Annotated in this window: 110 protein-coding genes and 2 tRNA genes (2 of these 112 running past the window's edge); 56 read left to right on the top strand and 56 right to left on the bottom strand. The window is 36.2% G+C overall.

The genetic code is table 11. From position 1 onward, the window contains the following. Together ACU8DI_RS10920 and ACU8DI_RS10915 are read left to right on the top strand one after the other, a co-directional pair. A protein-coding gene (locus tag ACU8DI_RS10920) for a DinB family protein (protein WP_447112810.1) crosses the window boundary here: on the top strand, positions 1-294 show its 3' portion. The gene continues 249 nt to the left of window position 1, outside the view; 294 of the gene's 543 nt are visible here — the last part of the coding sequence; its start codon lies off the left edge, out of view; it ends in the stop codon at positions 292-294. A gap of 21 nt (positions 295-315) precedes the next feature. Beyond that, positions 316-1,089: an SOS response-associated peptidase gene (locus ACU8DI_RS10915; protein ID WP_447112809.1), complete on the top strand. Its 774-nt coding sequence runs from the start codon at positions 316-318 to the stop codon at positions 1,087-1,089. Positions 1,090-1,102: 13 nt separating this feature from the next. On the opposite strand, the gene ACU8DI_RS10910 is transcribed toward ACU8DI_RS10915, so the two are convergent. The 3 genes from ACU8DI_RS10910 to ACU8DI_RS10900 form a co-directional block, all read right to left on the bottom strand. Next, positions 1,103-1,513, bottom strand: coding sequence for a hypothetical protein (locus tag ACU8DI_RS10910; protein WP_447112808.1), 411 nt, complete (start codon positions 1,511-1,513; stop codon positions 1,103-1,105). Between the two features lie 201 nt (positions 1,514-1,714). Continuing rightward, positions 1,715-2,344 carry a collagen-like triple helix repeat-containing protein gene (locus tag ACU8DI_RS10905; RefSeq protein ID WP_447112807.1) on the bottom strand — a complete coding sequence of 210 codons (630 nt, stop codon included), beginning with the start codon at positions 2,342-2,344 and terminating at the stop codon, positions 1,715-1,717. A 486-nt stretch (positions 2,345-2,830) separates the two neighbouring features. After that, positions 2,831-3,667, bottom strand: a complete 837-nt coding sequence (locus tag ACU8DI_RS10900; protein WP_447112806.1) for a hypothetical protein — start codon at positions 3,665-3,667, stop codon at positions 2,831-2,833. A gap of 227 nt (positions 3,668-3,894) precedes the next feature. Here ACU8DI_RS10900 and ACU8DI_RS10895 point away from each other — a divergent pair, with 227 nt between their 5' ends. After that, a complete protein-coding gene (locus tag ACU8DI_RS10895) occupies positions 3,895-4,620 on the top strand; it encodes a hypothetical protein (protein WP_447112805.1) in 726 nt (241 codons plus the stop codon). Positions 4,621-4,787: 167 nt separating this feature from the next. Further along, a complete protein-coding gene (locus ACU8DI_RS10890) occupies positions 4,788-5,645 on the top strand; it encodes a zinc-ribbon domain-containing protein (RefSeq protein ID WP_447112804.1) in 858 nt (285 codons plus the stop codon). An 81-nt stretch (positions 5,646-5,726) separates the two neighbouring features. Here the strand turns inward: ACU8DI_RS10890 and ACU8DI_RS10885 are convergent, their stop codons facing one another. After that, positions 5,727-6,017 (bottom strand): hypothetical protein, encoded by a 291-nt coding sequence (locus ACU8DI_RS10885; RefSeq protein ID WP_447112803.1) that lies wholly within the window; start codon positions 6,015-6,017, stop codon positions 5,727-5,729. A 15-nt stretch (positions 6,018-6,032) separates the two neighbouring features. Then, the gene (locus ACU8DI_RS10880) at positions 6,033-6,677 is read right to left on the bottom strand and encodes a hypothetical protein (RefSeq protein ID WP_447112802.1); all 645 of its coding nucleotides are present in this window, start codon (positions 6,675-6,677) and stop codon (positions 6,033-6,035) included. Between the two features lie 176 nt (positions 6,678-6,853). Here ACU8DI_RS10880 and ACU8DI_RS10875 point away from each other — a divergent pair, with 176 nt between their 5' ends. The 6 genes from ACU8DI_RS10875 to ACU8DI_RS10850 all read left to right on the top strand — a co-directional run bounded on the left by ACU8DI_RS10875 (position 6,854) and on the right by ACU8DI_RS10850 (position 11,112). Further along, positions 6,854-7,423 (top strand): hypothetical protein, encoded by a 570-nt coding sequence (locus ACU8DI_RS10875; RefSeq protein WP_447112801.1) that lies wholly within the window; start codon positions 6,854-6,856, stop codon positions 7,421-7,423. Positions 7,424-7,517: 94 nt separating this feature from the next. Next, the gene (locus tag ACU8DI_RS10870; RefSeq protein ID WP_447112800.1) at positions 7,518-7,874 is read left to right on the top strand and encodes a lipocalin family protein; all 357 of its coding nucleotides are present in this window, start codon (positions 7,518-7,520) and stop codon (positions 7,872-7,874) included. Between the two features lie 151 nt (positions 7,875-8,025). Then, positions 8,026-8,574 carry a hypothetical protein gene (locus ACU8DI_RS10865; protein WP_447112799.1) on the top strand — a complete coding sequence of 183 codons (549 nt, stop codon included), beginning with the start codon at positions 8,026-8,028 and terminating at the stop codon, positions 8,572-8,574. Positions 8,575-8,662: 88 nt separating this feature from the next. Then, positions 8,663-9,643 (top strand): FAD-dependent oxidoreductase, encoded by a 981-nt coding sequence (locus ACU8DI_RS10860; protein WP_447112798.1) that lies wholly within the window; start codon positions 8,663-8,665, stop codon positions 9,641-9,643. 148 nt (positions 9,644-9,791) lie between these two features. Then, a complete protein-coding gene (locus tag ACU8DI_RS10855) occupies positions 9,792-10,556 on the top strand; it encodes a class I SAM-dependent methyltransferase (RefSeq protein ID WP_447112797.1) in 765 nt (254 codons plus the stop codon). Positions 10,557-10,680: 124 nt separating this feature from the next. After that, positions 10,681-11,112, top strand: coding sequence for a hypothetical protein (locus ACU8DI_RS10850; RefSeq protein WP_447112796.1), 432 nt, complete (start codon positions 10,681-10,683; stop codon positions 11,110-11,112). A 106-nt stretch (positions 11,113-11,218) separates the two neighbouring features. On the opposite strand, the gene guaB is transcribed toward ACU8DI_RS10850, so the two are convergent. The 6 genes from guaB to ACU8DI_RS10820 form a co-directional block, all read right to left on the bottom strand. Beyond that, on the bottom strand, positions 11,219-12,691 hold the full coding sequence (guaB, locus tag ACU8DI_RS10845) for an IMP dehydrogenase (protein WP_447112795.1): 1,473 nt from the start codon (positions 12,689-12,691) through the stop codon (positions 11,219-11,221). A 101-nt stretch (positions 12,692-12,792) separates the two neighbouring features. Beyond that, positions 12,793-13,296 (bottom strand): hypothetical protein, encoded by a 504-nt coding sequence (locus tag ACU8DI_RS10840; RefSeq protein ID WP_447112794.1) that lies wholly within the window; start codon positions 13,294-13,296, stop codon positions 12,793-12,795. After that, positions 13,296-13,823 (bottom strand): FMN-binding protein, encoded by a 528-nt coding sequence (locus ACU8DI_RS10835; RefSeq protein ID WP_447112793.1) that lies wholly within the window; start codon positions 13,821-13,823, stop codon positions 13,296-13,298. Before ACU8DI_RS10835 ends, ACU8DI_RS10840 begins: the two co-directional genes overlap by 1 nt. A gap of 94 nt (positions 13,824-13,917) precedes the next feature. After that, positions 13,918-15,102 carry a hypothetical protein gene (locus ACU8DI_RS10830; protein ID WP_447112792.1) on the bottom strand — a complete coding sequence of 395 codons (1,185 nt, stop codon included), beginning with the start codon at positions 15,100-15,102 and terminating at the stop codon, positions 13,918-13,920. Positions 15,103-15,272: 170 nt separating this feature from the next. Continuing rightward, positions 15,273-16,136, bottom strand: coding sequence for a hydroxymethylglutaryl-CoA lyase (locus ACU8DI_RS10825; protein ID WP_447112791.1), 864 nt, complete (start codon positions 16,134-16,136; stop codon positions 15,273-15,275). 36 nt (positions 16,137-16,172) lie between these two features. Further along, positions 16,173-16,799 carry a LysE family translocator gene (locus ACU8DI_RS10820; protein WP_447112868.1) on the bottom strand — a complete coding sequence of 209 codons (627 nt, stop codon included), beginning with the start codon at positions 16,797-16,799 and terminating at the stop codon, positions 16,173-16,175. A gap of 221 nt (positions 16,800-17,020) precedes the next feature. Here ACU8DI_RS10820 and ACU8DI_RS10815 point away from each other — a divergent pair, with 221 nt between their 5' ends. Further along, complete coding sequence (locus tag ACU8DI_RS10815; RefSeq protein ID WP_447112790.1) at positions 17,021-18,766, top strand: T9SS type A sorting domain-containing protein; 1,746 nt, start codon at positions 17,021-17,023, stop codon at positions 18,764-18,766. Between the two features lie 44 nt (positions 18,767-18,810). Here ACU8DI_RS10815 and ACU8DI_RS10810 read toward each other — a convergent pair whose 3' ends face one another. Beyond that, positions 18,811-19,848 carry a quinone-dependent dihydroorotate dehydrogenase gene (locus ACU8DI_RS10810; RefSeq protein ID WP_447112789.1) on the bottom strand — a complete coding sequence of 346 codons (1,038 nt, stop codon included), beginning with the start codon at positions 19,846-19,848 and terminating at the stop codon, positions 18,811-18,813. A gap of 120 nt (positions 19,849-19,968) precedes the next feature. On the opposite strand from ACU8DI_RS10810, the gene pepT reads away from it, so the two are divergent. Both pepT and ACU8DI_RS10800 read left to right on the top strand, forming a co-directional pair. Beyond that, on the top strand, positions 19,969-21,213 hold the full coding sequence (gene pepT / locus ACU8DI_RS10805) for a peptidase T (RefSeq protein ID WP_447112788.1): 1,245 nt from the start codon (positions 19,969-19,971) through the stop codon (positions 21,211-21,213). A gap of 101 nt (positions 21,214-21,314) precedes the next feature. Further along, a complete protein-coding gene (locus ACU8DI_RS10800; RefSeq protein WP_447112787.1) occupies positions 21,315-21,914 on the top strand; it encodes a YdeI/OmpD-associated family protein in 600 nt (199 codons plus the stop codon). Between the two features lie 62 nt (positions 21,915-21,976). Here ACU8DI_RS10800 and yajC read toward each other — a convergent pair whose 3' ends face one another. The 4 genes from yajC to ACU8DI_RS10780 all read right to left on the bottom strand — a co-directional run bounded on the left by yajC (position 21,977) and on the right by ACU8DI_RS10780 (position 25,052). Further along, positions 21,977-22,267 carry a preprotein translocase subunit YajC gene (yajC, locus tag ACU8DI_RS10795; RefSeq protein WP_447112786.1) on the bottom strand — a complete coding sequence of 97 codons (291 nt, stop codon included), beginning with the start codon at positions 22,265-22,267 and terminating at the stop codon, positions 21,977-21,979. A 3-nt stretch (positions 22,268-22,270) separates the two neighbouring features. Next, entirely contained in the window at positions 22,271-22,771 is a 501-nt protein-coding gene (locus tag ACU8DI_RS10790; RefSeq protein WP_447112785.1) for a DUF1573 domain-containing protein, read from the bottom strand. A gap of 125 nt (positions 22,772-22,896) precedes the next feature. Beyond that, on the bottom strand, positions 22,897-23,808 hold the full coding sequence (gene nusB / locus ACU8DI_RS10785; protein WP_447112784.1) for a transcription antitermination factor NusB: 912 nt from the start codon (positions 23,806-23,808) through the stop codon (positions 22,897-22,899). Positions 23,809-23,951: 143 nt separating this feature from the next. Continuing rightward, a complete protein-coding gene (locus ACU8DI_RS10780) occupies positions 23,952-25,052 on the bottom strand; it encodes a Glu/Leu/Phe/Val family dehydrogenase (protein ID WP_447112783.1) in 1,101 nt (366 codons plus the stop codon). A 129-nt stretch (positions 25,053-25,181) separates the two neighbouring features. On the opposite strand from ACU8DI_RS10780, the gene ACU8DI_RS10775 reads away from it, so the two are divergent. The 3 genes from ACU8DI_RS10775 to ACU8DI_RS10765 all read left to right on the top strand — a co-directional run bounded on the left by ACU8DI_RS10775 (position 25,182) and on the right by ACU8DI_RS10765 (position 29,993). Next, positions 25,182-26,936: an ABC transporter ATP-binding protein gene (locus tag ACU8DI_RS10775; RefSeq protein ID WP_447112782.1), complete on the top strand. Its 1,755-nt coding sequence runs from the start codon at positions 25,182-25,184 to the stop codon at positions 26,934-26,936. A gap of 69 nt (positions 26,937-27,005) precedes the next feature. After that, a complete protein-coding gene (locus ACU8DI_RS10770; RefSeq protein WP_447112781.1) occupies positions 27,006-27,407 on the top strand; it encodes a PUR family DNA/RNA-binding protein in 402 nt (133 codons plus the stop codon). A gap of 81 nt (positions 27,408-27,488) precedes the next feature. Continuing rightward, positions 27,489-29,993 (top strand): M14 family metallopeptidase, encoded by a 2,505-nt coding sequence (locus tag ACU8DI_RS10765; protein WP_447112780.1) that lies wholly within the window; start codon positions 27,489-27,491, stop codon positions 29,991-29,993. Here ACU8DI_RS10765 and ACU8DI_RS10760 read toward each other — a convergent pair. From ACU8DI_RS10760 to ACU8DI_RS10750, 3 genes are read right to left on the bottom strand one after another with little or no spacing between them, the layout of a single operon-like run. Continuing rightward, positions 29,988-31,022: a 1-acyl-sn-glycerol-3-phosphate acyltransferase gene (locus tag ACU8DI_RS10760; RefSeq protein ID WP_447112779.1), complete on the bottom strand. Its 1,035-nt coding sequence runs from the start codon at positions 31,020-31,022 to the stop codon at positions 29,988-29,990. The genes ACU8DI_RS10765 and ACU8DI_RS10760 overlap by 6 nt on opposite strands. Then, positions 31,019-31,930, bottom strand: a complete 912-nt coding sequence (locus ACU8DI_RS10755; protein WP_447112778.1) for a bile acid:sodium symporter family protein — start codon at positions 31,928-31,930, stop codon at positions 31,019-31,021. The genes ACU8DI_RS10760 and ACU8DI_RS10755 overlap by 4 nt, the downstream gene beginning before the upstream one ends. 3 nt (positions 31,931-31,933) lie before the next feature. Beyond that, entirely contained in the window at positions 31,934-32,278 is a 345-nt protein-coding gene (locus tag ACU8DI_RS10750) for a tRNA-binding protein (protein WP_447112777.1), read from the bottom strand. A 20-nt stretch (positions 32,279-32,298) separates the two neighbouring features. On the opposite strand from ACU8DI_RS10750, the gene ACU8DI_RS10745 reads away from it, so the two are divergent. Continuing rightward, positions 32,299-32,874 carry a thioredoxin family protein gene (locus ACU8DI_RS10745; protein ID WP_447112776.1) on the top strand — a complete coding sequence of 192 codons (576 nt, stop codon included), beginning with the start codon at positions 32,299-32,301 and terminating at the stop codon, positions 32,872-32,874. Between the two features lie 36 nt (positions 32,875-32,910). Next, on the top strand, positions 32,911-33,876 hold the full coding sequence (locus ACU8DI_RS10740; protein ID WP_447112775.1) for a gliding motility protein GldB-related protein: 966 nt from the start codon (positions 32,911-32,913) through the stop codon (positions 33,874-33,876). Positions 33,877-34,011: 135 nt separating this feature from the next. On the opposite strand, the gene ACU8DI_RS10735 is transcribed toward ACU8DI_RS10740, so the two are convergent. Continuing rightward, entirely contained in the window at positions 34,012-34,743 is a 732-nt protein-coding gene (locus ACU8DI_RS10735) for an energy transducer TonB (protein WP_447112774.1), read from the bottom strand. Positions 34,744-34,833: 90 nt separating this feature from the next. After that, complete coding sequence (locus ACU8DI_RS10730) at positions 34,834-36,984, bottom strand: TonB-dependent receptor (RefSeq protein WP_447112773.1); 2,151 nt, start codon at positions 36,982-36,984, stop codon at positions 34,834-34,836. Between the two features lie 134 nt (positions 36,985-37,118). Here ACU8DI_RS10730 and ACU8DI_RS10725 point away from each other — a divergent pair, with 134 nt between their 5' ends. Continuing rightward, positions 37,119-37,799: a lysoplasmalogenase gene (locus tag ACU8DI_RS10725; protein WP_447112772.1), complete on the top strand. Its 681-nt coding sequence runs from the start codon at positions 37,119-37,121 to the stop codon at positions 37,797-37,799. 84 nt (positions 37,800-37,883) lie between these two features. Here the strand turns inward: ACU8DI_RS10725 and ACU8DI_RS10720 are convergent, their stop codons facing one another. Next, the gene (locus tag ACU8DI_RS10720) at positions 37,884-39,155 is read right to left on the bottom strand and encodes an NAD(P)/FAD-dependent oxidoreductase (protein WP_447112771.1); all 1,272 of its coding nucleotides are present in this window, start codon (positions 39,153-39,155) and stop codon (positions 37,884-37,886) included. 134 nt (positions 39,156-39,289) lie between these two features. Between ACU8DI_RS10720 and ACU8DI_RS10715 the strand changes: the two genes are divergently transcribed. Genes ACU8DI_RS10715 through ACU8DI_RS10705 form a run of 3 tightly spaced genes read left to right on the top strand, consistent with a single transcriptional unit; the run spans position 39,290 to position 40,897 of the window. Then, positions 39,290-39,784: an RNA polymerase sigma factor gene (locus tag ACU8DI_RS10715; protein WP_447112770.1), complete on the top strand. Its 495-nt coding sequence runs from the start codon at positions 39,290-39,292 to the stop codon at positions 39,782-39,784. 4 nt (positions 39,785-39,788) lie between these two features. After that, entirely contained in the window at positions 39,789-40,427 is a 639-nt protein-coding gene (locus tag ACU8DI_RS10710; RefSeq protein WP_447112769.1) for a hypothetical protein, read from the top strand. Between the two features lie 2 nt (positions 40,428-40,429). Further along, positions 40,430-40,897, top strand: a complete 468-nt coding sequence (locus ACU8DI_RS10705; RefSeq protein ID WP_447112768.1) for a hypothetical protein — start codon at positions 40,430-40,432, stop codon at positions 40,895-40,897. 2 nt (positions 40,898-40,899) lie between these two features. Here ACU8DI_RS10705 and ACU8DI_RS10700 read toward each other — a convergent pair whose 3' ends face one another. Next, on the bottom strand, positions 40,900-41,697 hold the full coding sequence (locus ACU8DI_RS10700) for a lysophospholipid acyltransferase family protein (protein WP_447112767.1): 798 nt from the start codon (positions 41,695-41,697) through the stop codon (positions 40,900-40,902). 48 nt (positions 41,698-41,745) lie between these two features. Next, positions 41,746-42,387, bottom strand: coding sequence for an NUDIX hydrolase (locus tag ACU8DI_RS10695; protein ID WP_447112766.1), 642 nt, complete (start codon positions 42,385-42,387; stop codon positions 41,746-41,748). Positions 42,388-42,392: 5 nt separating this feature from the next. On the opposite strand from ACU8DI_RS10695, the gene ACU8DI_RS10690 reads away from it, so the two are divergent. Beyond that, positions 42,393-43,100 carry a peptidylprolyl isomerase gene (locus ACU8DI_RS10690; RefSeq protein WP_447112765.1) on the top strand — a complete coding sequence of 236 codons (708 nt, stop codon included), beginning with the start codon at positions 42,393-42,395 and terminating at the stop codon, positions 43,098-43,100. 29 nt (positions 43,101-43,129) lie between these two features. On the opposite strand, the gene ACU8DI_RS10685 is transcribed toward ACU8DI_RS10690, so the two are convergent. Both ACU8DI_RS10685 and ACU8DI_RS10680 read right to left on the bottom strand, forming a co-directional pair. Continuing rightward, a complete protein-coding gene (locus ACU8DI_RS10685) occupies positions 43,130-43,741 on the bottom strand; it encodes a trimeric intracellular cation channel family protein (RefSeq protein ID WP_447112764.1) in 612 nt (203 codons plus the stop codon). 111 nt (positions 43,742-43,852) lie between these two features. Next, positions 43,853-44,596 carry an RDD family protein gene (locus ACU8DI_RS10680; protein ID WP_447112763.1) on the bottom strand — a complete coding sequence of 248 codons (744 nt, stop codon included), beginning with the start codon at positions 44,594-44,596 and terminating at the stop codon, positions 43,853-43,855. A 23-nt stretch (positions 44,597-44,619) separates the two neighbouring features. Between ACU8DI_RS10680 and ACU8DI_RS10675 the strand changes: the two genes are divergently transcribed. The 7 genes from ACU8DI_RS10675 (at position 44,620) to ACU8DI_RS10645 (ending at position 51,543) form a co-directional block, all read left to right on the top strand. Then, positions 44,620-45,597: a stage II sporulation protein M gene (locus tag ACU8DI_RS10675; RefSeq protein WP_447112762.1), complete on the top strand. Its 978-nt coding sequence runs from the start codon at positions 44,620-44,622 to the stop codon at positions 45,595-45,597. After that, positions 45,584-46,525 carry a hypothetical protein gene (locus tag ACU8DI_RS10670; RefSeq protein ID WP_447112761.1) on the top strand — a complete coding sequence of 314 codons (942 nt, stop codon included), beginning with the start codon at positions 45,584-45,586 and terminating at the stop codon, positions 46,523-46,525. Before ACU8DI_RS10675 ends, ACU8DI_RS10670 begins: the two co-directional genes overlap by 14 nt. Then, positions 46,518-47,264, top strand: a complete 747-nt coding sequence (locus tag ACU8DI_RS10665; protein WP_447112760.1) for a DUF4129 domain-containing protein — start codon at positions 46,518-46,520, stop codon at positions 47,262-47,264. The genes ACU8DI_RS10670 and ACU8DI_RS10665 overlap by 8 nt, the downstream gene beginning before the upstream one ends. Further along, positions 47,261-48,457 carry a DUF4350 domain-containing protein gene (locus ACU8DI_RS10660; protein ID WP_447112759.1) on the top strand — a complete coding sequence of 399 codons (1,197 nt, stop codon included), beginning with the start codon at positions 47,261-47,263 and terminating at the stop codon, positions 48,455-48,457. Before ACU8DI_RS10665 ends, ACU8DI_RS10660 begins: the two co-directional genes overlap by 4 nt. Positions 48,458-48,460: 3 nt before the next feature. After that, a complete protein-coding gene (locus ACU8DI_RS10655) occupies positions 48,461-49,561 on the top strand; it encodes an AAA family ATPase (RefSeq protein WP_447112758.1) in 1,101 nt (366 codons plus the stop codon). Between the two features lie 118 nt (positions 49,562-49,679). After that, positions 49,680-51,011, top strand: coding sequence for a DUF58 domain-containing protein (locus tag ACU8DI_RS10650; RefSeq protein ID WP_447112757.1), 1,332 nt, complete (start codon positions 49,680-49,682; stop codon positions 51,009-51,011). A gap of 118 nt (positions 51,012-51,129) precedes the next feature. Continuing rightward, positions 51,130-51,543 (top strand): DUF2141 domain-containing protein, encoded by a 414-nt coding sequence (locus ACU8DI_RS10645; RefSeq protein WP_447112756.1) that lies wholly within the window; start codon positions 51,130-51,132, stop codon positions 51,541-51,543. Between the two features lie 58 nt (positions 51,544-51,601). Here ACU8DI_RS10645 and ACU8DI_RS10640 read toward each other — a convergent pair whose 3' ends face one another. The 3 genes from ACU8DI_RS10640 to ACU8DI_RS10630 are packed head-to-tail and all read right to left on the bottom strand — an operon-like array spanning position 51,602 to position 55,405. Beyond that, positions 51,602-53,884 (bottom strand): TonB-dependent receptor domain-containing protein, encoded by a 2,283-nt coding sequence (locus ACU8DI_RS10640; RefSeq protein WP_447112755.1) that lies wholly within the window; start codon positions 53,882-53,884, stop codon positions 51,602-51,604. Between the two features lie 26 nt (positions 53,885-53,910). Continuing rightward, on the bottom strand, positions 53,911-54,837 hold the full coding sequence (locus ACU8DI_RS10635) for a FecR family protein (protein ID WP_447112754.1): 927 nt from the start codon (positions 54,835-54,837) through the stop codon (positions 53,911-53,913). A 55-nt stretch (positions 54,838-54,892) separates the two neighbouring features. Beyond that, positions 54,893-55,405, bottom strand: coding sequence for an RNA polymerase sigma factor (locus tag ACU8DI_RS10630; RefSeq protein WP_447112753.1), 513 nt, complete (start codon positions 55,403-55,405; stop codon positions 54,893-54,895). A 130-nt stretch (positions 55,406-55,535) separates the two neighbouring features. Between ACU8DI_RS10630 and ACU8DI_RS10625 the strand changes: the two genes are divergently transcribed. Then, complete coding sequence (locus ACU8DI_RS10625) at positions 55,536-56,981, top strand: hypothetical protein (protein ID WP_447112752.1); 1,446 nt, start codon at positions 55,536-55,538, stop codon at positions 56,979-56,981. Between the two features lie 85 nt (positions 56,982-57,066). On the opposite strand, the gene ACU8DI_RS10620 is transcribed toward ACU8DI_RS10625, so the two are convergent. Beyond that, positions 57,067-57,546, bottom strand: a complete 480-nt coding sequence (locus ACU8DI_RS10620; RefSeq protein WP_447112751.1) for a Dps family protein — start codon at positions 57,544-57,546, stop codon at positions 57,067-57,069. Positions 57,547-57,651: 105 nt separating this feature from the next. Here ACU8DI_RS10620 and ACU8DI_RS10615 point away from each other — a divergent pair, with 105 nt between their 5' ends. Beyond that, entirely contained in the window at positions 57,652-58,590 is a 939-nt protein-coding gene (locus tag ACU8DI_RS10615; RefSeq protein ID WP_447112750.1) for a LysR substrate-binding domain-containing protein, read from the top strand. A 46-nt stretch (positions 58,591-58,636) separates the two neighbouring features. On the opposite strand, the gene ACU8DI_RS10610 is transcribed toward ACU8DI_RS10615, so the two are convergent. From ACU8DI_RS10610 to ACU8DI_RS10600, 3 genes are all read right to left on the bottom strand, one after another. Next, entirely contained in the window at positions 58,637-58,834 is a 198-nt protein-coding gene (locus ACU8DI_RS10610) for a hypothetical protein (protein ID WP_447112749.1), read from the bottom strand. A gap of 131 nt (positions 58,835-58,965) precedes the next feature. Next, on the bottom strand, positions 58,966-59,766 hold the full coding sequence (locus ACU8DI_RS10605) for a TIGR00266 family protein (RefSeq protein WP_447112748.1): 801 nt from the start codon (positions 59,764-59,766) through the stop codon (positions 58,966-58,968). Positions 59,767-59,841: 75 nt separating this feature from the next. Then, positions 59,842-60,297: a DUF4442 domain-containing protein gene (locus ACU8DI_RS10600; protein WP_447112747.1), complete on the bottom strand. Its 456-nt coding sequence runs from the start codon at positions 60,295-60,297 to the stop codon at positions 59,842-59,844. 144 nt (positions 60,298-60,441) lie between these two features. Here ACU8DI_RS10600 and ACU8DI_RS10595 point away from each other — a divergent pair, with 144 nt between their 5' ends. The 6 genes from ACU8DI_RS10595 to ACU8DI_RS10570 all read left to right on the top strand — a co-directional run bounded on the left by ACU8DI_RS10595 (position 60,442) and on the right by ACU8DI_RS10570 (position 65,721). Further along, the gene (locus ACU8DI_RS10595; protein WP_447112746.1) at positions 60,442-60,888 is read left to right on the top strand and encodes a DUF4870 domain-containing protein; all 447 of its coding nucleotides are present in this window, start codon (positions 60,442-60,444) and stop codon (positions 60,886-60,888) included. Positions 60,889-60,961: 73 nt separating this feature from the next. Further along, positions 60,962-61,300, top strand: a complete 339-nt coding sequence (locus ACU8DI_RS10590) for a PadR family transcriptional regulator (protein ID WP_447112745.1) — start codon at positions 60,962-60,964, stop codon at positions 61,298-61,300. Then, positions 61,300-63,150, top strand: coding sequence for a PspC domain-containing protein (locus ACU8DI_RS10585; protein ID WP_447112744.1), 1,851 nt, complete (start codon positions 61,300-61,302; stop codon positions 63,148-63,150). Before ACU8DI_RS10590 ends, ACU8DI_RS10585 begins: the two co-directional genes overlap by 1 nt. A 93-nt stretch (positions 63,151-63,243) precedes the next feature. Then, positions 63,244-64,026, top strand: a complete 783-nt coding sequence (locus tag ACU8DI_RS10580) for a DUF3471 domain-containing protein (protein ID WP_447112743.1) — start codon at positions 63,244-63,246, stop codon at positions 64,024-64,026. 24 nt (positions 64,027-64,050) lie between these two features. Beyond that, positions 64,051-64,779 carry a head GIN domain-containing protein gene (locus ACU8DI_RS10575; RefSeq protein ID WP_447112742.1) on the top strand — a complete coding sequence of 243 codons (729 nt, stop codon included), beginning with the start codon at positions 64,051-64,053 and terminating at the stop codon, positions 64,777-64,779. A 108-nt stretch (positions 64,780-64,887) separates the two neighbouring features. Beyond that, on the top strand, positions 64,888-65,721 hold the full coding sequence (locus ACU8DI_RS10570; RefSeq protein ID WP_447112741.1) for a GIN domain-containing protein: 834 nt from the start codon (positions 64,888-64,890) through the stop codon (positions 65,719-65,721). Positions 65,722-65,799: 78 nt separating this feature from the next. On the opposite strand, the gene trxB is transcribed toward ACU8DI_RS10570, so the two are convergent. Beyond that, positions 65,800-66,777 (bottom strand): thioredoxin-disulfide reductase, encoded by a 978-nt coding sequence (gene trxB, locus ACU8DI_RS10565; RefSeq protein WP_447112740.1) that lies wholly within the window; start codon positions 66,775-66,777, stop codon positions 65,800-65,802. 193 nt (positions 66,778-66,970) lie between these two features. On the opposite strand from trxB, the gene ACU8DI_RS10560 reads away from it, so the two are divergent. From ACU8DI_RS10560 to ACU8DI_RS10550, 3 genes are all read left to right on the top strand, one after another. Then, positions 66,971-67,381: an arsenate reductase family protein gene (locus ACU8DI_RS10560; RefSeq protein ID WP_447112739.1), complete on the top strand. Its 411-nt coding sequence runs from the start codon at positions 66,971-66,973 to the stop codon at positions 67,379-67,381. 74 nt (positions 67,382-67,455) lie between these two features. Then, on the top strand, positions 67,456-68,490 hold the full coding sequence (locus ACU8DI_RS10555; RefSeq protein WP_447112738.1) for a helix-turn-helix domain-containing protein: 1,035 nt from the start codon (positions 67,456-67,458) through the stop codon (positions 68,488-68,490). 196 nt (positions 68,491-68,686) lie between these two features. After that, a complete protein-coding gene (locus tag ACU8DI_RS10550) occupies positions 68,687-69,724 on the top strand; it encodes a helix-turn-helix domain-containing protein (protein WP_447112737.1) in 1,038 nt (345 codons plus the stop codon). Here ACU8DI_RS10550 and ACU8DI_RS10545 read toward each other — a convergent pair. Continuing rightward, a complete protein-coding gene (locus ACU8DI_RS10545) occupies positions 69,711-70,388 on the bottom strand; it encodes an SOS response-associated peptidase family protein (RefSeq protein ID WP_447112736.1) in 678 nt (225 codons plus the stop codon). The two genes, ACU8DI_RS10550 and ACU8DI_RS10545, sit on opposite strands and share 14 nt — an antisense overlap. 266 nt (positions 70,389-70,654) lie before the next feature. Between ACU8DI_RS10545 and ACU8DI_RS10540 the strand changes: the two genes are divergently transcribed. After that, on the top strand, positions 70,655-71,698 hold the full coding sequence (locus ACU8DI_RS10540; RefSeq protein WP_447112735.1) for a helix-turn-helix domain-containing protein: 1,044 nt from the start codon (positions 70,655-70,657) through the stop codon (positions 71,696-71,698). A gap of 15 nt (positions 71,699-71,713) precedes the next feature. Here ACU8DI_RS10540 and ACU8DI_RS10535 read toward each other — a convergent pair whose 3' ends face one another. The 7 genes from ACU8DI_RS10535 to ACU8DI_RS10505 form a co-directional block, all read right to left on the bottom strand. Continuing rightward, the gene (locus ACU8DI_RS10535; RefSeq protein ID WP_447112734.1) at positions 71,714-72,274 is read right to left on the bottom strand and encodes a hypothetical protein; all 561 of its coding nucleotides are present in this window, start codon (positions 72,272-72,274) and stop codon (positions 71,714-71,716) included. A 59-nt stretch (positions 72,275-72,333) separates the two neighbouring features. Next, positions 72,334-72,471 carry a hypothetical protein gene (locus ACU8DI_RS10530; RefSeq protein WP_447112733.1) on the bottom strand — a complete coding sequence of 46 codons (138 nt, stop codon included), beginning with the start codon at positions 72,469-72,471 and terminating at the stop codon, positions 72,334-72,336. A gap of 33 nt (positions 72,472-72,504) precedes the next feature. Next, complete coding sequence (locus tag ACU8DI_RS10525; RefSeq protein WP_447112732.1) at positions 72,505-72,666, bottom strand: DUF1328 domain-containing protein; 162 nt, start codon at positions 72,664-72,666, stop codon at positions 72,505-72,507. A gap of 115 nt (positions 72,667-72,781) precedes the next feature. Continuing rightward, positions 72,782-73,486, bottom strand: a complete 705-nt coding sequence (locus ACU8DI_RS10520) for an SOS response-associated peptidase family protein (RefSeq protein WP_447112731.1) — start codon at positions 73,484-73,486, stop codon at positions 72,782-72,784. Positions 73,487-73,606: 120 nt separating this feature from the next. After that, positions 73,607-74,056, bottom strand: a complete 450-nt coding sequence (locus tag ACU8DI_RS10515; protein ID WP_447112730.1) for a ferritin-like domain-containing protein — start codon at positions 74,054-74,056, stop codon at positions 73,607-73,609. A gap of 172 nt (positions 74,057-74,228) precedes the next feature. Next, on the bottom strand, positions 74,229-75,311 hold the full coding sequence (locus tag ACU8DI_RS10510) for a DNA topoisomerase IB (protein ID WP_447112729.1): 1,083 nt from the start codon (positions 75,309-75,311) through the stop codon (positions 74,229-74,231). A gap of 5 nt (positions 75,312-75,316) precedes the next feature. Continuing rightward, on the bottom strand, positions 75,317-75,751 hold the full coding sequence (locus ACU8DI_RS10505) for a hemerythrin domain-containing protein (RefSeq protein ID WP_447112728.1): 435 nt from the start codon (positions 75,749-75,751) through the stop codon (positions 75,317-75,319). A gap of 421 nt (positions 75,752-76,172) precedes the next feature. On the opposite strand from ACU8DI_RS10505, the gene ACU8DI_RS10500 reads away from it, so the two are divergent. Then, a complete protein-coding gene (locus ACU8DI_RS10500; protein ID WP_447112727.1) occupies positions 76,173-77,216 on the top strand; it encodes a helix-turn-helix transcriptional regulator in 1,044 nt (347 codons plus the stop codon). A gap of 48 nt (positions 77,217-77,264) precedes the next feature. Then, the gene (locus ACU8DI_RS10495) at positions 77,265-77,864 is read left to right on the top strand and encodes a DUF2652 domain-containing protein (protein WP_447112726.1); all 600 of its coding nucleotides are present in this window, start codon (positions 77,265-77,267) and stop codon (positions 77,862-77,864) included. Positions 77,865-77,950: 86 nt separating this feature from the next. Here ACU8DI_RS10495 and ACU8DI_RS10490 read toward each other — a convergent pair whose 3' ends face one another. From ACU8DI_RS10490 to ACU8DI_RS10475, 4 genes are all read right to left on the bottom strand, one after another. Next, on the bottom strand, positions 77,951-78,547 hold the full coding sequence (locus ACU8DI_RS10490; RefSeq protein ID WP_447112725.1) for a hypothetical protein: 597 nt from the start codon (positions 78,545-78,547) through the stop codon (positions 77,951-77,953). Positions 78,548-78,750: 203 nt separating this feature from the next. After that, complete coding sequence (locus ACU8DI_RS10485; RefSeq protein ID WP_447112724.1) at positions 78,751-78,951, bottom strand: hypothetical protein; 201 nt, start codon at positions 78,949-78,951, stop codon at positions 78,751-78,753. Positions 78,952-78,955: 4 nt separating this feature from the next. After that, entirely contained in the window at positions 78,956-79,303 is a 348-nt protein-coding gene (locus ACU8DI_RS10480; protein WP_447112723.1) for a hypothetical protein, read from the bottom strand. A gap of 3 nt (positions 79,304-79,306) precedes the next feature. After that, entirely contained in the window at positions 79,307-79,639 is a 333-nt protein-coding gene (locus ACU8DI_RS10475) for a YtxH domain-containing protein (protein WP_447112722.1), read from the bottom strand. A gap of 175 nt (positions 79,640-79,814) precedes the next feature. Between ACU8DI_RS10475 and ACU8DI_RS10470 the strand changes: the two genes are divergently transcribed. The 3 genes from ACU8DI_RS10470 to ACU8DI_RS10460 all read left to right on the top strand — a co-directional run bounded on the left by ACU8DI_RS10470 (position 79,815) and on the right by ACU8DI_RS10460 (position 81,904). Then, positions 79,815-81,176, top strand: a complete 1,362-nt coding sequence (locus ACU8DI_RS10470; RefSeq protein WP_447112721.1) for an NAD-dependent succinate-semialdehyde dehydrogenase — start codon at positions 79,815-79,817, stop codon at positions 81,174-81,176. 11 nt (positions 81,177-81,187) lie between these two features. Beyond that, complete coding sequence (locus ACU8DI_RS10465; protein WP_447112720.1) at positions 81,188-81,340, top strand: hypothetical protein; 153 nt, start codon at positions 81,188-81,190, stop codon at positions 81,338-81,340. Positions 81,341-81,427: 87 nt separating this feature from the next. Next, positions 81,428-81,904 carry a hypothetical protein gene (locus ACU8DI_RS10460; RefSeq protein ID WP_447112719.1) on the top strand — a complete coding sequence of 159 codons (477 nt, stop codon included), beginning with the start codon at positions 81,428-81,430 and terminating at the stop codon, positions 81,902-81,904. Positions 81,905-81,959: 55 nt separating this feature from the next. Here ACU8DI_RS10460 and ACU8DI_RS10455 read toward each other — a convergent pair. The 3 genes from ACU8DI_RS10455 to ACU8DI_RS10445 all read right to left on the bottom strand — a co-directional run bounded on the left by ACU8DI_RS10455 (position 81,960) and on the right by ACU8DI_RS10445 (position 84,279). After that, positions 81,960-82,034, bottom strand: a tRNA-Pro gene (locus tag ACU8DI_RS10455). A 20-nt stretch (positions 82,035-82,054) separates the two neighbouring features. After that, positions 82,055-82,139: transfer RNA gene (locus ACU8DI_RS10450), tRNA-Ser, on the bottom strand. A gap of 94 nt (positions 82,140-82,233) precedes the next feature. Further along, positions 82,234-84,279, bottom strand: coding sequence for an HD family phosphohydrolase (locus ACU8DI_RS10445; RefSeq protein WP_447112718.1), 2,046 nt, complete (start codon positions 84,277-84,279; stop codon positions 82,234-82,236). A 155-nt stretch (positions 84,280-84,434) separates the two neighbouring features. On the opposite strand from ACU8DI_RS10445, the gene ACU8DI_RS10440 reads away from it, so the two are divergent. Continuing rightward, positions 84,435-85,613 (top strand): acetyl-CoA C-acyltransferase, encoded by a 1,179-nt coding sequence (locus ACU8DI_RS10440; protein WP_447112717.1) that lies wholly within the window; start codon positions 84,435-84,437, stop codon positions 85,611-85,613. Between the two features lie 8 nt (positions 85,614-85,621). Further along, positions 85,622-86,371 (top strand): C40 family peptidase, encoded by a 750-nt coding sequence (locus ACU8DI_RS10435; protein WP_447112716.1) that lies wholly within the window; start codon positions 85,622-85,624, stop codon positions 86,369-86,371. A 66-nt stretch (positions 86,372-86,437) separates the two neighbouring features. On the opposite strand, the gene ACU8DI_RS10430 is transcribed toward ACU8DI_RS10435, so the two are convergent. Next, complete coding sequence (locus ACU8DI_RS10430; RefSeq protein WP_447112715.1) at positions 86,438-87,712, bottom strand: tetratricopeptide repeat protein; 1,275 nt, start codon at positions 87,710-87,712, stop codon at positions 86,438-86,440. Between the two features lie 26 nt (positions 87,713-87,738). Next, positions 87,739-90,285, bottom strand: a complete 2,547-nt coding sequence (gyrA, locus tag ACU8DI_RS10425) for a DNA gyrase subunit A (RefSeq protein ID WP_447112714.1) — start codon at positions 90,283-90,285, stop codon at positions 87,739-87,741. Between the two features lie 258 nt (positions 90,286-90,543). Between gyrA and ACU8DI_RS10420 the strand changes: the two genes are divergently transcribed. Both ACU8DI_RS10420 and ACU8DI_RS10415 read left to right on the top strand, forming a co-directional pair. Further along, positions 90,544-93,093 carry an ATP-dependent Clp protease ATP-binding subunit gene (locus tag ACU8DI_RS10420; RefSeq protein WP_447112867.1) on the top strand — a complete coding sequence of 850 codons (2,550 nt, stop codon included), beginning with the start codon at positions 90,544-90,546 and terminating at the stop codon, positions 93,091-93,093. A gap of 84 nt (positions 93,094-93,177) precedes the next feature. After that, positions 93,178-93,543 carry a hypothetical protein gene (locus tag ACU8DI_RS10415; RefSeq protein WP_447112713.1) on the top strand — a complete coding sequence of 122 codons (366 nt, stop codon included), beginning with the start codon at positions 93,178-93,180 and terminating at the stop codon, positions 93,541-93,543. Between the two features lie 203 nt (positions 93,544-93,746). Here ACU8DI_RS10415 and ACU8DI_RS10410 read toward each other — a convergent pair whose 3' ends face one another. Together ACU8DI_RS10410 and hutH are read right to left on the bottom strand one after the other, a co-directional pair. Then, entirely contained in the window at positions 93,747-102,632 is an 8,886-nt protein-coding gene (locus ACU8DI_RS10410; RefSeq protein ID WP_447112712.1) for a T9SS type A sorting domain-containing protein, read from the bottom strand. 369 nt (positions 102,633-103,001) lie between these two features. Further along, positions 103,002-104,513 (bottom strand): histidine ammonia-lyase, encoded by a 1,512-nt coding sequence (gene hutH, locus ACU8DI_RS10405; protein WP_447112711.1) that lies wholly within the window; start codon positions 104,511-104,513, stop codon positions 103,002-103,004. 123 nt (positions 104,514-104,636) lie between these two features. Between hutH and ACU8DI_RS10400 the strand changes: the two genes are divergently transcribed. Next, on the top strand, positions 104,637-106,034 hold the full coding sequence (locus tag ACU8DI_RS10400) for a TlpA family protein disulfide reductase (protein ID WP_447112710.1): 1,398 nt from the start codon (positions 104,637-104,639) through the stop codon (positions 106,032-106,034). Between the two features lie 53 nt (positions 106,035-106,087). Here ACU8DI_RS10400 and ACU8DI_RS10395 read toward each other — a convergent pair whose 3' ends face one another. Then, positions 106,088-107,665, bottom strand: coding sequence for an NAD(P)H-hydrate dehydratase (locus tag ACU8DI_RS10395; protein WP_447112709.1), 1,578 nt, complete (start codon positions 107,663-107,665; stop codon positions 106,088-106,090). Positions 107,666-107,992: 327 nt separating this feature from the next. On the opposite strand from ACU8DI_RS10395, the gene thrA reads away from it, so the two are divergent. The 3 genes from thrA to thrC are packed head-to-tail and all read left to right on the top strand — an operon-like array spanning position 107,993 to position 112,656. After that, positions 107,993-110,437: a bifunctional aspartate kinase/homoserine dehydrogenase I gene (gene thrA / locus ACU8DI_RS10390; RefSeq protein ID WP_447112708.1), complete on the top strand. Its 2,445-nt coding sequence runs from the start codon at positions 107,993-107,995 to the stop codon at positions 110,435-110,437. Further along, positions 110,437-111,357, top strand: a complete 921-nt coding sequence (locus tag ACU8DI_RS10385) for a homoserine kinase (protein ID WP_447112707.1) — start codon at positions 110,437-110,439, stop codon at positions 111,355-111,357. Before thrA ends, ACU8DI_RS10385 begins: the two co-directional genes overlap by 1 nt. Then, entirely contained in the window at positions 111,358-112,656 is a 1,299-nt protein-coding gene (gene thrC / locus ACU8DI_RS10380; RefSeq protein WP_447112706.1) for a threonine synthase, read from the top strand. It abuts the gene before it with no gap. 6 nt (positions 112,657-112,662) lie between these two features. On the opposite strand, the gene ACU8DI_RS10375 is transcribed toward thrC, so the two are convergent. Then, positions 112,663-113,211, bottom strand: a complete 549-nt coding sequence (locus tag ACU8DI_RS10375) for a hypothetical protein (RefSeq protein ID WP_447112705.1) — start codon at positions 113,209-113,211, stop codon at positions 112,663-112,665. An 18-nt stretch (positions 113,212-113,229) separates the two neighbouring features. Further along, positions 113,230-114,708: an aminopeptidase P N-terminal domain-containing protein gene (locus ACU8DI_RS10370; protein ID WP_447112704.1), complete on the bottom strand. Its 1,479-nt coding sequence runs from the start codon at positions 114,706-114,708 to the stop codon at positions 113,230-113,232. A gap of 176 nt (positions 114,709-114,884) precedes the next feature. Here ACU8DI_RS10370 and gcvT point away from each other — a divergent pair, with 176 nt between their 5' ends. Beyond that, a protein-coding gene (gcvT, locus tag ACU8DI_RS10365) for a glycine cleavage system aminomethyltransferase GcvT (RefSeq protein WP_447112703.1) crosses the window boundary here: on the top strand, positions 114,885-115,343 show its start. Its footprint extends 624 nt past the window's final position; 459 of the gene's 1,083 nt are visible here — the first part of the coding sequence; the start codon lies at positions 114,885-114,887; its stop codon lies beyond the right edge, outside the window.

The following is a 115,343-nucleotide window of genomic DNA, read 5'->3' as shown; positions in this document are numbered from 1 at the left end:
TTAGGTAATCGGCCTGCAAGAGATTGGGATACGGATAACGAATTGAAAGTTCACGATAAATCCAAAAAAGAAATGATTGCGACTATCGACAAAACATTTGAAAAAACAATTCAATTCATAACGGCTTTCGACACAAAACAATTTAATGACAGATTGGATTATTTAGGGTTAAACCGAACCAAAAGGCAAATTCTACTTTTACTCACAGATCATATTACGCATCATAGAGCTCAAATGCTGGTCTATTTGCGACTTAATGGTATCAAGCCGCCTAGATATGTGTTATATCAATAATCATAAAAAACCATCATTTTTATGTGTTACGATATCAAAGCTAGTTATGAATCGCAATTGAAAAGAGCCAAACGAAGAGGCGATTTGGCAGCCGTTGAGGAAATTATGGAAAAACTCATTCCTTTAACAGATTTACCCATTCATCATGCGTCTGGGTTTAGTCATCCAGAATTACTTATCTATACAAATGAAACGCCAGAATTTCCAACGGTAGCAACTTGGGGATTGGTACCACCTTGGGTCCATGATGAAGAACAATTAAAAAAATTCTGGAATAACACCTTAAATGCTCGAGGTGAAACCATCTTTGAAAAACCATCTTTTAGAGAAGCGGCCAGACACCATAGATGTCTTATTTATATCGACGGATTTTATGAACACCATCATTTCAATAATAAAACCTATCCCTTCTTTATTCAAAGAAAAGATGAAGAACCATTAGCACTGGCAGGATTGTGGAGTGAATGGATTAATCCTAATCACGGTGGAAAAATGAACACCTTTTCTATTGTCACCACAGTTGGTAATTCACTGATGGCAAAAATTCATAATAATCCAAAAATAAAAGGTCCAAGAATGCCCTTAATTCTGACAGAAGACATCGAAGAACAATGGCTGCATCCAATGGAAGATGAACGTGATCAAAAAAATATTCAGTCCTTAATCACGTCCTATCCAGAAGGTGAATTAAAGGCACATACTGTAGGTAAACTTCGGGGAAAAACATACAAGGGTAACGTCGAGGAAATTTCAGAAGAGGTGTTGTATAATGAATTAGAAGATGTTATTACATAGCGCTTTCATTGAGTCAAAATGACACCGAAATTGATAATCCTGAATATTTGATATCTCTGTAAGCACCAACTGCACCATTTTGTAATTGAATATTGGCTTTTGCCTTGTGTTTACGTCCAGCCGCAAATAATGGTATACTCACCAATGTTGTCGCAATTCCAAAACCAGTTAACACCAATCCTTCTGACGAATCACCAAATATATTTGATGTCACATTTATGATAATTCCAGCAGTCGTCATGATGGATCCACTGATTATAGCAATCCATGCTATAGCTTTATTTGTTTTCATTTTATTTATATGAAAATCATAGAGTTCCTGCGATGTTTGCTGATTATTTACTTCTAACAGTTGCGAATGACTATGCGTCACGAATCCTAAATAAAAAACAAGAATGAGTGCTGCGGTCTTAAATCTTTCCATAATATCCCAGGATAAAAACTTAGTTTAATACTCTGAATTCTAGGAGCTTTACCTTCATATTATCACCCTTAAGATACAAATAAATTAGATATGACGTCTGCTAACAATAAATTTTGTTGTGATGAATCACATCCGAAAACTGGAATTGTTCTGATTTGATTGGCGTCGTTTGATGCATCAATACTTCATTTGGTGTGGAACTCATACTTGCTTAACCGTAACTGTTGTAGGTACTCCGTTCAAACCGTTAATACCTGAATTACCATTGCTACCAGCAGGATTTCCTGAACCACCTTTTCCTCCAATACCACCTTGACCACCTTGGCCACCAACATGTTCTGTTGACACCTTACCCGTAATAGTGTGATAGGTTATTTCAACATTAGCGCCATTGCCACCAGCACCTCCATGACCACCATTGCCTCCATTACCGCCTTTGGAACCCTCGCCTCCGTTACCACCGTTACCTCCATTGCCACCATTTCCTCCACCAGCTTGAACCACTAAATTTCCATCAATATGATTTAGATGAAGACTCAGTGGTGCTTGATTCTGCCCAGAACCACCATCGCTTCCCAAATTTCCATCGGCTCCAGGGCTCCCAGGTGCTCCCATGGCACCATTTGCGCCATTACTCCCATTTGTTCCGTTCTGTCCTACAACATGTATTACAATATCCTTGGTACTTGAAATCGAATCTATTGTAATACTAGCTTCAGTTTCTACAATTATTTTCGCGCCATTTTTAATTGTTACCTTGCCATACTCAATTGTGGTAGGCTGATTTCCGTTAATAATTAAATCTTCGGTTAGTACTAAATCTTGATTCATAATGTGTGTATTTTAAAGTGAATAATTCTATCAATGTATCAATGAATAGGCATCAGCACAAAAAATGTATTTTACTGAAGTCAAATTGATATTGAAAATTAACGGAATTCGTTGATTAGGGTACACGTGATTTCAACCAAATAAAACAACAGGTAAAAATACCCTGATCACAACATACATATATCAAGAGCTTTTAAAATTGTTAATAGCGTGTTAGGATTGTTCGGCAGTGCCTTAGTATTTATAGTATGGTATTGTGATAACTCCCAATTAAAATGCTGGGTAAAAAATTGAAATTATCTAATGAGTGGTTTTGATGTAGTTTTGGTTATTGCTATTATCCTTTGTGCATGATTAGAAGTCAGACTCATCATGGGATATTTTAAAAAGAAACAGTAAAGTCAAGATATTGACAACAATTCCTAAAAAAAGAAATTCCATAACACCGGAATGCTATGGAATATCCAATATATGTTAAATATGATATTATGGTATCGCCACCGATACTTTTCCATTCAAAGTGGTACCATCTCTGAACACGGTATTACAGAAAATTAATGTTATAGTGCTGCCATCATTTTCCACGAATACTTCAGTTTCTGGAGTTGATCTACTACCGATCAACACTTGATTTGTAGATTTGACGAGCTCTCGTTGAATATAGCTGATATCAAATTCGTAATCGACACCGAAATATTGACCCGTTTTTGGATAGCCATTTTCTAATTCGTTGAAATTGATTTCAAAAATGTTAGGCCAATTACCAAATCTGAAACCTACATTACCATCAACACAGCAATTGGGATCCGTAATTTCAACATAGACATCATAACCCATCCCATCATAAGTTATATAATTATTTTGGGCCACATCACAAGGAAAATCAGACGTCGTAAAAGACTCCCAATCATCATTTTCACTAGTACCATTTTCAGTGTAAGCGGTATAATAATACGTCGTATTAGGTTCTAAACCATCTATGGCATAATCAAAGTAGTAAAAGCCAGTATAATATGGCACCTCTCCATCTAATTCGAAAATTTGGTCATTGCTTGAGTCATTCTCATCCCCTTCTCTAAATATAAATCCCCTTTTAAACGAGTCGTCTTGAGTGAAAGCAAATAGATCATGATCTATAAAACCATTCAGTGTTACTGAGTTTCGAGAGATATAAGTCACGTAAGACCTCACATTTGGAGCGTCATATATTTGCGTATCCTGAGGATCGTTTCCGCCATTGTTTGGATCTTCAGATGTTTCACCTGAATCGCTACAAGAGAAAATTAGACAAAAAATAGATAAAATGGTAAATAGATTTTTCAATGTTGTTGATTTAATGATTAAGGCGTAAATATAAGCAAACTCAATAACTGTACAACCCAAGCACAGATGACTTAATAGTTAAAATAACAACAAAATATAACATAACCTGAAATATCTCATGTAAAAAAACATATTAGTGTGACATAAATAACAAGAAGCATTTATATTTGTGTCTTAGCGATTACCATGGAAAATGGACGCATCAAACAACATCATAAAAGCTCATCATGACCCATACAGATTCAATTAAAGTTCAGAAGTTTAAAGTAAAAACACTTCTCGCAATACTTGCGCTTTTTGCAACCATTCCTGTGTTTTCTCAAGATATGGAAGCAGGACAACTCTGGCGAACTAAAGGCGTTTATGATTCTCTTGGAAATTTCATGGAACGTGCTAAAATTCAAAGTTTCCTCTATAGTGCGTCTGCTAAAAAAATTCATCGTTTAAGAACTCAAGATCGCATAAATATGGAGACCGGAGACACCAAAGTGTTTGTGTATCGTGACACTCTAAATTTATCACCCTTAGGTCCAAATGTTTACAAACTAAGCGAGAAGGAAGTTTTAAAACTCCACTCCAAAGATTCATTAACCATCACTTACAACGGATTTACCTTGTCATACGTCCTACTTCATACCAAGCCCATTAAAAATGGCTTTAAAAAAGTACAATCTGATTTGCTGAATACATCGTTTGTAGAGACTATTGATGAAAACACTAAATATCAATTGACTTATCAAGATAGTGGACTGGTGAAAGTGAATCCATTGGACAGTGATTCAGAGTGGGAGTCTGACTATAAGCTCATCGATTTTGAAGGTTACATCTTAATTCAAGGAATTGTGTCTGCACCAAAACTTGTAACTAAATCAAAAAAGGGCCACATACAATTTATTCAAATAGACTATCGGTTTGAAAATAAACGAGGTGAATTGAACGAAGCAACTAACTAAAGGTATATAACCGCTTTGTAGCGAATTGTTTATTCAAATAGTCACAATTACAAGAACCAAGGATTGTTGTTTTTAAAAACCAATGATGATTGCATGGGTTCTTTATTTAATTCTATATTTACAGCAGTGATAGCTTTATTTGACCTAACTGAATAAACCCTACTTTTATGCTTATATTTTTCGGCACGAGATCTTCTCGAATTCAATCTCAAAAAGTCACAAGCCATACTGTTTGTCCGCATTGTGAAAGTCAAAATAGTTTCATCGCTACGATTTTTGGGACCTACTTCCATATTTTTTGGATTCCGATGTTCACGCTTGGTAAGCGAACTATTGTGGAATGTTCGCATTGTAAAAAAACCTATGATGAGAAGGAATTACCAGAATCTATTAGAACAGCTTTACACAAAAGTCTCCAAGACCAACCTCCGAAGAAAGCATATTGGCATTGTTCAGGATGTTTCATCATACTTGGTGCCTCAGGCCTATTTCTATTGCTCCTCATTTATGCCTTAATTTTCAAAGCGGTAAAGGAGGATGATTTTGTTTCAGATGACAGTCCGTATGACTATGAAGAGGTTTACACCAAAGATCAAACAAACTATAAGACAACCAATGCGGAGACTCATGCCTATCAACTAAAAAAGGATATGCTTAATACCGATTATTCCCCAAACATAGAGAAAGATAAGTATTCATTTGCGCTGAAATTATGCTTAGACGCGCCATCATTTGGGTTGGATGAATCTACTACAGGTTATTTTTCGAAAGTATCTGAAAACAAGCTCTTAATTTTAGTTGAAATTGAAGAACTAGATGTGCTCACTGAACCAGAAAAAAACAAAATTTATTCAAAATTAAATATGTGTGTTGATGATATTTTAGGAGGAAATACCTATCAAACATACATAGGAACATTTAAAAACAAGACCTTTACGATGTTACAAACACCAGAGGGTGTTTTTAAAGATGACCAAGCGATTAACGAATTACTCTTGCCTTTTTACGATCTAAAAGAAGACTAATCTATCAGTAAAACCATCAAGTAAATTAGGAAAAATTATAACAGCAAAAGCGATTTTAATAAGGATTGCGCAATTAGGCCCTTAGCGAGGTATCACTTTTAAAACCTTTTTTACTCCAGCGCTTTCAATCATTATAAATTGCAGTTCGTTTTTGTTTAAAGCTAATGGTATCACCTGATGATGATCAACTGGATAAGAATCATGGTGAACTTCTTGTCCTAAAATATTGTAAACACTAAGACTAACATCACCTTGAATGCCGTCAATATGTAAAGCATTATTACGATAGTAAATAGCGATGTCTGAAGCGGTTAATTCAGTATGACTAAGTGTCTCATTACAACCAGGTAACGTGAGATAACCTGTAAACATGATTGGATCTGCACCTTAAGTCCCTACCGTAATACCTTCACCATAACCTTCATCTGAAGAATAGGCCGTGTTACTCACATAAACACCTACGAAGTCAAATTGTGAAGGATTAGTCAATCCAATATCTTCCCAATTAAAACTGAAATCATAAAAACCTTGTGTATTAGAGGTCAAGGTTGAGTTAATTGCAGTCACGAAATTTAAATCCCCAAAACCGATATTCCCTGTACTTGGTATGGACCATAAACCACCAAAGTTGGTGTTAATGGCTATGGCATAAGAAGCTTCAAAACCTGGCGGAAATGTAATGACACTTCCAAATCCGAAGGCATTACTATTTGAAATTGCAATGCGATGATCATCTGCAGCATCGTCGATTGAAGCGTCTATCACTTGACGACCAGGAACACCAGTATCAATATATAGTACTAAGATATCATTCATGTCATTTGACCCTGTATTCATTGCAAATATTATCGGGTTATCAAATTCACCACTAAATAAAAACTGTCCTTCTCCAACGGCTCCTCCAAAACCAGAATTCCCGTTGGCGTTACAAGGTGGTGGAGGCTGAGAAAACGTCAGGTTAGATACCGAAAAAAGCGTTACGAATATCAAGCTTTTCAAGAATCTATAATGGTTATTTGCAGTGCTTTTCATTCGTCCTTTTGATTCAAATATATAAACCATTTTTGAAAGCATTTAACAGGTTGTCTGTTATAAAAATATCATTTCAAACTGACAACGGCAGCAAAAATTTAAATTAATTTAACAAAATACTAAATGTCTAACTAAAGTCGGTTATATTGCTCACCATAAAAAGCTCCTTATTTATTATGAGACAAACTTTATTCGTCCTTTTTATGCTCTTTTTCTGTTCGAAAACAGAGGCGCAATTTGTAAAGGAAACGTTCGTAGACATATCTGTTGGTTACAGCATTTGTGCTCCTTATGATGACGTTGATACTTTTGGTTCTGGTATTTATTTACAAGGTGAATACGTCCTCAAATTGACCAACTGGATTGACCTCAGACCTTATGCTGGCATGATTCTTACCAATAATGAAAGTGATAATACTGATCCTAATTCACCTGTCTATTCCGTGAGTGCCAACGCCTTTATCATTGGTGGAAAAACCAGATTAAGAGTACCTATTCCTTGGGTGGCGCCATACGTTGAAGTGGGCTTAGGAGCTTCCATAGGAAGCTTTGAAAACATGACACTATTTAAAAATCTAAATGATAGTGGTGTGCTTATTCATGTGCCGGCATCAATAGGATTTGAACTCGGACCTGAACATAATTTTGACATCGCTTTTTCTTATTATTTTCATGACAGCGTGCAACTTTTTGCAGGTGCTGCAGCTATCGGTTTTTCATTTCCCGTTGGAAATAATTCCAAATAATAGCGAAGGATTGGTCAACTCATGCACAGAAATGATATTTTGGTCATATATTCGCTTAGTATAATTGACAAAAGACCAACTAAAACCTATATAAATGAAAAAAATCGTATTTCTATTACTTTGCATCTTGGCGTTCAATTGCAATGCATCTAAAGACTACAATCTCATTACTGGTACATGGCATTGCGGAACTTGGATTGTAGAATCAAGTGGCAAAGACCTTTGTAATGATGAAGTCATGTTTAAGTTTAATTCAGACAGAACCTACAAATCCCAGATTGGATACATAGCAGAACAAGGTACTTTTGAAATTTTAAATGACCAACTCATTTGTTACCCAAGAGATAAAATGGAAATTGGTGTTCAAATCAACAAATTAACCAATGATACATTGGAATTTACGATGAGCCGATCAGGACGCAAGGAAATTATGACCTTGTTGAAACAATGATTCAGTCATATCTGAAATTGTAGAAGGCTGTTAAGCCACAAGTCATATAAGAATCAGTTTCAATCATGTAATTTGCTTTGGGTGTCATGAAATTCATAATGTTTTATTATTTTGTGAACCCAACCTCATCTTTAATTTCAATGATACCATTATGAAAAAAATCCTTGCACTTGTCTTAGTGATCTGTTTTGTAACAGCTTGTAAAAACGGAACAGAATCCGGAAGCAGTAAAGTCAATCAATCGTATGAAGGAAAAAGTTTTAAATTCGAACATCCTGGTGATTGGACTATTACCGATGAAGAAGATATGGGTGGTGGCATTTTCTATATCGCTGTTGAAAAAAATGGTTTTGACTCTAGTGGTTTGTTTATGGTGACATCCTTTAGTTACCCTTTAGAATTGGATGACACCATTGAACTTAGCATGGAAGATTACGAAACCAACGCTTACATTAAGAATTTAGAAGTTTCACCAATAGTTGATGACACGTTCAATGGTATGAGTTCAAGATCTGCCAATTTTAACTTCAGAACCTTTGGTTTAAAACATAACGGAAAAATCCATGCCTTCAATTTCGAAGACAGCTCTTTTATCGTTGTAAAACAGGAAGCGACTGAAGATCAAAAGAAAAATGCACAAGGGTTTTCGCTTCTTGAAAATAGTTTCGAAATTCCCTCTATGGAGACCACTATAGAATGAGGAACTCTCATTTCAATAGCGACAAGATAATAGATTGAGATATTAAGGAAGCTAACGCCAGTCAATGGGCTTATAAATCAAAGTCGAAATGTCATCCTTCACGAACCATATGAAAATACAGCAGGTCACAGTCGTTGGGTCAGGAATTATTGGTTTGACGTCTGCAATTATGCTTCAAAACTCTGGATTTCATGTCAAGCTTATTGCAAAAGAGCGCTATGACGCCACATTATCAGGTAAAGTTGGTGCCGTCTGGTTTCCTTATGAAATACAACCTGCAAACAAAGTCATGTATTGGTCAAAATGGACCTATCAAAAATATGAATCGGAACTACGAAAAGGTCATGGCGTTTCCTTCATAAACTTTTTCAGCGCCTTTAACGACGACAGTAACAATGACTGGGTGCAGCAACTCCCATCTGGAAAAGTGAGAAAAGCGCATTCAGATGAACTTCCGCCAGGTATCGATGCCGCATTTGTAGCTGAAGTCCCATTAGTGGAACCGAGACTTTACCTACCTAGTTTATTTCAACAATTTATAACCCAAGGTGGCACTTTTGAAATCCGAGACATCCATTCTTTGAAAACATTGTCCTTGCTTGATCAATGGGTTGTAAATTGCACAGGTCTTGGCGCTAAAGCACTGTGCAACGATACTGATTTACGACCAATGAGAGGTCAAATTTTAAGAACAGCGCGATTAAAGACCCCTTCTTATGGTGATGCCACAGAAAAAGGTGCTTTGAGTTATGTTATTAATAGAAGTCAAGATACTATCATTGGTGGCACAGATGATGTTGATAACTGGAACCTAGAACCTGATCTATCGGACTCCGAATTAATCATCAACCGATTTCAAGAGAAAAGCGGTACTAAAAGCACCCCAAAAATACTAGAGACGTTGGTTGGTCTTCGTCCAATGAGAAGTGCTGTAAGATTTGATTTTGATCGAACATTTCCGAATATTTTTCATAATTATGGCCATGGTGGTGCAGGATTTACAGTAGCTTGGGGATGTGCTAAAGAACTTTCAGAAATATTGAGTGCATCAATATCATCAATTCAATGACAGATAAAACATGGGATTTTTAAATGATAATATGTGCGAATTCCGCTCAATTCACTTTCTTTTATTATTTTAGTCGCCCACCAACAACAAGTAACTTTCAATTCATAAGATTCGACTTGTTACAATTTGAATTCAGAATATAAAAAACATGGGAATTAAGCGCTTACTAGGAAAAGTAAAACCAATCAAATATTATGCTAAAGGGATGTATATTTATAATGATCCGCATTATGCAGCAGTTATAAAAAAAGATCGTTTTGAAATTACCAAAACACCGTCTCGAACACAAATAATAAATTTTTTATTACAACAATTTAATAGAGATACCACCTATTTGGAAATTGGTGTTAGAAATCCAGACCATAATTTCAATAAAATAGAATCCAAAGAAAAATACAGTGTGGATCCTGGCGTTGAGTTTATGGAAAACCCTGTGGATTTCAAAATGACAAGTGATGAGTTTTTTAAACAGTTATCAAATAATGAGATCTTATCAAAGGATTTGAAATTCGACGTGATTTTTGTAGACGGATTACATCTGGCTGAACAAGTAGATAGAGACATCATTAACGCTTTAAACCATATAAAGGATGACGGATTTGTGGTTTTACATGATTGTAATCCACCAACCGAATGGCACGCCAGAGAATCTTATGATTATATCCATACTCCTGCAAGCGGTTCATGGAATGGAACTACTTGGAAGGCATTCTTAAAATGGCGTTGTAACCCTGAAGTGTATTCTTGCTGCATTGATACTGATTGGGGCGTTGGTATTTTATCTAAGCAACATAAAATTGGTACTGCCACAGAAAATACCAATCCGTTCTATGAATTTCAAGTCTTAGATGATCATCGTAAAAAGCTGTTGAATTTAATTGATTTTGACACGCTGAAAACATCCATTCAGTAGTGCTTCTTTATGTAAGTACATTGACCATATCAAATTAATGGCCATTGTTTTTTATTCGAAAGTTTAGCCATGTCTCAACTTTTTACTACATTGAATTGTGTAATACATTAAAACAACTTTCAATATGAATCCAATTATCAAAAATATTCTGGCAATAGTGCTCGGATGGCTCTTTGGCAGTTTCATCAATATGGGACTTGTACAGCTTGGTCATAATATATTTCCTATTGAAGGTGTTGATATGACAGACATGCAAGCCTTAGCCGAAGCAATGCCCAATTTGAGTTCTAAGCACTTTATATTCCCCTTTTTAGCACATGCAGGTGGCACATTTATTGGTGCTATTATTGCCGCATTGATTGCCTTTAGCCATAAGATGAAATTCGCTTTGGCAGTTGGAGTCCTTTTCCTGTTAGGTGGTATCGTTATCAATCTTACACTCTCTGGACCAACTTGGTTTACGGTTGTAGATCTTCTTGCAGCATATATCCCTATGGCATGGTTAGGTGGTAAAATTGGAACCAAATTCTCAAAACGCAAAAAAATAACGCAATAGCATTTGGTCTTGAGGTTTATAAATAAACACATCCAACTCTCATACAAAACAAAAGGCACCAAGATATGGTGCCTTTTTATTGGATATAGATGGTTAAAAAAGAAGACTACCTAGAATAGTTTGGAGCTTCTTTAGTAATAGTAACATCATGAGGATGACTTTCGTGAATACCCGAAGACGTGATTTTTACAAATCGGCCTGTATCCTTTAACGTAGTGATGTCTTTGGCACCACAATAACCCATTCCAGCTCTCAAACCACCTACAAATTGATGGATACTTTCTACGAGCTCTCCTTTGTAAGGTACACGACCAACAATACCTTCGGGTACTAATTTTTTAATATCATCTTCAACATCTTGAAAATAGCGATCCTTACTGCCTTGTTTCATAGCTTCAACAGATCCCATCCCACGATATGATTTAAACTTTCTTCCTTCATAAATAATGGTCTCTCCAGGGCTTTCTTTCGTTCCCGCGAGTAAAGAGCCTAGCATAACACTATCGGCTCCAGCTGCAATCGCCTTCGGAATATCTCCTGTATACCTAATACCGCCATCTGCGATAACTGGTACACCAGAACCTTTAATAGCCGCAGCAACTTCGAGCACCGCTGAAAACTGTGGAAATCCGACACCAGCAACGACTCTTGTCGTACAAATAGAGCCTGGACCAATACCTACTTTAACAGCATCTGCTCCTGCTTCAACGAGATATTTGGCTGCTTCACCAGTAGCAATATTACCAACTATAACTTCGAGATTAGGAAACTTTTCTTTGATGTCTTTTAAAACCATTATAACACCTTTGGTATGTCCGTGTGCTGTATCAATAATAACAGCATCTACGCCAGCTTTTACCAAAGCTGAAGCACGATCTACGGCATCGGCCGTGACGCCTATAGCAGCAGCCACACGGAGTCTTCCGTATGAATCCTTATTCGCATTGGGTTTTTGTGTCACTTTAGTGATGTCGCGAAAGGTAATGAGTCCTACTAATTTGTAAGCATCATCTACAATAAGTAGTTTTTCTATTTTATTCTGCTGGAGTATTTTTTCTGCATCTTTTAATGAGGTTCCTTGTGATGATGTCACCAAGTTTTCAGAGGTCATCACCTCCACTATGGGCCGATCATTTTCATGCTCAAAACGCAAATCGCGATTAGTAACTATTCCTTTTAGAATGCCGTTGTCATCCACAATAGGAATACCGCCAATTTTATGTTCTGCCATTTGTTGTTTGGCATCAGCGACTCTCGCCGTTAAAGGTAAGGTCACCGGATCGATGATCATGCCGCTTTCCGCACGTTTTACACGACGTACTTTATCGGCTTGCTGCTCTATAGTCATATTCTTGTGCAGCACACCAATACCTCCTTCTTGAGCCATGGCAATCGCCATTTTGCTTTCAGTTACGGTATCCATTGCTGCGGACACCACAGGGATATTAATAGTAATATTTCGTGTGAATTTTGTTTGGATATTTACCTCTCTAGGTAAAACTTCAGAAAATGCTGGAACCAAGAGTACGTCGTCATAAGTAAGACCTTCTCCAACAATTTTGTTTTCGTGTGCTGTCATGATGCAATTACAGTTATAATTGCGCACAAATATACAACATAAAAAGGGAAAATTATGTAGTCCTAATCAAATCTTAGCCTTTAGAGTGCCTATTCTATGGTTTAATGTAATTTGACGTGTCTTGATACTGCTAATTGGTAGAAAATAATGAGGACTGCAGTTGTATAACTCAAGGTCATTAAAGTTCCGGAAATCATAATAACATAGGACATCCATGTGATGCCTGTCCAAAGTAAATAAATACCTCCAAATGTTAAGAGAACTGATATAAAGGGTTCTACAATTAATAACATTTTTAACTTTTTTGAGAGTTTCGCTGTACTTAAAATAAGTCCGACCAAAAAGAAAATAATAGACATCGATAATATGTGCCCATGAACCAGCGTAAGCATTTGCTGTTCATTTTTTTTGAATTTCATAACAGGCGCCTCTGGCTGATCTTCATTACCAAGATATTGCTCTTCAATCCCTTGTGGATTAGCCTCGGAAGTTTCTCCAACAAACAGCAATCCTGTGTAAAAACCAACACTTAATACCACTAAAAATGCCGTAATCAAAAGTTTGATTTCTTTAGGAAATGTTGAAAGTTGACCGTTTAATTGCATTAAAGTATGTTTTTAGATTTTAGTATCTCTAAGGATGCTAATAAATCGTTCACTGCAGAAGTCATTGAACGCACAGATATAGTAGCGCCAGCTATGGCAACAATATCTTTCTGATATATGAGTTCATCATTAGGTGTCTTACCAATGAATTGTTTTAACCAACGTTTACTTCCAATCTCACCACCATATTCTTCCCTATAGATAAGGACTTTTGCTTTTTTGACAACCAAATTAGGATCTAATAAGATTAAATAGTCAAACTGTGCTGTTTTACTTGGTGCTTTAGCCACATAAGCATAACCTATTTTTTTACCTGCGGATTTGATTTCAAAAAAATGATCCTCTTTAAAATTGGAAGGTAATGATTTTGTTAGCGTTTGGTCTATTGGAAATGACTGAAATTCAAATTCTTCGACGTCATAAGTGTTTTCAATTTCCTTGAAAACCTTTTTTTGTATTTTTTCAGGAAGGCCAAAGGTTAATAAACAAACCGAAACAATTAATAAGTATATATGTTTTAAAATCATAGCTTAATATATATATTACATTTTAAATGCCAAAAGACTACCATGATCCTATAACATATCAAAGTAGCCCGTTGACCAATCAATTAAAAAACTTTTAGAACCATACACCGATCCCAAAATTAAGTCGATTATCTACATCACTACCTTGTTGTGCATTACTTCTAAATTGATAATCTCCTTTTAAGACAACACCAGGAGCAATATGATAGCTTAAACCTGTTGTAATGTCTGTTCGGTTATACGCATCATTTCTAATTAAATCGCCATCAGTATCTGCATGAGTATCATAATTTTCATAACGCGCGAAAGCAAATAAACGTTGGGCTTTAGTTAAAGGCAATAAGTTATAAGCAACTTCCGCATAATAACCCATTAAGGCACTTCCCAAATCACCGCCAGTTAAATTATTGTAGTCTTCAGTATCACTTAAGGAGGCATGAATAAATTGTCCTCTTGCCGCAAAACGTTTATAAGCATAACGTGCGTCCAAACCAACCATTGCAATACCAATATTTGATCCTTCCATAGATTCAATCTCGTCCTCCGCTTGTGTTTTTCCATAATAACCAGACAATCCTAATCTCAAACCTGGTAAACCATAATATTCTATTTTGGTAGAGAAAGTGGGACTATCTATAGTTGATTTAATCGCTTTCTGACGACCACCACGTAAACCACTACTACCATTTAACACACCAGATATAGCGCCATCATTATTGATAGTAGATTTAAAACCGTTAAAAATATAAGCCTGATAAGTGATTGATTGTTCAGGAAAACGTCCTGTAACACCTACACCTATCTCGCGCCAAGTGGTAGGAACAATCGCATTGTCAACACCTGGACGCTCAACACCATTAAATGTTGTTGGTTCGTGGTATTCATTAATGATTCCCATAGGAACTAACATCAAACCTCCTCTTAAACTAATATTGTTTGCTACTGCATAATTTACGAAGGCCTGCTCCACAAAAATTTCTTCCACATGCTCCATCTCAATCTCCGTGACAAATTGTGTTTTATCATTAAATCGGTAGCCAAATAATAAGACAAGACGCTGTACATCCATTTCTCCGTTATCGGCTTCAGGTTGATTATAAGTGATTTCGCCATAAGCTCCCACCGTAACCGCTTTACCGTAATTTCCAGATAAAATTCGTTGAGCTGCATTTAACTGTTGCTGTGGATTAAAGGTAATACTATCTTGTGAGGTAGGTGTTACCTGTGACCATAAGGAGGCACTTAACATACAAATTAATAGGGCAAAAATATTTTTCATTTGTTTTTATTTAGACTTATTATAAATAGATTGTTGTTTTCGAGTGCAAAAATAAAACAGATTCTGACTTTATCAAAGTTTATTTAGATTAATTTTAAATAAAAAGAGCAGCAAAATTCTAACCTATTGTGAATCAATAAATCATATTAAAAATTAAACGAAGCCAAATACTAATGGTAAGCAGTGAAGATTTTTGTAGCCTCATTGTAAGCGCTTTCAAAGCTCATAGCATTGAGGTTATTGTGTTTATTCGAAGTGAAATAAGACAGTAACTTTTCAGTAGGCATATTTCCCGTTAATTCATCTTTAGCCATCGGGCAACCTCCAAATCCCTGAATGGCACCATCAAATCTCATGCAACCCGATTTATAGGCGGCATCTACTTTTTCAAACCAAGTTGTGGGTGTTGTGTGTAAATGCGCACCAAATTCGATTTGAGGATATTTAGGAATTAAATTGGAAAACAAATAGGAAATACTGTCAGGGTTAGAACTGCCAATGGTGTCACTTAACGACAATATTCGCACGCCCATCCGACTCAGACGTTCCGTCCACTCCCCTACAATCTCAACATCCCATGGATCACCGTATGGATTTCCAAAACCCATGGAGATATACACCACAACTTCCTTTCCATGCTTGTTGGCCAGTTCTAATATTTCAGAAAGCGTCACTACTGATTGTGCAATCGTTTTATGCGTATTTCGCATTTGAAAGTTTTCTGAAATTGAAAATGGATATCCCAAATAATCAATTTCAGGATGTTGACAAGCATCATTGGCGCCTCTGGTATTGGCAATTATTGCCAAAAGCTTACTAGAAGTAGTACTCAAATCCAGTTGAGACAACACTTCTGCAGTATCCACCATTTGAGGAATGGCCTTGGGTGAAACAAAACTTCCAAAATCAATCGTGTCAAATCCCACTCTGAGAAGAGACTGAATGTACTGCACCTTTTTAGATGTAGGAATAAACTCTTTGATACCTTGCATGGCATCACGCGGACATTCGATTATTTTGATCGCTTTCTTCATTTCCTCAAAGATAGCAATAAAGATGATTTTTAGAAGCTATTTTTCCGAAGTGAGTATGAGGACTGCAATCCCAACAAAGACAATAATTTGCAACCATTTTAGATAAAACCCCAATCGTATGTGTTGTTTTAAATAGGAAGAAATTGCACCAGCTAGAATCGCAATGGCAGAGAAAATAATGGCCGATACTACCATAAAAAATAGACCTAAAACATAAAACTGAACTACGGTACTTATACCATCACTAAATAAAAATGCAGGAAAAAATGCAAGAAAAAAAATAGACACTTTCGGATTTAAAACGTTCATCATAAATCCTTGTTTGTAAAGCGCCCAAAGACTTTTCTTAGGAATGTTTTCAGAGTCTAAGCTTAAAGCGCCATCAGTCTTATAAACTTTATATGCCAAATACAACAAATAAGCAGCTCCAAACAATTTGATTATAAAAAACAAAGTGTCATTGTTTTTTATAATGGCCGATACGCCAAATGCCACCAATGTTGTATGAACCAAACACCCTGAAATTAAACCTGCAACTGTGGCTAAGCCATATTTCTTTCCATTGACCATGCTTTGCATCAAGACAAATATATTATCCGGTCCTGGTGATATAGCCAAAGCAGACGTGGCAATAACAAACGATATGAGTAGGTCGTAATTCAGTTGGTTTATTTTTCACAAAAATAATTAAAATTACAGGTGAGCTATGAAGTATGCATTAAATTTTAAAACTGAATTATTAAGGGATTCATGTTTTTTAAATTATAATGACCTAATTAGTAACCCATGTTCATTACATAAAATACTGTATTTCATCTATAAATATAGTATTTTATCGATTTTTTCGTATGTTTACGCGATTAACTAAACCTACATTAGCAGACATGACATCACATTCTATTTTCAGACATGCCTTGTTCATTTTGACAATTTTGTGCTTTGCACATTCTTTAATAGCGCAAGAAATACCACAATGTGGAACTGTTGCCACACCGGAATCCGAACAGTTTATCCAAGATCTCATGCCAAAAATCAATCAGTATGAACAAACCTTTTATCAACTAAGCTCTCAAAGAAGCTCTACTGCTGTCAGTTCGGTACCTATTAAGGCACACATCATTAGAACCGATGGAGGATTTGGCGGATTGACTGAGACACAGGTAGCAAATGCCATTGCTGATATGAATCTATATTATGCCAATGCCTATTTAGAATTTTTCTTGTGTGACGGTATCAACTTTATTGATAGTTCTGAATACTATGACTTCTCTACAGATGAACAAGATGCCTTGACCTTAGCGAACAATGTCACAAATGTCATCAATATATATTTTGCTAATACGGTGAGTACGGAAGAAGGCGCCGGATTATGTGGCTATGCTTATTTCCCAGGAGGTCCTGAAGTGATAATGATGAATAACTCATGCGCGCTCAACGGTAGCACTTTACCTCATGAAATGGGTCACTTTTTCGCGCTTTCACATACGCATGGAAACAGTAATAGTTCGCTTACGACAGAACTTGTAGACGGATCAAATTGTGCTAGTAGTGGTGATTTCATTTGTGATACACCAGCAGACCCTCAATTAAGTAACAGTAATGTCAATGCCTCTTGTAATTATGTAGGTAGCGCCACAGATGCCAACGGTGATTTCTTTAACCCGAATCCGTTGAACATCATGTCCTACTCCCGTAAATCGTGTCGAACAGAGTTCTCTCCTCAGCAATATGCTCGGATTTATGCTGTGTACCAAGCATCGCGATCAGAGTTGAATTGTCCAAGTTTTAACGTTGATATTGCTTCGAATTACACTCGAGATTGCAGTAATGTACTCGATGTTGATTTTGTAGATAATAGTACAGGTGCGACTTCTTGGCAGTGGGATGTTGATGGTGATGACGTCATTGATTACACCACACAAAATCCAACACATAGCTATACAAGTACTGGAACTTTTGATGTCACCTTAACCATTTCCAATGGCACCGACAACATCACCAAAGTCTATCAAAACTATATTGAAGTAGGCAGTGAAAACATTGCAACTAGCGAATTGGTACTAACGTTGACCACAGACGATTGGCCAGCGGAAACTTCTTGGGTATTGAGAGACAGTAATGGCACACCATTATATACGAGTCCAACTTATGTGGAAGGTGTTGATGACTTTCAAACCTTTACTGAAAACTTCGCCATTGCAACTAATGAATGTTATTCTTTTGAAATGATTGATAGCTATGGCGATGGTATTTGTTGTGCTTCAGGTTTTGGTTCATACAACTTGTCAACACTTGAAGGTAATGTGATTGTGAGTGGTGGCAACTATGGTTCGGGAGAAACAACCTATATGGCAAATGACGTCTTAAGTGTTGATAATTATTTTAAGACAAATTCCATATCGTTGTACCCTAATCCGTCGTATCAACAATTAAACATTCAATCTTCCAATATGAATGATCTTCCAGACGGCTATCACATATATAATGTGTTGGGACAAGAAATTACGAGTAAGGAGATTAACAATGTGTCAGATTTAACGATAAACACAACACCATTAAACAGTGGTGTTTACTACATCAGACTGAATAAAAGAAATCATTCTGAAACCCTGTCTTTTATAAAGAATTAATGGTGATAGCATTGAAAGCATACGAAAGGGAATGGATTTTTAAATCAATTCGCTTTTTTTATTAAAGCTTTGTTAATCGCTTTAATTAAAGAAGGGCCTTCGTAAATAAAGCCGGTATAAATTTGAACGAGATCTGCACCAGCCTCTATTTTCTCTAGGGCATCTTGAGCAGAATGAATCCCACCAACCCCAATAATTGGAAAGGCCTTCTGACTCTTATCTGCTAAATATTTGATGACTTTAGTAGACTTTGATTTGATAGGTTGCCCACTCAAGCCACCCTGTCCAATTTCTTCCAATCTGGCATCGCTAGCTTTTAATCCCGTTCTATCTACAGACGTATTACTTGCTATGACACCATCTAATTTCGTCTCTTCAATAAGTTCGATAATTTCGTCGAGTTGGTTATCGTTTAAATCTGGTGCTATTTTTAGTAAAATTGGTTTTTTGTTTTCAAAGTTAGCATTCGCTTTTTGAACCTCGGAAATGAGCTCTAGCAGATAATCCTTATCGTTTAATTTTGCATGACTACCTACATTGGGACAACTCACATTGAGTACGAAATAATCCACATATGGATGAAGTCCATTGAAGCAATCCAGATAATCCCTCGTATAATCTTCAGGTTTAGTAGCGGTATTTTTACCGATATTTCCACCAATAATGAGATGGCCTTTATGTTGTTTAAGTTTTTCTATGGCAGCCTCTAAGCCTTCATTATTAAAACCCATTCGATTAATAATTCCTTGATCGTCTTTGAGTCGGAATAATCGTTTTTTAGGATTTCCTTTTTGACCTTTTGGAGTAACGGTTCCTATTTCAATAAAGCCAAAACCAAAATTTGAAAGCTCATTATATAAGACAGCATTTTTATCAAAACCTGCTGCCAAACCTACTGGATTCTTAAATTTCAACCCGAATAACTCACGTTCTAACCGTTGGTCTTTCACGACATAGAGCGCACGAAACAAAGCCATCATTCCTGGTATTTTGGACAAATTTCTAATGAGAGAAAATGTAAAATAATGTACTTTTTCAGGGTCGAAAGAAAATAAAATAGGTCGCAGTAGAAGCTTATACATATCAAATCTTTTCTGCTGCAAAAATACTACAGATTTGATTAAAATCGTTAACTTTCGTCCTATAAAATATCCTACGGAATTTTTAACGTTTTTCACTACAAATAACAAGACCTCTCGAGTATGATTTCGAAAGAACATATCATTAAACGCTTCATCAGTTATGTCACCGTAGACACGGAATCTGATCCTAAAAGTGATACAACACCAAGTACTCCAAAGCAATGGGACTTAGCTCACGCGCTTGCCAAAGAATTGATTGCTATTGGCATGAAAGATGTCACTATTGATCCAAACGCTTATATCATGGCTACGTTGCCGAGTAATGTAGACCATGACGTACCAACAATTGGTTTTATTTCTCATTTTGACACATCGCCTGATTTTACAGGTGCTAACGTTAAACCTCGCGTGATTGAAAACTATGACGGAAAAGATATCGCACTCAATGCTGAACACAATATCATTCTGTCTCCAGATTATTTTGAAGATTTGCTGCAGTATAAAGGTCAGACGCTCATCGTGACAGATGGTACCACATTATTAGGCGCAGACGATAAGGCTGGGATTACTGAAATTGTTTCTGCTATGGAGTATCTAATAAATCATCCAGAAATCAAGCATGGCGATATTAAAGTAGGCTTTACACCTGATGAAGAAATTGGTCGAGGCGCCCATAAGTTTGATGTGGAGAAGTTTGGAGCAGATTGGGCATACACTATGGATGGTAGCCAGATTGGTGAACTAGAATATGAAAATTTTAATGCGGCAGGTGCTACAGTTACGGTGAAAGGAAAAATAGTTCATCCTGGCTATGCTAAAGGTAAAATGGTGAATTCTATGTATATCGCTACTGAATTTATAAATTCGTTACCACGATTGGAAACTCCTGAGCACACTGAAGGTTACCAAGGTTTCTTTCATTTACATCATATGGAAGGTAAAGTAGAAGAAACTGTTTTGGAATATATTATTAGAGATCACGACAAGGACCATTTCGAAGCACGAAAGGAAGTCATGAGAAACCTCACTAATGACATTAATTCCCAATACGAGCGAGAAGTCATTTCCATAGACATAAAAGATCAATACTTCAATATGAAGGAAAAGGTTGAACCTGTGATGCATATTGTAGACATTGCAGAAGAAGCCATGAAACAACTAGATATTGAACCACTCATTAAACCTATTAGAGGAGGAACCGATGGTTCTCAATTAAGTTATATGGGACTCCCTTGCCCAAATATCTTTGCAGGCGGACACAATTTTCATGGTCGCTATGAGTATGTCCCAGTTGAAAGTATGATTAAAGCAACGGAAGTTATTTGTAAAATTGTGGAATTAACTGCCGAAAAGTATCGTCCTTAGAGCTTTACAACGCCTTCTTATGGCCATGTGATAACAGAGCTTCTTGTAGCGAAAAATCTGTACGCAAAAATTATGTATTTTTATGATCTAATTGGTTTACTATGAAAAAAGTTAGCACTGTAGAAGGCTATATAGCCAATCATGAGCATTTTTCTGAAGCACTATACAAACTTCGCGATATTATTAATTCGACGGAACTACAAGAGTCCATCAAATGGAATGCACCTGTGTATTCTCTTGAAGGAAAGAATGTCATAGGATTAGGAGCATTTAAACAGCATTTCGGTATTTGGTTTTTTAATGGTGTATTCTTGAAAGATTCTAAAAATCTTTTGGTGAATGCCCAGGAAAATAAAACGAAAGCCTTAAGACAAATGCGTTTTAATAGTATTGACGAGGTGGATGAAGCCATCGTATTATCATACGTACAAGAAGCTATCGAAAATCAAAAATTAGGCAAAGAAATCAAACCAACGCGAAAAGGCACGAAGGTTTCTGTGCCGAAGGAATTATCGTCTGTTCTGAAAGATAATAGCAAATTAAAAGCCAGTTTTGACCAGCTCACTCCAGGAAAACAGCGTGAATACTGCAACTATATCAATAATGCAAAAAGAGCGGCTACCAAGCAATCCCGTATTGAAAAGATCAAACCAATGATTTTAAAGGGTGTTGGTTTAAACGATAAGTACAAAAATTGTTGAAATCCATAAAAAAACTCCGAAAGTAACTTTCGGAGTTTTTTTATAAATATGTGTTTTGAGATTTATTTCACAGTTGCTGGTGCATTGAGTTTCTTACTAATTTCCATAGAAATCGCAGAACGTTCAAATTTTATTTTTCCAGCGAGTGTTTCGATAACACAGCTATTGTCTTTATCATTTAGATCGACAATTTTTCCGTGCATACCGCTTTTAGTTACCACTTTGTCACCTCTTTTCAGTGCTGCAGCGAATGCTTTTTCCTGCTTAGCTCGCTTCATTTGCGGAGCAATCATGAAAAAATACACCACGGCAAACATGGCAACAATCGGTAAAATTCCTCCAAATGAATCCATAAATTACTTTCCTACAGGTTGAATTGAAGCTGAACCAGCTTTCTTAGCAGGTGCATTTGGATCTGGCTCAACAAATGCCTTGATCTTCACTTGCTCAGAACCTTTTTCTGTATTTGTAGTTAACGTAATTGTTTTCTGTACTTGGTTAGAACCTTTACCATTGAACTTTACTGTAAATTCAGCAGATTCACCTGGCGCTAAAGGATCTCTGTTCCAATCTGATGGCACAGTACATCCACAAGTACTTTTAATGTTACTCACTACTAAAGGCGTTTTACCTGTATTCGTGTATTTAAATTTTGTTTCAACAGGCGTTCCGTTTACAATCGTTCCAAAGTCATGCTCAGTCTCCTCAAAAGAGATGACTGGAAACTCAGAAGCATTTGCATCTCTTTCTGCTGCTGCCGCAACGTTATCCGAATTAATTTTGCTAGTTGCATCTTCTTTACAAGACGTAAAAGCTACTAAACATAATGCGCTAAACGCTAAAATTGCTTTTTTCATTGCTATGATTTTTAAATTGTTTTTGATTCGAGAACCCAAATGTACTAATAATTTCATCCAATCAAAATTTTTAGTGCATTTTCAAACAAAAGATTAACAGTCTAAACTTGATGATTCCTACAAGTTTACAACAATCCTCTTCCTATTTTATTGAGTTTGCCTTCCGCAGTATACTCCTTAATTATTTTGTCTAAAATACCATTGATGAAATTGCTACTTTTAGGTGTAGAATATTCCTTAGCGATTTCCAGATATTCATTGATGGTTACTTTTACAGGAATTGATGGAAATTTCTGAAATTCACAAATGGCCAATTCCATTAGGACCGTATCAATTTGGGTAATTCTATCGGCATCCCAATTTTTAGTTTTATTCGCAATTTCCTGCCTGAAAGCTGTCTGATTTAAGATCGTTTTTTTAAGTAAGTCTATGGCAAAATCCCTATCATCCATGTCCTTGAACAACTTTGGTGTAAAGTGTTTTCCTTCAGAAGAAGCCTTAGATTTCTTGAGCAATTTTAAAATGGCTGTATTTACCACTGGCAAATCGTCTAACCACGTGAGGCGCTTATCTTCAAAATAATCGTAGAGCTTATCATTGGGTGCTATGATTTCCGTAAAAATATCAATCACAAAGTTTTTGTCCTCTTTGAAGGTAGAGGTTTTAGTGGCCATATAGGTTTTGTAAATATCACTTTCGATAATAGATTTGAAAATAACATCTACATACTCGAAATCGAGATACCACAGATTCTCTTTCTGATCTTCAATGCGTGACTTTAAAGCTTCATTTGAACTCAATAAGACCAAAAGCTCATTATTGACAAACTTAGCATTCGGATTTTTCTCCTCTTTAGTTGCTAAAAGTTTTTGCTGATTTTTTTTCAATCGATCGTTTGCCTTTTGATGCACTGCAATAAGCAATGAACATTGCGCCAAAAACAAATCGTACATGCTGTCCAGACTCTTAAGAAGAAATGTCTCATTAGCTTTTAAGTCATCACTCTCACTGCCTTGAGAAGCGTAAAGAGTTTGCATAACTTTTATACGAATGTGTCGTCTGTTTAACATAGTTACAAAGAGCTAAAAATTAACAAAGCGAAAGATTATGTCCTTTCGCTCTGCAAAAATAATATTATTTTAAAAGAACCAAACTTTTTTAAGGTTTGTAATACAATTAATTATTGTTGTTCTCTTTTTCTTGTTTCAATACGTTCCTTAGCTAAACTCATAGCAGCAACATTAGTGGTCACGTTATTTGCTTTAGCACGATCGAAAATTTCTAAAGTGGTGTTATAAATGTTTTCTGTTTTACGCATAATCTCTTGTTTATCGTAATTTTCTAATTCAGCATAAACATTGATGATACCACCAGCATTGATCAAAAAGTCTGGGGCATATAAAATACCACGTTCTTGTAAAAGCCTGCCGTGTTTTACTTCATCTTCTAATTGATTATTAGCTGCTCCAGCAATGATATCTGCTTGTAATTTATGGATGGTTGCATCATTGATTGTAGCACCTAAGGCACAAGGTGCATAGATATCCATAGGCTCATTGAAAAGGTCTTGTCCACCATAAATAGTGACATCGTACTTAGCTCTAACCTCTTCCAATCGTTCTTGATTGATATCTGCAATAGTGACTTTTGCACCTTCATTCATCAAATGTTCCACAAGCGATTCTCCTACATGGCCTATACCTTGTACAAATACTGACTTATCTTCTAAAACATCACTCCCATATTTGAATTTGGCTGCAGCTTTCATCCCCATAAAAACACCATAAGCTGTAATTGGAGACGGATTTCCTGCACCACCTTTATTTTCTGAAATACCAGTAACATAGGGCGTCACTTCTCTAACAGTGTCCATATCTTCTGTGGTCATTCCTACATCTTCAGCAGTGATATACCTCCCACTCAAGGAATGAACAAACTCCCCAAACTTTTTCATTAATTCTGGGGTTTTCTGCGTTTTGGCATCACCAATAATGACCGCTTTTCCACCACCTAGATTAAGTCCAGTAATAGCTGATTTAAAGGTCATACCTCTTGAGAGTCTGAGTACATCATTGAGGGCTTCCCATTCATTATTATAGGCCCACATTCTGGTACCTCCTAAAGCCGGTCCCAAAACTGTGTTATGAATACCAATTATTGCTTTTAAACCAGTATCTTTGTCGTTGCAAAAAACGATTTGCTCGTGATTATCAAAAGATATTTGTCCGAAAACTGGGTCGATTTTTGAAAGTTCTTTTGAACTTATAACATCTAACGTCATTTGAAATTTAGATTAGCACCTATGTAATTATGCGCAAAATAGCGTGCAAAAATAACGCAATATTAGAGTATTAGCAAAAATTAGGACGTTAAATTATCAACCGTCTAAAATAAAGCCCGAAAAAGCTAGATGAAAGAATTAAGACATATTAATAAATATTTCTACCGTTATCGTTATAAGTTGTTGCTAGGCATATTAATAACCATTGGCGCCAAAATATTTGCCTTGTTTACACCAAGGTTTATAGGTAAATCGATCACCACGATTTCTAAAGCGATCGAAGGCAGTTTAGCTGGTGATGCATTTAGGCAGGAACTAGCAATGAATATCTTGTATCTTATTGGCGCTGCTGTCATCACTGGTATATTTACGTTTTTAATGAGACAAACTATTATCAATGTATCTCGATATATCGAGTATGATCTTAAAAATGAAGTCTACCAACAATACCAAAACTTATCCCTCAACTTTTATAAGTCAAACCGTACGGGAGATTTAATGAATCGAATAAGTGAAGACGTTGGCAAGGTTCGAATGTACGCTGGCCCAGCCATCATGTATACGATTAATACAGCCACTCTATTTATTGTCGCTCTTATATACATGTTGAGTATCAATCCGAAACTCACGTTATATACCATTTTACCATTACCTGTATTGTCTTTCATTATTTACAAATTAAGTAAGGTCATTAATAAGCGAAGTCGCATTGTTCAGGAATATTTATCACATCTATCTGCCTATACACAGGAATCATTTAGTGGCATCTCTGTGATTAAATCCTACGGTATAGAAACTGAAAATTATGAGGAATTCAACACATTATCAAACGATAGTAAACAAAAACAGATAGATCTCGCCAAAGTGCAGGCACTGTTTTTCCCTTCCATGATCCTATTGATTGGTATCAGTAATATTTTAGTGGCTTATATTGGTGGAATGCAATACATCAACGGAGAAATTCAAGAAATAGGGACGATCGCTGAATTCCTTATTTATGTCAATATGCTTACATGGCCTGTAGCGACTGTGGGCTGGGTCACTAATCTTGTGCAACAAGCAGAGGCTTCTCAAAAACGGATTAATGAGTTTTTAAAACAAGAACCGGAAATAAAAAACTTAAATCCGAAGCCTTCAGACATCAAAGGACACATTGAATTTAAGAACGTTACCTACATTTATCCAGATACCAATATCAAAGCGCTCGATCACATTAGTTTTACACTTGAACAGGGAGAAACGCTGGCTATTTTAGGTAAAACAGGTTCCGGGAAATCAACCATTCTAGACCTTATTGGCAGACTTTATGACGTGCAGGAAGGTACTATTAAAATTGATGGCAAAGCGATTGACCAACTCAATTTAAATAGTTTGAGAGAGCATATAGGTTATGTGCCGCAAGATGCCTTTTTGTTTTCAGACACCATTGAAAACAACATCAAATTTGGCAAGGAAGATGCCACGCACGACGATATTGTTGCAGCAGCGAAAAATGCCGATGTCCACAAAAATATTAAGACCTTTAAAAATGGTTACGACACCAAATTAGGGGAACGAGGTATTACATTATCGGGTGGACAAAAGCAACGTATTTCTATTGCAAGAGCCATCATTAAATCGCCAAACATCTTATTATTTGATGATTGTTTATCGGCAGTTGACACTGAAACGGAAGAGAAAATCCTGAAAAGTTTACGTAAAATATCAGAAGGAAAAACCACTATTATTGTGAGTCATCGCGTCTCTTCAGCAAAGGATGCTGACAAGATTATTGTCCTCGAAGATGGAAAAATTCTTCAAAGCGGAACTCATGATATGCTCGTAAGTACTGATGGTTACTACAAGGAACTTTACTTAAAACAGCTCAGCACAAAAGAATTATAGTTTTTGTTGTATACTATACTTTTTTTTTAGATTTTTGGTGCACATTCAAATTAAAATTAAAAAATAGCTATGAGCGATCACGGAATGATGGAGAAAGAAGAAATCTTCTCTAAAGTATTAAGAGCAGGAAGAAGAACTTACTTTTTTGATGTAAGAGCGACTAAAGCTGGAGATTACTACCTCACCATTACAGAGAGTAAAAAATTCACGAATGACGATGGATCATTTCATTACAAAAAGCATAAAATCTATTTATACAAAGAAGATTTTTCTGAGTTCAATGAAATTTTAAGAGAAATGACCGATTATATTATCGCTGAAAAAGGAGATGAAGTGATCAGCGAACGTCATCAAAAAGATTTCAAAAAAGACGATTATTCAGACAATGTTGATTTAGCTGAAGGTGGTGAATCCACAGCTAGCTCAGATTCCGCAGAAAAATTTACGGATATCAATTTTGAAGACATCTAAAACTAAGGACTTCTGTTAATTTATATGAAACCGCTACCTAAACCGTAGCGGTTTTTTTATTTTTATAAAAATTACCAACTTATGAGACTGACTATCTTTTTAGCTTTAATGTGTGTGTTTCAACTGCAAGCACAACAATCAACCGATGTAACCTACTACCTCCCACAAAACACGACCTATGACTCCTCCATCCCAACACCAGCATCTGTGATTGGCCATGAAGTGGGTGAATGGCATATCACTCATGATAAGCTGATAAATTATATGACAACTCTGGCAAAGGTCTCAGACAGAATCCAAATAGAAAATCGCGGTAGCACTTTTGAAGGCAGACCTCTATTATTACTAACAATTACCTCACCCGAAAATCACAGTCGCATTGAAACTATTCGAAATACACACATAGCAGCCACTGAAACCAACAACGCTAATTCTAATGACCGTCCTATCGTTGTGTACCAAGGATTTTCCATACACGGCAACGAACCTAGTGGTTCAAATGCGTCTATGCTCGCTGCGTATTATTTAGCCGCAGCGGAAAGCAGTGAGGTTCAAGAGTTATTGAAACATACAATCATTCTTTTTGATCCTGCCTTGAATCCAGACGGTCTACAACGTTTTGCCTATTGGGTTAATACGAATAAAAGTAAAAATTTGAATCCAGATCCGAATGATCGCGAGTACAGTGAAATTTGGCCAGGTGGACGCACCAATCATTATTGGTTCGATATGAATAGAGATTGGCTTCCTGTTCAGTTACCTGAATCTAGAGCTCGTATCGCTACCTTCCATAAATGGTTGCCAAATATTTTAACCGATCATCATGAAATGGGTACAAACTCAAGCTTCTTTTTTCAGCCAGGCATTCCTTCTCGAACGCATCCACTAACGCCAGCCATGAATCAAGAACTAACCAAACGTATCGGAGATTTTCATGCAAAAGCCCTAGATAAAATTGGGTCCTTTTACTATACTGAAGAAAGTTTCGATGATTTTTACTATGGAAAAGGCTCGACCTTTCCAGATATTAATGGTGGTATTGGTATTTTATTTGAACAAGCCAGTTCCCGTGGACATATTCAAGAAAGCGACAATGGCATCTTAACTTTTCCTTTCACTATTAGAAATCAGTTGACCGCTGCCCTATCCACCTTAGAAGCGGCTAATAGCATGCGAAAAGATATTTTACAATACCAACATGACTTTTATAAAAACGCCAGAGATGAAGCAAATAAAGAACAAAACAAGGCCATCATTTTTGGTGATGAAAAAGATGCTGCTAAGACCTTTCATCTCGCTGAAATATTAGAGCGTCACCAAATAGAATTTTTCAATCTTAAAAAAGATGTGAAACTCAACAATAAGCGCTACAAAAAAGGACACGCCTTTGTGGTTCCTAAAAACCAAAAAAATAGTCGCTTGCTCAATGCCATGTTTGAAACGCGCACAACCTTTAAAGACAGTCTATTCTACGATGTCTCTGCTTGGACGTTCCCTTTGGCTTTCGGGTTGGATTATGATTTAGAAGCCTCTACTGAATTAGCCGGAACTAAGGTAGACACATTGAAAATGCCTGAAGGTAAAGTGTCAGACATGAGCAACTATGCGTACCTCATGGAATGGCATGAATATTATGCTCCCAAAGCAATACATAAAATTCTGAACAAAGGGTTGCGAGCTAAAGTTGGCATGAAAAGATTTGAGATCAATGGAAAATCTTACGACTATGGCACAATTTTGATTCCGGTTCAAAATCAAAACCTTACGCAAAAGGAACTACATACATTTCTTGAGACTGTTGCCTCTGAAAGTCATGTCACGTTTGATGGCGTTACTACAGGATTAACAAACGGAATTGACCTTGGGAGTAATCAATTTCGAGCACTCAAGGCACCAAAAATAGGGCTAATTGTTGGTAGTGGCATTCGAAGTTATGATGCTGGTGAAATCTGGCATTTATTAGATCAACGCTACGATATGAGACTTACCAAACTAGATACCAAAGCATTAAATTGGACGTCTTTGGACCGCTACAATACAATTATTTTACCGAGTGGTTCGCTCGATGATAAAGTTTCAGAAAAACTTAAAAGATGGGTTCAAAATGGTGGAACGCTCATTGGCTATCGAAGTGCGTTAAATTGGTTAAAAAACAAGGAGTTTATAGCACTAGATTTTAAAAAAATGAATCAAACAGCTCAGGATATATCTTTTGAACAAAAAAGTGATTTCAGAGGTGCTCAAGTGATTGGAGGCGCAATTTTCGAAGCAGATATCGATCGCTCTCATCCCATTAATTTTGGCTATAAGAACGATAAAATTGCGCTTTTTAGAAATAATACGATGTTTTTAAAAGCTGACAAACAAAGTTATAATAACCCAATTCAATACACTAAAAATCCACTTTTGAGTGGTTACATCTCAAAACCGAACTTAGATAGTTTGGCTCAGACTGTTCCCTTTCAAGTAAAACGACTTGGTCGTGGAAACGTGGTCGTTTTTACAGACAATACCAATTTTAGAGCGTTCTGGTACGGGACCAACAAATTAATGATGAATGCTATATTTTTCAGAGAGGAATTATAGTTTTACAGAAAGTAAGGCTAAAAGCAGTACCATCGTACCATAAATCATGGCCAGCTGCCAATGACATAAAAATAATAGTATTCCCATTACTACAGCCATGAAAATGGGTACGAGGGTCAAGGCCACCGCAAAGCGAAAGGTAGCAATGAATTCCTCTTCCATAATTCTAGGTTTTATCATGATTTTCCAAAGCATGTAGGGTACAAATAAATTGATGATAAGTAAGATTTTGAACACATGCTTCAGGACACGCAGGCTACTATTTCTTGTTTGCTTCGGACACAATTGTAACTCGTTAGCTAAACATTTATTGACAGCCACAGGATTCGTGAAATCCACATCCAAGGCCTCTATTTTTTCTAAAATAGCATCGTAATCTTGAGTGTCTATATGAACGGTAAGCTTGCATAACTCATTAAAAACTTTAGTCTTCAAAGCTAATAGGTCATGATGTTTATTCCCGATATCTTTTCTTTCTACAAAGAATACTTGACCAAAATTTATGGACACACTATCGCCATAAGTTTTAGCATTTTGGTAATTCATGCCTACAGGAATCAAACCAATCTTAGTCTCAGGATACTGTTCTAAAGTTTCAAATATAATTCGAGTAAACCCTTTACTCAATGGTCTAACCGTACGTTTTAAATTATGGCTTCCTTCAGGAAAAATAGTGATAGCTTGTTGTGCTGCTAAAAGTTGAGAAGACTTACTGAATACCGAAGTATTCTTTGTTAAATTGCTCCAACCATCTCTTATTCTGAACACGGGTAACATCCTTAAACTTTTCAAAAAGCTACCCACAACTGGATTTTTAAAAACACTGGCTCGTGTTAAATAATAGGCAAATCGATTCCCTTTTGTAGCGATTAGTAAGGCATCCATAAGCGCATTTTGATGGTTAGCCAAATACATAATAGCTTGTTCTTTCGGAATTTGATGCGCATTGATCACTTTAATCTTTTTATAATAAAAGAATAGCCCTAAACGTATGTAAGCCCTAACGATATATAACCAAAGGATTTTCAAACCTTTACTATTTTAACGGGTTTATAACTCCAATAAAATGCGAGAATTAGCCCTGAAATAATATGCCAAATTCCCCAAAATGCCGCCATAATTGCCATGCCGCCTAGTCCGTTAAAAAAAGTAAAGATGAGCAGCAACCCCAATCCTGAATTTTGAATTCCCGTTTCTATAGCTAAGGTCTTCTGATTCTTAAATGATAATTTAAAGGCTCTTGCTGTAAGAAACCCGAGTAAAATCGCCAGAAAATTATGCGCTATCCCAATAATGAGCACATAATGTATATAGGTATTGAACACTGAAATGTTTTTAGAAAATGCGATCACAACAATGGCTACAAATACAACAATAGATATAGGCTTCAGGAGTTTTGAAAGCTTCATTGCTAAGGTGGTATTTTTGGATCTCAATACCATACCCAAGACTAGAGGTATTCCTAGTATGAGCACTACCAATTTAACCAATTCAAAAGGTTGCAATTCCACTTGCCGTAAAATCTCAGCTGTAGGCTGATAGAGGTTCCCGTACAATTGGAAATTCAATGGTGTAACGACTACGGCTAAAAGTGTTCCGAAAGCAGTTAAACTCACAGAAAGCGCGGTATTCCCGTGAGCGAGGTGAGTCATAAAATTAGAGATATTGCCTCCTGGACAGGCTGCGACCATCATCATTCCTAAAGCGATACTTGGCTGTGGCTGGATGATCCAAATCATTAAAAAGGTTAAAAAAGGTAAAAGTAGAAATTGCGCTACGAGTCCAACAATAACTGCTTTGGGCTGCTCGAGTAGCGCTTTAAAGTCGCTGCGCGAAATACCCAATGCTACACCAAACATGACGATAGACAAGGCGCCATTTAAAATCCAAAGGCCATTGCCATCAAAATTTATTCTAACATTATCAAGTTGCTCCATCTACTACGCGACTATAGCCCCATTTTTAACAGGGTTTTCTGGATTTAAAAGTATGACTTCGCTACCATTCACTGCGCCCAGAATCAGGCAATCACTCATAAATTTCGCTATTTGTTTTCTCGGAAAATTGACCACAGCAATAATCTGTCGGTTCATCAAATCGCCTTTTTTATATCGTGTGGTAATTTGTGCTGATGTTTTTTTAATTCCGAGGTGTCCAAAATCTATCAGAAGTTGATATGCTGGACGAATAGCTTCTGGAAAATCTGTCACTTCGATGATCGTTCCTATTCTTAAATCGACCTTTGCAAAGTCTTCAAAAGTTATTATATTATCATTTAAAATCATTAGCTAAATATAGAATAATTATGTCACTTACACCTTCAAATATGTTACCATTAGGAACCAAAGCGCCAGATTTCGAACTTGTGAACACCATAGATAATACGATGGTGTCCTTAGAAAGTGCTAAAGGCTCTAAAGGCACAATCATTATGTTTATCTGCAATCACTGTCCGTTTGTGAAACATGTCAATGCCGAAATATCACAGCTCGCAAAAGACTTCATTTCTAAGGGAATCAATTGTATCGCTATTTCAAGTAATGATATTGAGAATTATCCACAAGATGCGCCTCAATTTATGAAACAAAATGCCATTGATCAAGATTTTATATTTCCATATTTATACGATCAAACGCAGCGAGTGGCTAAAGCTTATGATGCCGCATGCACTCCAGATTTCTATGTTTTCGACAAGGACTTAAAATTAGTTTACAGAGGGCAATTAGATGATTCCAGACCTGGAAATGACGTGCCTGTTACAGGCAAAGACATTAGGGAGGTTGCTCAGCTATTAATTCAAGATCAACCTATTGATGTGCCTCAAAAACCGAGTATTGGGTGTAATATAAAATGGAAACAAGAGGCATCAACTACAAAATAAATGAGGAGTTTGACCGTTTCTAAATAAAACCATTCCATGCGATTAATTAATGGCTATTATAGTCTGATATTTCTTGGTATTGTATTACTTAGTTGTGAGTCAAAACCCGTAAAAAACAGTACCAATTTAGACATACATTTTGAGGATATCGATAACTTTTGGAAAGCGTATGATATCATAAAACCTATCACAGATCATTCGGTTCGTACGGCTGTCATTCAGGATGAATACATGAATAAAGGGAGTAAAGCGCTACAGTCTCTAATAAAAAAAGATAAGTTAACAGCCAGTGATTATGCGACCTACCTAAAGGATACCGTTTTTTTTAACTCAATTCGCGAAACGACATTCCAGATAAAAAATGACACAACTAAAATAAGACATCATTTACGCGCCTTCGAAAGCACGTATCCTTTAGCGACATTCAGTGATATATATTTTGTGATGGGCCAATTCAAAAGAGCTGGAACTGTTATCGATAGTTCGATGATCATTGAGCTAGAAAAAAATGCGCGTAGTCAACAAACAAGGTCCGCTTTTCTTTTTAATGACAAACAATTGAACAATTTGAACGACCAGAATTCCTTAATGTCATTGATTGTACACGAACAGGTCCATGTCAACCAAACAAATATTAACACTCGAAATTTATTGAGCAAAGCCATTTGCGAGGGTTCCGCAGACTTTTTAATGTATTTACATACTGGTGAGCACCCAGCGGCTACCCAACGCACCTATACCTATGGTGATGCCAACGAGACGACGCTTTGGGTAAAATTCAAAACAGACTTAGATATCAATTATAAATATATTAAGACCGATTGGTTTTATAATTACGATAGAGAGGATATTCCCCCAGATCTAGGGTATTATATGGGATTTAAGATTTGTGAAAAGTTCTACAATGAATCGGACGATAAGTTAGCAGCAATCGCATTCATGTTGGATGGTAATAATAGCAAAAAGGTTTTGGAACTAAGCGGCTACAATGGCGGCTTATAAGCTATCTAATAGGTTTAAAAAAGGGTTTTATCTTAATATATATAGATGAAGCATAGAATAGTGTGATACAATATTAAAAGCAGAAAAGATGACGTGTGGTATCCATTCTGCTTTTAGAAATAGTGCTTTAAGTGGTCACTCCTCTCTTAACACAAAGCTTATCGGTATACTATAAGGTACATCCACTGCTCTACCTCTTTGCTTACCTGGTATCATCTTAGGTAAAAGCCCAATGATTCTTGCAGCTTCTTCTTCCAATAATTTGTCTGGTCCTCTTGTTTTTATTTTGGAAGCTACGCCATTTTTATCGATGACAAAAAGTACAAATACTTTTCCTTGCATCCCGAGTTCCAAAGCAGTTTGAGGGTATTTAAAGTTCTTTCTTACATGCGTCATAATCGATTTTTCGAAGCAAGCTCTCTTCTCTGCTTTGGTGCCTTTTTCACATCCTGGAAAGACTGGAATATCTTCAATAACTGAAAAGGGAACTTCAATATCTTCTTCTACTTCTTCAACGACCACCTCTTCTACACTCACCACATCAGCTATGACATCGCTCTGACCAATTTCACTTGACTCAATGACCGTTTCTTGAACTTCAATCATATCTTCAACGATTTTTATATCCTCAGGAACTACTGCTGGAGCAGCTGGAGGTGGTGGTGGCGGTACATTTAGATTAATAATTTCAATATCCTCATCTGCAAAATCATCTACCTGAACAATCTCTGTCACTGAGGTATCAGAATCATAAAACTTATGTTCGAATAATAAGTATGTTGAGAACAACATCAAATTCAAACCTATGGCGAAATAAAGGCTGCTATTTCTGCCAACTTCTACGTTTGGGTTTTTTTTGGCTTTCATGACTACTTGTATTTATACTATGAAATTACAGCCTTATCATTTCAAATAAAATGATAAATATCATAGTGTTTCAAACGAAGTCATCGTAACTTATAAATTGTCTAATTGGTTATCACTACCATCTTCGCTGATGGTCCAAAAGAAGCCTATAAAGAAGAATTGATCTGCAGCAGGCTGCAACGCTCTTCGAGAAAACATGCCATTGGCATCGGGTGTATTAGCGTACTGATATCCATTGATGTTTTTAAAAGCCAACACATTATTTACAGAAGCATACAGTATTTTTTGTGGTGCTATGAGATAGGCCCAATTTAAACTGATGCTATTAAAACTTTTAGTCGTTTCTCCTAAAAATTCATTCGTGTTCGGATTGGTGTACGGTCTTCCTGAAGCATAGGTGTAACTAAAACCAATTTGACTTTTCCAATCGTCAATCCAATACTTAGCTACGGCCGAAAAGTTATGTGAATTTGCAAAATTAGGCTGTGCTTGTGTTGGATAATTTCGATAATCACGCTCTGTATCTAAATAAGAATAGCTCACCCAATAGTCCATGTTTTTGATACTCTGATTGTCTCTCCAAAAAATGTCGAGTCCTTGAGCATATCCTGAACCATTATTATTAAATTCTGAATTGAAACTCTCAAATGCCGTATCAAATTTTACGAGGTCATGATATGTTTTTCTATATACTTCTGCTCTAAAAATTCTATTATTAGCCACATATTGGTAATTCATTATATAATGTTTGGCTTGCTGCACATCCACAAAAGGATGGAACTTCATAACTTCTGAATTGGCATTTTGATAAAAATCCCCATAGGCTAATGACAACTGTCCGTTTGCTGAAGTTTTGTAAGCGATAGAAGCTCTTGGCGCTAATGTAAACTGATTGGAAAGCTTATAATTATCGGCTCGAATTCCTATTTTAACCGCAAAGGCTTTACTAAACACGATATCAGTTTCTGCAAAGGCTGCTGAATTATTATTGTTAAATCCATAAGACGCATTTATAGTCTCATCGAAAAACGTTTCATCGTAATCGGTTATAAATTGCTCGATTCCAAAATGGAATTTCAACCTACTATTAAATCGTTTTTTAAACTTTAACTTCGCATGCGCTGATTGCTCCTGATTCTTTATATCGCTCTCCATCACCTGAATTTTATTATGGGCTGCAGTATAACTCAAACCGGTATGTATAGCCCAACCATTGCCAAAAACCCCTTGATAGGAAGTGTTTCCATAAAAATTGTTATTATTCAACTTAAACCGCAATCCATCGGCAAGGTTGATATCTTCTTGAGTCAATTCAAAATTCGACGTGTCAAAAGCAGCATAAAACTTCAATAATCCTGACTGGAATTTTCTTCTAAAAACAGCCTCACCTTGAGCACTTTCATAAGGAGATTCCCAATCATTTCTATCCTGAAACAGCGCTATATATGGTGACAAATTAATATAGGAAGCGTTCACACTCAATGAGCTACGCTTCCATTTTTCTGTACGTCCTAATGTAGCACCCACACTCATTAAACCAATCTCTGTCTTCTCTTGATCTGGCTCATCTATGGTATTTAGTGACAAAACACTTGAAAGCGCATTTCCATATTCTGCGGAATAGCCACCCGTAGAAAAAGTAATACCATCAAATAAAAACGGCGAGTATCTCCCTCTGGTTGGCGTATTGTTAGCCGTTGGTGTGTAAGGCGTAAAAACCCGAATGCCGTCTATAAAGATTTGAGTTTCATTAGCGTCACCGCCTCTCACAAATAACCGTCCGTCCTCAGCGACTGTTGAGGTGCCTGGTAAGGTCTGTAAGGCACCAACAAAATCTCCCAAAGCACTTGCTGTTGTAACAACATCTAATGGTTTTAAAACTGAGACTTTACTATTGTCATTGGCTTCAAACGTTCCGGCAGATATTACTACCGCATCTAGAGTTTCCATATCATCCCGTAATATGATTTCCAAATTATGGAACGTCCTAATATCTCCCACTATGCGCTTGGTCTCATAAGATAAAAATGAAATAATAAGAGTTTGTGAACCTACCGTTTGTGTTGAAAAGCTAAAGGATCCATCTTCTGTAACAGTGCCACCATCATAAGTACCTTCTAGGTAGACATTGGCTCCAAATAAAGGTTGGCTTTTTGAGTCTATAACTTTACCACTTATGGTGGTTTGTGCAGCTGCTGATAAGCTTAGAAGCATTGATAAGGTGACGACTAGAATTTTCATGATTGATGATTTTAACTGATTGTTTTTTGATTGATAGTTCAAAAGTGCTCATTAGGTTTTAGTATCTAAATTCTATATGACCGAATTGTCAATTATTCCTACTGAAATGTTACTTTTGATAAAATCATCGTTTTATGCTCACAAGAATTGAAAAGCAATTCTGTATTATTTTTGCGATTGTGGTGTCTGCAGATTTAGTCATGTCCCACGTGGAAGGTCTAGAACCATATCGCAGTATATCAAAACCTGCGATAGTCGCGCTGTTAATCATTTTCTTTTACAACCGAGGCAAGCATTTGACGTTTCCAATAAGGTTGACTACTTTATTGGCTTTACTATTTTCGTTATTAGGTGACATCTTACTTTTGTATGAAGCGCATCAGTCTAATTTTTTCATGTTTGGATTGGTCGCATTTTTAATAGCGCATGTCATGTATATCATTGTATTTCTCAAAGATCGAAACAGCGCTATTAAACCCTTTGGCTTTATCGGTTTATTGTTGGTTTACGCCATCGGACTTTGCTATCTTTTAATGGATCACTTGGGAGACCTCTTCATGCCTGTCATAATTTATATGGTCATAATTTTGACCATGGCGACCAGTGCGTATCTAAGAAAAAACAAGGTGCCTAGAATCAGTTTTGTGCTGGTTTTTGTAGGCGCGCTCTTGTTTATGGTATCGGATAGTATTTTGGCTTTAAACAAATTTTATCAAGCCATTCCATTTAGTAGTATCTATATTATGGGTACCTATGCGCTCGCCCAACTTTGTCTTGTTTTAGGCATTTTAAGATCAGCTCCAAAGTCGCGTTAAGGATGGGAACGGCATCCTTTTGTGTACAAAAGATATAGTGGACAGCCTGACCTGCAGTGAAACGAAAGGGAACGCCCGAATTAATTATTTTTTAAACGGTCTGATAATAAGTCGGGCAGCCTTATCAAAATTGATATAATTATAGGTCCAATTAAAAAAGACGATGACGCGATTTCTAAATCCTACTAAGGACATGAGATGTATAAACATCCAAATAAACCAGGCGAAAAACCCACCGAATTTAAAATGTTTTAAATCCACTACCGCTTTGTTTCTTCCAATGGTGGCCATAGAGCCCTTATCTTTATAAACAAAAGGATGCATGGGTTTCTTCTTTATTAGTCTCAGTAAATTCTTGCCTAACAACCGTCCCTGTTGAATCGCAGGTTGTGCTACTTGCGGATGACCCTTAGGATAGGCTTCTGTAGACATCAAAGCGATATCACCAACCGCAAAAACATCTTGATAGCCTTCAATTTGATTAAAGTGATTTACTCGGTATCGATTGGCTTTATCGACAAGGACCTCAGCATTTAATCCCTTTACAGGTGCTCCAGTAACACCAGCTGCCCAAATGAGTGTCGCTGTCTCCATAACCAAATCTGAATTTGTAGTTACTGTTTGACCATCATAATCTTTCACAAAAGTATCTTTATGAATTTGCACTCCTAAACTTTTAAGAAAGTGCTCAGCTTTTTCAGACGCGTGTTCACTCATAGGTGGTAATAGTCGATCGGCACCTTCCAGCAAGTGAATATGCATATCTTCACTGTTCAGGTCGTGATAGTCTTTGGGTAGAATATGGTTTTTTAATTCGGCGATAGCTCCTGCCAATTCAACACCTGTCGGACCACCTCCAACGATAACAAAATTCAAATAGGCTTGTCGTTCTTCTTTAGAATGACTGATTGCCGCCTTTTCAAAATTTTGCAAGATCAAGCTTCGAATATTAAGTGCCTGCGGTACACTCTTCATTGGCATACTGTTTTTTTGAATCGCCTCATTGCCAAAAAAGTTGGTTTTAGTACCCGTAGCGATGACTAAATAATCGTAGTTGAGCGTTCCAATATCTGTCTCAATCTGTTTACTTTGAGCATTGATTTGTTTGACTTGGGCTAAACGAAAAAAAGAATGACGGTGCTTTTTTATGACCTTCCTTAATGGATACGCAATCGAATCGGGTTCAAGTCCTGAACTGGACACTTGATATAAGAGCGGTTGAAATGTATGGTAATTATGTTTATCTAATAAAACAACTTGTACGGCTTTATTTGCTAAAACTTTTACAAGGTTGACACCTGCAAATCCTCCTCCAATAATGACGATTCTTGGAAACTCTGATTTGGGTATATTCATGAATTCCTGCTTAAAAATGACTCCTACAAAGATAAGGTTTATGTCTCGGAAACCTTAATTTTTGAATAATGTTTATTAAGTTGTAACATTTTCTATAATTAGACTACTTATAAGTCACTAACTAATGAAAAGGATTGAATAAAGAACTCGAACATAGTTTTGTGGAATTGCTTGAGAAGCATCAGAACATTGTACACAAGGTTTGCAGATTGTATACCAACAATCAGGATGCTCACAATGATTTGTTTCAAGAAATCACCATTCAATTATGGAAGGCTTACCCCAAATTTAGAGGGGACTCAAAATTTAGTACTTGGATGTATCGGGTTGGTTTAAATACTGCGATTACGTTGTATAGAAAATCGAAACGAAGTATCAAAACGCAAGAATTTGAAAACGTTGCTTTTAAGATAAAATCGGAAGCTTATGATGATACAGAAGAGCAACAATTGAAATTACTGTACAAAGCGGTACATCAATTAAATGATATTGAAAAAGCCTTAGTGTTTTTGTATTTGGAGGATAAAAATTACAGTGAGATTAGTGAAACCCTTGGTATTACTGAAGTAAATGCGAGAGTGAAAATGAATAGGGTAAAGAAAAAATTAAGAACCATTTTAAATCCGTAATATTATGGATGAATTAGAATTATTAAAAAAGGATTGGCAATCCAAAGGCGAAAGCGAAGACGCGCAATTTTCGAGTAAAGATATTTATCCGATGCTCTTAAAAAAATCTTCCTCTATAGTTAAAACCCTGTTTTACATCAGTATTGCAGAACTTATATTTTGGATTTTAGTAAATAGTATTCCCTATTTTTCCTCGGAAGAATATCGTGCCGAATTAGCAGATATGTATGGTAATGGTGCTATTTTAATTAGCATCAACGTCATCAGTTTTGGCATCATTTTCCTGTTTGTCTATTTACTGTATAAATCCTATAAATCTATTTCAGTTACTGATAATGCTAAGCGCTTGATGGAAAGCATTTTGAAAACCCGAAAAGTGATTAAGTATTACGTGATTTACAATTTAATTGTAGCGTTCCTTTCCATGGTATTTGGTCTTTACTATACTGTTTATGAAAATCCAGAGTTCTCTGAAAAATTTGCGCAATTCTCTGATAAGCAGATGTTCTCTGCCTTATTGTTTATGATATTAGCGGTCGCTATTTTTGTGTCCCTTATTTGGGTGTTCTACCGCATTATTTATGGCATTTTATTACGTCGATTGAATAAGAATTACAGGGAACTAAAAAAATTAGAAATTTAGATATGGCAACCGTTCATTTTCATATTGATCAACAAACAGTTACTTGCAGCGTCAACTGGTTAGGCTTTGTGACCATTAGGGTTAATGGCGAAACCAAATCTAAGAAATTGTCGTTTCCCTGGAGCAAGCATACTTTTGATTTGTTGATAGATGGACAATCGCAGCCATTTCAGATAACGTCAACCTTCAATTTCTCTGGAAGTCAATTAACAATCAAACTTTATCATCATGGTGTTTGCATGGATTCAAAAACAGTCGATACCCTTGTTGAACACTGCGATATACCTAAAGAAAAAGAGACTAATATGTCACTTGCGATTGGGATACTTTTTATCGTATTAACCTTATGCTTTGATTGGTCGCGGTTTTTTCTGTTTTTTGGCTTATATTTTTTATTTCAGGCGTTCCATAAGCCAAAAACCTCATCCAGCGACTGCAAGTCTGCAGACATAAAGCAACTGAATGAGTAACATTACCAGTCTCGTAGTTTATTGAGACGTTCACGTTCTTCAAGTTCCTCTTGTGGAATCACCTTTAAAAAAGATGGATGTTGCTCAATAGCATATTCTATTTTTTCTACAATCTCTGCAATAGACTCATTCTCATAGTCAATATCAAGTGGTTCTTTTACTTCGAAACTTTGGTAGACATTTTTCTTTTTTACGCGCAAGCCTTTTTTATCAAAAGAGCGACGAAAACCATCAATTACAATAGGCACCACAATCGGTTTATATTGTTTAATAATATGAGCCGTTCCTTTCCGAATCGGTTTAAAAGGCGTTGTAGTTCCTTGCGGGAAGGTCACCACCCAACCATCATCTAAAGCCTTCTTGATACTTGTAATATCACTCATTTTAACCTGTCGATTCACATCCTGACCTTTAGAACGCCAAGTACGTTCAATACTAATCGATCCTGTATAGGCAAATATTTTTGGAATCAACCCAGATTTCATGGTTTCCTTAGCTGCTACATAATACATGTTAAGCTTCGGATTCCAGAGATAACCTACGTTCTTAATGTTATCTAAACGCCCACTTAAGCTGGCGTTAAACACATGGAACATGGCAATCACGTCTGCAAAATACGTTTGGTGATTCGAAATAAATAGGACGTTTGTTTCCGGTAGATTTTTAATAATTTCAGAACCTTCAATTTGAAGCTCATTGAATCCTCTAAATCTTCTGTGAGTCATTAGACCAAGGATTCTGATCAGCCATTTTTTTACAAAAAGTATATGCCCAAAAGGGTTTTTCTTAAATAATCCCATTAAAAGTTAGTTATTAAGCGGAATTACAAACTTACAAAAAACAGACCCTTATAAGGTCATTTTTAACAAGTCTTTTAATTCACTAAGCATCATCGCCGTTGCTCCCCAAACCACGTGGCCGTTCAAATGAAACGCAGGAACTTCCAATTCTAAATTATAGGAGGTCATCACTTTTACTTCTGAAGTATTGGCATCATCAATAAAATCTGTAAGCTTTACCTCTATTAAATCTTCAACTTCGGCTTCTTGTTTTATGAATTTAGGTGTTTGCTGTGTGATGCCCAAAAAAGGAGCCACAGTAAAATTACTTGGAGGAATGTATAAGGGTGTCAAAGGTTTTAAGACTTCAATGGTTTCCATAGGCACACCCACTTCTTCATGTGTTTCTCTCAGCGCTGTATATTTTAAATCGGGATCGGTGTCTTCAAATTTCCCTCCAGGAAAACCGACTTGAGCCGAATGAACCCCTTTATACGTTTTTCTTAAAATCAATATAAGGTGAGTTTCAGTGTTTGCATTTGGATAAAAAAGCGCCATGACACCCGCTTTTTTAGCATCTTTCATCTTCTCACGATTCTCCGCGACCAAGGCCTTACGAAATGGTGGTGACATTTTAAACTGGGAGTCTTCGCCTGGAAGATGTAGATTTTTTATTTTTGATACTGATTTTATAAACGTTTCAAAATTCATTATCCATGAGATTATTAATGCTCACTTTATGTTGCTTGCTATTTTTCAATTGTGAAGATAAACAATCTCGAAAGAAATCAACTTCTAAATCGGTAGATTCTACAGCTGTTAAAACAGCTACTAAAAAAGACACTATAGAACAGGCAACCGAAGACAAGGACACTTTGTTTTTATTAAATGACAAAAATGCCATGGAGTTCTTCCTTCAGTATGAAAAGGAAAACAAAGAAAATAAAGTCCGAATTGTCACAGATTTCGGCAATATCGACATCCTATTGTTTGATGAAACCAAGTTCCATCGGGCTAATTTTATCTACCTCACCAAAAAAGGCTATTTCGACAATACGCAATTCTATCGTGTCATCGAAAATTACATCATCCAAGGTGGCAGTACCGACGACCGAGAGGTTATGAAAAAACGACGATTTATTGGTCGCTACTTATTACCAACTGATACCGAACGCGGTTTCCATCATGATAGAGGAATGATTTCCATGCCGAGTAGTGACATTGACAATCCTTACAAATTAGCGTCTCCATATGAATTCTTTATTACGTTGAGGGAAGTTCGTGAATTGGATGGCGATTATACCATCTTCGGAAGGGTGATTGATGGCTTAGATGTGGCCGATAAAATTGCGAATGTTGACACAGATGATGCCGATTGGCCTCTAAAGAACGTGTACATCCGACGTGTTGAAATCTTAGATTAAGTCACGGTAAAAAAAGTGAAAACAGCCTATTAAGGTTCGTCTCGGTACAAACTAGGCAAACTAATTTTTAATCGAACCGCTAACAATCGGACCACAATGACTATCAATCCTGCGATCACGAATATAAAATTGGTATCGGCTACAAACTCGCGCAATAAAAAATAGGTCAGACCTCCCAAAATACAGGCCGTTGCATAAATCTCTTTTCGGAAAATTACTGGAATCTCATTGCACAAGATATCTCTAATAACACCACCAAAACAAGCGGTCATCGTACCAAGGGCGATACAGATTAACGGATGTAATCCTGCTACAATTCCGGTTTCTATCCCTACAACCGTGTATAATCCAATGCCGATGGTATCAAATAAAAACAGGGACCGACGTAGGTAATTGATTTTATTTCGGAGTAAAACGGCAAAAATAGCTGAAGCAATTATGACATACACATAAGTCATATTTCGCATCCAAGACACAGGCTCAACTCCAATCATGACATCTCTTAATGTGCCGCCTCCTACAGACGTCACAAATGCAATGATGAGAACACCAAAAGCATCCATGCGTTTTTCTAAAGCCACCAACACACCTGAAATGGCAAAAGCAATGGTTCCCAAAATATCTACAACTTCAAAAAACATAGGTATCGATAAAAGATTTTGTACAAAGGTACCTTTGTAAATGGATTTATCAGAATTAAGAGGGCGAATTCTAATTCCGATTCAGAAATTCTAAAGCATTGAGGCAACCCTTTACATGCCTTGCGTATAGTAATTATAATCTTTGAGGATGGTATCTATGAACTCAATGTCACTATCATTAAAATCCTTAATTTCTGCCACCTCAATGATTTTGCGTCGTAATTTTGATAAGGTCTGGTAGTCTCTCGAAGCTTTGGCTCGCACATAAGTTTCTTTAATAATACGTGCATCATTATCGGATAACTTAATGACACTTGGGTACGTTGGTTGGTAACTGTCTTCGAGTTCCTCTAAAATCGTATGGCTAATATTGACATTATTTTTTAAGGTAATCACTGAAGTCCCAGCCGTCATATCCCCTAATCGCTGACTCTTTTTACTACTTACAATGGCAATTAAACCAATAATTCCAGAGGCCATATTAATGTCTACAATTCTAAAAAACCATCGTACCAAATAATCAGCCAACGATGCCTGATAGCCATCAATTTTCACGACTTGGATTTTCATGATACGCTTCCCAATTGTTTGTCCGTCTAAAACCGTTTCAAAGATCAAGGAATAAAAAACAACAGGTAAATAAAAAGAGACAATGATGGCCATTTGAGACCAGTCGTCCATCCCATCTAACCAGTTATTAATGTTAAATACGTTAAACATAATTTGATAGGTTACAATCACATAGGCGATTTTAATTAACAAATCAATTATGTAAGCTAAAATGCGCTCTCCAACACTTGCTGCGATGAAATTTATATTAACGTTTTGTGTCGTATTTATTTGTAACTCTACCATTAATTGCTTTAATTTGAAAGCTTATGAGAGAAGTGGCATTTATTAAACAAAATAAAGAAAAATGGCTGAATTTTGAAAAGGCTATTTTTGGAAAGACCCTTAAAAATCCCGATGAATTAGCATCGCTTTATATTCAGTTAGTAAATGATCTATCGTATGCACAAACTTACTATCCCAAAAGTAAAACAATTCTTTATTTAAACAACTTGGCGGCCAAAGCTTTTCAAAAAATTTACAAAACGAAACGTGAAGACACCAATCGATTCGTCCATTTCTGGAAAATTGAAGTACCCATGATCGTCTTTGAATACCGACGTTACGTGTATTATGCCTTTGCCATCTTTCTGAGTTTTGTAGCCATAGGCGCACTGTCTGCTCATTATGATGATGCCTTTGTAAGACTCATTTTGGGTGATAACTATGTCAACCAAACTTTGGAAAATATAGAAGCTGGAGATCCCGTAGCGGTTTATAAAAGTGGGAGTAATTGGGGAAGCTTTATCGGAATAACACTCAACAATTTATATGTGGGAATCTGCTCCTTTGTTTTTGGCGTCTTTGGAGGCTTGGGTACCGCGTATTATATGTTACAAAATGGAATTATGTTAGGTGCCTTTCAGTATTTCTTCCAAAAGGAAGGTGTTCTGTGGGAAAGTGTTAGAGGTATATGGATACATGGTGCGATGGAAATATTCGCCATCATAATCGAAGGTGCTGCAGGTTTAATTTTAGGTGCTAGCATCTTATTCCCAAAAACCTATTCCAGACTTATTTCTTTTAAAATGGGTGTCAAGAACGGTGTAAAGATTTTAATCAGCACGTTTCCTTTTACCATTGCTGCTGGTTTTTTAGAAGGTTATGTCACACGATTCTCGAATACTATGCCCAATTGGCTATCTGTGGGTATCATTCTTTTCACATTAAGCCTTATTTCATATTACTATTTAGTTTACCCATATATCCTTAACAAAAAAATAAAAAAAACCTATGCAGCTATATAAACCACGAGGTTTTGGTGAGTTTTTCCAAGACACTTTTGCTTTTCTAAAGCAAAACGGAAAACACTTTTTTAAACATTTCTTTATTGTAAATGGTCTTTTCATTCTCATCTTAATGGTGTTGGGTTATTTCTTTAGTAAATTCTATCGAGAGGTTTTTTTCGGAGGCATCGTCTATGGAAATCCAGACGCGATGGATGCCTACATCAATGACAATATCGGACTTTTCATTCTCTTCGTTGTGGTTTTTGTTGTCGTCGGATTGACGGCTAGTGTCATTTCATATGCATTCGTACCAATATATCTTAATTTATACGCAAAACATGACGGCACAAATTTTACGGCAACAGATCTGATTCAATCTTATAAAAAGCATATTGGAAACATTTTCATTTTTCTTATCTGTGGAATTCTTGTTGCAATTCCTCTCATGATTTTTGTAGGTCTACTGGCGTTTATACTCACGATAACAATTGTTGGTATTTTAGCCTTGCCTCTCATTGTTGGCGGTGTAAGCCTTTACTATCAAGGCACTCTTATGGAGTATCTCGAGCGAAAAAAAAGTATATGGGAAAGTTTTGGCTATTCTTGGAAACTCATGAGTACAAAGTTCTGGGCTGCTATATTGTGTGTTGGCCTCTTCTTTCTAATGGCTTATATTATGCAATATATTGTGGCTATTATTCCCTATATTCTAGGTATGGTGGAACTGTTCACCAATATCGATCCTAGCGGGAATCTAAATCCAGAAGATGTCGGCAACACCGTTAGTATCATGATGTTAGTGATTTTCGCGATTTCATTCTTGGTCAGTTCAATGCTGAGTCTTATTGTGCAACTCAATATTGGTATCGTTTTTTATAGTCTTAAGGAAGAAAATGAAAATATCAATACGAAAAGTGATATTGATTTAATTGGTTCTGGTGAGTAAAATCAGATGCTTACATATCGTATTCTTAATCTTCGGAATGACTGGCTACGCTGGCACGCTTGATGTGATGTATCAGGATTCACAAGACTCGGTATTAACCGACACAGCACCTATTGAAAAACGAAGTTTTGAGGACTTAAAAGACAAATATGATGGTGATGAGTTTATCTATGAGCGAACTACTGAAAATTCAGGATGGTGGACACGTTTCAAACAATGGCTCTCTGATTTTTTTAGGGATTTATTTGATATTAATTCGGATGCTCGAGCGTCAGAAGTGACCGATATTATTCTGAAAGTCTTTGCCGCCATTCTATTCATACTAGTGCTCTTTTTTATAGTGAAAGCGATTATGAACAAAGAAGGTAGTTGGGTTTTCGGCAAGTCATCTGATAAAAATATTATTCCTGTTACAGATATTGAAAACAATATTTTTGAGACCGACTTCAAGACCTTGATCCAAAATGCTGAAGACCATCATAATTACCGATTAGCCATACGATACTACTATTTATGGCTGCTTAAGAAACTTGCGAAAGCAGAGTATATTGAGTATGATGTTGAGAAAACCAATAGTGATTACTACCTCGAACTTTCCGAGGCATCCATAAAAAAAGACTTCGCTTACACGTCATATCTTTATAATTATATCTGGTACGGAGAATTCGATATCGATCAAGCACAGTACGAAAAGGCCAAAGAGGCTTTTGCTCAATTTTTAAACGCTATTAAAGTATGAGCAAAACCTTAAAAATATATCTCGGACTTTTGATTTTCCTTTTGATAGGTATTATCATCATTGAGTATTCGACACCTGTTCCGGTGAATTGGCAAAAAACCTATAATGAGACGCATAAAAGACCTTATGGCACTTATGTGTTTTATGAAGAATTGGGAAACTTATTTCCTGAAAGTAAAGTACAGGATATCAATGTTACTCCTTATGAGTATTTTGATGATTATTACAACTGGGAGGATAATTCGTATCTAACTTCTGGCACCTATATGGTCATAGATGATTATCCCGAGATTGATAATACTTCTGCTCAAGAATTGTTAGATTTTGCGTCTCATGGTAATGACATTTTTATATCTAGTAATTATTTCCCTGAACGTCTCATGGATTCTTTGGGCTTTAAAACGAAAAACGATTATAACTTTAAAGGTAAAGCGGAGTTTTATTTAACGAATCCTGTTTTTACTGAAGATTCTATAACCGTTGAAAAAGGGTTGAGCAATATTTATTTCTCTGAAATAGATACTTTAAATACGACGGTTTTAGGTCATCAAAAATTCTCTGATTCCTTGTATACCAATTTTATCAAACGGTCTTGGGGTGACGGACAAATATTTATTCATTTACAACCTGTGGCATTCACCAATTATCACTTATTGAAAAAATCCAATAAGAATTACGCTGCTGGTGTGATGTCTTATCTCAGCGATGACACCATATACTTTGACTCCAGAAATAAACAACGGCAAGCTATGAGCAATTCGCCACTTCGTTTTGTTTTAAGTCAACCACCTTTGAAGTGGGCTTGGTTTTTAGCATTATTAACTACGGCCCTATTTATAGTGTTCAATGCGAAAAGACGCCAGCGAATTGTTGAAGTATTGAGTCCATTAAAAAACACAACTGTAGAATTCACTAAGACTATTGGTAATTTGTATTATGAAACAAAAGACCATGACAATCTGATCGATAAGAAAATCACTTATTTCTTAGAATACTTGCGTCGAGTCTATTATTTAGACACCCAATTATTAGATGACAAGTTTGCCAAAAACCTGGCTTTAAAGTCAGGTAAAGATGAAGATAACGTAAAACAATTAATAAACCATATTGTATATTTAAGAGCGAAAACAGGCTGTAATGAGACGGATTTGTTACGATTAAATACTGCTATAGAAGATTTTTATACCACATAAATTATGGAAAACTTAGACGACAACAAGAATGAGGACCAAGCGCCTAAAATCGAACAGTTTGATGAATCCTTATTAGGAGACGCTAGTACTCCTAATACTTCAGAAGAAACAGGTCTTGAAACACCAAATACCGATATAAGCTTTAAAAATCGTATCGACTTGACTGAGCTTCAAGAAGGTATTGATTTGATCAAGAATGAAATAAGTAAAGTGATTGTCGGCCAGAAAGGAATGATTGACATGCTTATTGCTTCTATTTTAGCCAACGGACACTCGCTTATTGAAGGTGTTCCAGGAGTGGCTAAAACCATTTCAGCAAAATTATTGGCGAAATCGCTCGACATAGGTTTCAGTAGAATTCAGTTTACACCCGATTTGATGCCAAGTGATATTTTGGGAACTTCGGTGTTCAATATGAAAACGACAGAATTCGAATTTAAAGAGGGTCCCATATTCTCAAACATGATCCTTATTGACGAGATTAACAGAGCACCTGCAAAAACGCAAGCGGCTTTATTCGAAGTCATGGAAGAACGCCAAATTACCATCGACGGACAAAAATCTAAAATGGAACTTCCGTTTATTGTATTAGCAACTCAGAATCCAGTGGAACAAGAAGGTACCTACCGATTACCAGAAGCGCAACTAGACCGTTTTCTATTCAAAATTGATATTGACTATCCAAACGTTGAAGAAGAAGTTGAAATTTTAACTCGAGAACAGAATTTACAAGGAGATACGAAAATCGGCCAAATAAAAGCCCATTTAAGTAGCGAACAGATTAATAAATTTCAAAGACTTGTCGATCAGATTTTGATAGAATCACATCTTATCAAGTATATCGCAGATATCATCGTAAGTACACGTAACAATCCGTTCTTGTATTTAGGAGCGTCACCTAGAGCTTCCATTGCCATATTAAAAGCCAGTAAAGCTTTCGCTGCCATGAGTGGTCGCGATTTTGTCACTCCTGAAGATATTAAACGTGCAGCCATACCAGTTTTACAACATCGTGTGATTGTAACGCCTGAACGTGAAATGGAGGGTGTTACTACCAAACAAATTATCAGACAAATTATAGAAGCGGTAGAAATTCCTAGATAACATATCATAAAACTGATACCATATTGTCATCTCTAAAATTTAAAAGAACACCTTGGAATTCATCCTATAAACAAACTTAAAAATCAGAAAAACACCTAACACGCATTAAACCATCACTTTGAAACGAATTAAACCATTTTATTTACAAAACAGATTTTTCTATGCATGCATTGCCATCATGGTATTATTCGTCATCAGTTTTTTATTCCCTAGATTGTTCAATGTTGTCAAAGTGGTATTGTTACTCTTAGTCACTTTAACTGTTTTAGACACCCTTATTTTATTTGTGGCTAAAAATGGTGTTGTTGGGGAAAGACAACTTCCTGAAAAGTTTTCCAACGGCGATCCAAATCCCGTACATCTGACCATTCATAATTACTATACGTTTAATGTGAATGTGACCATTATTGATGAAATCCCTGAACAGTTTCAAGTAAGAGATTTTCGTATTAATAGGACACTAGAGGCTTCGAGTACATCGGAATTAAAATATGAATTAAGACCAGTGGATCGTGGCGAATACCATTTTGGGTCCTTAAACATTTATGTGACGTCGGTGTTCGGACTGATTGCACGTCGATTTTCGTACGACGGTAATGCCATGGTACCAACCTATCCCAGTTTTATACAGTTACGAAAGTATGATTTGATGGCCATCAGCAATAACTTGTATCAATATGGTATTAAAAAGATCAGAAAAATTGGTCATACGATGGAATTTGAGCAAATTAAAGATTACGTTTTAGGCGATGACTTGCGTACCATTAATTGGAAAGCCACAGCGAAGCGCAATCAACTTATGGTCAATCAATTTCAAGATGAGAAATCCCAGCCAGTCTACTCGATTATTGATAAAGGACGTGTGATGAAAATGCCATTTGACGGTCTTACTTTGTTAGATTATGCCATCAATGCCGCCTTGGTGATTTCAAACGTCGCTTTAAAAAAACAGGACAAAGCTGGTATCTTAGCATTTTCTAAAAAAGTAGAAAATATTGTAGTTGCGGAAAAACGAACTTCCCAAATGAATCTTATATTGGAAACCTTATACAATGTGAGCACCGATTTTTATGAAAGTGACTACAGCCGATTATATGCAGATTGTAAACGAAATATTACGCATCGAAGTTTGATGTTGCTTTATACAAATTTTGAAACGCTCGATAGCTTGCATCGTCAGCTTCCTTACCTAAAAGGCATTGCAAAGAACCATTTATTGGTGGTTATTTTCTTTAAAAACACAGAGCTGAATCAAATTATTACGGAACGTGCAGAAACTGTGCAACAAGCCTATGACAAAGTCATTGCTGAAAAATTTGCTTTTGAAAAACGACTCATCGTCAATGAGCTTCAAAAATATGGCATCCAATCTATCCTAACATCTCCCCAGGATCTAACGATTGATACCATCAATAAATACCTTGAAATTAAAGCACGAGGTTTGTTGTAATTAATTAATTGACAACTCATCCTTCATTTATGACAGTTCAGTTCAATTCATTATGAATAACGTGATTGCTTATTGATATTTGAACCATCATTAACAAACAATCATTAAATCAATTCTTATGAAAACTTTAGTTCTTACAGTATCGCTTTTAATTTCAACACTAGGTTTCGCTCAAGACAAAACCGCAAACACCATTACAGTGACTATCGAAAATTTCACGAGTAACGACGGTAAAGCCATTTTAGCATTGCACACTTCAGAATCTTTTATGAAAGGCCCTGGCATTCAAAATCTAAGTGCCAACATCGTTGATGGCAAAGCAACATTCACATTTGAAAATGTGCCTTCTGGAGAATATGCGCTATTAGCGCTTCATGACAAAAATGATAACAAGCGTATGGATTATGAAGCCAATGGCATGCCAAAAGAATCTTATGGCTTATCTAATAATCCTAGAAGCTATGGACCACCAATCTATGATGACGCTAAGTTTCAAGTCCAGAAAGACACGAGTCTTACCATTAGATTATAATACGATTCATCAATCAATCAATCAATCAATCAAAAGAACCTTTTTAGGTTCTTTTTTTTTACCAATACAAGCGGAACATGAGATTAGGTGTAAAGCCTAAAGAATAACGCTCTATCATTTCAATATCACTGTTTAAGTCATTATTGCCACGATATTCTCTGCTAATCAGATTTCTTTTGTTATAGATATTTCGAATCGAAAAACCGACTTTAGCACGTATCGGACTATTTCTAGATATTCGAAATTTATAAGTGGACGATAAATCCAAACGATGGTAATTTGGCAGACGCCTTGTATTGATGCCTTCATTAAATTCTAAGTTACCAGTTGCATCTGATGAAGGTGTAAAAGGTTTTCCTGTTTGCCATCTCCAACCTAATGCTACTTGAAAATCTGACCATTTACAGCTCAACGATGTACTTAGCGTATGCGTTACGTTAGATCTAGAGGTAAAATAGTCTTCATTATTGATATTTTTATATTGACTTTTGCTGGAATTAAAAGTATAACCCATCCAAGTATTGATGTTTTGAAAGCGTTTTTTAAGGAAAACGTCGGCACCATAAACTCTTTGATTTCCAATATTAAATTGACTATTCTCCGGATTTAGAAACCCTAGTGACAGTGCGGTAATATTGTCTAAGGTTTTGTAATAACTATCCAAATCAATAGTCCAACCACGTTTCGTGAAGATGAATCCTACTGATACTTGCTGACTCTTTATGATTGGAAATTTACGACCATTCGACAAGCGCCAAAGCCTATTTTCCAAAGACAAATCACTGATAACTGTTTCATCAATCTCGCTGATAATCTGATGTTTTATTTCTCCTGAAATTTGTAATTTCAAATGCCTTAGCAAGGATTTATAAAACAATAGTCGCGGCTCAAATTTATAAGATTGTAACTCTTCAAAATGCGTAACTCTTAATCCTAAAGACGCCTCAAAGGACTCTGGCTTTCTAAAATGATAGTTCCCATAGATGCTTTGCGACTGCACCACTGTTTTATCAGTGTCTAAAATAAAAGACAAATTAGATGTGTTTAAAAATGCATAACCGACATCTTTCAACACATATTGATAGCCCATGTCTAAGTCATTATTATCATTGATTTCCCATTGCAGTTCGGTAGCTATTCCGGAATCAAAGATGACATTTCGTTTTTCAAAATCTGAGATTTGATCTTGCGCTTCAGAAGTCACATAATTATATTGTAATTTATATTTCGAAAAATAAGCATTGGTCACTTGTCGCCATTTTGGCAACCACTGTGCTGTCCAGCCCAAACCATAACCATTATTATCGATAGTCATGCGGTCATTAAAAGTTTGGTTGTTTTCCGAAGAACGCACGGTATAATCCAAATTATTATCAATAGAAATCAAACTCGCAAAAAACTGATGTTTTGGGTTTGGTTTAAAATTGATTTTCATATTATAATCTAAAAATTGAAATCGATTATCAGGATTATCACCATAACTAATTTTTGTTCCACCAAATACCTTATCTGCTAATTGATTAAATGTATGTGATTGATACATATCGGTATAACTCGATCTTACAGAACCTTGAATCCCCAATTTTTCTTTAATCACAGGAACTTCCAAGTACAAATCACCACTAATTCCATTAGCGCCAACTTCAGCTTTCACCTTCTTCTCAACCTCTGTCGTAGTCGCCATGGAAATGACACTAGAAGCTCTTTCTCCGTATCGTGGATGGGACCCTTTATTTATAAATGTTACCGTTTTTGTAGCATTGGGATTGAACGGTGAGATCATACCAAAAAGATGGCCTTTGTGATAGATATTAATGCCATCCCAGATCAGTCTATTTTGATCTACTTTTCCACCTCTGACTAAAAATCCTGACGCAGTTTCGTTCGGACTCATCACACCAGGAAGTAACTGCACACTTTCTAACACATCAGGTTCGGTAAGTCCTGGTAAAATCCCCAATTCTTTGGGTTTTATCAGATAAGAGCCATCGCTATTTTTCGCAATTCCTTGAGTTAAGTAGCTCTTGACCACAATCCGTTCCAATTCTTGAACTTTCGTAATATCGCTTGCAGATGCTTCGTTTGTTATGACAATAATGTATCTATCATCAACCCATTCAAAAGTGACAGATAATTGCGCTTCAAGCTCTGAAAGCAAGGTATTTATAGAGCGCTCCCGGCGATTTAAGGTGACGGTTTTATTGTCAAATATGATATCCTTGTACGAAAACCGAACATCATATATGGATTCTATCAGCTCAAAAGCACTATCGACCGATTCGTTGTCAAAACTGACGTAAAATTTAGCCTCTTCTTGCGAAAAGGCCAGTGAAGGTAACATCAACAAAATGCTTAAGATTACTGTCTTCACTTGGTACTTAGATAGAATTGTCCTTTTTCTTTTTCATTGTATTGTATATCCAGTGATTTAAACACTGTTTTTAGAGCAAGCTTTAAATTATGATGGGTAAAACTGCCTGTATATCTCGTATTCTGATCGATACTATCTGCATCAATTCGAATTTGATATTGTGACTCCAAAGCTAAAATCACGTAACGAAGCGGCACACTTTTGAAGGAACTTTCACCATCCATCCATGTCGGATTTAATTCTGACGTTTGCCAACGTTCCAAAGCAAAACCATTGATTCGCCTCACAGAATTGGTTGGTTGAAGGGTATAGACTTCACCTTTGGAGTCGACACGTACTTTGCCTTCATAGCAAACCACTTCGAAAAAATCATCGCTAGAGTTCACATTGAATTGTGTACCCAACACTTGAACCGTCCCATTATCAGTTAGGACTTTAAAGGCACTCCCCTTTTTTACCTTAAAGAAAGCTTCACCTTGCAAGGTCAAACTTCGGTGGTCTTTCCAATCTTTAGCATCATAGCTTATTTTGGAATTCGAATTTAAGATGACTTCAGAGCCATCTAATAAGGCTATGGTTTTTTGCTCACCAAACTGTGTCTCCAAAACGGTGACATGATTACCAAATAAAGTAAATAACCCAAATAATAAAATGATGGAGGCCGCAATTCCAATAGACCATTGCTGCATCTTCAAACGTCTTACTTTCGTTTTCTTTTCTGATATTTTTCTTTGAATTTCGGAGAAAGAAGCCTTTGTTGAACTTTCCAAAGATTCAAATGTTTCTATCCCTTTTCGAAGTTTTAAGTAAGCCATATAGTCGTCTTCAGACACTAATTTTTTCAATTCAGCATCCGTCAATTCACCTGCCATCCATTGTGCCAGAAACACATCCTTATCGTTATTTGAGAATTCTTCTTTCATGTTTACTATTTATAAGACAACTATCATTAATAATACCCTACTTAATTTTAAATATTTAAATATTTCCAATCTCACGACGCATTACCAACAAGGCTAGATGCATTCGTTTTTCAACGGCCTTCACAGAAATTTTCAACTCATCACTTATCGCCTTATACGTTTTTTTCTCTATGCGATTCATTAGAAAAACTTGTTTTTGCTTTTCAGGGAGTGTCTCGATGGTTTGCTCCAATTTTTCCATAAACTCTTGTTCTAGCATGAGAAACTCTGGAGACTCGTTTGTTTCAGAAGGCTTCAAATAGTGTTGATGCATTCTTACCACTTTCTCATGTTTTACCATATTCAAAAATAAATTGGTCGCTACTTTATACAGGTAGCTTTTCACTTTCTCGTAGTCAACTTTAGCACAATTATCCCAAAGTTTCACAAAAGTATCTTGTAAAATATCTTCGGCTTTATTGAGATCTTGCGTCTTGTAAAATATAAAACGTCTCAACGCTTTTGAATGGGTGTTGTACAGCGTTTCAAAAGTTTTTGAATCACAAATTTTATGTTGATCTTTAGGCATTTATTAGTTTAAAAGAAAGTATGTCAAAACTAAATAAAAAATAATTATAGAAAAAAGTAGGGTATTTTTTGGAACGATTGTCTTAGTATTGATTAATCGCCAAAATGATATTTAAACATAAAAAATTGCTATGATGAGAAATTTTAAACTATGCTTTTTAAGCTTGGCTATAATGGCCAGTTTTTTAACCGCTTGTTCTAACAACGAACCTGTTGTGGAGCAACAAACTATTGAAAAAAGTGAATCCATTACCACATCCTTAAATCAATTAAGACAACAATTTAATGATGATGGTAATGTCGTTCCTAGTAATAATCCAACAGGAAATATTGTCTTCGATTTCTGTTTTGATTTTGTGTACCCATTAACACTCTCTTATAATAACGATACAACTGTCACGGTTAATAGTTTGGAGGATTTGGTACAAATATTAATCAACTCCAACAACGAATTATACATTGATGGTATCGCATTTCCATTCGATGTTGAAACTTACAGCGAAGATACTGACGCCATTGTTGTTGTGACCATTAACGATGAGCAAGCATTCATTGATTTATTAGCGAGCTGTAATTTTGAGAATTTCAGTTGTGATTGTTACGAAGTTTACGACCCAGTTTGTGTTGAAATTGAAGCTCCTGACGGTCAATTATTCCTTATGACCTATCCGAATGCGTGTTATGCAGAATGCGACGGATTTACACAAGAGGATTTTGCAGAAAACTGTGCGGATGACTATAATTCTCCAGGTGGTATTGATTGTTTTGAGTTTTTATTCCCTTTAACGATAATCACCGATAATAACCAAACGATTACGGTTAATTCTCAGGAAGAACTCGACAACGCCTTATACAATTCTTATTATTTCAATTTCCAATATCCATTCCAAGTGGCGCTGTACGATCAAGCAGAAGTAGTGACCATTAATAACCAAGGAGAATTAGAAGCGCTATTAGATGATTGCTATGGCAACCAAGGTACAAATTGCGATTGTCCTGATAACATAGATCCAGTCTGTGTGGAGCTCGAATCACCTACTGGCAATATTGATGTTATTAGCTTCCCGAATGCCTGCATCGCGGAATGTGAAGGGTTTACACAGGAAGATTTTGTAGATTGTGAAACTACCGGAGAATGTGATTGTCCAGATGTATTTGATCCTGTTTGTGCGGAAGTTGAAGTGGAAGGTCAATTAGTCATTTTCACGTATCCAAATACTTGTTATGCAGAGTGTGAAGGCTTTACTGCTGACGACTTTGTTGATTGCGAAAGTAACACACCTGATTGTACCACAGATAATGTTGTAGAAATTTTGCTATCATGTCCATGGACTTCCAATGGAAACACCTATGTTTTTGAAGCAGATGGAAGCGTCGCTATTGAAGGTTCAGGTCTATCTACCATTGGCACATGGACCGTAGAATTAGGAATTGAAGGTTATCCTATTGTATCAATTTTTGCTGAGATAGGTAATTTTAATGACGATTGGAACTTCTTAGATTGTAATCTCATTAACAGTCTATTAGTCACGAGTTCCTTGAACCCAGCTGCTAGTATCGCACTGAGTTGTGATTAAGAATCATTAATTATTTATAAATTAAAAGTCCTTCAAAAACGCTATTGAAGGACTTTTTTTCTGAATATCTATCATGAGTTCTTTATTAAACGCTCTCTCCTAACCACGCTTTCATCATCCATACTGTTTTCTCTTGTTCTGTGATGAAATCACTCATCATGGAATTAGTCCCTTCATCATTAATGGCATCTGAAGCATCTAAGATATGGCGTTCTATCTTCAGCAATTCGGTTAAGGAATCTACAATAAGTTTCACAGCTTTTTCATCCACAGATACATTTTTACCTACTGGCACTTTAGCCGCTTTGGTATAATCTTCAAAGGTATGTAATGGTGTGACTCCTAACGTTAAAATACGTTCTGCTATTTCATCAACTTTTAAATTGGCATCGGTGTACAATTCTTCAAATTTTACATGTAAATCGAAAAAGCGTTTTCCCTTAATATTCCAATGGATCCCACGCAGATTTTGATAGTAAATTTGAAAATTTGCTAATAAATTATTTAAATCTTGAGCAATGTCTTGTGTTTTGTTGGTATCTAAACCTATACTATTTAATGTCATAATATCTTCTTTTTTTTGTTACCCTAAAGTTAGTTGATAATTAATCGTTAAGCACCATAGTTTTTATAAATAGTTTTAATATTTTTATAGTTTAAATTAATAAACATGACCATAACCCAATTACATTACGTATTAGCTATAGCAGAGCATAAAAATTTTACCAAAGCTGCGGAAAAATGCTTTGTCACCCAACCCACATTGAGTACACAAATTCAAAAACTGGAGGAAGAGTTAGATATCCTCATTTTTGATCGAAGTAAAAAACCCATTGAGCTTACTGATGTTGGCCGAAAAATAGTTCAGCAAGCCAAAAATATTGTCAATGAGTCTGATAGAATTCAGGATATTGTTGACCAGCAAAAAGGATTTATTGGAGGCGAATTCAGATTAGGAATCATTCCAACCATCATGCCAACCTTACTACCGATGTTTTTAAAGAGCTTCATTAAAAAATACCCAAAAGTAAAGCTCAAAATTGAAGAACTTACCACGGAAGAAATCATTACGCGCATTAAAGATGGTCATTTAGATGCTGCTATTGCCGCCACACCATTAGAACAAGAAAATATAAAAGAGCGCGTTCTTTATTACGAACCCTTTGTAGGATATATTCCTGATGATCACCGACTCAAAAACAAAAAGAAAATCGATGTTTCCGATCTCGATATAGATGACATGCTCCTTTTGGAAGATGGTCACTGTTTTAGAGATGGTGTTATCAATCTTTGTAAAGCCTTTAAAAATCATGAAGACGATAGCTTCCAATTAGAAAGTGGTAGTATAGAAACCTTGGTTAAACTCTCCAATGAAGGACTAGGAATGACCTTACTTCCTTATTTGAATACTTTAGATTTGAACGATAAAATGGCGAATAAATTACACCATTTTAATGAGCCTTCTCCAGCAAGAGAAGTAAGCATCATATACCATAAAAGTGAATTAAAAATGCAAATAGTAGATGCTTTGCACAATGTAATTTCTGGGATTATTAGAGGAGCTATTGCCTTTCAGAATGTCGAGATCATTAGTCCTCTTCCAAAGTAAAATGTCCATCAAAAAATAAAAAAAGCGACTCGTAAGTCGCTTTTTTCTATTCTTTTAATAAGATTAAACATTGATTTAATTCTGGGTTCTGTAGAATTAAAGATTTGATGTAAATCTTAAGCTCTTCAATTTCGTAAGGTAATAAGCGTTGAAGTGCTTTTTGTAATTCTTTACAGAACAATGTAGCATCGAAACTAACTTTATTAAGCACAGTTTTAGTGTACTCAAACATTGCTCTTGCCATTTTTTAATTGGGTTTAGGGTTAAAGTAGATTTGTTAAATATGCAATAGTTTTTATGTTATTAATGTTCTAAATGTAATAAAAAAAACGATGCATTGCTGAATCTTACAAAATTTTAACAGCTAATAAAAAGTTAAAAACGGTTATCACCATCCAACAAATCACCAAGACCTCCAAGGATACTTCCTTCACCTTTATTCTTTCCTCCGCCTTTTGGTGCAGATGCCAATACACGTCCTGCTAATCTACTAAACGGTAAGGATTGTATATAGACTGTTCCTGGTCCTTGCAGTTTCGCAAAAAACAATCCTTCACCTCCAAACACAGTATTTTTAATACCTCCTACAAATTCAATATCATAATCTACACCTTGCGTAAAACCAACAAGACATCCTGTATCTACCTTCATAGTCTCTCCAGCCTGCAATACTTTCTTAGCCATTGTGCCTCCTGCATGCACAAAAGCCATCCCATCGCCTTCCAATTTTTGCATGATAAAACCTTCGCCACCAAAAAGGCCACGTCCTAATTTTTTTGAAAACTCAATACCAATGCTAACGCCTTTAGCGGCACACAAAAACGCATCTTTCTGGCAAACAAACTTACCATTAAACTCTGTTAAGTCTAAAGGAATGATTTTGCCTGGATAGGGTGAAGCAAACGACACATTTCGTTTACCCGTCAAATCATTATAAAATGCTGTCATAAACAAACTCTCGCCTGTTAAGATTCGTTTTCCTGCGCCTAATATTTTTCCTAAAAAGCCAGTGTCTTTGGCAGAGCCATCTCCAAAAATCGTTTCCATTTTAATGCCGTCGTCCATCATCATAAAACTCCCTGATTCGGCAATAACGCCTTCCTGAGGATCGAGTTCTATCTCGACATATTGCATTTCTTCTCCGTAAATTCTATAATCTATTTCGTGTGATGTCATGGTTGTATATGTTTTAATTGATTACCTATATGTTCTAAAATATGGGTATTTGTTACAAATTCCAATATCTATAATCTATTGTTTTAACTTAATCGTCCATTCAAAGTTGAAATCAGACACTTGGATGTCGTCACTATTCACGCCTTTAGAATTGAGCCAAACGGTTTGCCCCTCACCTGTTTGAATCGCTTGCTGTATGGCCTCGTCAATCAAATGCCCTTGATGACAAGAAAACAGGATTCTACCAGTCGCTTTTTTTGTAAAAGAGGCATTATTGTTGGCTACTAACATAGATATCTTATAGCCGCTATTCCTAATTTTTGACATCATTAAAGCGCCAGTGGTTAATTCTGCTGCCATTCCCTGAACTGCCCAAAACATGGATCCAAATGGATTCTGATTGATCCATCGATGCTTCACAGACACAGTGCAGGTCTTATCACTTAAAGATGTCGTTCTTACACCGCACAAATAAGCAGCTGGTAACTTGAGCATTAAGAAGGTATTGAGTTTTCTGGGAGATATAGACATATATGATGGATGTTTCAGCTAAATTATCGAAAATATTTGATAACTCAATTTGTTAAATATATGTTAATTTTTAGTACTATGCGTAACATAATACCTTCTTTTAGACATATATTTGTATAAGAAATTACTATATGCTTTACAATCATGCTAAATAATCACCAAAAAAACATTGCCACATTTATTCACCTATCCACCTTTAGTAGGTTCTTGGTACCCTTAGGAAATTTCATTGGTCCCATCATATTATGGATGGTCAATAAAGACAAATCTGAGTTTGTAGACAAACACGGAAAGCAGGCTATCAATTTTCAAATGAGTATTTTACTATACACCTTGATTATTGGGACGCTTACCATTCCCTTTTTTATTTTCAAATTCTTTAACGGTATCGATTTTATAGATTTTCATGGGTTTCATGATTTTCATATCAATATTGGGAAGCCATCACCTCTCCTATATATTACAGGCGGACTAGGTTTTTTAGCGGTCATCGGATTTATTCTAGAATTGGTTTTTATCGTTATTGCTAGTTTAAAAGCCCGTGATGGCGAACTCTACGAATACCCCTTAACCATCAATTTTTTAAAATAAAACAATCAGCAATCTAACCATCAATCATCAATCAAAAAATGAACAGTTTATTAAAATTTAATCTCATTCAAACATGAAGATAGAAAACACAAAAGCTCAAATGCGAAAAGGTGTATTGGAATACTGCATTTTGTCGGTATTAAAGGATGACGATGCCTATGTTGCAGAAATCCTAGAGACACTCAAAGACGCAAAATTGCTTGTGGTAGAAGGAACTATTTATCCGCTACTTACAAGGCTCAAGAATGCTGGGTTACTCAATTATCGTTGGGAAGAATCCACATCAGGACCACCAAGAAAATATTATGGTCTCACAGAAACTGGTCAGTTGTTCTTAAAGGAATTGACCACGACCTGGAACGAATTACAAAATGCAGTTAACATAGTAACAAGAGTAAAAAACACAAAATAATGAATAAAACAGTCAACATAAATTTAGCAGGTATATTCTTCCATATAGATGAAGATGCATACTTAAAATTGCAACGCTATCTTGAGGCTATAAAACGTTCATTTACAGACTCTCAAGGTCGATCAGAAATTATCGCAGATATCGAGGCACGAATTGCTGAGTTATTTAGCGAACGTGTCTTAAACGAAAGACAAGTCATTGGAAACAAAGAAGTAGATGATGTCATTACCATCATGGGGCAACCTGAAGATTATTTGGTAGATGATGAAATCTTCGAAGATGAACCAAAGCAAACTCACTACTCTAAGCGTTCAACATCTAAAAAGTTATATAGAGACACCGATAACTCTTATATTGGTGGTGTATCTGCCGGATTAGGTCATTATTTCGGAATTGATGCGCTTTGGATTCGTTTAATTTGGATCTTATTGTTATTTGGAGCAGGTACTGGTGTCTTATTGTACATCTTACTTTGGATTTTTATCCCTGAAGCTATCACGACTTCGGAAAAACTAATGATGAAAGGCGAACCTGTCAACATTAGTAACATTGAAAAAAAAATCAAGGACGGATTTGATAGTGTCACCAACGCCGTTCAAAATGTCGATCTCAAAAAACATGGTGACAAACTAAAGGAAGGTTTTGAACAGGTGTCTGACTCCATTTCCGAAGGTGTAAAAAAAGCCGATTTACCACGTCAAGGCGAGCGTATCAAATCAACATCCACTAGTTTTTTTGAAGCCATAGGAAATATCATCATGTTCTTTCTAAAACTATTTGCCAAGTTTTTTGGAGTTATTTTAATGTTTGTAGGAGCAGTTACGATCATTTCATTAGTAGTTAGCTTGTTAGGCTTAGGACTCTTAGAGTCTGTGCATATACCTGGCACAAACTTGTATGATATTGCTGATGCCACGAATGTTCCGATTTGGCTCATGTCGTTACTGGTGTTCTTTTTCATAGGCATTATCGCGTTTTTTGTTTTCTACTTAGGCTTAAAAATCTTGGTCACCAATTTAAAATCGATTGGTAATGTGGCAAAGTATACGCTATTAGGTCTTTGGTTGATCTCGTTTGTATCACTCATCATCTTATCAGCACGATTTGGACTGAGCTTCAAGGAAGAGGGATCTTACATAAAAACCGAAAAACTGTCTGCGCTAACGTCCAAAGACACTATTAGTATCAGAATGAACAATAACGATTTGTTTTCGTCCCGTTTCAATAGGAATTATGGCTTTGACACAGCTTACGATGAAAACGATAAAAAAGTATTGTTTTCTCAAGGTGTCAGGCTCATTGTAAAATCTACTAAGGATAGCGTCGCTAAGATTAGAATAGAAAAAAGTGCCAGAGGATACGATTTTGAAAATGCCAAAACCAAGGCGGAGCGTATCACTTACGACTATAAATTACAAGGAAAAGATATTTTATTGAACAGTTATTTCACCATTCCATTAAACGAATCTCGTAGAGGCCAAGAAGTGAATGTCACGGTCTACCTACCTGAAGGTTCCGTATTATATGCCGATGAAAACACCTATAATTACCATAGCAACCAATACTATTACAATGATATCTTAGATCACGACATGGAAGGACATTACCTGAAGATTATCACCAATGGTATTGAATGTTTAGATTGTCCGGAAGATGAAGAATTCAAAGTGAAGGTCGACGTCAAGGATGGTACCTCTAGCTTAAAGCTTAATGAGGATGGTATTGAGGCAACAACTCAAGACAGTAGTTTGCAAATTAACGGTGACGGACTCAAGGCTAAAGCGGATGAAGTCAAAGTAAATATTGACGACAACGGTATAGAAATAACTACGGAAAACAATAACAACTAACAATTCATCATTAAAAATCAACGGTTCAGATATTTAAATTACTACTAACCAACCATTTTTTAAATATTTGAACCTCAATTAATCAATCAAAAAATGTTACAGTTTCAATATTTCATCATAAGTATTTTGATGGCACTAACAGTGACCATTCAAGATCAGCCCTATCATAATAAGCAAGATCAAGCACTTTTTCATGTGTTAAAAGAAAAAGATAGTTTGCTTTTTGAGCGTGCGTTCAATCATTGTGAAACGAGCTTATTAAATGAGCTTATCGCAGACGATTTCGAATTTTATCATGACCAATCTGGTGTTACAAATTCTAAAGCTAACTTTATTGAAGGCATGAAAAAAGGTATTTGCAATCCTAGCAATACCGCGACATCTCGTCGTGAACTCATTTCAGGTAGCTTAAAGGTCTTTCCTCTTAAATCGAAGGGAGACGTTTATGGCGCTATCCAAGAAGGTACGCACAGATTTTTTGAACGCACAAATGGTGTGGAAGTTCCTGGAAGTATTGCGCAATTCTCGCATTTATGGGTTTTACAAGATAGTTCTTGGGTATTAAAACGTGTTTTCAGTTATGACCATCATATGGAAACCAAAAACCCTATGTTAGTTGCTGATCATCTTCTAGATTCATACATAGGAAAATATGAGGCCAAAGAATCTGGTCTGGTTATCATATCAAGAACAGACCATGGGTTACACATTAACGCAGGTGGTATGAGCGCTGATATTCTTGCCGAATCTGACACTGTCTTTTATCACCAAGAGAGTCCATTGTCCTTTGAATTTATGACTAATGCCGACGGACAAGTAGAAAAATTCATAGTAAGAGAACGTGGCAAAATCGTAGAAGAAGCTTTTAAAATATAAAATCATCAATTAAATCAATCAATTATGACAACACTAACAAAAATTACAATCGCCATCATTTTAAGCATCATGATGACGTCTTGCCAATTTGACCTCAACTTCAACAATGGCGTTCAAGGCAATGGCAATGTGACCACCATAGAAAGAACACTGGAAGACTCATTTCATGAAATAGAAGTAAGTCGCGGTATGGATGTCTACTTAACGCAAAGCGACACACCGATGCTAAAAGTTCAGGCTGATGAAAATTTACACAACCTTATTATTACTGAAATCGAAAATGGCGTACTTAAAATTTACACTAGTGAAAACATTAGTACAGCAGAAGCCAAAAAAGTCATGGTGAATGTGAATCAACTTAAACGTATTTCATCAACAAGTGGTAGTGATGTTTATTCCACAAATACCATCTTTGCTGATGACATTGCATTATCTACTACCAGTGGAGCCGATTTAGAGTTGGCTCTTGAAGCCACATCCACAACATTATCGTCTACAAGTGGCAGTGATCTTAACGTCACTGGCAAAACGGTTAATTTAAAAGCTTCAGCGACTAGCGGTAGTGACATTAGAGCAAGTCAATTTCAATCTGAGACTTGTGACGCCAATGCTACTAGTGGTGCGGATATCGAACTCCATGTAAGCAAAAAACTAACGGCTAAAGCCAATAGTGGTGGTGACATTCGATATGTTGGCAACCCAGAATTATTAGAAAAAAACGGTGTAACATCGGGTTCTGTGCGCAAAATGTAATCCATAAAAACAACCTTCTAATCAACCATTTTGAAGACCATTTCAAACTTAAATACAAGTTTGGGATGGTTTTTGTTTTATATTTGTCGTAACGCTTAATAAATAATAATGAAAAATATTACCTTATGCCTACTCGTGATCTTAGGATGGAGTGCTTCAAGTTTTGCACAAGATTCTGAAAAGATAAAAGGAGACAGGAATTTGACCATCAAGCAAACTTATGTTGATGAATTCAAAAAAATAATCATAGGTGAAGATTTCAAAGTAGAATTATTTTACAACAAGAAACCTTCAGTGGAAATTGAAACTGACGACAATTTACATGAATATATCAATATTGCTGTGGTTGAGGGTGTTCTCACTTTAGCATCTACTGGTGACATACGACCAAGAAAATTAGAGGTAAAAATTAATTATGGCGATATGTTCTCAGACATTGAAGTGAAGGACGACGCAGAAGTAAGGTCACTCACGTCGTTAGAATTGAATAATGCGATGTTGAAAACAAGTGGTTCATCTCGAGCCTATCTGAACATAAAGACCGATTCTTTCAATTTTGTGAGTACCGAGAAATCTAAAGTAAAACTGAATATCACCGCTACAGATGTCGTGACCCAAATTAGTGACAATACTAAAATGGATGCCTTGATTAATGCGTCAACCGCAAAAATTGACTTGTACCAACGTGCCAATGCCGATATTGAGGGAACCATTAATACGCTTACCTTAAGAGGTGACAACAATAGCCAGTTTAACGGTAAAAACTTTACAGCTAAAACTTGTGAGGTCATTGCGGAATTCGCTAGTGATGTGTATGTTGAAGTGACAGAATCTATTTCTATAGCGGCAAGTGGTTCTAGTGAAGTTTACCTATATGGGAATCCACAAATAACCATTACTAAATTTACAGATACTGTAAAACTTCAAAAGAAAGAAAAATAACACGCCAGACCTTAAAAAATTAAAAAGACCCGAAGCTTCAACAGTTTCGGGTCTTTTCATAATATTAATCTTGATTTGCTAATACACAGGTGTAGAAACTTCAAAATCAGATTCTTTAGCGGCTAAATAACGCTCAGCGTCCAAAGCAGCCATACAACCCGTTCCAGCAGCCGTAACGGCTTGTCTATAAACATGATCTGCAGCATCACCAGAAACAAACACACCTTCTACATTCGTCTTGGCGGTTCCAGGGACATTGATAATATAACCTGTTTCATCTAAATTCAGATAGTCTTTAAAAATATCTGTATTTGGTTTATGCCCAATCGCTACAAAGAATCCAGTTGCTGGTATTTCATGTTTTTCTTTTGTTTGATTATTGAACACGCGCACACCAGTTACGACTTGCCCATCACCCAATACTTCCTCTGTTTCGGTATTGTAAAGAATGTCGATATTCTCAGTATTCTTAACACGATTCGCCATGATTTTAGACGCTCTAAATTCATCTCTTCGCACAAGCATTGTGACTTTTTTACACAATTTGGATAGGTAGTGTGCTTCTTCACAAGCACTATCTCCAGCGCCTACAATAACAACCTCTTGATTTCTGTAAAAGAATCCATCGCAAACAGCGCAGGCAGAAACACCGCCTCCTAACTTCAAATATTTTTGCTCAGAATCTAATCCCAAATATTTCGCCGAAGCACCTGTAGAAATGATCACCGTTTTACAATGTATCTCCTTGGTTTCATTCACCCATACTTTGTGAATATCTCCTGAAAAATCAACTTTGGTGACCCAGCCGTCTCTGATATCGGTACCAAATCTGGCCGCTTGCTTCTGCAGTTCAATCATCATTTCAGGACCAGTAATCCCATCAGGATAACCAGGGAAATTTTCTACATCATTGGTGGTTGTTAATTGACCTCCTGGTTGCGTTCCTTGATACAAAACAGGTTGCATATTAGCTCTAGATGCATAGATGGCTGCCGTATAACCAGCAGGACCAGAACCTATGATAAGGCATTTCACTTTTTCTATTGTTTCAGACATATTTACTTTCAATTAATTCTTAAACAAAAGTAGGTTTTTTGATTAAAAACTAACATCAAAGTTATTAACAGTTCTTATATAACCATTAAGCTTTTCAATAGCCACCTATTTGGGTTTTGTGTTAATCATTATCGTATTTGAGTTAACTAAATATATGCTTTGATAGTATCTTAGGTTGACTAAACATATCGAAATGTCTACTATCAAAACACATAAAAACATGATTAAAATATATTACAGTTCAGAGTCATCTATTGGAAAGCAAACCTATGGCTATGTGAATGCATCGTTTAAGGATTTATTGGCCATTGATGTCTTAAAATCAAATGTGACTGGGACACAATGGAAAGATTTAGCAGAAGCCTTAGATTGTTCTATTGGTGACTTAATCGATAAAGATCATCCCGAGTTCACAGCACATTATGATACGACCACAAACTTGGATGAAAACGGTTGGATTGATGTTTTAGACAAAACACCTGAAGTATTTAATTTTCCGATTGTGATTGTTGGTGAAGATTTTTACCAAATTAAGAATCCTTCTGATATTGAAAAGTATTTAGATCCTAATAGTCAAGGTATTGATGAAAAAAAATATATTTAATTAGCCATTTTATACTTTTATGAAGTAAATTTAACAGCTCATAATGCCTGCATTCTTTTAAATACATAAGTTTTATGCCGAAAACGCTCAGAATAGGTCAACCAGACATCGTACAAATTATGGACTCTTTGTCTGAACAGCTCGGCATTGCCATGACGAATAGCAATGACGATTATTGTCTTGACGTTTCTGATAAGTTGGGACGTGGATATATAAGAGGCATTCAATTTTCTCATGGTTTAGGTGTTATAGAATCGCATTTAACCGTCCATAGTAAACTGCATTTTTTATTCGAAAAACTCGATGTCAATTATCTACAATTGCTATTTAATTTGGACGCAAAAATTGTACATAAATCGTCTGATTCCAAAGAAAAAACGACGATAAACAAGCTTCAGTATTGCATGTTTGCTAACGACACCACCACCACACACCAAATTTCGATATCCAAAGAAAAATCGTCTAATTTCTTTATGCTATTAATTAATCGAAAAGTGTTTGAAGAAAAGCTGATGAGCTTGACAGATGAACTTTCCAATGAATTGGAACTGATATTCAAAGATGTTAATGGTGTGAATCATATTTTTGAATCCAACTATTTTTCCTTAGAAATCTCACAATATATTGAAGAATTTAGGCGATGTGAGCATGAAGAATTTATGAAGCCAATGTTCTTGGAAGGTAAAGCCTACGAGATTTTAACCAGTCAACTGCATAACTACAATAATGGTGGCGACGACTCCAAAAAAACACTACTAAGGAAATCCACTATCGATAAGATTGAAAAAGCTGTCGATATTATTAAAGAAGAATTGGATGTGAGAATCAATGTGTACAGTCTTGCCAATCGTGTTGGGTTAAATCAAAATACATTGCAAAATGGCTTTAAAAAGCTTTTCAGAACATCCGTGAATGAATATATTAAGAATTACCGAATTGAAAGAGCAAAAACACTAATGGAAAACTCTGATCTTAATATTTCTGAAATCACCTATAAAATTGGCATAAATAGCCGAAGTTACTTTTCAAAATTATTTAAGGAGCGATATGGCATCGCTCCAAGCAAGTACATGGCGCATCTCCAAGAGAGCAATTCAAAATCAGCCTAATTAACTTAATTACAGGCATATAATAAAATTAATTATCAAAATTGATAGGGTTTTAAGCCTATTAACAACCCAATTGTGTTAAAGTTAATTTCAATTTTGTCAAGGTTTATTATCTATATCCTCTTTTTTTGCAACACCAACCTCACCTAGCACAACTAATATATTTTAACAAAAAAACACTAAGAAGTTACTTAGCATGAGGCGTATTGAAATAACTGATGTAGAAAAGAAGTCCATCATTGAACAGCTTAATGTTTATATAAAAGGAAACATTAAACAAGAAGATGGCGAAGAAACACTAGTCTTTAAGAATGATATCGGCACAGGCTCCATTAGAAATCGAAAATTTGACTGGGGAATAGCACTCTTAGATTACGATGTCAGTTTTAAAGAGGATGTTAAAATTATTTTTAATTTTAATAAAGATACAGGGCCAATTGAATTTTTATTTATTTCGAAAGGCAACTTAACGTTTAACAACCAAGAAAATAGTAATTATATACGTTTAGAACGGTTTCAAAATATTATTATCTCCAATGATGCACAATCAAAAAGCATCTATGTATTTCCCAATAGAATACAAGTCAAACTAAATGTTATTCATGTTTTTTCAAAGAAATTCATGAAGAAAAAAAACCATCAAGTTGAAACTTTGGAAGACTCATTGTTATCCATTTTTCAAGGGAACAAAGAAAATTTACCCTATATGCATATCGGCAATTACAACCTCGCCATTGCAGACAAAATTAAAACAATGAACGAATTTCATGGTTCAGGAATCATTAAATCCTTAACAATCGAAGGTCAGCTCAATCTAATCTTAGCATTGCAAATGCTTGAGCACAAACGTTTTACGAATGAGATTCATCTTACAGATAGTCTCTCCATAGAGGATATTAAGAAAATTCACAATTTAGTTGAATACATTTATGATAATGTGTCACAATCACTTACTATTAAAACGCTTTCTAAAGAATGTGGACTCGGTCCGAAAAAACTTCAGTTGGGCTTTCAGCTGTTGTTTTCCAAATCTATTAATGAGTACATGCGAAACGTGAAGTTGGAAATAGCTCGAGACATGATTCGTAATACTGATAAATCGATTTCAGAAATCGTTTATGAAATAGGTTACAAAAGTAGAAGTTATTTTTCAAAAATCTTTTACGAACAATATAAGATTCTCCCTATAGATTATAAAGAAAGCCTAAAATCTGCTAAGGTTAAGAACGAATAGTTAGGTCTTTATAAATGGCTGGTTCAAGAATACCATCATAAAGAATATTATTTTTATAAAATTCTTTGGCAATTGTGTGAGATGTAAGACAGAGGTCCTCAAAACTGGTATTACATCCAGACAATATGTCTGCATAGTGTTCGCCCAGCCATATCTTTTTATGTTGGTCATTTAACACTATAGGCATGGAATCACTCACATTGTGTAGCTTAGACATTTGAAAATTATGCTTTTCAAGAAGTATAGAAAACGTTATAAACCCGTCATGTGTTCGGTTATAAATACCAGCCAAGTAAAACGGCACATTCTGTTTAGAATAGATATATACAGGGTAAACTTGTCCTTGATAATTGAATGAGGCGAAAAATCCTGAGACAATGACAACACATCGCCTATGCATTAAGGCATTTTCGTGCTCTTCATCCTGATGAATCGATCGGATATCAAGATTAAGCGTATTTCTCACTTGTTGAAAAACTTGCCAATCTTCTCTATAATTCTGTGGTAAAATACCCCAAATAGCTAGATTAATTTCGTCAGGACGATCTATCGTAATTACCGGCAAGGATTCCTCATATAATCCATCAATAATCTCTGAAGAATTATATAGGTTAGGGAATCGAAATGGCAATCCAGTTTTCGATTCGATAGTGTTAAGGTCCATATGATTTGAAAGCTTGTAGTACACAATTTTGATTTGATTGCAAGTTGACGAAATATTTATTAATTGATTGTCTTTAAATCATTTAATTATAACTCAATAAATAATTTTAATGTTAAAAATTGGTAATAAAGCACATTCGTAAAAATTGATGTCACAAACGTAATACTGTTACACAAATATGTCATACTGTTAATCAACCCTTTAAAATCTTCCTACCTTGAATAGGTACATTAAAAGGTACTAATGTATTAAAAATTTATAGTGTAATGAAACCAGAAAATAAACAAACTAACGAATCCAGCATCTTGCTTCACGTGCTGAAAAATGGCCTTAATTGCCATGAACATGTGAGCAACGACGGGATAACAGAGCTACAGCTCAAAAATGATTCTGGACAAGGATCTATAGATCAAATCACCTTTGACAATGGCTTAACTGCTGTTAATATTGACGTGAACCTCAAAGAAGATCTCGTAATGAACATTCCCACGAACAAGAACAATATTCTCTACTTTTTCTACAATTTAGAGGGTATTTGTTACCATAGTTTTGACAATTCTGAAAAATATTCCAAAATAGATGAACTCAAAACAGTGGTTGTAGCTACAAGCAGATACAAGCATAACATCTTAGTTATAAAAAAACACATTCCTTTTAAATGCAACATCATAACCATTAATAAAGACACTTACTTGAAGAATTTCGAGTGTCCTTATAAGCCTAAAAGAGAAAAACTCTCCAAATTGACCAAAATATTTGATATGCTCAGGGATTATTTATTTGAATGTTCTCATAATCTTAATATTACGGAACAACTGAGATCGATAAGAAACATATCGATGTCTGAGTGTGTATCATCCGTTTTGCAATTACAAAGTAGATATCAATTGATTCTATCGCAACATATAGAGCAGATGTATCACGAAACTTATACGAATCGTGAGCGTCATGATATTTCACGTCAAGAGATTCAAAAAATAAGAGCAATCACAGAGCATATTATTGATAATCCTGGTCTTAATCACTCCCAAGACAATATCTGCTCTCAGTTTTTTATTTCTCAATCAAAGTTACAAAGTGGCTTTAAAGCCGTTCATAATCATACGGTTTCAAACTTCACAAGAAAAGTGCGTTTAGACAAGGCACAAGAATTACTCGTCAATTCTGATTTAAACATATCAGAAATTGTTTATACGATAGGCTTCACGAGTCGCAGTTACTTTAGTAAAATATTTAAACAACATTTTGGTTGTAACCCAACAGCTTATAAGCATCGGTATAAATCAAACATGTTAATAAGTAGCACCTAATCACAGCCTTTCTTCCTAATCTTTAGTTGATTCTTTCGCCTTTTCTGCCTGTACATCTTCATCTTTATAAATCAGTTCATGATCTTGTTTAAGACCCACAATCATAATGATATTTGTAACTGTATTATAAAGCATTAAAATGACTACCACCATGGCACCGCTTAACATAGATGACACCAACAGCGTACTCCAGTAAATAATTCTAAACCAATTTGTTGGCACTTCATTCGATTCCGTAATCGGAATATTGAATAACTGAAACATGACTAGGGTTACGATAAAGAGAATGGTATCTATTTTTGCAATGTTAAGTACTTCAATGTAATGACCATCTTTTAGTTGAGATTCGGTACCCGAACTAATTCCCAAAAGGGTTAATAATAATGCTAATATTGTAGCTGAAGCCAATACGATAGTATTGCAAAGCATATTAATTCCCGAAAGGGAGGCATTCAACAGATTCTTCGCCTCATAGCCAGAGATGTTCCCTAAAAGAAACACGCCAACAGCAATGATCATGAACGTTATTAAGCCGCCATAAATAGCTCTTCTATTATTGAGTAGAAATTTTTTCATTGATTTTGATATAAAAAAAGGCCTCTAGTTGAGGCCTTAAAATTGGTTATTTTGAATTCTTAATCTACTGCATCTTCTACATCATCAGCAACATCCTCAACAGCGTCTTCGACTTTGTCTTCGTTTGTTTCTCTACAACTAGTAAATACCGTCGATACTGTAAATAGTATCAAAAATAATTTTGATAATTTTCTCATAATTGATTGTTTAAAGGTTAATTGTTGATTAATTTATTTTTTGAGAGCACCTCTCAGTAGAGAAAGTACGAATAATACAATGAATATAAAAAATAATATTTTCGCTATTCCAGAAGCAGCTCCTGCAATGCCACCAAATCCTAATATGGCAGCGATAATAGCAATAATTACAAATGTGATTGTCCAACGTAACATAATATAAACTTTAAAAGTTAATGAGACTGATTTTCAATCCCTTACATTACAAAGATGAGGCTTTTTATTTTATTGACTTAACTCATATGGCAAGATATTTAACACTAATACCACATTAAGAGATCCTTAAATTTATTTCGTCGTAACCGTCATCAAGTGTTCGCCTTAAATCTTTAATATTATCATGAGGACCCTTTATAGGATCGTATACAAAATCATAAACATCGTGGTGGTTGATAAGCGATTTCAAGTCGTTTAAATTATGGTTTCGATCTAACCAAATAGGATAATCTTTCTTTTTAAATATGAGTGGTTTCAACTTACCGAGATTTGGAATATTATCGAATTTATGAGTCGCATGAGTCACCAAAAGTGAACAGGTAATAAAGCCATCTACCACCTTGTTATAGATTCCTGCTAGACAGAAAGGTGAATGGTTTTTTAAATGCACATAATGCATGTGTAACTTACCTTTGAACAGGCGCGTTGTAAAAAATCCATTCACTATAATCAAACAACGCCTTTTATCCAATGCGTTAGTGTAAATATCGTCGCTTAAATTTTGATCGTGAACATTCGTATTTAAAGTATTGGTAACATCTTGAAACGTATCCCAACTTTCTTCATAATCTTCTGGCAATAAACCCCAAATGGAAAAATCGATCGTTTGGCTATCTTCCATTGTAATGATGGGTAAATTAGACTCTACCAAACCATTAATAACAGCGTTAGGTTCATATAGATTTGGAAACCTGAATTTCACGCCGAGCTCTCGTTCTATCCCTTTCAGATCAGATGTATTGGATAATCTATAAAACATTTTTTGTTTTAAGGACGTGAAAAGTAGGAGATTGCGTTAACTCATTCAAATGAAAAGTGTCTTCATATAAAAAAGGTGCCCATTGGACACCTTTTGAATCTTTATCTATCGATTAGATGATTATCTCAAATCTTCTAAAGTTTTGATATTAGATAATCCATTTTCAATCGTATTTTTCTGCGACATCAATATGGACTTCGTTGTGGATGGCAAACTTGTTTCCTTTAAGACTTCACTGTATTCGTCAATGGCAGCTTTTTCACCACGAATCGCTTCTTCTAGCATCGATTCTTCATCATCATTCGAAAATAAGGATTTAACATCCATCCAAGCTCTGTGAGCTTTACCAGTTAAGCTTCCTCCTTTATCGACATCTTGGTTAAACGATTTAATTTCAGACTTTAATTCATGTCCAAAATTATAACGCTCTTGCGCCTTTTCATTAAAATATGATTTTAGTGCTGAATGCTCTACATTTTCCGCGGCCTTCTTGAAGCCTTTTTCAGCATCATATGTTTTTTCTAATAGTTCGTTTAATTTATTTCCTACTTCTTCTGTGTAATTACTCATAATTCATTTATTTAAATTTAAACGATAGTTTGTTTTTTTGATGTCTATCGATTTTACATCATAAGCAGTCATGATTAACTTACTTACAATGCTAAATTACAGTAATTAAGATGTTTCGTTTAGTCGTTATGCTTTAAAAAATAACTCAAATACGAGTTTAATAAAATTTTAACTATATAGACGGTTGGTAAGAGTCAATCAATTCTAAAACAGACATTTCAGATGGCGTTAAATAACCCGATTGTATGGGTGCTGTGTCTATTTTAGTAAACACATCATGAAGTGAATCATTTTGGTATGACTCTACAAGAATGGGATGCACATAATACTTTCGGCAAACATTACGAGTATTACCAAGTGCTTGTGCAGTAGCATCAAAGGCCGCTAAAATATTGTCATGAGTCTCCTTCTCTGTCTTGGGTCTGTCAAACTCAATTAAGGATTCAAAAAAGATCACACTAGCAGACCAAGTTCTAAAATCTTTCGCGGTAAATGCCGAACCTGAAATGGTATTTAAATACTCATTAACCATGGCACTATCAACATGATGCTTTTCACCATGACTATCAAAAAACTGAAACAATTCCCATCCAGGAATTTCTTCACATTTACTTACGAGTTGCACTAATTTCTTGTTTCTTAAGGTGATATTATGCGCTTTCCCTTTTTTCCCTACAAACTGAAATCGCAAACGATCTTTATAGAGATGAACATGCTTGCTTCTCAAAGTGGTTAATCCATAAGTTTTGTTTTTCTTGGCATAATAATCATTGCCAATTCTAATATGGGTTTCCTCCATGAGTTTAATTACCAGTGCCATCACTTTAGTTTTAGTCCATGACTTCTGTATAATGTCTTTTTCTACACGATTTCTAATTTTCGGTAAGGCTTTACCAAACTCTGTCATTTTAAAAAACTTGGTTTGGTTTTTTATTTTGTTCCATTTAGGATGGTAACGATATTGTTTACGCCTTTTGACATCTCTTCCAGTGGCTTGTAGGTGTCCATTTGATAAAACTGAAATCTTGACGTCATCCCATGCTGGAGGTATAACCAAAGATTCAATACGCTCTAATTCTTTTTTATTTTGAATAGGCACACCTTTATGGATGTATGTAAAATCCTTCTCTCTTTTTTGTCGAAGAATAGCTAATTGATGCGTATTTACATAAACTAAATCCAGAGTCTCAATGGCCGACTCTGGATGCTTCTCAATTTTTTTTAAAAGTGCTGGTGTAAGTCTTTGTACAGACATGCTACTTATCGGTTGGAAGACATATAATCCTTGTAGTCATCTGCCAGATTCTTTTTCTGATTTTCGGTGAGTACTTTACCAGACAACTGAAAAAACTTTTGCTCTTCATCTTCTAAGTGATGTTCAACTTTATGCTTGAGATCTTTGGCGATTTTTAGCCAAGCTGACGAATCATAATCGGTCTCCTCTAATTGCTCAATCAATTCATCAATTTCATGATGTTCAGCGATACCATGTCTCGCTTTTTCTTGCATAAGATCAGAATCGATTAAAGGTTTATAATAATGTCGTTCTTCAGCATCGGCATGTACTTTCAATTCCTTCCTTAAGGATATGAATATACGGTCCCTTTCTTCTGTGTCTCCGGAGGTTTTAATAAGTTGATCTAATAATTCACGTTGGATATCGTGATCTTTTCTTATGGCTTCAAAAATAGTCATGGGTCTCGTGTTACATTAATAAAAAGTATTGCCTCAGTAACAGTGACTTTACTGAGGCGCAACTAACCAATCAAATTATCAGGAAGCGATTTGCTTCTTAGATAAAGTTAAAATTAAAACAATCCAGGAGTCTTGAAGTGCTTTATCTCATGAGATTTTAACCCAAACAAAAACCCAGCAATCTTTAAAAAAAATGCTGGGTCTTATCCCTAACTAAACTATACTTCAACATGATTGAAGAGGTATGACAATCACAAATTTAGGTTTATACATACTTTGAAAGTGCTCTATCCCTTATAATTTTAACGTTTTCCTGTAAATTCCGTTAAAAAAAATCTAAATTAGTGTTATAGGTATCTATTACGCCTACTTTTACGTATATATAGTAAAAGCATTTAAGCTAACAGTAACCATTAGAATCATGAAAGAAATAATTATTACACCAGAAAACGCCAAGGATCTCATTAATCAAATCCAGGAAGCCATTGGTGGTACCATTGATGAAAAGTGGAATGAATACAGCTTAACACTAGATAATGAAAATGCCAGAGGTACCATTAAGTTTATGCCGTTTGATTGGGGCGTTAATTTACTCAACTTGAACATTGTATTTTTTAAGGAAATCATTTTTAACATACAAGCAAGTAAGTTCAACCCTATCCGCTTTATGTATAACTACAAAGGTGATTTTAAACACCGTTTTGGCATCAATAACGATGAGAAATTAGTTGAACAGTATCACTCATTAATTTTTACTAACAAAACAGGTGGTGCCAATCATATTCATTTTCCGAAGGATAAACAAATAGAAACGAGTATTATACAGATTGTAAGAAAAAAATTCTTAAAGAAACGCACGACTAACGCATCTCTTTTAAATGAACGCTTGTATGAAGTGTTTGTGGATACAGATCACGATAATAGGTTTGCTCATTATGGATTACTCAACTTGAAAATGGCCGATTACATCAAAAAAATGAAGCATATTAAGTCTAAAGGCATGGTTAAAGTGCTGAAAATTGAATCGTTGGTTTACGAAATTCTATCGCTTCATATCCAGCAACACAATAAATTCCAAAGAGGCGTTCAATTACCTACCTCGTTGACAAATACGGAACTGAAGGTGATTCGAAAATTAGGAAACAAAATTATCAAAGACCCTTCTTTCAATTATTCATTGGAACAATTATCAATGGATTCTGGTCTGTCACAAGCCAAATTACAGGATGGTTTTAAATTCCTATACACTAGAACAGTTACGGAATATGTGAGACATATTCGATTGGAAGCTGCTCGTGATTTAATGAAAAATGCCGATCTAAATGTCTCTCAAGTAGTTTATAGTATCGGATTCACAAGTAGAAGTTATTTTTCAAAAATATTTAAGGAAAAGTACAATGTAACACCAAATGAGTATCGAAAGAATGTCTTAAATAATTTAGTGATTGAAGAGAACGCCGCTTAAAACTTGCCTATTGTGAAATAGGATTAATAGTTAATAAAAGAATCAAACATGACTCATGAACCATTATTGATTTGTATCCCAGATATTAGTGGTTTCACCAAATTCATGAGTGAAGCTGACTCTGATTTCAGTTCTAAAATTATCCCATCACTTCTCAACAAAATCATCTATGCCAATGACATTGGTTTAAGAGTTTCTGAAATAGAAGGTGATGCCGTGCTTTTTTATAAGAGAGGCGCACTTCCCAGTTTAAAAGCCTTAATCGATCAATGTATTAATTTCTATAGGTTGTTTTACCAGCAACTTAATGAGTTGTCGGCAACCTTCGCTGCTCATAAGGATGCTGAGTCATTGGCAAAAGTATTAGGATTAAAAATTATATTGCATTACGGTGAAGATGTAGATGCTGTGCAAATTGGAAAACATATCAAACTGATGGGGGAAGATGTGGTCATTGCTCATAAGTTATTGAAAAATGAAGTCCCAAAGGAGGAATATCTATTAATTTCAGAAAGTCTTTTGTCTCAGTACGATCTGGAAAATTTGGACACAAAAGTGTATTGGACTGAATTAAAAAAAGGACAGAATCGCTATGAGCATATTGGTAAGGTAAAGTATTTCTACATAGATCTTACACCACTCATTTAGTACAACCTATTTCCACCTATTACCACATAAAAAACCTCAACCTTTCGGTTGAGGCCACTAAAAGTGATTATAACTATTACAATGGGTTATTTGTTATAAATAACTTTATAATCACCATTCATTTTAGATTTCAGTGTATTCATATCTGCAACATAAGTGTGTTGTGTGTTAAAAACCCTGTCTGGTCTTTCACCAATGATGTAGTGTTTTACATTTAATTCTGGTGCATTCAAAGTTACTTGATCTGATACACGCATTTTTTTATCTGCAATTGATTGGTCAGTTTCAACCAATTCAGAAATCACATAGAGGTTATTATCGGAGGCCCAAATTTCTTTGATGTCCAAAGTGTGTTCATTTCCAGTCACCTCTGCTTCAATCATGAGCGTACGCTCTTCTTTATCATTGTCATCAGAATCTGGCATGTCTACATCTATATAAGGAACTTCTACTTCCTCTTCCTCCATTACCACAACCACTTTTGGAACATTCACCGTTTTGGTTGTTGTACCTACGTTAACATCGGCCCAGTCCACATCATATGTTGGCAACTGGCCCTCTTCCGCAGAGACATCCATATCAACATCTACTTCAGGAAGCTCCATATCTTTCTTTTTATCAACATTGCAGTTTAGCATAAATGTGGCACACATTACAGTGATTGCCATTGTCTTAATTTTCATAATTTGTATAAGTTTTAATGTTATTATATAAGAGTTGATTACTCTTCTTGTCTATTGTAAATATACTACGAACCATACAACTAACTTAGCGCTATCAAAGGGATCATTGACTCATATTCGAAAGATCAGCAAGTCATTACTATATCCGACAAAAAAAAATCGCGAAACAGAAGTTTCGCGATTCAGAGAGTTGTTTGAATTAGTTATTTAATTATTTTTTTCAAAAGCATTAAGGATCCAAACTTACTGGCATATTTGGCAACGGTTTGTAACCAATGTAAAGGCTTTAAATCTTCCTTAATTTGACCTTTCACACCTTTAAGTTCTTCAAAAGCTATCTGACGTTCTAGATTCAGACGCTTTAAATCATATTCAATCTCTTCAAATGTGCTATAGTTCTTCATGTGATTAGTCAAAAAATTTAGTTGAAATTACCTTGATGATTTTCTTATCAATAAGATGTCTCAGATAATATACAATGATCGCCAATAGCACAAATAAGAGTGCAATGGCTGCATAACCCAAAGCCAGATTTCCAAGCGCTTCACCTATTTCAATAGCACCTGCTACTGCAATAAAAATTAATGCCAGAGTCGCTAGACCACCAATAATGGTTAGTTTTGTTACAAGACTCAAGGAAATAGTAAGTTGCTGGAACACCTTCAGCTTAAGATATTGCTGAGACGTTTTGATATAAGTCTCAGCAGTATCAGTTGCTTTATCAGTTGTTTGATTCAATGATTCAAAAACAGTCATATATTATGATGTTTTTTGTAATTTTTTATTCTTTGCTTTTAACTGCGCTAACTTTTTTTCCAAAGAGTTGATTAAATCATCTGCCTTGTGACTAGCATCAGAAACAATATTTTCCAATTGTGTATCTAAAGTTTCTTTTTTTCCAGACATGGTCGTTACGACATTATCCTTAAACACAGTTGCTTTCTCTGCCAACATATCTTTTGTATTGATGGCTTCATCAGCGATTTTCTGTCTCGTATTGACACCTTTATCAGGTGCGAATAAAATACCTAATGTGGCACCAATTGCTGTTCCTGCTAATATTCCTAAAATTGTATTGCTATCTTTTCCCATGTTATTATATATTAAGTTAAACTTGATTTACTACAAATATCGGATATACAAGTCGTTAGTGTTAACGCGATAGATTTAAAAATTGACTTAAACCAAATCTCTTAAACAAGACAATAGTTTTTTCTTTTGAGTTAATGCAAAATAGTTAATGATAATATATTGAAATAAAAAATTCATGGCTAAAATTAGTACCATTAATCCTTATACGAATCAAGACATAACAGATTATGATTTGCACAATGACAAACAGGTCAAGCAAATGCTGAATGAAGCTCACAATGTTTTTGAGTCGTGGAAATTAAAAAGTATAGAAAAAAGGGTAAAGCTTCTAGATAATCTCGCTGATACCTTATACCAGAATTTAGAGGAATACAGCGAACTGATGACTAATGAAATGGGTAAACCAATTGTTGAGAGTAGAGCTGAAATTGAGAAATGTATTTTCTTATGCGATTTCTATAGAAAAAATGCAGAAAGATTTTTATCAGACGATATCATCGAGACAGATGCCAATGAGAGCTTTATCAGCTATGATCCCTTGGGAGTTATTCTAGCCGTTATGCCGTGGAACTATCCATTCTGGCAAGTAATGCGATTTGCAATTCCAACATTAACAGCTGGAAATACAGCGCTTTTAAAGCATGCTTCAAATGTGACGGGATGCGCATTGATTATTCAAGATATCTTTGAAAAATCTGGATACCCGAAAGGTTGTTTTCAAACGCTTGTCGTGGGACATGATCAAATTGAAGCCATTATTAAAAACGATATTGTAAAGGCCGTATCTCTTACAGGTAGTGAAGCGGCTGGCAAGAAAGTTGCGGAAATTGCCGGAAAGCATCTCAAGAAAACCGTTTTAGAACTCGGCGGAAACAATGCCTGTCTTGTTTTAAAAGATGCCGATTTAAGCAAACATTTAGACACGATGGTAAAGGCTAGAATGCAAAACACCGGTCAAAGCTGTATTGCAGCGAAACGATTTGTAGTAGTTGAGGCTATTTATGATGAATTTTTAGAACAATTCACTAATAAAATCAAGAAATTAAAAATAGGAGATCCTACAGATGACGGTACACAAATATCCGTTTTGGCGAGAAAAGACTTGGCAGACACACTAAAGTCTCAAGTTGATAAATCCGTTGAAAGAGGCGCTAAATTACATTATGGTTACTCGACCGACAAAGCCTATTTCGAACCAACGATTTTGACAGAGGTGACGCCTAACATGCCCGTTTTTTATGAAGAAACATTTGGTCCAGTTGCTGCCATTATAAAAGTGGAAAACGAAAATGAAGCGTACCAAATGGCATCTGAGTCTCGGTTTGGCCTGGGCACTATGGTTTTCACAAAAGACACCAAAAAAGCCGTAAAAAGAATTTCTGAAATTGAAGATGGCGCATTTTTCATAAATGAGTTAGTCAAATCAGACCCACGACTTCCTTTCGGAGGTACTAAATATTCGGGTTACGGCAGAGAACTTTCCAAGGAAGGCATCTTGGAATTCGTAAATAAAAAAACTATTTATATTAATAAATAAACACCAAAATTATGAAATTCGTAAAAGAAGAAGAAGAAGAAACTAGAGATTATATTTTGCAAAAAGATGAAACCACAAAAAAGACATCAACCTTTGTCATTGTCGTTTTAATTCTACTGATCATAGGAGTTGTTGTCTCCGGAATTTACTTTATGAAATTTTAACGTCTAAGAATTACACGCAATAATGTTAGCTATATTGATGGTTTTTTTGTAAATTTCATAGAATTCTACCTTAAAAATCATCATGTTATGAAAGCTATTCTTTCCTCAATCCTCATTGTTTTGTTGATTTTTTCTTGTAACGATAAATCCGAAAACAAGTTAAAAAATAATGATACCGACCTTACTGAAAGCGATGTATCAGACTCCTTAGAAGGTGCATGGGAATTGGTTGGCTACTACAATTATTTAGATAATGAAGTCACAGATTCATTTACCACTAGTGAAGGTTACCGACAAGTAAAAATCTACACACCCACCAAAGTGATGTGGAGTAAATACGTTCCCACAGATTCATCGGAATGGTTTGGTTATGGTAGCTATGAAATAAACGGAACTGAACTGTTGGAAGTTTTAGAATATGGTTCAGAAATGATGAGTAAAATCATAGAAGAGAAAAAAGAATTTAAGCATGAGCTAATTTTTAATGGAGACAGTTTCAGCCAGATTGAAATTGACGAAGATGGCAATAGGATTTATGCAGAAAACTACAAGAGAATTGAGTAAATAAGTACAAACTAAAATAAAAAAAGCCCAACTATGAAAGTTGGGCTTTTTTAAGTCGGGGTGGCAGGATTCGAACCTGCGACCTCCGCGTCCCAAACGCGGCGCGATAACCGGGCTACGCTACACCCCGAAACGGTTATCAATATATTGCGGAGAGTATGGGATTCGAACCCATGCGACAGTTACCCGTCGACAGTTTAGCAAACTGCTCCATTAACCACTCTGGCAACTCTCCAATAAATTTAAAAAGAACGTCTTTTTAATGGGATGCAAATGTAACTTTTCATTGGCAAGAACACAACAATTTTCAATATTTTTTTTGAGATAATTTATTCTGGATATTCTATTCTAAGATGGAAAATGTTAGCCAACTTTACTTTGAGAACTTTTTTGATTGACTGAATCTCCTTAAATGTGATATTCGCATTTAAAAATTGACCATCCTCCATTTGTTTTGTGATAATGGATTCGACAAATTTGTCAATTTTTGAACTCGTAGGATCTTTTAAACTTTTAGATGCAGCTTCTACACTATCACACATCATTAAAATGGCCGTTTCTTTACTAAAGGGCTGCGGTCCTGGATACCTAAAATCCGCTTCATCAGTATCTGCGTTCATATCTTTTTCTTTCCTGTAAAAATAATAGACCATACTTGTACCGTGATGCGTTCTGATGAAATCAATAACCCTATCTGGAATGTTATTTTTCTTGGCGATCTCAATACCATCTAACACATGATTAATAATGATCCTAGCGCTCTCCCTAGGTGACAATTCATCATGTGGGTTAATACCAGTAGCCTGATTTTCTGTAAAATACGTAGGATTCTTCATCTTGCCAATATCATGATATAAAGCACCCACCCTAATAAGCATGGCATTCGCTCCTACTTCATTTGCTGAGGCTTCTGCCAAATTCGCCACATTTAAGGAGTGATGGAAAGTTCCTGGCGCCTTATTAGAAAGTTCTTTCAATAATTTAGTATTCGTATCTGAAAGCTCTAATAGAGAGACATCTGAAACCAAACCGAAAAGCTTTTCATAAATATAAATTAAAGGTTGTACAAAAAGCGTTGCCAAACCACAGAGTACAAATAGTCCAAATGTGGTTGGATTTAAATTTGTAACATCTCCTTCCTGAATGACGAAAAATGCAAAGTAAGCGATGATATAAATTAAGGTGATTTGTCCAACCGAAATAAATAGATTGGCTCTTTTATATAATTCTGAAACAGTCAAAATGGTTACAATTCCAGCTATAATTTGTAAGAACATGTACTCGTAACTATTGGGAACGATAAAGCCTAATAACAATACGGTTAACACATGTGCAAACAATCCTAATCTGGCATCAAAAAAAGCTTTTAATACCAACGGTAAAATACATAAAGGCACCACGTACACATATTGAGAATTGTAATTGATTACCAAGGTTGTGAGCAAAATCATCAATAATACATTGAAGAAAATAAACGTCACTTTTGTATTATCAAGAAAAACTTCCATACGGTACTTTCGTAGAAAAAGAAGGAGCATCAATAAAGCTAAAGACACCAAAAGCGCATAGGCAAATATGATCCAATTATAATTAGACTCATTCCATACTTGGGATTCGTATTCAGATTCTAAAGACTTTAAAACTTCGTATTTGTTACCCTCAACAATTTCACCTTTCGAAATAATAAGTGTTCCTTTCTCTATACTACCGCGAACTTCAGAAATGGCCTCTAATTTTTCATTCAAGGCATTTTGCGTTAACGACGCATTGAGTTCTAGATTCGGTTGAATGATATCGAAAAAAATAGAGATAAAAGTCGCTTCAAAATTTTCGAGGTCATTTTGCTGGAGCTTACTTTCTACAATTTCTCGAAATCCATCAATTTTAGTTAGATTGGCAAATTGCGTTTCTGCATATTCGGTTTGACCTTCTGTTAAAATAACATTTTTATCATCTTCATACTCGTAGTCTTCATCTAAGACTCCAAATTCATATATGTCATTTATAGCAGTTTCTCCAACACCAAAAAGGTTTCTATGACGCCTTATAATACTATCCGTAAATGACGATTTAAATTTCTCCTCAAAATTTTTGAGGACGTTGGCCTGAACCTGCGGATTGACATCAAAATACAAAGCACTCTTTTCTGATGCTTCTATCTGTTCCAAACGCAATTCATCCGCCGACTTTTTTATAGCAAAATCAAACGGAGCCAAAAGACTTTCTGACTGCCAGGGTTTTCCTTTATCGAAATCGTATCCAAATTTGCCGCTTTTAGGAAATAAGTAGACAATTAGAAAAGTTGTACTCAAAAACAAAAGCACTTTATAAAGAAGTGCATGATTTTTATACCATTTATTTATGAGATCATTCATTATCGGCTATTTGGAAAACATGGGAATTACTAAAAATTCGCTGCATTTATACCTTCAAAAGTAAGAAAATATAATCGAACTCCTATTAGCAAAGTAGTCACGGCATTTAATTAAAATTGATTAATTTTGCTGCTACAATTAAAAACAGAAAGAAAATGAGTAGAGACGTTGTCATCGTGTCAATGGCGAGAACACCAATTGGGAGTTTTTTAGGAGCATTATCCACCGTTCCTGCACCAAAATTAGGGGCTGTAGCCATTAAAGGCGCATTAGATAAAATAAATTTGAAGCCAGAAATGGTTGAAGAAGTTTTAATGGGTAATGTTGTTCAGGCTGGGACAGGCCAAGCACCTGCTCGTCAAGCTGCAATTTATGCTGGCATTCCAGACACCGTACCTTGCACTACAGTGAATAAAGTCTGTGCCTCTGGAATGAAAGCCGTCATGCAAGCTGCTCAATCTATTGCACTTGGAGATACCGATATTGTCGTTGCCGGTGGCATGGAAAATATGAGTTTAATTCCGCATTACCTTCATGCTAGAACTGGAACTAAATTTGGACCAACCTCTTTAATTGATGGCATGCAAAAAGATGGTTTAGTCGATGCTTACGATCAAAATGCCATGGGTGTTTGTGCAGATGCTTGTGCTTCAGAGTATGAATTTTCTCGAGAAGACCAAGATGCCTTTGCCATTCAATCTTACAAACGTTCAGCTGAAGCTTGGAATGCCGGTAAATTTGATAATGAAGTAGTCCCTGTAGAAGTACCTCAGCGACGTGGCGAACCTATTGTAGTCTCAAAAGATGAGGAATTCAGCAATGTGAAAATGGAGAAAATTCCAGCGCTCAGACCTGCTTTCACTAAAGATGGAACTGTTACTGCTGCCAATGCATCAACCATAAATGATGGTGCTGGCGCCATGGTTTTAATGAGTAAAGACAAAGCCAAGGAATTAGGTTTGCAACCGTTAGCAACTATTAAAAGTTATGCGGATGCTGCTCAAGAACCAAAATGGTTCACAACAGCGCCGGCTAAAGCGCTCCCGAAAGCTTTGGATAAAGCTGGAATTAAATTAGAAGATGTTGATTATTTTGAGTTCAATGAAGCATTTTCGGTCGTTGGACTTGCCAACATGAAATTACTCGGATTAGAAGACCACAATGTCAATGTCAATGGTGGCGCTGTTTCATTAGGACACCCTTTAGGTTGTTCTGGTGTTAGGATTATCATCACCTTGCTAAGTGTATTAGAACAAAACAATGCTAAAATTGGAGCTGCAGCCATTTGTAATGGTGGTGGTGGTGCCTCTGCAATCGTTATTGAACGTAATTAAACTATTTAATGCAATACGGAATTTGTAATCTGAGTATTGTTCCGCTAAGAGTTGAACCAAGTGATTCCTGTGAATTAGTATCGCAAGTACTCTACGGTGAAATTTTTAAAGTTCTTGAGCAACGGAAGTCATGGAGTAGAATTAGATTGGCGTTCGACAAATATGAAGGCTGGATTGACAATAAGCAGTATTTAGAAATTACTGAAGACGCTTATAACAACTTGAAAAGTGAAGCACACAAACTATCCACTGACTTAATCGAATTTGTTCAAGATGATAAGCAACAACTATACACGATCCCTATGGGTTCATCCTTAAATGGACTTCAGCTTTTAAATCATTCATTTGACGGGAATAGCATAGCAACGAAACAAGAGAAACAGAACCTCATCAAAACAGCATTCAACTATTTGAATGCACCCTATCTTTGGGGTGGCAAGACACCTTTTGGCATCGATTGTTCCGGATTTACGCAAATGGTTTATAAACTGAATGGGTATTCCATCCTTCGTGATGCATCTCAGCAGGCTACTCAAGGGCAAGCTCTGAGCTTTATTGAGGAAAGCGAACCTGGAGATTTAGCCTTTTTTGATAATTCTGAAGGTATCATTACACATGTTGGCATTATCATGGAAGACAATTATATTATTCACGCACATGGTAAAGTAAGAATTGATAGACTAGATCATTCTGGAATATATAACGTGGATAAGCAAATTCATACTCATAAGCTTCGGGTGATCAAAAAAATCATATAAGACAAAATAAAAAAGCGATTAGAAATAGTTCTAATCGCTTTTTTAACTTTATATAAGAAAACTTATTTAGTTTCCAGCTTTTAAGGCTTCTACTTTCGCCTTCATTGCTTTAAATTTGTCTGTCTGTGAAGTTGCACTGTAAATATTCATTAGCGTTTGTGCTGCTTGAATATTCTTTGGTCTCAATTTCAATGCTGTTTCCAAAAATGGTATCGCAGACATGTACAAGTCATTTCGATCTTCACGCAACTCGTCATAACGTTTGTTATCTTTTGCAGAAGTTCCAAGAGAATTCATTTCTTCAACGATGGCTTTTTCACCACCCAAAATTAGTACAGCCATATTATTATAAGCATCAGCATAAGACGGATCTAAGGCGATGGCTTTTTCATAATACTTCTTAGCAGCTTCATCCTGACCTGCTTCCGCAGAAATAACACCCAAATTATACTGTAACTCAGGGTTATTTGGATCCTTAGTAGTCGCTTCTTCCATTAATTCCTTAAAGCGAGCCTTGTTGCCCATTTTCAACTGAACATTGGCCTCAGAAATAAGTAAACCTAAATCATCTGGATTTTGCGCTCTCGCATCTTTCATAGCTGCTACAGCTTTTTCATCATCACCATTTGTTAAATGAATCAAAGCAATATTCTTTACGATCTCAGCCGATTTAGATTCTGTTTGCACCTGTTTAGGAGCAATGTGCGTTCCTGCTTTAACGGAAATATCTCGCATAGATTTATTATCGAAAACCTCTTCTTCACCAGTTTCCTTATTAACAGCTATATACTGTGTAGCGACACCTTGATAGCCTAAGTCTTTTAATTCCTCATAATACTTAAGTGATGCATCATAATCCTGGCCTGTAACTGCAGTTGATGCTGCATAATACAGATATAGCGTATCTTTAGGTGACATTCTGTAAGCATTATCAAAATCACTAGACGCTTTTGTGTACTCTTTTTTTCCTAATGCCGCATTGGCTTTAGCCAGGTAATTATTAATAATCGTAGTTTTCAATTCTAGAACCTCGTCTGAGTACTTGCCTTTCCCAGAACCTTCAATTTCCTGCACCATATTGAAACTTTCAACCGCCTTACTGGTATCTTCACTTGATGCATTACCATTAGCGTACCACGCTTGGCCTTTTAGAAAGTAGAACTTTGCTTTCAACTTATCGTCTGCACCTGCAATCAGTGATTCTGCAGATTGGATTGCAGACTTAGCATCTGCATAATTTCCTGTTTTAATTGCTTTCTCAGCAGCTTTTAATTCGCTCTTCTGGGAGAACCCTATTGTACTCACCAGAAGTGACAAAGCAACTACAATTTGTTTTTTCATTATTAGTTATTTTTAGTGTTAATAGTTTATTCCTCTTCGTTAGATGCAATAGTTGTGCCATTATCATTAACATCTTCGTTATCAGACATATCGACATCCATTTCCTCATCATCCTCTTTCATCACTTTCGCAACAGCTGCTATGGAATCATTCCCTTTAAGATTGATGAGTTTGACACCTTGTGTAGCTCTTCCCATCACTCTTAAATCTTTCACTTCCATTCTAATGGCAATTCCTGATCTATTAATAATCATTAAATCATCATCATCAGTGACCGATTTTATAGCGACTAAATGACCGGTTTTTTCAGTTATGGAAATCGTTTTCACCCCTTTTCCACCGCGATTAGTGATTCTATAAACTGCTTCTCCATCTTCTGGATCATCAATATAACTTCGCTTACCATAGCCTTTTTCAGACACCACTAGCACCGATTCCTCTTGCGGATTTTCGATAGCAATCATACCAATAACCTCGTCCTTATCATTCGCTAAACGAATACCTCTAACACCTGAGGCATTTCTACCCATAGGTCTTGTTTTCTCTTCTTCAAATCGAATCGCCTTACCAGATTTTAATGCTAACATGACTTGACTATTACCCGTCGTTAACTTTGCCTCTAATAGCTCATCATCTTCCTTAATTGTAATGGCATTGATACCATTGGTACGTGGTCTAGAATATTGTTCCAAGGACGTCTTTTTGACCTGACCTTGTTTAGTGGCCATAATCACATAATGATTATTAATATAATCTTCATCTTTTAGGTCCTGTGTACAAATAAAGGCCATCACTTTATCATCTTGCTCAATATTGATTAAGTTTTGAATTGCTCGTCCCTTAGAGGTTTTACTACCTTCTGGTATTTCATAAACACGCATCCAGAAGCACTTACCTTTTTGTGTAAAGAACAACATGTACTGATGGTTGGTTCCAACGAATAGATGCTCAAGGAAATCCTCATTTCTTGTAGTCGATGCTTTCTGACCAACACCACCTCTATTTTGTGTCTTATACTCTGTTAAAGAGGTACGCTTGATATAACCAGCATGTGAAATTGTAATGACCACTTGCTCATCAGGAATCATGTCTTCAATACTCAAGTCACCACCAGCGTATTCAATCACTGATCGACGTTCATCTCCATATTTCTCTTTAATAACAGTGAGCTCTTCCTTGATAATATCCATACGACGCTCCTTTTTATCAAGGATGTCTTTTAAGTCTTCAATGGTCTTCATCAACTCTTCATACTCCGAACGCAACTTGTCTTGTTCTAGTCCTGTCAATTGACGCAAACGCATTTCAACGATTGCCTTCGCTTGTATTTCGGAAAGCTTGAATCGCTCAACCAATTTGTTTCGCGCTTCATCAGCATTCGAGGAGGCACGAATCAAGGCAATCACCTCATCGATGTTATCTGAAGCAATAATCAGTCCTTCTAAAATATGAGCGCGCTCTTCTGCTTTTCGCAATTCATACTTTGTACGTCTTACGACAACTTCGTGTCTGTGCTCGACAAAGTAATGAATCAAATCTTTAAGATTTAATAATTGTGGTCTTCCATTTACCAGTGCAATATTGTTCACACTGAAAGACGATTGTAATGCTGTATACTTATATAATTTATTTAAAACAATATTAGGAATGGCATCGCGTTTCAAAACATAAACGATACGCATACCATTTCTATCCGATTCATCGCGAATGGTAGAAATCCCTTCTAACTTTTTTTCATTAACAAGATCCGCAGTTTTCTTAATCATGTCTGCCTTATTGACTTGATACGGAATTTCTGTCACGATTATGCTTTCTCTTCCTTGTACCTCTTCAATTCTAGCTTTACCACGAAGTACAATGCGACCACGTCCTGTATTAAACGCTTCTCTTACGCCATCATAACCATAAATGGTTCCTCCCGTTGGAAAATCGGGTGCTTTAACATGCTGAATTAATTCATCAATTTCAATCTCAGGATTATCGATATACGCTACCGTTCCGTCAATAACTTCAGATAAATTATGAGGCGGCATATTGGTAGCCATACCTACCGCAATTCCAGAGGCACCATTCACAAGCAATCCTGGGATTCTTGTCGGTAAAACCGTTGGTTCGTGTAAGGTATCATCAAAATTTAATTTGTGGTCAACCGTTTCTTTATCAATATCAGCAAGCATTTCTTCTGATATTTTCTTCATTCTGGCTTCCGTGTAACGCATGGCTGCTGGACTGTCACCATCAATAGACCCAAAGTTACCTTGTCCGTCTACCAACATATAACGCAAACTCCATTCTTGTGCCATTCTTACCATGGCATCATAAACCGACGTATCTCCATGAGGGTGGTATTTACCTAATACCTCACCTACGATTCTTGCAGATTTCTTATGAGCAGTATTTGATCTAACACCAAGTTCGTGCATGCCATAAAGAACCCGTCTGTGAACTGGTTTTAAACCGTCTCTCACATCTGGTAATGCACGTGACACAATGACCGACATTGAATAATCAATGTAAGCCGATTTCATTTCATCCTCAATGTTAATTGGAATCAATTTCTCTCCTTCTTCCATATGTATTTTAAATTAGATTTTTGTAGGTTTTCAAATCGTGCTAAGATAACGAATTTCATAGTGTTTGGACTTGATAAATCCTCTAAATTTGAAACTTTTTATTAACAAAAAATTGACTGTTTTTTGATAAGTATCCTGTTAAATACTTTGAATTTGTAAAGTTTTTTCACTCAATTAGTAGCGACGCTCTATTTAGGGTATGGTTTTTGCCTTTTTATTAGGTAGATTTTATTATTTTTAATGCAGAAAGAGATTACTATGGATGATAATTTTTCCCCAAGAGTTAAAGATGTAATTGCATATAGCAAAGAGGAAGCCTTGCGTTTAGGTCACGATTTTATTGGCACTGAACACTTAATGTTAGGCCTACTCCGTGATGGAAGTGGCAAAGCCATTGACATATTAAATGCATTGGATATAGATCTCAATCACCTGAGGAGGAAGGTTGAAATTTTAAGTCCTGCCAATCCTAATATTACGGAGTCTTCTAACGAGAAAAAGAACTTGCACCTCACTAGGCAGGCAGAACGTGCCTTAAAAACGACGTTTCTGGAAGCCAAACTATTTCAAAGTACTTCTATTAACACAGCACATTTATTACTGTGCATCTTAAGAAATGAAAACGACCCTACCACCAAACTTCTCAATAAGTTAAAGGTAGATTATGATAACGTAAAAGAACAATTCAAATTTATGATTACAAATGATGATGATTATTTAGACCTTCCAAAGGCAGAATCATTCTCTGATGATGAGCCCAATGATGAAGGTGACGCTAAAGAAAATCCCTTTGGACAATCTTCAGCCAAATCCACCAAAAAGTCCAAAACACCGGTATTGGATAACTTTGGTAGAGACTTGACTGTCCTTGCTGAAGATGGTAAATTAGACCCTGTTGTAGGACGTGAAAAAGAAATACAACGTGTGTCCCAAATTTTAAGTAGACGAAAGAAAAACAACCCACTTTTAATCGGTGAACCTGGTGTTGGTAAATCAGCTATTGCTGAAGGCTTGGCACTTAGAATTGTAAAACGAAAAGTATCGAGAATTCTTTTTAATAAGCGTGTAGTGACCTTAGATTTGGCGAGTCTTGTGGCTGGAACCAAATATAGAGGTCAGTTTGAAGAGCGCATGAAAGCGGTTATGAATGAGCTTGAGAAAAATGACGACATCATTTTATTTATAGACGAAATTCACACCATTGTTGGAGCAGGTGGCGCGACAGGAAGCCTTGATGCTTCTAATATGTTTAAACCAGCATTAGCTAGAGGTGAAATCCAATGTATCGGTGCAACGACTCTGGATGAATACAGACAGTACATCGAAAAGGATGGTGCTTTAGAACGACGTTTTCAAAAAGTCATCGTAGAACCAACGACGGTTGAGGAAACGGTTGAGATTTTGAATAATATCAAAGGAAAATATGAAGAACACCACAATGTCGATTATACGCAAGAAGCGATTGAAGCTTGTGTAAAATTGACCAATAGGTATATGACCGATCGATTCTTACCAGATAAAGCCATTGATGCTTTAGATGAAGCTGGTTCTCGTGTCCACATTACCAATATTAATGTGCCGAAACAAATCATCGAGCTTGAAAATAAACTTGAAGAAGTTAAAGAAACCAAGAATACGGTTGTCAAGAAACAGAAATATGAAGAGGCCGCCAAATTAAGAGATGATGAAAAGCGTCTTGAAAAAGAATTGGCTGTGGCACAGGAAAAATGGGAAGAAGAGACCAAACAACACCGTGAGATTGTAACGGAAGACAATGTGGCAGATGTGGTATCTATGATGACTGGCATTCCTGTAAATAGAATTGCACAAACAGAAAGTAACAAATTAGCGCAATTACCCGAATTAATTAAAGGTAAAGTGATTGGTCAAGATGACGCTGTTGCCAAAGTAGTGAAGGCTATTCAGAGAAATCGTGCAGGACTTAAAGATCCTAATAAGCCTATTGGCTCATTTATATTTTTAGGTCAAACAGGTGTTGGTAAAACGCAGTTAGCAAAAGTTCTAGCTCGTGAGTTATTTGATAGCGAAGAAGCCTTAGTAAGAATTGACATGAGTGAATATATGGAGAAATTCGCCATTTCAAGATTAATAGGAGCGCCTCCAGGATACGTTGGGTATGAGGAAGGCGGACAACTTACTGAGAAAGTGCGTCGTAAGCCATATGCAGTGATTCTGTTGGACGAAATTGAAAAAGCCCACCCAGATGTCTTTAATATGTTATTGCAAGTCTTAGACGACGGTTATTTAACTGATAGTCTTGGTCGAAAAATTGATTTCAGGAATACCATTATTATTATGACGTCTAATATTGGAGCGCGAAAGCTTAAGGACTTCGGACAAGGGGTTGGATTTGGAACAGCTGCAAAAACAGCGCAGGCTAGTGACAATACGAGAAGTATCATAGAGAATGCGCTTAAAAAAGCATTTGCTCCAGAATTTTTAAATAGAATTGACGATGTCATGGTATTTAATGCTCTAGATAAAGAAGACATTAACAAAATTATTGATATCGAACTAGAACATTTAGTGAAACGTATCAAGGATTTAGGATATGAATTGAAATTATCTAAAAAAGCGAAAGATTATATTGCTGAAAAAGGTTTTGATAAAGACTATGGTGCAAGACCTCTTAAACGTGCTATTCAAAAATATATTGAAGATGCACTGGCAGAGGAAATCATCAATTCACAATTGCATGAAGGTGATACCATTCATATGGATTTAGATAGTAAATCTGATGAATTGACCATTAAAATTGTAAAATCCGAAAGCAAAACAGAATCCTAAATTTAGCATTCCGTTTAAAAAAAGCCTCTTAAAATTAAGAGGCTTTTTTTTGTTTGCTATTTTTTGAATGCCTAACTTTAAATTATGACGGACAAAATAACACTTGATTTTTGTGATATTCACATATACGATTCTTATATGATCGTAACGATGAATACAGGTGTTCATGTGACAGCTTCGCATAACGAAACATTAACTCAAATTGCAGACACCTACTTTAACAAGAAGCCCTTTGTGTATATCACACATCGAATCAATTCTTATTCAGTAGATCCAGCCGTTTACAATGAGACGTCGAAAATCTCAAATCTCGTTGGGTTTTGTGTGGTATCTAAAAATTACATGGCCAAAAGTACCGCAAAAATCGAAAAGCTATTTCTTAACAAGCCTTTTGAAATTTTCGATGAATTAAGTGATGCCATAGAATGGGCAAAATCTGTTGTTCATTAAAATTCTTGTCGCCTTTATAAATCCTTCCTGCGCATCCCATTCCTTAGACTGCAATTGACTCTTAGTAAGCACTAGTGTGCTTAAGTTGTATAGTCATGGTGTTCATTATACAAACCAATCACTTATTAAAAGCAGAAAGGCAGCTAAAATAGCTGCCTTTCTTTTATACCCTTAGGGAATGTTCCCTAATTATTTATCAATTCCTATTTACCAGAAGATACAATCTTCTTAGTAACAGTACCTTGACTAGTTGTCAACTTCACATAGAACATTTGGCTTGAAGATCTAGACAAGTCGAAAGTAGCGACGTCTTTAGATCCAGCAACATATCTATCGTTAGTTTCACTTAAGACTAATAAGCCTTTAGTATCAAATAACTCGATAGTTACATTAGTTTCAAACTCAAATGAGTAAGCAATGTTTACTTCATTGTCAAACGGTACTGGATACGCAGTAAAGTCGATAACAACCTTATCTTTAAGAGTGTTATTGGCTTCAGCTAATTGCTGTCTTGTCACCGCTGGGTCGCAAGATACATTCATGGTATAGTTACCTGTTGCTCCAGCGAAACCTCTCACAAAGATGCTATACTCAACACCATCCTCAGCAAAGAAGTCTACAATAGATGTTAAACCACATCCAGCCGTATCATCATTACCAGTTATAAAAGTTTCTCCACAATCAGTCCAAACACTAATAACTGTATCGAAATCTGCATTGTTACAAGTGCTAAAGACAGCGATATCAGAACCTGTACCCGTAAATGAGTACCAGTTACCTAGACGACCAAAATTATCTTCAACATCTTCTGGACCACCGTCTCCGTTGTTTCCAGAAACCTCATCTCCACAAGCGACTGCTGGGAAACCGCATGTTGCAGGAACCTCTTCACAAGCTACTGTTAGCATGTAATCACCAGTTGCACCTCCAAATCCTGATACATAAATGTAGTAATCTACACCTACTTCAGACTGGAATTCAACCTGCGACTGTAAAGTTGCACTAGCATCATCGTTTGCTACAATACAAACTAGTTGACCACAACTTCCTGTAAACACGCCTAACTTCGTATCGTAATCAGATCCAAATGTATCGGCAGTGACATCAAGAACATCTCCTGTACCTTCTAATACATACCATACGCCTGGTGACGTATTTAAGCTAGTACCACAAGTTGGTAAGTCACTTTCTTGACTTGCATAATCGGTAGTTCCCATTACTGAATCACCACAAGCAATTGGTGTTGCATCTGCGCATGTATCATTATCTGGAGATAATGTTTCACTCCAAGTATACGTCACATCGCACTCAGCAGTATTACCACAACCATCATCAGCCGTGAATGTACGTACTAAAGTAACCTCAGTAGTTTCTTCAAACTCAGGACACTCTAATGTAAATGCCTTATTGTGACCATCTTGAGCTTCAAATATCCAAGCCGTTGCATCACAAGTTTCAAAAGCATTTATTGTTGCAGTACCTGCTACAAAAGCGCCACTTCCAAAATCTTGCATCACATCATACTGTCCAGTAGAAGGATTATAAATAACTTCGAAAGTTCCATAATTTGTTAATGGGTTTCCGTTTAAGTCAGTTATAGCTCCACTATAGTAAGGATAATCATTTTGAGTACCTGTTGGTAAACCTCCTAATGTTAATACATATCCTTCTTCAAAAGTGAATACATAATCACCACTTACATAGATTGATTCACCTACTGTTTCAGTAATAACATCTACGAAATCTTGAGTTTGACCATCAGCTTGACAATTATCGGTATATGGTGCCTTATCAGCTAAGCTCGAAGGAGCTTCTGTAACAAAACCGAAATCTTGACCTTCTGGACATTCTACTACAGGTGCAGTATCATCAACAACAACAAATGTACATACAAATGGATCGGATACGTTTTCACATAAATCCTCAACTTCGAACGTTACCGTTAATGTTGTAGAACAATCTCCTGCAACTGTTGACTTAGCAATAACTCTGAAAGTTAATTCATCAACATCTGCACAGTTATCCATGTAACATGGTACTAAAGTTCCATTCATAGACGCTACAGTTAAACCTGCAACTGTCCAAGAATTGTCACCTGCAGAGATTTCATCTCCAACCTCTAATGATATTGAAGCATCAGCTGGGCATACGGCACCATCTTCAGTTCCAATCACCATTGTTTCATTATCACATTCACCTGTTGGTACAGGAGCAGAATTGTCACCACCTTGGTAGTTGACTTTAACAAGTCCTGCTGCGTTACCACAAGCATCCATTGCAGTGTATTCAAATACTCTGATCCACTCACAGTCTGTTCCGTAAAGTTTCTCAACCTTAGTTACAGTTACTTCACTACAGTTATCACTGTAAAGTGCTGCGATTTCTTCTTCAGAAGGCTCTCCTAAATCGGAGTCAGCACATAGATCTAAGGTATTTTGACCCATTGGTATTTCACCTTCTAACATTGGAGGCATTGTATCTGCTCCGCTATTTACGATAACCACGTTATCTGCGAAGTTATCACAAGCATCTTGCACAGTATATGTGTAAGTAGCAGTCCATCCACAATCATCTCCTTCAATTACAGGATCTAATGCAGTTACAGTTACCGTACCACAGTTATCAGCAAATGCTTCAGCAATTTGAGCCGCTGATGGTCCACCAGGGTTTTCGCTTAAACACTGTAATCCTGTAGTTCCTTCTGGTAATGTACCAACTAATTCAGGAGCAGAGTAATCTCCACCGTTGTAGAATACTTTCACTGGTGCAGCAAAGTTTCCACAATCATCTTGAATTTCATATCTGTACATTACAGCCCAGTGGCAATCGTCTTCTTGAGGTGCAGATTCTGTTTTCGTCACATTGACGTTTCCACAGTTATCTTCAAACAATGCAGCGATTTCTTCTACAGTTGGTCCTTCTGGACGGTTTTCAAAACAAAGATCTAAATTAGATTCACCTTGAGGTAACTCACCTACTAACATTGGTGCTGTTTCATCAATTACTGTAATTGTTTGAGTTGCAGTAATTGTACGTCCACAGTCGTCAGTATAAGTAAAGTTCACGTTAAAAGTTCCACAGCTTCCTTCGAAAGGTTCTGCTTCACCTTGAACAGATCCTGCGATTTCGCAAGCTCCAGTTCCTCCGTTAGAGTATGATAAGAACTCAGCTTCGTAAGATGCTAAATCTTCACAAGCAATAGAATCATTCTCAATAGGATCAAATTCAGCCATTGGTGCTGCTAAAACAGTAATTGTTTTCTTAGCTGTAATGGTTCTATCACAATCATCAGTGAATGTCCAATCAACATAAAGTGTTCCTCCACAGTACGTGTACTCGCCACTTAATTCTCCTTGAACAGATCCAGAGATTTCACAAGCTCCAGTTCCACCGTTTGTGTATGATAATGATCCAGGCTCAAAAGCATTCGCTTCTTCACATGTAATTTCCATATCAGTCACTTCGTCAAATTCAGCCATTGGCGCTGGCAATACAGTGATTACTTTTTGCGCAGTAATAGTTCTTTGACAATCATCAGTGTAAGTCCAGTCAACATAAAGTGTTCCACCACATTCTGTGTAAGAGCCACTTAATTCTCCTAGTACTTCACCTGAAATATTACAAGCTTCAGTTCCTCCGTTAGAATATCCTAAATATCCTGCTTGGTAATCATTCGCTTCTTCACAAGTGATCTCTTCATCAACGACTTCGTTAAACTCAGCCATTGGTGCTGGTAATACAGTAATTGTTTTCTTAGCTGTGATTGTTCTATCACAATCATCAGTATAAGTCCAATCAACATATAACGTTCCACCACAATAAGTATACTCACCGCTTAATTCACCTTCAACAGATCCAGAGATTTCGCAAGCTCCAGTTCCTCCGTTAGTGTAAGATAAAGATCCAGCTACATAATCGTTAGCTTCTTCACAAGTGATCTCTTCATCAAGAACCTCATCGAATTCAGCCATTGGCGCTGGTAACACAGTGATTACTTTTTGAGCTGTAATAGTTCTTTGGCAATCATCAGTATATGTCCAATCTACGTAAAGTGTTCCTCCACAGTAGCTGTACTGTCCACTTAACTCACCATTAACAGATCCAGAGATTTCGCAAACTCCAGTTCCTCCGTTAGAGTAAGATAAAGATCCAGCTACATAATCATTAGCTTCTTCACAAGTGATCTCTTCATCAAGAACCTCGTCGAATTCAGCCATAGGTGCTGGTAACACAGTAATCGTTTTCTTAGCTGTGATTGTTCTATCACAATCATCAGTATAAGTCCAATCTACATACAATGTTCCTCCACACTCCGTGTAAGATCCACTTAATTCACCAGGAACTGATCCAGAGATTTCACAAACTCCAGTTCCACCGTTAGTATATGATAATGATCCTGGCTCAAAAGCATTCGCTTCTTCACAAGTGATTTCCATATCAATAACTTCTTCGAATTCAGCCATAGGCGCTGCTAACACAGTGATTACTTTTTGAGCAGTGATAGTTCTATCACAGTCATCAGTAAATGTCCAGTCAACATATAATGTTCCACCACATTCTGTGTAAGATCCACTTAATTCACCATCAACAGATCCAGAGATTTCACAAGCTCCAGTTCCACCGTTAGTGTAAGATAAAGATCCTGCTGCATAATCATTAGCTTCTTCACAAGTGATCTCTTCATTAAGAACCTCGTCAAATTCAGCTATTGGTGCTGGTAAGACAGTGATTTCTTTTTGAGCAGTGATGGTTCTATCACACTCATCAGTAAATGTCCAGTCTACATAAAGTGTTCCACCACATTCTGTGTAAGATCCACTTAATTCTCCTAGTACTTCACCTGAAATATTACAAGCTTCCGTTCCTCCGTTAGAATAACCTAAAGATCCAGCTTGATAAACGTTTGCTTCTTCACAAGTGATTTCTTCATCTTGAACTTCGTCAAAAACAGCAGGTGGTGCTGGGTTAACTTTCACTTGTTGTGTTTCAGTGATAGTTCTACCACATTCATCAGTGAATGTCCAATCAACAAATAATAAACCACCACATTCTGTGTAAGAACCAGATAATTCTCCTAATACTTCTCCAGAAATATTACAAGTTTCAGTTCCTCCGTTAGAATATGCTAAGTATCCTGCTTCAAAGTCATTAGCCTCTTCACAAGAAATTGTAATATGATCAACTGCTTCAAATTCAGCCATTGGTGCTGGTAACACAGTGATAACTTTCTTAGCTGTGATTGTTCTGTCACAATCATCAGTATAAGTCCAATCAACATAAAGTGTTCCACCACATTCTGTGTAAGATCCTGATAATTCACCTTCAACAGATCCTGAAATTTCACAAAGTTCAGTTCCTCCGTTAGTGTAAGATAAAGATCCAGCTACATAATCGTTAGCTTCTTCACAAGTGATTTCTTCATCAAGAACCTCGTCGAATTCAGCCATAGGCGCTGGTAATACAGTGATTACTTTTTGAGCCGTAATAGTTCTTTGACAATCATCAGTATATGTCCAATCTACGTAAAGTGTTCCTCCACAGTAGTTGTACTGTCCACTTAACTCACCATCAACAGATCCAGAAATTTCACAAACTCCTGTTCCTCCGTTAGTGTAAGATAAAGATCCAGCTACATAATCGTTAGCTTCTTCACAAGTGATCTCTTCATCAAGAACCTCGTCGAATTCAGCCATAGGTGCTGGTAATACGGTGATGGTTTTCTTAGCTGTGATTGTTCTATCACAATCATCAGTAAATGACCAATCAACATATAATGTTCCACCACACTCCGTATAAGATCCTGTTAATTCACCAGGAACTGATCCTGAGATTTCGCAAGCTCCAGCTAAATCGTTAGAATATGATAATGATCCTGGCTCAAAAGCATTCGCTTCTTCACAAGTGATTTCCATATCATTAACTTCTTCGAACTCAGCCATAGGCGCTGGTAAGACAGTAATTACTTTTTGAGCAGTGATTGTTCTATTACATTCATCAGTAAACGTCCAATCTACATAAAGTGTTCCACCACATTCTGTGTAAGAACCACTTAATTCACCAGGTACAGATCCAGAGATTTCACAAGCTCCAGTTCCTCCGTTAGTGTATGCTAATGGGTTTACGATATAATCATCTGCTAAATCACATTCAATTTGAATATCTTGAACATCGTCAAACTCAGCCATTGGTGCGGGTAAGACAGTGATTACTTTTTGAGCAGTGATTGTTCTATTACATTCATCAGTAAACGTCCAATCAATATAAAGTGCTCCTCCACATTCAGTGTAAGATCCACTTAATTCTCCTAACACTTCTCCTGAAATCTCGCAAGCTCCAGTTCCGTCGTTAGTGTAAGCTAAGTAGCCTGCCGCAATAGATGCAGCCTCTTCACAAGACACTTCCATGTCTTCAACACCATCAAACTCAGCCATTGGTGCTGGTAACACAGTGATAGTTTTCTTAGCTGTTATTGTTCTTTGGCACTCATCAGTATAAGTCCAATCGATATATAATGTACCACCACATTCTGTGTAAGAACCAGTTAATTCTCCTAATACTTCTCCAGAAATATTACAAGCTTCAGTTCCTCCGTTAGAATATGCTAAGTATCCTGCTTCAATTGCTCCAGCTTCCTCACAAGTCACTTCCATATCGGTTACTTGATCAAATTCTGCCATTGGTGCAGGTAATACAGTGATTACTTTTTGAGCTGTTATAGTTCTTTGGCACTCATCAGTGTACGTCCAATCTACGTAAAGTGTTCCTCCACAGTAGTTGTACTGTCCACTTAACTCACCATCAACAGATCCAGAAATTTCACAAACTCCTGTTCCTCCGTTAGTGTAAGATAAAGATCCAGCTACATAATCGTTAGCTTCTTCACAAGTGATCTCTTCATCAAGAACCTCGTCGAATTCAGCCATAGGTGCTGGTAAAACCGTGATTGTTTTCTTAGCTGTGATTGTTCTTTGGCAATCATCTGTAAACGACCAATCAACATATAATGTTCCACCACACTCCGTATAAGATCCTGTTAATTCACCAGGAACTGATCCTGAAATTTCACAAATTCCAGTTCCACCGTTAGTATATGATAATGATCCTGGCTCAAAAGCATTCGCTTCTTCACAAGTGATTTCCATATCGATAACGTCGTCAAATTCAGCCATTGGTGCTGGTAAGACTGTGATGACTTTTTGAGCAGTGATTGTTCTATCACAGTCATCAGTAAATGACCAATCAATATAAAGTGTTCCTCCACATTCATCGTAAGTACCACTTAATTCACCAGGTACAGATCCAGAGATTTCACAAGCTCCAGTTCCACCGTTTGTATAAGATAATGATCCTGCTTCAAAAGCATTCGCTTCTTCACAAGTCATTTCCATATCAATAACTTCATCAAACTCAGCCATTGGTGCTGGTAACACGGTGATAGTTTTCTTAGCTGTAATTGTTCTATTACAATCATCAGTAAATGCCCAGTCTACATAAAGTGTTCCTCCACATTCTGTGTAAGAACCTAGTAATTCACCTGGTACAGATCCAGAGATTTCGCAAGCTCCAGTTCCACCGTTAGTATATGACAATGATCCTGGCTCAAAAGCATTCGCTTCCTCACAGGTAATTTCCATATTCACAACTTGTTCAAACTCAGCCATTGGTGCTGGATCGACAGTGATAACAAATGGACCAGCACTTAAAGGACGGTCACAAGAATCAACGCCATCATAAGATACAGTGATAGTACCACCGCACTCTGTATAATCAGGAACAACTACTGCTTCAAGACTTCCAGAAACAGCACAAGCGCCACCGTCTACACCATTATTATATGATAAGTCAGGAGCTTCAAAACCAGCAGCATCTTCACATGATATATTTGCGACGAATGCAATTTCAGCTAATGTAGCTTCAGGTGTAGGTAAAACCGTGATAGTTTGGCTAGCAGAAGATGTTGAACCGCAATCATCAGTAGCGATCCAAGTTCTAACAACTGTACCTCCGTTACAAGCGTCTCCTAATCCTGAATTATCATCGCTTACAGAAATTGTAACTTTAGGAGCACAATTATCTGAAGCACTTACATTTTTAGGGAAACCAGGAATTTCATCGATACAATCTACTGTAACGTCAGCAGGGATATTCGCCAATACTGGCGCTTCAAAATCTCCACCTCGGTATGTAATAGAAATAGGGTCAGCAAAATTTCCACACTCATCTTGGATGGTGTAGGTGTAAACTGCTAACCATTTACAATCTGTTCCTTTGGAGTCTTCAGTCTTATCAACTATAACTAAACCGCAGTTATCAGAAAATAAGGCTGCGATTTCTTCAACAGCAGGTCCTGCAACCTTATCTGAAAAACAAAGGTTCAAACCATTTTCCCCTGAAGGAATTTGCGCGTTTTTGTTTAATGTTGGTGGTGCTAAATCACCTCCAGAATAAGACACATCTAAGTCTTCGGCCATGTTACCACAAGCATCTTGTATTGTATACTTATATGTCACACTCCAAGCACAATCGCTTCCTTCTGGGCTGCCAGATTTAGTAACAATCACATCGCTACAATTGTCTACATACAATGCAGCAATATCAGCTATACTTGGTCCCTCTGGGATATCACTATAGCATAAGTTCAAGTTACTACCTCCTGTAGGAACTTCAGCGCCATCATTTAATTCAGGGGCTGAAATATCTCCACCGTTGTAGCTAATTTTGATTTGCTCTTCAAAGTCTCCACACTTCACATCGTAAGTGTATTCAACATTCCAAGCACAATCGTTACCTTCCATCAAAGTTGACTTAACAACTTGTGCAGGAACGTCCCCACATTGGTTCAGGTAAAGGTTAGCAACGTCTGCCTCACTAGGACCAGGAGGTGCGTCTGCTTGACAACGGTTGAAGAAAGTACTTCGAGCCGTGTCTTGTGCGAACACTGAACTTGTACTAAACGCAAAAAGCATGATAAAGGCCAGAACCTTCATGCTTAAATTTCGTTTAGTCTTAAGATCAATGCTACAACACGATAAACTCGTGATAGATTGCCAAATTTTGGCGCGTCTACCACTTCGGGTAAAATTGCTCATAAACATAACATTTGGTTTTAAATTAAAATTATCTTAACATTTATATAGACAATACACGTATTGTCAGCAAAAGCGCAAATACATTTGCGTGTAAGCTTAAAATCAAATAGACATCCTGACAAACAGAATATCAACGCTTAGAATGACATCATTCTAAAATCAATAAATGTGCTAATAATCAATTGTTGTGCTATCAAACAATTTTTAGGTAAGAACAGTAAGTTTATTGCTATTATGAAACTTACTATTGGGTTAAAAATGAGCGAAACTCACCTTAACTTACTTTCAAAAGTATATCATAATAAACTGACTGCCAAATAAATTTATTCTTTTTTTTCAGATCAAACAGTTCAACATTTTTTTCTGCATTTAATCGAAAAGCAGATCATTTTCGATGTAAAAATCGTCGATGAAATGCAGCGTGTTTTTCATTAAAATATAAAAAACCTCATCTTCTTTAACGAATGGCACCGCAGCTCTATAACTATCTAAAAATGTTTCAATTAACGGAGAGGAAGTCAAAGGCTTCCTGAAGTAAATAGCTTGTGAAGCATTTAGTAATTCAATAGAAAGTATGTTCTTGACATTTCTGACGATCTCAAAACATTGTGTTGCAGCATTTGCACCCATACTTACATGGTCTTCTTGACCATTACTTGAGACAATACTATCGACACTAGCTGGCGTGGCTAATTGCTTATTGGCACTTACCATACTTGCAGCCGTATATTGTGGTATCATAAAGCCTGAATTCAATCCTGGATTATCTACTAAGAAAGCCGGTAAGCCTCGCAATCCAGATACGAGCTGATAAGTTCTCCTTTCTGAAATATTGCCTAATTCTGCCATTGCGATTTTCAAATAATCCAATGCTAGGGCTAAAGGTTGTCCGTGAAAATTACCTCCAGAGATAATTTCATCCTCTCCAATAAAAATGTTTGGATTATCTGTTACCGCGTTAATTTCAGTTTTAAAAACTTTATGAACAAAATCCAATGTGTCTTTTGTAGCTCCGTGAACTTGAGGAATACATCTGAAAGAGTAAGGATCCTGAACATGGGATTTTTCTTGTTTTATTAATTCACTTCCCTCTAAAAATTCACGAATACGTTCTGCTGTTTTTAATTGGCCTTTGTGAGGTCTCACCAAATGCACTAATTCGTTAAATGGTTCTATTCTCCCATCGAATGCTTCAAGCGAAATACTGCCAATGAAATCCGCGAAATAAGAAAGTTCATAAGACTTCATTAGTAAATCAACACCATAGGCACTCATAAATTGGGTCCCATTTAAAAGGGCTAAGCCTTCTTTCGATTTTAATAAAATTGGTTCCCAATGAAACTTTTTCAAAATGTCTTTTGCACTATAGACCTCATTGTCATAAATAACTTCACCTTTAGAAATTAGAGGCAAGGCTAAATGAGCCAAGGGTGCTAAATCTCCAGATGCTCCTAGAGATCCTTTTGTATACACGATAGGATAAACATCGTGGTTAAAAAAATCAATTAATCGCTCCACTGTTGCTAGCTGTACACCACTATGTCCATAACTTAGGGACTGAACTTTCAACAACAACATTAATTTCACGATACTATTTGGCACTCTATCTCCTGTACCACATGCATGTGACATGACTAAATTCTCTTGTAATATCGTCAAATTATCTTTCGAAATCTTGACGTCACATAAAGATCCAAAACCCGTATTGATACCATAAATGGGTTTGTCTTGATGTTTTACTTTTTCATCTAAATAATCTCTACACGCTTTTATCTTCTCTACGGCATTTTGGGAAAGTTCTATTTTTTTGTTTTGAAATATGATGTCTCTTATAGTGGATAATTCTAAAATATCAGAAGAGATATAATGTATAGCATTCATAGGATTGATTTACGGTATCAAAATTCTGAATAACATATCGACTTTGCAAAAAATGTTAATAATTTATAAAGTTTATTCTTAGTACTTAATAATCTGTATTTTTGAGCGACTAATACTTATACTATGAAAAAAATACTCATGATCATTTGCGGACTCTCGATAGTTGCTTGTCAGCAAGATCCTAAAATTGATTACACCGTTATTACAGGAAAGGTTGAAAACACCAAAGCGACCACTGTCGAAATCAACAATGCCGATTACACTAAAGTAATAACGATAGATGCGTCTGGCACTTTTACAGATACGCTTGATATTCCAGAGAGTGGATTTTACACCTTATCCATTGGACGTGAATACACACCTATTTATTTGAAAAAAGGGAATGAATTAGCGATGTCTCTAGATGCCAATCAATTTGATGAATCTATCAAATATACTGGAGAAGGCGCTATTGAAAACAATTACTTGGCGACCAAAACTTTAAATAATATAGAAGTTATGACTAACGCTAGGGAGTTTTATTCTTTGGAAGAAGAGACATTTTTAAAGGAACTCTCTAAAATTAAAAATAATAATGAGTCGCAATTAGGACAGTTAACTGAAGCTGATCAAGATTTCTTGGCTACCGAAAAACAAAATTTGGTGTACGACAATTATGCGATGCTCAATACCTATGCGGAACGTCATGGCAGCTATACCAATAAACAGGATTTTAAAGTGTCCGAGGGATTCATCCCTAATGAATTGGAAAACATGGCATTTGATAATGAAAAAGCCTATAAATCTTCAAGCTCTTATAAAAATATGGCTTTTACAGATCTGATGAATTCCATATTTGAAAATATTGGAGATGACATAACAGAAGTTGATGTGTCTGACTTAAAACAATTAAAAGAAGTTAAAATTCAAGCATTGAAAAACGATGCCATTGACTATTTAGGGAGTTTTTTAATCTCACCAGCCAATCCGAATATGGAAGCTATTTATAGCTTTTTTAAAGAGAATTCTACTGATGAAGATGACATCAAATCCTTGACGGAAACCTTTGATAAGAATAAAGATTTGATCAAAGGTAAACCATCGCCTCAATTCGTAAACTATGAAAACCATGAAGGAGGAACCACATCCCTCTCTGATCTTAAAGGCAAATATGTTTATGTGGATGTTTGGGCGACTTGGTGCGGACCATGTATTAGAGAAATTCCTTCTTTAAAAGAAGTGGAGAAAAATTTTCATAACGAAAATATCGCTTTTGTGAGTGCTTCCATTGATGAAAAGAAAAATCATGATAAATGGGTAACGATGGTTGATGACAAAGAATTAGGTGGCATTCAATTGATGGCAGATAATGATTGGAATTCACAATTTGTGAAGGATTACGCCATACAAGGCATCCCGAGATTTATATTAATTGATCCGAATGGAAATATCGTAAGTGCAGATGCACCTAGACCTTCGAATCCGAAATTAACAGAACTATTGAAAAATGAGTTAAATTCAGATAAAACAGCTAAAATGTAGTCCAACAATAACTTCTAAAAAAAAGAGCCACTGACATCAGTGGCTCTTTTTTTTTAGGATTTTTTGTCTTGATTGTTTGCTGCTTCTTCTTCAGGTTCTTTTTGCGGCTCTGGCTCTTCAGGCTGTCGAAACAAATCAATATACGCGTCACCCAAGGCTTCAATGATATGACTTGCAATCAAGCTTTGATATCCTAAATCTTCAATAGCGATATCTGCTGCCTTCCCATGCAAGTAAACGCCAAACACAGTTGCTGAGAGTGCCTCATAGCCTTGCGAAATTAATCCAGTAATAATGCCTGTTAGAACATCACCAGAACCTGCGGTTGCCATACCAGGATTGCCGGTTGTATTAATATAGTATTTATCCTGAAATACCGTAATAGTATGTGCGCCTTTTATGACCACAATCACCTGATACTTTTTTGAAAATTCCTTAGTCTTTTTAAGTTTATCAAAATCATCCTTCCAATGACCGATAAGGCGCTCCAATTCTTTTGGATGCGGTGTTAAAACGGTGTGCTCCGGCAGCAGTTTCAACAAACTCTTTTTCTGAGCCAAACAATTTAATCCATCTGCATCAATAACCATTGGACGTTGATGCTCCTTTAAAAATGCCTCAAGTCCTAAAATGGTTTTCTTGTCTGTCCCCATACCTATACCTAAACCAATAACCGTTGGCTCAAACGTCACATTGATATTAGAAATTATTTGTTCATCTTCCCCTGTAATCACCATTGCTTCAGGTAAGGCAGTTTGCATGATTTGATAACCGCATTTTGGAATATAAGCCGTCACTAAACCAGCTCCTATAGATAATGTTGCTCTACTAGCGAGCAATACCGACCCAATTTTACCATAACTTCCACCAACAATCAGGGCATGTCCATACGTTCCTTTGTGCGCATATTTCTGACGAGGTTGATAGAGGGGTAAAACTTCAATCTTACCTATCAATTCAGCTGTGGTTTCCGTCGTAAATAAAAATTCTCTGTCGATACCAATATCCAGCACTTCCCATTGTACCGTGTACTTGGCCGTATCAGGTAAAAAGAATACTAATTTTGGCGCTTGAAAACTCAAGGTATAATTAGCCCAAACCACGCCATTTTCATCTTCCGGAATCTTGTCTGTATAGACACCCGATGGAATATCAATTGACAATGTAAACGCTTTACTATTTTTGAAATGTACAAATAGCGTTTTCACCCAATCATTGGCTGGTCTATTAAGTCCGATTCCAAAAACAGCATCTACAATAATATCGTCTTTATGTATCTCAGGGAAATCAGCTTCACAGGCCATCATCTCTGGCCATTCCTTGGTGGTTTGTTTGATTCTATCGTAATTAATTAAAAAATCTTTAGAACGTTTATCACTGCAATTCACAATATAAGTTGTCACATTATAACCGTGCGTGAGTAAATGCCTCGCCACAACCAAACCATCACCTCCATTATTCCCAATCCCACAAAACACATGAATTGGTACTTGCGCACCTTGCATTCTAACATGCAACCAATTAAAAATTTGTATACCAGCACGCTCCATTAATTCTGTGGAAGAAATATTCTGCTTTTTTGCTGTTAACGCGTCTCCTTGATAAATTTGTTCTTTTGAAAATATTTTCATCTATATCCTTTTAAATCAGTTGTTAAATTGTGATTATTTTTCATTTTAATTGCTAATTATTTTATGAACCATGTGTTAAACTGAAAAAAACGCAAAACAACCCTTTAAGTTTTTTTATTCTTGTAAAAATAATACTTTTGAAAGGTATAGTCTATGAAAATGTCACATCAAGTACAAATATCTTTACAGAATAGCATCACCATGATTTTTGGGATGACTTTTGGCATTATGACCCTTAGGGGTTAATCGTCTATCATTTCTTCAGCACCACAGTGATCCTATGATATAGGAATTTAATCAGCAACGCATTTTATTAAAATACTACCAATGAATGTTTTAAAATTTGGAGGAACCTCAGTAGGTTCAGCACAAAATATAAATAATGTCATAGAAATCTTAGGAAATTATTCAAAAACCGAAAAGGTCATTTGTATCGTTTCTGCGGTTGGTGGCATTACAGATAAACTACTCAAAGCTGGTGAACTTGCTCAAAATAAAGACTTGGACTACCAATTGGAATATGCATTCATTTCGAAAAAGCACCACAACATTGTTTCAGAATTGATTCCTTCTCATCAGAAGAAAGTCGTAGAGGAGCTCGATAAAACACTGGAGGCATTAAAACAGCTTCTCGATGGTATTTTTCTCATCAATGAAGTATCTCCTAAAACCTCAGATAAATTGGTGAGTTTTGGCGAACTTCTTTCCTCTTTCATTATTTCTGAAACGATGAAAAGTAGAGGCATGAACTGCCTGAGAAAAAACAGTCAGGAACTCATTGTAACCAATTCAAACTTTACCAAAGCGGAAGTACTTTATGAGCAAACAAATGCCAACATCAAAACCTATTTTTCTGATGCCCAACAAGCTATTACCATTCTTCCTGGATTTATTGCGAAATCGTCATCTGGAGAGCAAACAACGCTTGGTCGTGGTGGGTCAGATTTTACAGCGGCCATAATCGCAGCTGCCTTACAAGTTAATCGACTAGAAATATGGACAGATGTTAGTGGTATGTATACGACGAATCCAAAAATAGTGAAACAGGCGTTTCCTATTAAGCAGCTCTCGTATCAGGAAGCCATGGAGCTTTCACATTTCGGTGCTAAAGTCCTTTATCCGCCAACCGTACAGCCAGTGTTAGATTTAGAAATTCCAATTCATATTAAAAACACACTAGAGCCTCAAGCCGCAGGCACCATAATCTCTAATGATTTGAATGGCAATACAGGAGCCGTAAAAGGGATTTCCAACATCAACAATATTGCGCTGTTAACACTTCAGGGAAATGGCATGGTGGGCATCCCAGGATTTTCCAAGCGTCTATTTGAAACTTTAGCTCAAGAAAAAATTAACGTGATTTTTATCACACAGGCCTCTTCAGAACATTCAATTTGTTTTGGCATCGATATCAACGACTCATTACAAGCTAAATCAGCCATAGATGAGATTTTTGACAATGAAATATCGCTGCACAAAATCGATCCAATTATTGTGGAAACGGATTTGTCGATTGTAGCATTAGTAGGTGACAAGATGAAGAGTCACCAAGGGATCAGTGGGAAAATGTTCAGTACATTGGGTAAAAACAATATTAATATCAGAGCCATCGCACAAGGGGCTTCAGAAAAAAACATATCAGCAGTGATTGCAGAAAAAGATGTCAAAAAAGCACTAAATGCATTGCATGAACGCTTTTTTGAAGATAAAACCAAACAACTCAATGTTTACATAACGGGTGTTGGAAATGTTGGTGAACGCTTAGTAGAGCAAATTAAACAACAGAAGAAATACCTCAAAGAGCAATTAAAAATTAATCTTAAAGTCGTAGGCCTTTCCAATTCCAGAACCATGATTTTTGACGATGGCGGTCTCTCATTAAAAGATTGGAAATCGCAACTTAGCAAAGGAGAAACCGCTTCACTCGATGGCTTCCTAAAGAAAGCGAAAGCATTCAATTTACGAAACAGTATTTTTGTGGACATTACTGCCAATAAGGACGTTTCAAAATTGTATGCCAACTATCTCAAAGAAAGTATCTCTGTAGTGGCCTGTAATAAAATTGCTTGTTCTAGTGCTTTTGAAAACTACAATGAATTAAAAGAATTATCTCGCAAATACAACGCGCCTTTTTTATTTGAAACGAATGTTGGCGCTGGTTTGCCTGTGATTGACACACTGAATAACTTAGTAGCTTCAGGTGACAAAATCACCTCTATCCAAGCTGTTTTATCTGGTAGTCTCAACTTTGTTTTCAATAACTTTGATGCTTCTACCAAATTTCACGATGTGGTCAAACAAGCTCAAAAAGAAGGCTATACGGAACCTGATCCTCGGATTGATTTGAGTGGTGTTGATGTTGCAAGAAAAATTTTAATTTTAGCTCGCGAAAGTGGAACAACAATGGAACTTGAAGATATTGAGAATAATTCCTTTTTAACTGAAAGCAACTTGAACAGCGGATCTGTAGATGATTTTTATCAGAGTTTACTACAAGATGAATCACATTTCCAGCAACTGTATAGCTCAGCAAAAGCTAACGGTTGTCAATTGAAGTACGTCGCTGAGTTTGATGGTGAAAATGCTAAAGTAGGCTTAAAAGAAATCCCTGAAGGACATCCTTTTTACAATCTGGAAGGAAAAGATAATATTGTGATGTATTTCACGAAGCGCTATCCCGACCAACCTATGATAATCAAAGGGGCTGGTGCTGGTGCAGATGTAACGGCATCAGGACTATTTGCCGACATCATAAGAACAGGTAACAAATAATGGAACGTATCAAACTATTTTCGCCAGCAACAGTGGCTAATGTCTCTTGTGGCTTTGATGTCTTAGGGTTTTGCCTTGATTCAATTGGAGACGAAATGGTGATCAAAAAAACCAAAGAAAAAGGATTGAAAATCACGAAGATTGTCGGATTTGATCTTCCTTTCGAGATTGAAAAAAATGTGGCGGGTGTCTCAGCTTTAGCACTTCTAGAAGACGCGAAACCTGATTGTGGTTTTGAAATTGAAATATACAAACGCATTAAACCAGGTAGTGGCATCGGAAGTAGTTCTGCCAGTGCTGTTGGTAGTGTTTTTGGAATAAATGAGTTGTTGGGCAGACCTTATAACAAGCTTGAACTTACTTATTTCGCTATGAAGGGTGAAGCTTTGGCAAGTCAGTGCGAGCATGCCGATAATATTGCTCCTGCCCTTTTTGGTGGTTTTACTCTTGTAAAATCAGTTGCACCTTTAAATGTACTTCAGTTACCAACACCTGAAAATTTGTTTACTGTAATTATTCATCCTCAAATAGAGATTAAAACATCAGAAGCTAGAGCTATCTTACCCGATGCTATTCCATTGAAAAATGCCATTACACAATGGTCAAATGTGGGAAGTTTTGTTCATGCCTTGCACACGAGTGATTATGACTTACTTAGTCAATCTCTCCATGATGTTGTGGTTGAGCCCTATCGCAGTCGGTTAATCCCACACTATCAAAACGTAAAAGAAACTGCTTTAAATCATGGTGCTCTGGGTTGTGGGATTTCGGGATCGGGACCTTCAATTTTCAGCTTATGCCATGGAGAAAAAGTGGCTCAAAATGTTGCTTCTGCCATCAAAAACATATATTCTCAAACCAATATTGCTTTCGAGATTTACGTATCACGTATTAATACGAAAGGTGTAAACATACTATAGATGAATTATTACAGTCTCAATAAACAAGCACCTAACACCAATTTTAAAGATGCCGTAATTAAAGGGCTTGCTCCTGATAAAGGTTTATATTTTCCTAGTGAGATTAAACCCTTATCTGCTACTTTTTTTGAACAAATTGACCAATTATCACCTGTAGAAATTGCATTTGAAGCCATCAAACAATTTGTGCTACCAGACATCCCTGAGCCAAAGTTAAAAGCAATCGTAGAGGACACTTTAAATTTTGATTTTCCTGTGGTACCATTAAACGAACAAATCTCAACCTTAGAGTTGTTTCATGGACCAACGATGGCATTTAAAGATGTTGGTGCACGGTTTATGGCGCGATGTCTCGGCTATTTTAACGAAAACAATAACGAAGACGTCACGGTACTAGTAGCGACATCTGGTGATACTGGAGGTGCTGTCGCTAATGGATTTCTAGGTGTCAAAGGGGTAAATGTCGTGATTCTTTATCCGTCAGGAAAAGTGAGTGCTATTCAAGAAAAGCAATTAACAACTTTAGGTAAAAATATTACGGCCCTAGAAGTCGATGGCGTCTTTGATGATTGCCAAGATATGGTCAAAAAGGCGTTTTTAGACACAAGCATTACGGATCATATGCAATTGACATCTGCCAATTCCATCAACGTGGCGCGATGGCTTCCACAAATGTTCTATTTTATGTTTGCTTACAAGCAGCTGCACCGAAAGTATGAAGATATTGTTTTTTCTATTCCTAGTGGTAACTTCGGAAATATTTGTGCCGGAATGATGGCGCAAAAATTAGGATTGCCCATTAAACATTTCATCGCAGCGAATAATGCTAACAACGTCGTGACCGAATACCTTCAAACGAAACACTACATACCGAAACCTTCTATTCAGACCATCAGTAATGCGATGGACGTTGGGAATCCGAGTAACTTCATCCGAATTCAGGAAATTTACCAACATAATTTTGAGCTATTGCAAAATAACTTATCTTCCTTCAGTTTTTCAGATAATGAGACTAAAGCTGCTATGACTGAAATTTATGAACATTATCACTATATAGCTGATCCTCATGGTGCCGTCGGATATTTAGGATGCAAAGCGTATGCAGAGAAGCATCCTGATGCACATTGTGTGTTTTTAGAAACAGCGCATCCCACAAAATTCTTGGACGTCGTTGAAGAAACCATCCAAACAACTATGGAACTTCCAGACCAAATAAAAGCTGTTATGGATAAAAACAAAGTGTCTAAAAAAATAAGTAACTATGAGGATTTAAAAACGTTTTTATTAAAGATGACCTAATCTTTATTAAAAGGATTTTTCTTTTTCCAGCATCCCTTGTTCATCGTAAAACTTCCAATGGCCTACTTTTTTAAAGTTTTCAATCGGCCCTACTTTTCTTAGATAGTACTCACAACGTTTATAACTGTAGCGATAAACCTTTTTGGTCGCTAATACCTTTGTTTCTTTAAACGAATTAGCCATGAATGCATCTACCGTTTTAGCATTGGTATCAATTGATTTGACGTCTATTGATTCCAACAAATTCCCTTCGGTATCAAAATACTTATAGGACAAATAGTTCCCATAATCATCAAATTGAGAATCTGTAATCACACGTCCTTTTTTATCGTATTGCACAAAGCTACCAGCAAAAAACTCATACATGTAATCATCATAGACATAAATTAATTTCTTACCCGTTTCCTTAGGAAGTCCATTAGAATATGTGTCATTGATAATAATGGAATCCTTTAAAACAAAGGCGTCTACATAATGTTTATAAGATTGAGAATGCTGTGCTTCGACTTTAAAAAACACAAGAAAACAAACGAATGAGCTTAAGACGAACTTCATTTAGAATGCTTATAAAAATTAATCAAGTTTCGGTAATTCGAGCGTATTCAAAACACTCTTTTTCTTCATCAATTTTTCGATAGCATCTGATGTTCGAGGTGCTTCCTCAGAGAGGTTAATGGGACCGCTTTCAGTCACTAAAATATCGTCTTCAATTCGTACTGCAATCCCGTGCCATTTTGGATCGCAATCGCTTCCATCGGGAATATAGATACCCGGTTCAACTGTAATCACCATATTGGCTTGCAGTGCACCATAGGTACCAGGATCATGCACATCTAACCCTATATGATGAGACGTCCCATGTGGAAAATACTGCCTGGCCTCACTTTCATTTTTAGCAATACCTAAATCAATTAAGCCTTGATAAACCACTTTTCTCGCCGCCGTATCAGGTGATTGCATCGAATTGCCAATGACAGTTGCCGCAATACCAGCTTCTTGCGCGTTGTAAACAATATCGTAGATAGCTTTTTGTTCGTCACTAAAGGTACCGTTGGCAGGAATCGTACGTGTCACATCGGCTGTATAACCGTGGTATTCTGCACCCAAATCCATAAGCACTAAATCATTCTCAACTTTCATTTTTGAGTTTTCAATGTAGTGAAGTACACAACCATTATTTCCAGCACCAACAATACTTGGATATCCTTCATACTCACTTCCATAAATTTTATAAATGTATTCATGAACACCTTGAATTTCAGTCTCAGACATACCTGGATGCATTGCTTTCATTATCTCACGTTGCCCCATAGCTGATATACGAACCGCCTTTTTAAGCAATACCAATTCTTCTTCTGTTTTTACTTCTCTTAAAGCAGCCATCAAATAGGATAGGGTTCTCGTGTCTGTTTTTACCGTTGGAACATCCACATTGCTATTAGCTTCCGTTTCAATGTCATCTGTGGCATTTTCAATCGTATAATTATCTACTAGCTTAATTTGTTGTTTAAATGATTGAATCAAATCATATAAATCTGCGTTCTCTCTTGTGTCTCTGTAATCATTCTTAAAATCCATATACATCACTTTGTCAAAACCTGTAAAATCAATGCCAGAATTCATAAATTCGCTACCGTTAAAAACGTGCTCAAATCCAAGCTCAGATTTGGCGCCATCAACACCCAATCTGCGTCCTGTCCACTGCTCTGCTCTCGGATTTCGCTCTTGAACAAATAACAGTTCATTGTAGGTTTGTCCGGAAGCATTTGTTTGGTTCTCAGAAAAAATAACCAGTACAGCGTGCGGTTCCTTATAACCCGTTAGGTAATAAAAATTAGGATCTTGGTGATATACGTAATCTACATCGTTCGCTCTATTTCTAACAGCATTCGCAAAGAACACAGCCACACTATTGGATGGCATTTTTTGACGCAACACATCACGTCTCGATTGATGAAATTCCTTACTTAAATAATCCTCAGGCAGGCCTTCTTGAGCATTGACAAAGCATATGCTAAAACATAATAACAAAAGAATAACTGGCGATTTCATAAGACTGAGTTTTAAAGATTTCTGAAAATTAACAATAAATGACCATTCTGTAAGAGAAGATGCTGGTATTAACACATTTTTAATCTATTTTTCTATTATTAAGCCTTCTAAGAAACAGATATTTTTCGATACATTTGTCAAAGTAAAATTACAACAAAAATAGGACACATTAGAAGATGAAAAATACAGCTTTAACAGAAACACACGTTGCCTTAGGTGCTAAAATGGTTCCTTTTGCAGGCTATAATATGCCAGTACAATATGAAGGCGTTAATATAGAACATGAAACGGTTCGAAATTCTGTAGGCGTATTTGACGTATCGCATATGGGTGAATTTTTGATTGAAGGTCCAAAAGCCTTAGAATTAATACAAAAAGTAACGAGTAATGATGCTTCAAAATTAACCGTGGGGAAAGCGCAATATAGTTGTATACCTAATGACGTTGGCGGTATCGTTGACGATTTAATTGTTTACCGCATCAAGGAAGACACCTATATGTTGGTAGTTAATGCCAGTAATATTGAAAAAGACTGGGAATTTATCTCGTCTAAAAATGATGTAGGTGCCACCATGCGTAACTTAAGTGATGCATATTCCTTGCTGGCCATTCAAGGTCCGAAAGCCGTTGAAGCC

Source organism: Psychroserpens sp. BH13MA-6 (assembly GCF_052983595.1).
Note: the sequence above shows the minus strand (reverse complement) of the source record. Positions and strands in the feature narration are given on the sequence as shown.

Excerpts from the sequence above, each read along its gene's own strand:
- ACU8DI_RS10775 (WP_447112782.1), top strand. The coding sequence starts at position 25,182 with ATGAAAGAATTAAGACATATTAATAAATATTTCTACCGTTATCGTTAT.
- ACU8DI_RS10395 (WP_447112709.1), bottom strand. The coding sequence starts at position 107,665 with ATGAAAATATTTTCAAAAGAACAAATTTATCAAGGAGACGCGTTAACA.
- ACU8DI_RS10590 (WP_447112745.1), top strand. The coding sequence starts at position 60,962 with ATGAAGATAGAAAACACAAAAGCTCAAATGCGAAAAGGTGTATTGGAA.
- thrC (WP_447112706.1), top strand. The coding sequence starts at position 111,358 with ATGAATTATTACAGTCTCAATAAACAAGCACCTAACACCAATTTTAAA.
- ACU8DI_RS10875 (WP_447112801.1), top strand. The coding sequence starts at position 6,854 with ATGAGACAAACTTTATTCGTCCTTTTTATGCTCTTTTTCTGTTCGAAA.
- ACU8DI_RS10500 (WP_447112727.1), top strand. The coding sequence starts at position 76,173 with ATGAAAGAAATAATTATTACACCAGAAAACGCCAAGGATCTCATTAAT.
- ACU8DI_RS10375 (WP_447112705.1), bottom strand. The coding sequence starts at position 113,211 with ATGAAGTTCGTCTTAAGCTCATTCGTTTGTTTTCTTGTGTTTTTTAAA.
- ACU8DI_RS10560 (WP_447112739.1), top strand. The coding sequence starts at position 66,971 with ATGTCTACTATCAAAACACATAAAAACATGATTAAAATATATTACAGT.
- ACU8DI_RS10505 (WP_447112728.1), bottom strand. The coding sequence starts at position 75,751 with ATGACTATTTTTGAAGCCATAAGAAAAGATCACGATATCCAACGTGAA.
- ACU8DI_RS10475 (WP_447112722.1), bottom strand. The coding sequence starts at position 79,639 with ATGGGAAAAGATAGCAATACAATTTTAGGAATATTAGCAGGAACAGCA.
- ACU8DI_RS10750 (WP_447112777.1), bottom strand. The coding sequence starts at position 32,278 with ATGATTTTAAATGATAATATAATAACTTTTGAAGACTTTGCAAAGGTC.
- ACU8DI_RS10835 (WP_447112793.1), bottom strand. The coding sequence starts at position 13,823 with ATGATTTTAAAACATATATACTTATTAATTGTTTCGGTTTGTTTATTA.
- guaB (WP_447112795.1), bottom strand. The coding sequence starts at position 12,691 with ATGACAGCACACGAAAACAAAATTGTTGGAGAAGGTCTTACTTATGAC.
- ACU8DI_RS10680 (WP_447112763.1), bottom strand. The coding sequence starts at position 44,596 with ATGGTAGAGTTACAAATAAATACGACACAAAACGTTAATATAAATTTC.
- ACU8DI_RS10630 (WP_447112753.1), bottom strand. The coding sequence starts at position 55,405 with ATGCCTAAAGATCAACATAAAATTTGTGATTCAAAAACTTTTGAAACG.
- ACU8DI_RS10705 (WP_447112768.1), top strand. The coding sequence starts at position 40,430 with ATGGCAACCGTTCATTTTCATATTGATCAACAAACAGTTACTTGCAGC.
- ACU8DI_RS10415 (WP_447112713.1), top strand. The coding sequence starts at position 93,178 with ATGACGGACAAAATAACACTTGATTTTTGTGATATTCACATATACGAT.
- nusB (WP_447112784.1), bottom strand. The coding sequence starts at position 23,808 with ATGCAAACTCTTTACGCTTCTCAAGGCAGTGAGAGTGATGACTTAAAA.
- ACU8DI_RS10740 (WP_447112775.1), top strand. The coding sequence starts at position 32,911 with ATGCGATTAATTAATGGCTATTATAGTCTGATATTTCTTGGTATTGTA.
- ACU8DI_RS10700 (WP_447112767.1), bottom strand. The coding sequence starts at position 41,697 with ATGGGATTATTTAAGAAAAACCCTTTTGGGCATATACTTTTTGTAAAA.
- ACU8DI_RS10710 (WP_447112769.1), top strand. The coding sequence starts at position 39,789 with ATGGATGAATTAGAATTATTAAAAAAGGATTGGCAATCCAAAGGCGAA.
- ACU8DI_RS10755 (WP_447112778.1), bottom strand. The coding sequence starts at position 31,930 with ATGGAGCAACTTGATAATGTTAGAATAAATTTTGATGGCAATGGCCTT.
- ACU8DI_RS10610 (WP_447112749.1), bottom strand. The coding sequence starts at position 58,834 with ATGGCAAGAGCAATGTTTGAGTACACTAAAACTGTGCTTAATAAAGTT.
- ACU8DI_RS10625 (WP_447112752.1), top strand. The coding sequence starts at position 55,536 with ATGATGAGAAATTTTAAACTATGCTTTTTAAGCTTGGCTATAATGGCC.
- ACU8DI_RS10695 (WP_447112766.1), bottom strand. The coding sequence starts at position 42,387 with ATGAATTTTGAAACGTTTATAAAATCAGTATCAAAAATAAAAAATCTA.
- ACU8DI_RS10825 (WP_447112791.1), bottom strand. The coding sequence starts at position 16,136 with ATGAAGAAAGCGATCAAAATAATCGAATGTCCGCGTGATGCCATGCAA.
- ACU8DI_RS10885 (WP_447112803.1), bottom strand. The coding sequence starts at position 6,017 with ATGTTTACAGGTTATCTCACGTTACCTGGTTGTAATGAGACACTTAGT.
- ACU8DI_RS10465 (WP_447112720.1), top strand. The coding sequence starts at position 81,188 with ATGAAATTCGTAAAAGAAGAAGAAGAAGAAACTAGAGATTATATTTTG.
- ACU8DI_RS10860 (WP_447112798.1), top strand. The coding sequence starts at position 8,663 with ATGTCATCCTTCACGAACCATATGAAAATACAGCAGGTCACAGTCGTT.
- ACU8DI_RS10800 (WP_447112787.1), top strand. The coding sequence starts at position 21,315 with ATGAAAAAAGTTAGCACTGTAGAAGGCTATATAGCCAATCATGAGCAT.
- ACU8DI_RS10540 (WP_447112735.1), top strand. The coding sequence starts at position 70,655 with ATGAAACCAGAAAATAAACAAACTAACGAATCCAGCATCTTGCTTCAC.
- pepT (WP_447112788.1), top strand. The coding sequence starts at position 19,969 with ATGATTTCGAAAGAACATATCATTAAACGCTTCATCAGTTATGTCACC.
- ACU8DI_RS10400 (WP_447112710.1), top strand. The coding sequence starts at position 104,637 with ATGAAAAAAATACTCATGATCATTTGCGGACTCTCGATAGTTGCTTGT.
- ACU8DI_RS10720 (WP_447112771.1), bottom strand. The coding sequence starts at position 39,155 with ATGAATATACCCAAATCAGAGTTTCCAAGAATCGTCATTATTGGAGGA.
- ACU8DI_RS10555 (WP_447112738.1), top strand. The coding sequence starts at position 67,456 with ATGCCGAAAACGCTCAGAATAGGTCAACCAGACATCGTACAAATTATG.
- ACU8DI_RS10470 (WP_447112721.1), top strand. The coding sequence starts at position 79,815 with ATGGCTAAAATTAGTACCATTAATCCTTATACGAATCAAGACATAACA.
- ACU8DI_RS10780 (WP_447112783.1), bottom strand. The coding sequence starts at position 25,052 with ATGACGTTAGATGTTATAAGTTCAAAAGAACTTTCAAAAATCGACCCA.
- ACU8DI_RS10770 (WP_447112781.1), top strand. The coding sequence starts at position 27,006 with ATGAGCGATCACGGAATGATGGAGAAAGAAGAAATCTTCTCTAAAGTA.
- ACU8DI_RS10890 (WP_447112804.1), top strand. The coding sequence starts at position 4,788 with ATGCTTATATTTTTCGGCACGAGATCTTCTCGAATTCAATCTCAAAAA.
- ACU8DI_RS10645 (WP_447112756.1), top strand. The coding sequence starts at position 51,130 with ATGAAAACTTTAGTTCTTACAGTATCGCTTTTAATTTCAACACTAGGT.
- ACU8DI_RS10515 (WP_447112730.1), bottom strand. The coding sequence starts at position 74,056 with ATGAGTAATTACACAGAAGAAGTAGGAAATAAATTAAACGAACTATTA.
- ACU8DI_RS10670 (WP_447112761.1), top strand. The coding sequence starts at position 45,584 with ATGCAGCTATATAAACCACGAGGTTTTGGTGAGTTTTTCCAAGACACT.
- ACU8DI_RS10765 (WP_447112780.1), top strand. The coding sequence starts at position 27,489 with ATGAGACTGACTATCTTTTTAGCTTTAATGTGTGTGTTTCAACTGCAA.
- ACU8DI_RS10385 (WP_447112707.1), top strand. The coding sequence starts at position 110,437 with ATGGAACGTATCAAACTATTTTCGCCAGCAACAGTGGCTAATGTCTCT.
- ACU8DI_RS10815 (WP_447112790.1), top strand. The coding sequence starts at position 17,021 with ATGACATCACATTCTATTTTCAGACATGCCTTGTTCATTTTGACAATT.
- ACU8DI_RS10420 (WP_447112867.1), top strand. The coding sequence starts at position 90,544 with ATGGATGATAATTTTTCCCCAAGAGTTAAAGATGTAATTGCATATAGC.
- ACU8DI_RS10430 (WP_447112715.1), bottom strand. The coding sequence starts at position 87,712 with ATGAAAAAACAAATTGTAGTTGCTTTGTCACTTCTGGTGAGTACAATA.
- ACU8DI_RS10550 (WP_447112737.1), top strand. The coding sequence starts at position 68,687 with ATGAGGCGTATTGAAATAACTGATGTAGAAAAGAAGTCCATCATTGAA.
- ACU8DI_RS10460 (WP_447112719.1), top strand. The coding sequence starts at position 81,428 with ATGAAAGCTATTCTTTCCTCAATCCTCATTGTTTTGTTGATTTTTTCT.
- trxB (WP_447112740.1), bottom strand. The coding sequence starts at position 66,777 with ATGTCTGAAACAATAGAAAAAGTGAAATGCCTTATCATAGGTTCTGGT.
- ACU8DI_RS10615 (WP_447112750.1), top strand. The coding sequence starts at position 57,652 with ATGACCATAACCCAATTACATTACGTATTAGCTATAGCAGAGCATAAA.
- ACU8DI_RS10730 (WP_447112773.1), bottom strand. The coding sequence starts at position 36,984 with ATGAAAATTCTAGTCGTCACCTTATCAATGCTTCTAAGCTTATCAGCA.
- ACU8DI_RS10535 (WP_447112734.1), bottom strand. The coding sequence starts at position 72,274 with ATGAAAAAATTTCTACTCAATAATAGAAGAGCTATTTATGGCGGCTTA.
- ACU8DI_RS10495 (WP_447112726.1), top strand. The coding sequence starts at position 77,265 with ATGACTCATGAACCATTATTGATTTGTATCCCAGATATTAGTGGTTTC.
- ACU8DI_RS10620 (WP_447112751.1), bottom strand. The coding sequence starts at position 57,546 with ATGACATTAAATAGTATAGGTTTAGATACCAACAAAACACAAGACATT.
- hutH (WP_447112711.1), bottom strand. The coding sequence starts at position 104,513 with ATGAATGCTATACATTATATCTCTTCTGATATTTTAGAATTATCCACT.
- ACU8DI_RS10725 (WP_447112772.1), top strand. The coding sequence starts at position 37,119 with ATGCTCACAAGAATTGAAAAGCAATTCTGTATTATTTTTGCGATTGTG.
- ACU8DI_RS10510 (WP_447112729.1), bottom strand. The coding sequence starts at position 75,311 with ATGTCTGTACAAAGACTTACACCAGCACTTTTAAAAAAAATTGAGAAG.
- ACU8DI_RS10605 (WP_447112748.1), bottom strand. The coding sequence starts at position 59,766 with ATGACATCACACGAAATAGATTATAGAATTTACGGAGAAGAAATGCAA.
- ACU8DI_RS10485 (WP_447112724.1), bottom strand. The coding sequence starts at position 78,951 with ATGAAGAACTATAGCACATTTGAAGAGATTGAATATGATTTAAAGCGT.
- ACU8DI_RS10445 (WP_447112718.1), bottom strand. The coding sequence starts at position 84,279 with ATGAATGATCTCATAAATAAATGGTATAAAAATCATGCACTTCTTTAT.
- ACU8DI_RS10585 (WP_447112744.1), top strand. The coding sequence starts at position 61,300 with ATGAATAAAACAGTCAACATAAATTTAGCAGGTATATTCTTCCATATA.
- ACU8DI_RS10735 (WP_447112774.1), bottom strand. The coding sequence starts at position 34,743 with ATGAAAGCCAAAAAAAACCCAAACGTAGAAGTTGGCAGAAATAGCAGC.
- ACU8DI_RS10545 (WP_447112736.1), bottom strand. The coding sequence starts at position 70,388 with ATGGACCTTAACACTATCGAATCGAAAACTGGATTGCCATTTCGATTC.
- ACU8DI_RS10440 (WP_447112717.1), top strand. The coding sequence starts at position 84,435 with ATGAGTAGAGACGTTGTCATCGTGTCAATGGCGAGAACACCAATTGGG.
- ACU8DI_RS10525 (WP_447112732.1), bottom strand. The coding sequence starts at position 72,666 with ATGTTACGTTGGACAATCACATTTGTAATTATTGCTATTATCGCTGCC.
- ACU8DI_RS10790 (WP_447112785.1), bottom strand. The coding sequence starts at position 22,771 with ATGAAAAAAGCAATTTTAGCGTTTAGCGCATTATGTTTAGTAGCTTTT.
- ACU8DI_RS10575 (WP_447112742.1), top strand. The coding sequence starts at position 64,051 with ATGACAACACTAACAAAAATTACAATCGCCATCATTTTAAGCATCATG.
- ACU8DI_RS10530 (WP_447112733.1), bottom strand. The coding sequence starts at position 72,471 with ATGAGAAAATTATCAAAATTATTTTTGATACTATTTACAGTATCGACG.
- ACU8DI_RS10435 (WP_447112716.1), top strand. The coding sequence starts at position 85,622 with ATGCAATACGGAATTTGTAATCTGAGTATTGTTCCGCTAAGAGTTGAA.
- ACU8DI_RS10490 (WP_447112725.1), bottom strand. The coding sequence starts at position 78,547 with ATGAAAATTAAGACAATGGCAATCACTGTAATGTGTGCCACATTTATG.
- ACU8DI_RS10640 (WP_447112755.1), bottom strand. The coding sequence starts at position 53,884 with ATGTTACCTTCACTGGCCTTTTCGCAAGAAGAGGCTAAATTTTACGTC.
- ACU8DI_RS10370 (WP_447112704.1), bottom strand. The coding sequence starts at position 114,708 with ATGAAATCGCCAGTTATTCTTTTGTTATTATGTTTTAGCATATGCTTT.
- ACU8DI_RS10895 (WP_447112805.1), top strand. The coding sequence starts at position 3,895 with ATGACCCATACAGATTCAATTAAAGTTCAGAAGTTTAAAGTAAAAACA.
- ACU8DI_RS10745 (WP_447112776.1), top strand. The coding sequence starts at position 32,299 with ATGTCACTTACACCTTCAAATATGTTACCATTAGGAACCAAAGCGCCA.
- ACU8DI_RS10655 (WP_447112758.1), top strand. The coding sequence starts at position 48,461 with ATGGAAAACTTAGACGACAACAAGAATGAGGACCAAGCGCCTAAAATC.
- ACU8DI_RS10600 (WP_447112747.1), bottom strand. The coding sequence starts at position 60,297 with ATGTCTATATCTCCCAGAAAACTCAATACCTTCTTAATGCTCAAGTTA.
- ACU8DI_RS10690 (WP_447112765.1), top strand. The coding sequence starts at position 42,393 with ATGAGATTATTAATGCTCACTTTATGTTGCTTGCTATTTTTCAATTGT.
- ACU8DI_RS10595 (WP_447112746.1), top strand. The coding sequence starts at position 60,442 with ATGCTAAATAATCACCAAAAAAACATTGCCACATTTATTCACCTATCC.
- ACU8DI_RS10840 (WP_447112794.1), bottom strand. The coding sequence starts at position 13,296 with ATGCAATTAAACGGTCAACTTTCAACATTTCCTAAAGAAATCAAACTT.
- ACU8DI_RS10675 (WP_447112762.1), top strand. The coding sequence starts at position 44,620 with ATGAGAGAAGTGGCATTTATTAAACAAAATAAAGAAAAATGGCTGAAT.
- ACU8DI_RS10480 (WP_447112723.1), bottom strand. The coding sequence starts at position 79,303 with ATGACTGTTTTTGAATCATTGAATCAAACAACTGATAAAGCAACTGAT.
- ACU8DI_RS10855 (WP_447112797.1), top strand. The coding sequence starts at position 9,792 with ATGGGAATTAAGCGCTTACTAGGAAAAGTAAAACCAATCAAATATTAT.
- ACU8DI_RS10910 (WP_447112808.1), bottom strand. The coding sequence starts at position 1,513 with ATGGAAAGATTTAAGACCGCAGCACTCATTCTTGTTTTTTATTTAGGA.
- ACU8DI_RS10570 (WP_447112741.1), top strand. The coding sequence starts at position 64,888 with ATGAAAAATATTACCTTATGCCTACTCGTGATCTTAGGATGGAGTGCT.
- ACU8DI_RS10660 (WP_447112759.1), top strand. The coding sequence starts at position 47,261 with ATGAGCAAAACCTTAAAAATATATCTCGGACTTTTGATTTTCCTTTTG.
- ACU8DI_RS10410 (WP_447112712.1), bottom strand. The coding sequence starts at position 102,632 with ATGAGCAATTTTACCCGAAGTGGTAGACGCGCCAAAATTTGGCAATCT.
- ACU8DI_RS10880 (WP_447112802.1), bottom strand. The coding sequence starts at position 6,677 with ATGAAAAGCACTGCAAATAACCATTATAGATTCTTGAAAAGCTTGATA.
- ACU8DI_RS10830 (WP_447112792.1), bottom strand. The coding sequence starts at position 15,102 with ATGAAAAATATTTTTGCCCTATTAATTTGTATGTTAAGTGCCTCCTTA.
- ACU8DI_RS10810 (WP_447112789.1), bottom strand. The coding sequence starts at position 19,848 with ATGTATAAGCTTCTACTGCGACCTATTTTATTTTCTTTCGACCCTGAA.
- ACU8DI_RS10635 (WP_447112754.1), bottom strand. The coding sequence starts at position 54,837 with ATGAAAGAAGAATTCTCAAATAACGATAAGGATGTGTTTCTGGCACAA.
- ACU8DI_RS10905 (WP_447112807.1), bottom strand. The coding sequence starts at position 2,344 with ATGAATCAAGATTTAGTACTAACCGAAGATTTAATTATTAACGGAAAT.
- ACU8DI_RS10685 (WP_447112764.1), bottom strand. The coding sequence starts at position 43,741 with ATGTTTTTTGAAGTTGTAGATATTTTGGGAACCATTGCTTTTGCCATT.
- ACU8DI_RS10870 (WP_447112800.1), top strand. The coding sequence starts at position 7,518 with ATGAAAAAAATCGTATTTCTATTACTTTGCATCTTGGCGTTCAATTGC.
- yajC (WP_447112786.1), bottom strand. The coding sequence starts at position 22,267 with ATGGATTCATTTGGAGGAATTTTACCGATTGTTGCCATGTTTGCCGTG.
- thrA (WP_447112708.1), top strand. The coding sequence starts at position 107,993 with ATGAATGTTTTAAAATTTGGAGGAACCTCAGTAGGTTCAGCACAAAAT.
- ACU8DI_RS10520 (WP_447112731.1), bottom strand. The coding sequence starts at position 73,486 with ATGTTTTATAGATTATCCAATACATCTGATCTGAAAGGGATAGAACGA.
- gyrA (WP_447112714.1), bottom strand. The coding sequence starts at position 90,285 with ATGGAAGAAGGAGAGAAATTGATTCCAATTAACATTGAGGATGAAATG.
- ACU8DI_RS10915 (WP_447112809.1), top strand. The coding sequence starts at position 316 with ATGTGTTACGATATCAAAGCTAGTTATGAATCGCAATTGAAAAGAGCC.
- ACU8DI_RS10580 (WP_447112743.1), top strand. The coding sequence starts at position 63,244 with ATGTTACAGTTTCAATATTTCATCATAAGTATTTTGATGGCACTAACA.
- ACU8DI_RS10865 (WP_447112799.1), top strand. The coding sequence starts at position 8,026 with ATGAAAAAAATCCTTGCACTTGTCTTAGTGATCTGTTTTGTAACAGCT.
- ACU8DI_RS10850 (WP_447112796.1), top strand. The coding sequence starts at position 10,681 with ATGAATCCAATTATCAAAAATATTCTGGCAATAGTGCTCGGATGGCTC.